We start from the raw sequence: 88,147 nt of genomic DNA, 5'->3' as shown, positions 1-88,147 counted from the left end.
GAGTAAAAATACTCACCCAACAAACAAATGATGAATTTGACACCCTCTCTTAATGTACGAAAATAATCGTACAATGACTATCTTTTAATTTTCGGGAACACCCTCATCAGAACTTCTTTTTCCGTTAAACACAACTGCTTACACCCTCGCCCGAAACCAGCACCCCAACCCATCAATAATGATCGTGATTGCAATCTGTATGGTGCGCATGGTTATGTACCCGGCAGTACCGGTAGTTTAAGATATGTGCCGCAACAATAAACACTACGGCGGGAATCAGTAATAAGGTATGATACTGCAAAAAAATCTGCTTCAGCACCAGAAATGCTATTCCTGTAGTAAAAAGCAACAATGGCTTTTTACTGTGGTGATGCCACCTGTATCCATGCCATAAGGCATAGCACCCTATAATAAAGGCCAGAACAATCATGCCTATTTCAAAGGCCAGATTCTCTATGATATTTACACCGAAAAGAGGGAGCGCTGCTAAAAACAAAGGCAAAATTGCACAATGTACCGCACATAACAGAGACGTAGTGATACCGAGTGCATCCCAATTAATTTTATTCTTCATTTCACTGCAAAAATAAAAAAAAGCAACGATGTTGCGAATTTTCTTTTAAAATAAAAAAGACAGGCAAAGTTACAGATCGCGGAGATGCGCAAGAAGTCCCCTCAGCTCTTCGATCTGTAACGGCTTTTTCAAGAGTTTTACCACATTTTTATCCGACTCTACCCTGGTCATATCGCCCAGGTCATCCGTAGAGGAAAGCATGACTACATTAGTTTTTTCCTTAAAGCTGCGGGGAAACCGCTCATAGCGTTTCATAAATTCAAAGCCGTCCATTTCAGGCATTTGAATATCAAGAAGAATGAGCAGGGGATACACTTCGGGATTCGTAAGATTTTCTATCAGGAAATCAAGAGCCGCTTCGGCTGAAGAAAAGCATAATATTTGCTTAAAAAGTTGGGTATGGCCTGCTATTCCTGAGTTGATCCTCAGATCAAACGGACTATCGTCGACGATAACCAATGAATGTGTTTTATGAGCATTTGCTGGCATTGAAGAATTAGCATTATTGACCGGTATTATACGTCCGGCGCATTGTTAGGAATGCGTATCGTGAATTTGGTACCAGCGTTCAGAACAGATTCTACAGAAATCTTTCCATCTAATTTAGCCAGGGCTTCGCGTACAATAAATAAGCCAAGCCCGGTACCTTTTTGGTTATGCATCCTGAAAAACTGGTTAAATATTTTATTTAAATGATCATTTAAAATGCCCAGCCCATTATCCGTTATGGTAATTATGGCATCCAAAAGATTTACTTTTATATCTATTTTTATTAATTTATCCTTTTCTTCCGGCTTTTGGTATTTAATAGCGTTGGAGATAAGGTTTCCAATAATCACTTCTATCCGGAAAATATCACCAACAAATTTCTCTGGCTGGTCGATACTTACCTCGAACCTGATCTTCTCATCTACATTATTAGCCAGCTTATGCACTGCAATAAGGTCTTCGATAAGTTTTTCAAAGTTCACTTCTTCCTTTACACTGCTGTACCTGTTATTTTTATAATACTGGAGCGTACTGGTTATATTATAGTCGAGCCGTGCGCAGCAATCTTCTATCAGGTTCCAGTATTCGTAACCTTTTTCTGATTCGGTATATACATTGTCAAGCTTTGCTAAATTAATAACCCCTAATGCTGATGCAAGCGGAGCCCGAAGCTCGTGAGAGATACTGTAAATGAACCGGTTAAGCTCGTCGTTGGTTTTTTGCAGCTCTGCCAGTTTTTCTTTTAACTCGCGCCTGGTCCTGAACACATCATAAGCATTCTGTATGCCGTTATTTAGCTCTATTTCGTTCCAGGGCTTGGTAATATACCGGTATATGTCTCCGGTATTGATCGCATCGGCCAAAGCTTCGATATCTGTATATCCTGTCAGCAGTATCCTGATGGGTTCGGGATACAGTTTTTTAATCTTCTTAAAAAGCTCCACCCCGGTCATATTGGGCATTCTTTGGTCAGATATTACAATATGAACCTCTGTTTGAGACAAAATGTCAAGAGCTGCTGCGCCAGAATTTGCCGTATAAATTTCATAAAGCCGCCGGAAGTTCGCCCTGAAGGAACTTAAGTTGTTCTCTTCATCATCTACATATAAGACTTTAATTATGGTCATAACTGGTGCATTAAAGCGATCAGGCCAAATAATTTACGGGTAAAGTTATGACAAATTCAGCACCCTCACCAAAATTTGATATGACTTCTATGGTACCTTTGTGACTGTCTATGATGCCTTTAACAATGGACATGCCCAGGCCGGTACCCTGCCCAACGGGTTTGGTTGTATAAAAAGGCTCAAATATTTTTTCACGTACGCCTTCTTTAATGCCCGTGCCATTATCCTTTATCGATATTTTCACATGCCCGTTCTCTTCTGTGGTTCTAATCGTTAAAATACCTGTACCAGGATTAGCCTCCTGCCTTTCGGCTATGGACTGCAGTCCATTGGTGATGATATTCATAAACACCTGGTTTATTTTGCCCGGAGTACACTCCACATCGGGTATGCTGCCAAATTCTTTTTTAAGAACAAAGTCTTTAGGAAAAGCATTTTTTACCAGCATTAAAGTAGACTGAATACCTTCGTTCAGGTTGGCAAACTTTACATTGGCCTCGTCAATGCGGGCAAAATTTTTCAGGTTGCTTACAATTTCTGCGGTACGGTTTGCACCATCCCTGATGCCGGTTAAGAGGGTTGTTATTTCTTCATTAATGTATTCAAGATCAATCTGTTTTTTGTAAGAATTGATAGCGGATAGCTGTTCCTCTATATTTTTAGAGGGATCTATTTCCTCGTATTTCTGTATGAGGCTTTGTATATCGGAAATATCCAGCTCAAGTGGCTTAACATTGGAAGTTACAAAATTGATAGGGTTATTAATTTCGTGCGCAATGCCGGCTGTGAGCTGGCCCAGGGAAACCATTTTTTCTGACTCCACCAGCTTGCTTTGCGCATCTTTTAACTGAGAAAGTGTCTGGTTAAGGTTCGTGTTTACTGCTTCCAGTTCCAGGGTACGTTCATGCACCTGCTTTTCGAGTATGATGTTCTGATCTTTAATCAGGCGTTCATTTTCTTTAGAAGCTTCAAGCGAATTCTTCCTGTATATATTAATTTTATCAGCAAGAGCTATGGAAAGCAGTATAGCCTCAAGTGAAGAACCGAATTGTAAAGCATAGTAAGTAAAATTATTGTAGGGAAGCACTCCTATATTCCTTAAAACGAACACTACCACGCTGCCCAGGAATAATGACCAGGCTATTATTAAAATCTGCGCGCCCCTGAATTTTCTTAATGATAATAAAGCGGCTAACATGTACGTGGCGCCCAGGGAAGCCACTAACTGTACCGCCAGCTGTGCCTCCTGCCAGAAGCCAAGGATACATAAAATAAAAGATACCAGGTACAACATCTCCACGATGTTCAGCCCGATATATATACGCCTTGACAATTGCCTGAGGTTCAGGAAACTTTTGATGAACTCAGCTGCTGCTATACCATTAAAAAACGGGATAATAACCGCTGCATAATTGTTTAAGGAGGGGTGATTCGGCCACAAAAAACGGAATGTATAGCCTTGCAGCATACATTGTGAAAGGCCTACAAAAATTATATAGGCTACATAATAAAAATAGCTGGCGTCTTTTGTAGAAGCATAAAGAAAAGAATTATAAAGCAGCATGAAGAGGATCAGCCCCACATAAATCCCGAAAATCAGGTCTTTCAGTGCCAGGTCGTCTAAAACTACCTGGCGTGCTCCTACATCAACCGGAAAAAGTATTTGCTCTGAAGCATTAAACTTAAAATAGCAGGTAACCAGGCCGCCTTTTTTAATACTGATCGGGAAAATAAGGTTTTGATTTTTAAACAATCTTTCCCTGAAGGGAGCCTCCTCCGAAATCCTTATAGAGTCGGGCCCACCCGAATCTTTGGTATAGAAAACCACATTATTTAATGTGGGATGACCGACATTTATCAAGAAAGAGGTATCATTCGTGTAGTTGGCTATTTTTATCTTTACCCAGAATACAGAATGTGATATAAAAAAGTTGGGTACTTTACCCGGGTATGGTTTAAAGCCGGTTTTTTCAATATTATCGAGGGTTAGACTGCCATCCTTATCTTCCAGGTATTCGATCTGTCCGATAGCCGGCTTATAAATGCGTGTAGCGTCTTTGATCTCCATGGCACCCTGTGCCAGGATGTTGCCGGCAGCTACAAAACAGCAAAAAAACAATAAGAATATTTTATAAATCCTCATGATTTTCCGAAATCTAACTGATAATCAACCATTAGTTCTCCTTTAGGGCCCTTTTCCAAAGCTTTTTGAACAGGACGATCCCGCAGGCTAAAAATCCGCTCTCTTTCATTAATATCAGCTTTGGAAAGCACAGTACAATCGTTAATAGCCATTGCTGTGGCAACAAAATCATCTTTAGGATAAAAGAAATTACCATTATCGCCAACAGAGGTTTCAACAACCGCTCCCATGCGCCTTCCCATTCTGACAGTGATAGGGGCGGCCAGGAACAAAATTTTAGAAACCTGAAGCAGCAAAGCAACTGCAACACCCACCCTGCTCATAAACACACTTCCAATTCCAAGGCCTGCAACTTCCATCGAGTTCCATAGTCCGCAAATTTCGGAGGTACCCGGCTCACTGGCCAGTGTATGTATATGCGGGTCGTATTTGCTAACAGCAGATTCGATGGGTAACAGCAATTTACCATCAGTAATCTGCACCCTGGCGCCTCCATAAATTTTAGACCGGTCATCATTTTCAGCAACGATCACGTAAGTATTGTCGTGATACATCCAATCCCGGTTAGAGGAAGTTATTTTTGCTATCCCGTAATGGGCTTCCAGCAGCCTTGTGTGCCCTTCGATAAACTTCAGGCAGGCATCGGGATCTTTAGGAGCATTAAAGGCTCTTATTATAACTTCCACAGAACAGTTAATTTTTTATCAAATCATTAAAGTCAATATAAAACCTTCCAGAACATTCTATTTCGGAAAGCAGCATTCTCCGGCAGGTGTCGGTAACCATTGCGCCTCCCAAAACAACAGAAGAAGCTAATTGCGGCCAGGCATTTATTGATTTTCCCAGCTCTGTCAGAGATAGTTTCATCCTGTCTGAAATAAGGGAAAAATTAAATATTTTAGCTAAAACGGCAGTTTTTTCATGTATACTCAGGTTTTTTGTATGCGCTATTTGAATATCATCACCTTCAAAAGCTCCATGAAATATAGGCCGCCCGGGCTCTAAATCATATCTTTCAATATCGAGCATACCCCTGTCATTGGTGTCCATTACTACCGGGATCCCTTTTGCCTTTGCTTTTATCCGGGATAATATTTTTATATCGAGGCCATCGCATTCTTCTACCAGTATGTCAAGTTTACCTGTTCCTTCCCCCAAAAACGCATCAATATTATTTTCAGAAACACCTTCTGTAAAGCAGGTTACTTCAATGTAGGGGTCCAGCTCGGCTATTTTTTGGGCGGTTGTAATCACTTTTGAAGCACCTAAATTATATAAGTTACTGAAATTCAGACGATTCATATTACTTAGCTCTATATTATCAAAATCGGCCAGGTGCAGTGCTCCGCAGATTCTTTCGGTAGCAATTGTCAGCGCAATAGATTGCCCAACGGATAAACCAATGATGCCGATTTTCTTTTTCCTTAAAATGGCCAGTTCTTCATGGGTAATCTTATACAGGTTCCTGCTGGTTCTCACCTTTATAAAATCTTCCTCATCAAGCAGGTGAACCAGTTTCCGGGACCATGGATAGTAAACCCAGGCACCGATATGCTCCAGGCTTCCTTCTTTTTCCCGGGCCGCAATAAGGCTGTTTATTTCATCAGCAGACAGCTGCTTTTGAGGATCATTTATTTTTAACAGTTCAGTAAGTTGGCTTTTAATTGTATCGTATATTTGTATAGAAGGGTCTTGCGATAAAAGCTCTTTGAGCAGATGCTGCTCATTTTCTTTTCTCAATCTGTAAAATACCGGTTTATACCCATTGCAGTATTCGGTAGACCCCTTTAAACCTAAATGCATTGATTATTTTTTGTAATTTGTACAATTTTATTGGGATATAAATATAGACAGAATTTTAACATTATTTAATTATTTGCGTTTTATGACTGAGGAAAATATTTATAAAAATATTTTATACGTCGATGACGAAGTACATAACCTGAACTCGTTCAGGGCAGTTTTCCGCAGATCGTATAATATTTTTACCGCCAACTCGGCTGAAGAAGGCCGCCAAATATTGAAAGAAAACGACATTCATCTTATCATTACAGACCAGCGGATGCCTGAAATGACGGGGATAGAATTTCTTGAATCTATTATTAAAGACCATCCCCAGGTACCCCGGGTTTTATTAACCGGTTACACAGATATTAATGCGGTAATTGACGCTATTAATAAAGGATCGGTATACAAGTATGTTCAAAAGCCCTGGTCCGAAGAAGAGCTTCGGGCAACTATTGAAGATGCTTTAAAGCTGTATGCAAGCAGCAGGAATAAAGAAGAACTAACCGAAAAACTAATGATAACCAATGAGCAAATGGAGTTTTTGTTACGGCAAAACCTGCTTTCATAACATTAAAAAGCCTCCTCTTTACCCAGCGCATCTCAGCCTTTGATGCAGAATTCAGATAGCTTACTCCGATAATTCATAAATAAAAATCCGTTTTGTCGAATGCCGGTGTTAGCAGCATTGTATAAGCGTATCAAGCTTAAAAGACGGACATCTAAACAGCAGCTTTTATCGCAGCCATCTTCTTATAACAGGCATCTGTGCAAACTCTTTCTTTTCAATCCTAAGAATAAACAGAAAATATAGTAAGAATAATACCGTGGCCAGGCCATAATTGACCCAGCTCACAGGGAAGTGTGCTTTGGTATAATAATGTACTGCATAAAAAACTACCGCCATAATAATATAGGCCAGCAGCTTATTTTTAGCATAAGGAATGCGGTAATTTTTCTGCCCCCATATATAAGATACCACCATCATTATACCATAACAGGCAAATGTGGCCCAGGCACAGGCTACATAGCTGTAATGCGGAATAAAGATGTAATTGATCAGTAAGGTAACCGCAGCACCTATTAATGTAATGTAGGCCCCGGCAATGGTTTTATTACCCAGCTTGTACCAGATGCTGAGATTGTAGTAAATGCCCAGAAACATGTTAGCCAGCAAAAGTACCGGTACAATCCTGAGCCCCACCCACATTGTGTGATCGGTTATAAAGTATTTCCACACATCCAGATAGAGCATTACAAACAAAAACATGAGGCATAGGGTAATTACAAAAAACTTCATGACACGGGCATAAGTCCGGGGAGCATTTTCGGTAGTGGATTGCTTAAAGAAAAAAGGCTCCGCGCCCATTCTAAATGCCTGAACAGAGAGGCTTATCAATAATGAAAGCTTATAACAGGCAGAATATATCCCTACTTCTGCCTTTGCTGCATTTTCAGAAGTAACAGGCGCCCACCAGCCCAGCATGATACGATCAAAGGTTTCATTGATCATGCCTGCAAAACCTGCGATCATGATAGGCATACCATAGAGTATCAATTGCCGCCAGAGCGCTTTATCAAACTTAAAACTAAATCCCAGGAACTCTTTTGATAAAAGAAGCAAGGTTACAACGCTTTGAATAAGATTGGCAACAAAAACATATCCTACCAGCCAGTCTTTATTATACAAAAAAGCAATAAGTCCTTTAGGATTACTTTTGGCTATCCCGGGACAAACGCTCAGGAAGAAATACAGGCATCCCATGTTCAGTAAAATGCCAAAAACTTTTATAAAAGCAAATTTGCGGGGCTTCCCGTCAAGACGGAGCTTTGCAAAAGGAATGGTGCTTAATGCATCAAAAAATATGATAGCAGACGCCAGTAAAATATATTCGGGATGGCGCTCTACCATTAAAAGTTTTGATAATGGCACATGAAAACCTACCAGCAATATACTAAGCATGAAAGAAGAAGAAAGTAGCGAGAGACTGGCCGTGTTAAAAACCGCTTTTTTATCCGTTATCTGTGTATACCGGAAAAAGGCGGTCTCCATTCCATAGGTAAATATTACATTCATGAACGGTATGTAAGAATAGATCATCGATTGCTCACCGTACCAAACCTTACCTAACATTAAAATTAAATAAGGCGTAAGCAGATAATTAATAAATCTTGCGGCTATAGAGCTTACGCCATACCACATAGTTTGTCCTGCCAGTTTCTTAATTCCGCTCAATGATAAAAAATTATTCGTGCAAATTTAAAGGACTTAAAATAAAACACTGAGTTAATATAACTTTGTGCCTGATCAATTCATCTAACTTAATACGTTTTTATGTTTAAAAAACTGGCAATTTTTGCAGGACTGGGAATTATTACAATGAATGCCTCGGCACAGGCTTTTGAAGGAAAGGTAAAGAACGGCAAAACCGAAGAGCCTGCATTAGTGATGGTATATGATTATCCGCAGACAATTGTAGAGAATGCTTTTGTTGCAAAATTTACTGATAACCAGCTCACAGGAAGCTTAAATAAAGATTTCCGGCTTTATGCTAACGCTGTGATCCCTGAAATAAGTAAAAGCAAGCTGGATTATTACTTTAAGATAGACCCCACAACAAAGGAGAAAACTACTGTTTATATGGTAATGCACGGAGCAGGAGATATTGAAGGCGCCGAACAGCTGGGCAGCCGGGGCAAATCTTTTTTGGAAAATATGGTTGCTGATGTAAAACGAAGCCACAATATAACACATATCAGAAAGCAGGAAGCGCTGCTGGTAGAAGAAGAAGAGGCCTTGGCCAGCCTTCAGAAAGAGCAAAAAGAGCTGGAAGAAAAGCTGGCTGTCAATAAAGCGAAGCAGGATGTACGGCAAAAAATAATTGATTCCCAGAAAATGATGCTGGATGACCTGAAAGCAAAAATCAATTAGTTCACAGTCTTTAAAGCACCGTTCAGATAGCTGAGGTAATATAATTTTTTATTCTCGTAATGGCTTATGGTACCGTTCTGGTAATCAGGCTTAATATCCAGATCAAAAAAAGTACGGTATTCAGATTCGCCCAGTTTTTTATTGATATCTTTTCCATATTTGTTCAGCAGATTACCAAACCGGTACGTAAGACCGTAGGCCCTGAATACCAAATCGCTGGGACGGGCATACATTTTTTTACTGTAATAACTGGTTAAACTCCGGCCTGCAGCGTCTGATTGAGGATAGTAAAAAGGGGTACTGTAAATAATCTCAACGCCTTTATACTCGGGTTTGGTAAGGTTTATATTTTCCCAGGTAGGCATACCTATTACGGTTAGAGATGCGTAGTTTTTACTGCTTGTTGCAAACTGCTTCAGCACTTTGCTTCCAAATTCCGTGTCAAGGGATCCTACCAGGTATAAACCTGTTTGGGAAGGCTGTGTGGTGGTGCCTAAAGCATTTAATGCTATTTCATCGTTCACTTCCCTGAATACAATTTTTACTGAATCTTTATAATGTTTATTGAGCGTTTCAATTACAGACCGGATGTATTTTTCAGATGTCTGTTTGCGGGTAATAACCGTAACCTCCCGGCCTGTATAATGGGCTTTCATATAGTTATACAGTCCTTCTAACTGGGTTTGAATAGTCGGATTTATAACCACAAAATAAGGATTAGCAGTCGTATTGGCATCATTAGGAACGGTAGCATTGATTACCGTGATCTTTTTATCGGCACCCAGCCTGGCCATTAAGGTCAGTTCAGCCAGAGAACAATTGGCAATAACCAGTGTCACCCCATCGGCCGCGCATTTGCTGAACTGCTGTTCCAGCGTTTCCCTCTCCGATTTCGAATCGTATATATATACATCCAGGAAGAGGCCCAGCTTATTCAGAGAATCAATAGCAAGCGCAGCCCCGTGATAAAATTCCAAACCGCTGATGGATTGCCTGGGAAAGTTTTTCCCAGAATACTGGTACGTACCTGCATTATCAAAAGCCTTATCAATATAGAGCGGGGTAAAAATAGCCATTTTACTCCTGCTCCCTGAAAGGGTGCCCTGGGCATATACAAAATAGGAAAAACCTAAACAAAAAGCAAATAATAAACAAAGCGGTCTCATCATTACAGGCATTTTAAGTCAACGGTGGGGGCTGACAATGGACTACTCTCAGCAAATATTGTTCCTAACTGCTTGATAACTGATAGTTCATAGCTACACGTTATACCATCCTGCACTATTCGCCATTCACTACCCACTATTCCCATTCAATAGTAGCCGGGGGTTTACTGCTGATATCGTACACTACCCGGTTAATACCCCTTACATTATTAATAATTTCATTGCTCACATCAGCCAGGAAGTCGTAAGGAAGATGCGCCCAGTCAGCCGTCATACCATCTACACTGGTTACAGCACGCAGGGCAACGGTAAATTCGTATGTACGTTCATCGCCCATTACTCCCACACTTTTTACCGGTAATAAGATCGTTCCGGCCTGCCAAACCGTTGCATAAAGCCCGGTTTCTTTTAAAGCGTTGGTATAAATATGGTCGGCTTCCTGAAGCAATTTTACTTTTTCTTCTGTCACTTCTCCCAGGATCCTGATGGCCAGGCCCGGACCAGGGAAAGGATGCCTGTCGATCAGGTTAGAGGGAATGCCCAGCTCGCGCCCTACTTTCCGCACTTCATCTTTAAATAAATAGCGAAGCGGCTCCACGAGTTCCATTTTCATAGTAGCCGGCAGCCCTCCCACATTATGGTGCGATTTGATGGTAACCGAAGGACCATGTACCGACACACTCTCAATTACATCGGGATAAATAGTTCCCTGGCCTAACAACTGAATATCTTTTAACAGCCGGGCTTCCTGCTGGAACGTTTCGATAAACAGGCGACCGATTATTTTACGTTTGGCCTCAGGTTCGGGGTTATTTTTCAGCTCTTTATAAAAAACCTGGCTGGCATCAACCCCTTTTACGTTCAGGCCCAGCTGGTTATAAATCTCCAGCACCTCATCAAACTCATTTTTGCGCAATACACCGTTATCTACAAAAATACCATACAGCCTGTCGCCGATCGCTTTATGTATCAATGTGGCGGCAACGGTGCTATCTACCCCACCGCTCAGGGCCATAATTACATGGCGATCGCCGATCTGCTCTTTTAAAGCGCTTACGGTGTCGGTAATAAAGTGTGCCGGTGTCCAGTTCTGGCTGCAGCCACAAATGTTTACCAAAAAATTTTTCAGGATATGTTTTCCTTCTGTACTATGATACACTTCGGGGTGAAACTGTAATCCATATAGGGGGTTTCCATCGTTTTTATTGCTGAAAGCAGCTACGGGGATACTGTCGGTTGTAGCCAGTACTTCAAATCCTTCCGGTAATTCCAGGATGCTGTCGCCATGGCTCATCCATACCTGGCTTTTGGGGCTTACGCCCTGCATTAAGACCTCTGCTTCATCTTTTACCAGCATAGACGCCCGGCCATATTCTCTCTTGCTGCTTTTTTCTACACGGCCGCCATAGGTTTTTGCCGTAAGCTGGGCGCCGTAGCAAATACCCAGCACCGGCAGTTTTTTTACTAAAACTTTTATGTCAATAACAGGAGCATTCGGGTCGTTTACCGAAAATGGTGAGCCGGAAAGAATAATTCCTTTTAAATTGCTATCAATTTCGAAGGATTTTGAATAAGGTATAATTTCGCAGTAAACATTGGCTTCTCTTACCGCACGGGCAATTAGCTGGGTGTATTGTGAGCCAAAATCGAGAATTAGTATTCTTTCCGTCATAATGCGGCGAAGGTAATACAATTGGAGTTAGTCAGGAAGTCAGAAAAACGGGAGTCAGAAAGTTATTTTTTAGTAATTACTTTCAACCTGCTGTTTTCCGGTTTTGCAGGGGTATTCATTTATTCATAAAAGATAAAAAATTAGGATATGAAATATTTAAGTGTTTTTTTGATTGCAGCAGTAGCTTTAAGCTCCTGTAACATTATCGACCAAAAGCGGGTTAAAGGCAATGGAAATGTTATTTCCAGAACATATAATCTGAAAGATTTTGCGCAAATAGATATTGGGGATAATATGGATGTTTACATTCAGCAGGGAGCAGATTACGGTGTAAAAATAGAAACCGATGAAAACCTGTTTAAATACCTGGATGTGAATATACATGATGGCAAAAAACTGGAGGCAGACGTAACCAATAATGTTAACCTGGATGCCACAGGCGAGGTAAAAGTATACATTACGGCTCCCTGGCTCGATAAAGTACATATTTCTGGCGCAGCACAGCTGCAAACCAAGGGTAAATTTGTACAAGACAGGAAACTTACATTTGACCTTTCGGGTGCTTCCAGTGCAAATGTTTCGGTAAAGGCCCCTGTAGTAGAACTGGATGTTAGCGGGGCAAGCACGCTTACTGTTGAGGGAGAAAGCCGTGAGGTAAAGGCAGATGCTTCAGGAGCCTCAACCATTAATGCCTTTAACCTGATGTCGGAAAAGGCAGATGCAGAAGCTTCGGGTGCCAGTACGGTTCGGGTATTCAGCAGCATAACTCTAAAAGCCAAAGCTAATGGTGCCAGCACGGTAAAATATAAAGGCAACCCTCAGGTAACATCTGAAGCCAGTGGAGCAGGCAGCGTGAGCAAGGGGGATTAGGGAGAAGAGGACAGAGGACGGTTGACAGGGTTGAAAAGTTTAAAGGTTTGTTGGATACTGGTTGCTGGATACTGGTTACTGGATACGAGATACTGGTTACTTGTATATCTGTTTCTGGTTTCTGGTAACTGGATACGGGTTTCGGATCAGGACAGATAGTTGCTATGCGTATAGAATTTCTATACTGCGTGTTTGATTAGGTTTTAAATTTTTGTACATCAGTGACCAGTAACCAGTATCTAGTAACCTGTAACCAGCACCTATGAACCATGGACTATCGACCATCGGCTGATCACTCCTTCCTGTCAGCATGGCCGAGGCTCATTCCAGGATCTATTGTATCTCTTATCCTTTGTTTCAGCTCCTTGATTTCTATAAAGCCCCCGTTCTCTTTGCGGTCGAAAATAACGGTATCATTGACCGAGATCCTGTAAACACCACTTACAGCGCCGGGCTTCAGGGAAACAGCTTCCACCTGATCGGAAAAAGTAGATAAGAACTCCTGCGCCATATAAGCGGCGCGCAGCATCCAGTTGCATCTGGGACAGTATTCTATGGTGATCACGGGCTTCATGGTAAGGTTGACAGAGTTGAAAAGTTTAAGGTTTTAAGGTTTAAAGGTTTGTTGGTTGCTGGTTGCTGGTTGCTGGATACGAGATACTGGTTACTTGTATACCGTACATCGGATATCGTACACGGTTCCCAGGTTTCTAGTTTGTTCTATGTATCGATCATCAGGTTCAGGGACATATTATCTATGAGTATATAATTTCTATATCACCTATTTGATTGGATTTAAAATTGAAGACATTAGATATTAGTACCTGGACGTTAGATAGCAACCAGAGACCAGTATCCAGTATCTAGCATAACGTAAAATGTACGAGATAAGGTGTACGATGTACGAGATGAAAGCTAAAGGCTAAAAGCAGAAGGCTGGAAGCAAAAAGATAAAAGTTCTTACGCCTCAAGTCTCAGGCCTTATGCCTTCGGCTTACTTCCTGCTATAATTGGGCGCTTCTCTTGTTACAATTACATCGTGCGGATGGCTTTCGTTCATACCGGCATTGGTAATACGAACGAACTGTGCTTTTTTCAGCGCTGCGATGTTTTTAGCGCCGCAATAGCCCATACCGGCACGTAAGCCCCCAACATATTGGTAAATGACCTCTTTTAAAGAACCTTTGTAGGCTACACGGCCTTCAATTCCTTCGGGCACAAATTTCTTTACATCATCTTCTGGGTCCTGGAAATAACGATCGCTGCTGCCGGTGGCCATAGCGCCCAAGGAGCCCATTCCCCGGTATGCCTTAAATTTACGGCCTTCAAAAATAATGGTCTCTCCGGGACTTTCTTCGGTTCCGGCAAACACACTGCCCATCATTACACAATCGGCGCCGGCAGCCAAAGCTTTTACCATATCACCTGTATAACGGATGCCACCATCTGCGATGAGCGGAATCCCTTTTTTAGAAAGGCTTTTCGAAGCTTCCATAATGGCCGAAAGCTGTGGCATTCCTGCACCGGCAACAATACGGGTAGTACAGATAGAGCCCGGCCCGATACCTACCTTAACCGCATCGGCGCCCGCATCGGCCAAAGCCAGTGCACCGGCTGCCGTACCTACATTACCAGCTATCACGTTCAGTTTTTTAAAATTCTTTTTTACTTTTTTAAGGGCATCTATCACGCCTCTGGTATGGCCGTGCGCGCTGTCTAATACCACCAGGTCAACGCCTACAGCGGTCAGCGCACTGATGCGATCCAGCACATCGGCGGTAATACCGATACCGGCACCCACCAGCAACCGGCCGAATGAATCTTTTATGGCATTGGGGAAACTGGTTACCTGTAAAATGTCGCGGTAGGTAATCAGGCCCACCAGCTTGCCCTGCCTGTCTACAACAGGCAATTTCTCGATTTTATGTCTGCGCAGAATGGTTTCTGCCTTCTTGAGGTCGGTTCCTGCAGGCGCTGTCACCAGGTTTTCGCTGGTCATCACTTCCTTCACTTTTCGGCTAGGGTCGTGTTCAAAACGCAGGTCGCGGTTGGTAAGGATGCCTTTCAGCTTATGGCTGGCATCAATAATAGGAATACCACCGATTTTATTTTCCTTCATCAGTCTCAGCGCATCTCCAATGGTTTCATCTTCTAAAAGCGTAAGAGGATCCAGTATCAGCCCGCTTTCGCTTCTCTTTACCTTACGTACATGGGCCGCCTGTTGCTCAATGCTCATGTTCTTGTGTAAAATACCCAGGCCGCCTTCGCGTGCAATGGCTATAGCCAGCGCTGCCTCGGTTACCGTATCCATTGCTGCGGACAAAATAGGAGTATTTAAGCTGATATCTTTGGTGAGCCTGGTGCGGATATCCACGTCTCTCGGTAGCACCTCACTGTATGCCGGTACTAACAGTACATCATCAAATGTTAAACCTTCTAATGAAATTTTAGGGGGATTTGCAGTTGCTGCAGGAATATTTCTTGTTGCCATGTGCAAAATTAAGGGAATGAGAATAAACAGCGGATGGAAAATGAATAATGATTATCATACCGGCGAACATTTTGTGATTTATGAAAGCAAGATGCAGGAGGCGCCGGACCTCCTTGGTCATTAGCAAATCAGACTCTATGCAGAGAGTATCTACGGTCATTATATATTGAATGTTAAAAAATAACTTCATCATCCAGATCATTCAGGTTAATTTAATAAATAATAGTATTAGGATAAGTAATCTGGTTCCTTTTATCTGTATTTTGTCTATCTTTCATACATACTTTATATTTTAAAACATCTGGCCTACATTTGCCTGGCAAAAAAATCAATAGCTTATCTCCAGAAAAATAAAACATGCAGACAGAATCAGATAACAGAAGACCTAATGAAACCATACTTTTTATATTTGGCGGCAGCGGCGATTTAAACCATCGTAAGCTTACGCCTGCATTATTTAACCTGTCTATAGACGGGCTCATGCCTGATAAATTTGCCATTATCGGTACCGGCCGTACAGATTACAGCAATGAAAAATTCAGGGAGCACCTGCATGAAGGCATTGTAGAATTCTCCCGCAGGAAGGACAATACCAATGGAGTTTGGGACGATTTTTCTGATCATATTTCTTATTTAAGAATGGATGTGGATAAACCCGAATCCTATCAGCCTATAAAAAAGATCATAGAAGAATACGAAGCAGAATGGAATGTAAAAGCCGATGTTATCTTTTACCTGGCAGTGGCTCCACAGCTGGTTCCTGAAATTACTACGAACCTTCATGGGCTTGAACTGAATATAGCGAGGGATAAAATGCGCATCGTGGTAGAAAAGCCTTTTGGCCACGATCTTAAAAGCGCACAGGAGCTGAATAAGCTGCTAACCAACATGTATGATGAATGCCAGATATACCGGATAGACCACTACCTGGGTAAAGATACTGTACAAAATATCCTGGCGCTGCGCTTTGCCAATGCCTTGTTTGAGCCGCTTTGGAACAGCAATTATATTGATCATGTTCAGATCACTGCCTCGGAAACCGTAGGTGTGGAAGGACGCGGCGGCTATTATGAACGTTCCGGCGCTTTACGCGATATGGTGCAGAACCACATTTTGCAATTGCTTTGTATGGTAGCCATGGAAGCACCCGTATCGTTTGATGCAGATGAAATACGCAATAAAAAATCAGATGTACTAAATGCTATCCGCAAAATAAAAAAGGAGGATGTGCAGAAATATGCAGTTCGCGGACAATATTCGCAGGGCTGGATGCAGGGAAAGGAAGAAAAAGCGTACCGCGAAGAAAAAGGGGTTGACCCGAACTCGGGGATAGAGACTTTTGCTGCCGTTAAGTTTTATGTAGATAACTGGCGCTGGCATGGCGTTCCGTTTTATGTACGCACCGGGAAATTTTTAAAGGAAAAGACCACCCTTATCACCATACAGTTTAAAGAGGGGCCTAAATACGCCTTCCCGCCCGAAGCTTCGGAAACATGGCGGTCGAACCGGCTTACTATCAGCATTCAGCCCGAAATGGACATCCGGCTTCGTTTTCAGGCAAAAAGGCCCGGGCAAACCATGTCGCTCAGCCCGGTGAACATGGTGTTCAGCTACCAGGATACCTTTCATGAACCGCAGCCCGATTCTTATGAAACCTTATTGCTGGATGCCATGATGGGCAACCCTACACAATATATGCGTAGCGACCAGGTAGAGATTGCCTGGAAGGTTATAGAGCCTATTCTTGACGCCTGGGAAAAACGTCCGCCAGTTGATTTTCCCAATTATGCGCCGGGTAGCTGGGGACCTGAAGACGCTGAAGCGCTGATTGCCCGGGACGGCAGGAACTGGATCACACTGCCTCCGAACAAAAGGGAATATTGAGGCGGCCAGCGATTGACCATGGATTTTATGGTCTCTTACAGGCATCAGGATCTGCCGGGGGTAACAGCAGCCGGAAGGGATTTTTAACAACTTCCTGCATTTTATACCAATACCTTTTAGGATAGATCAAACGGACGCTAATGAGATACGCTGTTTTTATTTTAAGCCGCTTATTAGCCAGTGCACAATCACGTAAAGAGCTGAATAACGGGGAAGCCTTTGCTAAGTTGTGTGGTTATATAAGATATTTTCATCCTTTTGACGAAGCGGTTTCTTTAGATGTTCCTAAACAGTAAAGATCACAACTCCGGTCCGCTAAACCCCAGCTTCATCAGCCCGTTTTTCACCTCCGGACAGCTCATAAATAAATTCCACAAAAGCCTGGAGCGATGGTTTTCAATCATCACAATTATAGGGCCCTGGTCTATTGCTAAAAACGCATCATCGAACCATGCCCCGTTATTTTTTATTACATCCAGGCTAAATGCATCTACAAAGCCGTACTCTTTAAATAATTTATCGCCCAAAACATAATAATAGAAGTTTAATGCTGCCATAGATTCGCCGGGTGTATAGGGCAGCGAGGATATAGCTGCAGTAGGGGCTATAAAACCCCGGTCGTTAGCGGGTGCACTTGCTGTATAGCCATTCTTTGTATTGCTTGCTGTTAATCCCCAGACCGAATCGCTGTAACCGAAATAATTGTTAGGATTTGCTTTGCAGAAATGATAATTGATGAGTGTATGGTTCCGGGTTTGTGTTTCGTAATTTGCATACGCATCGCTCAATCCTTTCGGATTAAGGCCCAGGAAGGAATAATGCGAGAAAAACAAGGGGCCACCATAATCCTGCCCCAGCGGCAATGTGTAGTTATAAAATGTTTTATCATTTTTCATGGCGCCATTCCGGGCCCAGCCGTTATTATAGACCGATGGAGGAATAGAATTATTTTTTGAGGAAGCAGCTAGCACGTAAGTGATCAGGCATTCATTCCATCCCTGAATTTTTAAATTCGAAGCCCAGGCCTTATCGGGGCTCCAGTGCCAGTATAGTACATCCTGGTTGTTTTGCCGGAACCAGTTCCACTCTACCCGGTCGATTATTGTATTAATATCATCCCGCAGCCTGGCCTCGTCTGCGTCAGTACTGTTAAAGTACTGACGCACACACAGCAGCCCCTGTATTAAAAAAGAAGTTTCTACCAGGTCGGCCCCGTTATCATTGGTACTAAAGGGAATAACAGTTCCTGACCCTCCATCTAACCAATGCGGGTAAGCTCCATGAAAGGTTTGTGCCGTATTCTTTAAAAAAGATACGATGGTTTGTAAACGGTCCAGCACTTCTGCTTTTGTTTTAAAACCACGATATGCTGCTACCAGCAAAGCCATAACTCCAAAGCCACTACCACCACTGGTAACAATTTTCGGATCATGTTTTGAGCCTTCACGCGCGAGGCCGGATACGGGATGCGCAAAATCCCAGAAATACCTGAAGGTTCTTTTTTGAACGGTATCGAGCAATGCTTCATCACTGAGCGCAGGAAATTTCCGGGAAGAGTCGATGGCTGTTGCAAAAACAACCTGGCTGCCTGAGCTTAACCCACCTCCTTGCTTTGATTTTAAAGAGGCCGCAATATGAAGTGTATAGCCTGCCAGGTTTGCCAAAGAGCTAATGGGTTTAACAACAGCAGCACTATCATTGCTTTCATAGGATACTGCCAAAGGAACAGCAGACCCTGCAGTGTTGCTCATGGTTATTGCGCTTCCTACAGTACTTCTATCTAATACTCCGGAAAAATGCAGCGTTATAGCCGGCTGTGCGCCTATATTGTAAACAGGGGCAGTAACCGGCAGCCCGTTGATCGTTGCCAGAGTGAGTGTCAATGGCGCAGGTATAACAGGAGGCTCTTTTCCGCCGTTAGCCGGATCATTTTTTCCACAGGCCAACAGGAAAATAACAAGAAAAGTAAATGGGTAACGGCTCACTTTTAAAATATTTACAAACTTCAGATCACAACTGTCTGAATAGAATGAGGTAAAGCTGTTAATGCGGCCGCTTTACCATCTATCCATAAAAAGTAGGGTGTATGAATGCTACCCTGGTTCATTACTATCACAACAAGCTTGCCATCTTCATTTCTGAATGCAGTTGTTAACAGCTGGCTTCGGGTAGCTGAAGCTATTATTCTCTTTGCACCGGGCTTAATAAATTTTGAAAAATGACCAATGTAATAATAGGCATTGGTGTAAATCAGCTTACCGGTTCTGGTATCGGCATGTACGGGAGCAAAGCAGAAGTTCTGAACATGGTTGGGGCCGCCTGTTTCATCCAGCAAAATATTCCAGTCGGTAAACCCTACCATCCCATTATTGAAATCATTGATCATAGAGCGGCCATATTCTTCACCCAATACCCAGGCATTATACCGCGCCGGGTTAAAGCTCTCCGCACAGCCTTCTGTAAAGAAGATATTCTTATCAGGGAATGCCTCATGCACACGTTTCAGGTTCTCGTACATGGGCGTTCCTCCGCTCCAGTCTTCATACCAGTGAAAACCTATACCCCAAATGTATTTAGCCACATCAGGATCTTTCATATAAGTCTGAGCCCGCTGATAGATCAAATCCCTGTTATGGTCCCACACAATAATTTTTTTATCGCCCAGTCCTTCTTTTTGCATAGCAGGTCCCAAATGGTTCTTTAGAAAGCCGGCCTCTTCTTCTGCAGTATAGATACAGCTCTCCCATTTCTGCGTGGCCATTGGTTCATTCTGAACTGTAATGCCCCATACAGGCACCTGCTCTTTTTCGTACTCTTTAATAAATTTAGTGTAGTATAATGCCCAGCTATCATAAAACTCCGGCTTTAATTTTCCTCCCTGGAGCATGTTATTATTGGTTTTCATCCATGCGGGAGGGCTCCAGGGGCTTGCAAATAAAGTGAGCGTACCGCCTGCGGCTTTAATCGCCTCCTTAATAAAAGGCAGCTTGTACTTCCTGTCATGATCAATAGTAAAAGAAGCAAGCTCTTTATCACCGTCTTTTACATAAGTATATGTATCGCTGCTAAAGTCGCAGCTGTTAATATTGGTTCTTCCAATGGTATATCCTATTCCTTTTTCTCTGTCAAAATGTGCGGTAAGGAACTCCTCCCGCGATTTTTGCGGCAGCTTATAAAATGTTTCAGCAGCCGCATCTGTAAGTGCTGCCCCTATACCCACAAAGGTTTGAAAGGTTTTGGCCGGATCCACAAAAACACAAACCTGGGATTCTAAAGGCTGCCCCATTTCTGTAAACGAAGCGGTATCAGATGTGCTTAAACGAAAGTCCGTGCTGTCGGCTGTTGTATAAACCGTGATCTTTTTATTGCTCAACGATATATTATCGGCTGCTTCGCTTTCTTTACCTCCATTAGTAGCGCCCTGGTTACAGGAAAAAGCTGCTGCTACAAATAATAAAGCCAGGATTTTTTTCATTCGTACCTATTTTATTGTTTATAATTTTTTACCAGATGTAAGTTCCTGCAGTGCCCGCCGCAAGGGTTGCCGTAGCCCATGTGTTTTTAAACCTGATGTTAAAGCTAAAAGAATTATTACCGTCATTTAAAACGATCAGGACCTTTTTACCATCGGGCCTTTTAAAGGCTACATTCGGTACAATGGAGTGCTGGGTGCTGCTGATGCGCTGCGAGCCGGGCGTAACCCATTTTGAGGCATGCGCGATGATATAGTACGCTACATTTTTTGTGTATGCAGAACCATTAATGGTTAAAGCTCCTTTGCACTGTGTGCACCCGCCTTCTGTATGCGGACCAAACGATGGGTCGTTGGCCAGGTTCCATTCCAATGCCACTTTGCTCCAGTTGCGCATGGAGCCGATAATAACGTTCTTCAAATGCCATTTCAGGTCGCCCCCGAAATCGCCGGTAGCAGAAGTCCACTGTTCTGTAAAATACACATTCTTATCGGGATATGCATTATGTACGGTAGATAAAGCGCTGATATCTCCTGCATATAAATGAAAGGCAGACCCGTCAATATATTGCCTGGCATCTGCGTCATTTAAAATAGCGATCGGATAACCGGGTTTATCGCAATTATGATCCCAGGTAATGATTTTGGTTGAAAGACTGGCTGCCTTAAAAGCAGGCCCCAGGCTGGTTTTTATAAAATTAGCCTGCTCTGTTGCTGTCATTAACATGCTGGGATTATTACCCCCATGTTCGGGCTCATTCTGAATGGTAACAGCATCTATGGTAATGCCATTGGCTTTCATGGCTTCGATATACTTTACAAAGTATTTGGCATAAACGCCGTAATACTCCGGTTTCAGGCTGCCCCCAACAGAACTGCCATTGGTCTTCATCCAGGCCGGCGCTGTCCAGGGTGTGGCTAAAATTTTTATAGACGGATTAATGGCCAGCACCTGTTTCAGTAAAGGCACTACATCTTCCAGATCTTTTGAGAGGCTGAACTTTGCAAGCTCTGTATCTGTTTCACCGGCGGGCAGATCATTATAAGTAAATACAGATGGACTCAGATCGGAAGCGCCCACGCTTACCCGCAGGTAGCTGATGCCTATACCGTCGCTGCTAAACAGCTCTTTCAGCAAATCGCTGCGTTCTGCTGCTCCCATTTTTTGTATAAGGTACGCACTGCTTCCTGTAAGCGTATATCCAAATCCATCAATAGTTTGATAAACATCAGCAGAATCTACATCTATCATTGGAAAGTTATTGGATACACTGGAAAAAGCCAGCGCTGATGCCTGTTTTTGAAATAATGCGGTTTGGTTACCATGAGTTATCCAGGCTTCGGCCTGATAATCAGCAGCTACAGGCGGCGGATTGGACGGGGGATTAGGGTTTCCGCCACTGTTTCCTTTATTGCATTGGGCGGAAATAGAAAGAATATATAATAATACAATGGGGTACTGGATAAAATTCTTCATAATGTCTGGTTTTTAATAAATGCAATTACTTCTTTTGCATTATCAGGATATATTTTAATCAAGTGCGTACGCAATTTAGCGGTGATTTTTTTCCCGGTATTTTCTTCAAGAAATACAATTGATTCGGAATGCTTCTCCGGCATGTGGCAATCTATGCAATTATTAATCAATGTTTCCCTGTTCTGCTTCTTAAATTTGCAAAAGCGCTCATTTTCGGAATGGCAGCTCATACATCGTTGGGAAAAGGTTCTTCTTTTCTGTGATTCGTTTTTATGCGGATCATGACAAGACAAACAGGTGAGCTCGCTTTTCTCAAAGCACTTGCTCATGCTTAATAAGCCGTATTGATTTCCATGAACGTCCAGGCTTTCAACACTGGTTGCCACTAAATTGTATGCATAAAACTCAGACAGCTTATCACCGGGTTTAAATGAAAAGGCAGGTTTTAAACTGCTCATAACGCCTGAGTGGCACAGGGCGCACATATCAATACTTTGTTGCCGGGAAAAGCTCCGGAGATTCATGATATGCCGGTCCGACGTCTCTTTATTGTTGCTGTTTGCCCAGGCAATATGATCGGCCCCGGGACCATGACATTTTTCACAGTCAATACCATATACAATTGTATTGGGATTAAATTTTTCAACCATGCCTTCCTGCGCTGTTATTTCAGCATATGAAGTATGGCATTCTAAACACCGCGAGGTAATAACCCTGTTTAAAAAAATCTTGTTTGGATACCCTGGGCTATTATACCATTTATCCCGGCTGTTAAAATAAGTAAGCGGTAGCTGCACTAAAATACTTTCCGACCAGTGCGCAAAAGATTGGGCATGCCTGCCAAAACCAAAATATATATCAGCTTTTTGCTTTATATTGTCCTTCTTTATATGTGCGACCTGATATACGCCATCATTTGAATACCGGCTTTCCACCCAATCCCCATCAGGGAATTTATAAGCACCGTTGTATAACTTCCAGTTATTCTTAATGGAATCAAATTTCATTGCGCCAGATGTATTAAAATGTGCAGAAGCTATATGATCTTTATAAATATTACTATGACATTTTTTGCAGACTTCAGCACCAATGTACCCCGACTTTTTGGCGGATTTTTTACCAGATGATTCCTGCTGGTTACATTGTACTAAAAAACATAATATACTCACAATTGATGCCACAACAACCTTTATTCTTTTTTTTATCACGAACTTGTTTAAACTTTTATTATTTAAGTTGTTTCTAAAAGAAAAATGTCGTCCTGAACCTGATCAGGGTCTTCCTGAAAATTCGAGGGCGTTGAGAATTGCATATTTCAAAACACATCGAACCGATATTGGGAATTTTTAATTCTCCAGCCACTTAAAAAACACTTTTCGTTGTTTTTTAAGGTCTAACCATCAATTAGTTGAAAATCAGTGTTGCCTCAAAATAGCCGTTTTTACGGGAAAAGGCTCATTTTACGACCATCAAAACCTCTTAATGCTGGCGCGCGTTTCCCATTTTCAGGTAAACCCTGATCAAGGATACATTTTTGCAAACCGGCTTTGGCATTCTGAACCTATCGAAACAGCCAGACATTCATTTTACGATCATTTTTGAAAAGTTTAAACAAGCTTAATAAATTGCTATTAAGGTAAAATTGAATTAGGGAAAATAAAACCATTTTGATGCCATCGTTGTAGTTCCACAATCTGTTTGCAGTGTTGCTACAATACTACCTGTAATTGGAGATTTTGTATTTGGAGTTCGCAACACAATATAAGTACCATCTCCTCCTGTGATCTTTGTCCAATTACTTGGGTATGACCAAGTAGCAGGAAACGATTTGATTCCTTTGTATATGCTTGTATTTGCATAGAAAGAATAAACAGTATTTGTTTGTAACGCTGTTTCACCTGTCAGTGGAACATTATAATCTGGGTAATTAGGATTAACTATTTCCTTGTTGAGTGTATCAAAATTTATACCTCCTTTGGACAATATCATACTTAAAGTAGGAGTATACCCCCCTGAGGTTGTCAACGTTGTACTATTGCAGTTTGTACAACTAAGAGTAGAAACAGACGAATTTACAGACCATATAATACTTGAACCATTAGGTATATATGATGCAGTGTAAGAATCTGTTCCGCATGTAATAGCATTTCCTACAATATTTGGTTTATTTATTGGATATAGATATTGTATTGCATATATGTCCCAAGAACTGAACCCAGATGTTGAAGACCAGGACTGGTTGTTATAATATTTATTAAACACAGAATTAGGATCAGGATCGGATCCCGAAGGCGAAGCGCCTATAGTATACGCGCCAACACTTACTCCATCCACTATATCATTCTGTGGTTCTTTCCCGTACCAGTTTGTATGGCGCAATCCGACTAAATGACCAATTTCGTGTGTTAATATATACTCTTTTTGAGAGGTTGAGTAACTGGAATAATTAAAATTAACAATAACTAATCCTCCTACGATTCCACTATGGGGAAATAGAGCCTTTGCAATAGTTCCTGAGCTTGAAAATTCTGTGGACAATCCTTGTCTAAATATAACATCTGCAGGCAAAGTAGATACTAATGCAAATTTTAAATTGCTATTAATATTATTAAAATTCTGTAAAGCATTTGCTATTGCTGGTCTCCAATTATCAGGAGATGAGTTATTGGGAATAGAAGGGTCTATAAATACAGTAATCCCTCGCTGATTTAATAAACTTATGGATGCTGTGTCTCTAATTGACGCTTGGCGTGGAGAAGTGCGCCTCAATAAGTTTTTGTTTATTAAAATATCCCCCTCCACTGTATAAAAACTATCTGTTTCCGATATTTGTGTTGTATCAAAACCCAACTTTAGAAGCCTCTGATAATCATTGGTCTGAAAAAGAATATTATTTGATGAAGTTTCCTCCTTATTACAACTGTAAAAGAAAAGAAAACCAGCAAAAATCAAATAATTTATCAGCCTCTTAAATCGAAAAATTGATTGGTTTTTCATATTGATGAATATTTTATTATATAATAAACCGCCATTTCAAAACAAGTAAGCTTGGAATCACATACTTTGCAAAAGTCTAAAACCTAGCATTTTAGATTATATCATGATTATCTACAGAATCCTTCCAGTTTGAAAAAAGCCTAAAGTCTTGCATCATATAGAGCTTTTACTTCATTTGCGCTCAAAGACTTATTATAAAGTCTGAATTGGTCTATTCCACCAACAAAAGAACTACCCCAGTCAGTAGTTTTTCCCGCTAATTTGAAGCCAGTAATCTTAGTTGCATCTAAAGATAATGCTCCATGCCCACTCCAAACCAAATCAACATGCTTCTGTCCATCCTTATAAAAAGTCATTGTTGAAGTAGTTTCATCATAAGTAAAAGCAAGATGATGCCATTGGTTATCATAAATCTTAGGCATTCTATTAGCCCCAACTAATTCAAACCAGTTTTCTCCTTTTGAATCAACAATAAAGAATTTAATAACTGCAGAATCTGTTGTAGCATTAGCTCCTGTATGATCAAAAATTAAAAACATTGTTGCGTTTGACCAATGACCGTTAGTTGAAGGAATGCTAAATAAAAATTGAGCATCACCAACGGGCACACCATCGTGCTTCTGCCAAAATGCAACAGAGATACTTGTACTTTTGGCAAAATCATTAGAATTTACATAGTTCAGATTTGCACCTTTTACACTATTAATAGCAGTTCCTCTTACTCCAGTTATATAACTAATATCAGAACTCACCGGGAACGAAGGGAACATTGATATACTATCTGCAAACCGGTAGCTTAACTTATTCCCGGCTTCCGTGCTCATAGAATCAAATGGTACATAAAACCGTAAGGCGGTTGTTGGGGTGACCGGGGTGTCGGAAGGATATGCTCCCAATACCGGCCGCTCCATTTTCTGGCAGGCGGAAAAGAGCAGACATGCTATAGCAATTATAGGATATACAATTATACTTTTCATTGTAGTAATTTTAAATTTGTGTTCGTGCCAATAAATAATAATAATAATTACCATTCAGGGTTTTGTTTTAATACACCCCCGGCCAGGTCAATAGCTGCCTGCGGAATAGGATGGTAGCGGCACCTGTTTGAATAGCCAAACGGTCCTAATACAGCAACCGCATCGCCCCACCTTACCAGGTCATAAAACCGGTATCCTTCCATTGCAAATTCCCATCTCCTTTCACTCTTAATGGCGTTGCGCATTTGAAGCTGATTACTAAATGGAATATATGGCACAATCGATCTACTTTGGCCCAGAAAACCACTGGCCCGGCTTCTGATCATTTCCAGCATTGCAGCAGCAGTAGCCCCGTTACCTTTTTCATTTGCAGCTTCAGCCTTCATCAAAATCACGTCTGCATACCTTATGATCCGCCGGTTGATCCACCGACCTACATTTCCTTTTGCCCATCCGGCAAATGTTCGCATCGCCGGATCGCCATACACTTTCTTGTTCCAGTATTTTTGCGCCAAGCCACCAGAACCATTATAGTTGGTAAATGCCGGTAACGTAAGCCCGTATCCGCCATCTGCTTCTCCGCCATCATATTGCCCTGAATATAGAATAGTTGCTCTTTTGCGTGGATCGTCTGCAGGCCAGTCTGCAACCAGCTTATCGGTAGGTGTATTCCAGCCCCAGCCAAAGTCCCAGTAATCCGATGCCCCATTCTGCCTGATATTCTGACAAACACCCCAGTTAGATCCCTGGTCGTTTGCTCCTACGGTTGCTGCATTAGCCCCTACCATAGCCTGCATTTCAAAGATTGATTCAGGCCCGTTTTTCCCTTTGCCATCCAAACCGTCTTTCCATATGTCGGTAAACTTAGGCAGGGAGTATTTGTTTAACGCAATAACCTTATCGCACCTGTCTATAACAGAATCCCACATTTGCCGGAATAAAAAAGTTTGGGCAGCCAAAGCATAAGCCGCACCAACCGTTAATCTTCCGTTAAACCCGTCCCCATACTCTTCTGAATTGCGGGGGAGCAGGCTCTCTGCAGCATGAAGATTTGAGTCTATGAACGCATATACCTGCGCTACGGTTGACTTAGGCCTGATCGCATCGGCAGGTTTCTCCACGCGAAAATTAATAATAGGTACCTCTCCATAAGCCTTTACCAGTTCAAAGTAACTATACGCCATAAAAAAGCAGGCTTCGCCCACATTTCTCAGTGAAGCAGCATCTGTTAAATTATTTTGCCGGGCTATGTATAATGAAGTATTGGCGGCATTAACAAGTGTATAGTGATCGTTCCAGTAAGTATCCGGTGCCCAGCCGCTTTTTGCGTACTGGTACTGGTCGTACATTCCCGTTACTTCGCTGCCATCACCGGCATCACTTCCTTTTTGGGCATCATCGTCCCTGATGCTATGAAAATCCAGCCATACTAATTCCGTAAGCCCGGAATAAGTCCTCATCAGCCGGTACATATTATATGATTGCGATTCCAGCGCACCCTGCTTCAAATCGGGCAATGTGGCGGTAAGCGGTTCTCTGTCCAGAAACTTTTTGCAACCCACTAAGGCAATTGCAAAAGCTAAAAAAGTAAAATATTTTATATACGCTCTCATCGTTTACAGATTTTATAATTTAAAAAGTTACATTTAAACCAAAGGTTGTTATTCTCGGGATTGCATTGCCTCCAAAATCAAAACCAAAAGCCGTAGCATCTCCGCCATATTCTGGCGAATAGCCGCTGTTATGCTTCCATGTTTTCAGGTTTTGTATATTGGCAAATATTCTTGCACTTTTAAATCCGGTTTTAGCAATCAGCGTTTGAGGTAAGGCGTATCCAAGTTGTAAGTTTCTTATACGTATATAACTTCCATCTTCAATATTATAAGTAGAACCATTATAATTAAATCTGTGGGCCTGTCCAAGAATAGGGGTCCAGTTAGAAGTACCTTCTCCATGCCACCGGTTCACCTGCATTTCTGCATAATTAACACGCTGGAAAGGCGACTCAAGCGATGCCCAGGTTCTGAACACCTCATTGCCATAAACCCCGTTAATGTCCACTCCAAGGCTTATGCCCTTATAGTTAAGGGTAACACTGCCTCCATAAGTAAAATCGGGCGTTGGATTCCCTATAATGGTTCTGTCATCAGGATTAACAACACCATCCCCGTTCACATCTTTAAATTTGAAATCGCCCGGGCCATAGGAACCTCCAATACCACTTGCATCAGGCGAGGTAATCACATCGGCCCAGCTTTGGTAAATACCTTCAACAACATACCCGTAAAAATAACCAATAGGGTATCCAACCTGTGTAACAGCCTGTGCCGCATTATTATTGGTAAATCCACGTATTACTTTACCTGCGGGAAGGTCGCTGCTTAAAGACAGTACTTTGTTCTTTAAGAAGGTGATGTTTCCTGTAACCCCCAAGGTTAAATCCCTGGCAATTCTATTATTGTACGCTGCAGAAATTTCAGTACCCCAGTTTTTTAAACTGCCCGCATTTAATAAAGCGCTTTTCAAACCTAATGCACTGTTATCAATAAAAGTCATCAGGTCTTTTGTGGTTTTGCTGAAATAGTTGATTTCAAAGTTCAGGCTATTTCCAAATGCAGCACCTTCCAGGCCGATTTCATGAGAATGCACCTGCTCCCATTTTAAGTTGGGGTTGGGGAAATACAGTTCATCGGCCGCAGTATATACATTTGTTCCAAACACCGCCGTTTGCCCGCTTGAAAGCAAAGGGTATAGCGGGTAATCCAATTGTGTTCCGGTATTTTGGTTATAGGCACTTTGATTGCCTAAAACACCTACAGATCCTTTAAGTTTCAGGAAATTGATCTTATCTTTTATAGCAGCGAAAAAATCCTCTCTTGATATTTCCCAGGCAGCACCTATTGCCCAAAAGCTTTGTGCAGGTACAGACCTGTATAACCTTGAAGAAGCATCGCTGCGGTAAGAGGCATTGAAATAGTATTTATTTCTATAATTATATAAAGCCCGTGCTAAACCAGAAACTGTAGTATATTCATTTTGACCTGACGTAGCCGTTGTTGCCAACGGATCCTGGAACCCGTTATTTATATACCAGAACCGTTCATTATCCGGAATAGGTTTTGCTCCAACTTTAGTGGACTGGCTTGCTGTGCCCTGTCGTCCAAAATAACCAAAATAATAAGTGGTAAATCCGGCTGTAGCTGTAAGATTATGATCTCCAAATTTCTTTTTATAAGTTAATATATGATCTTGCTGAAACTTCCTGTATGTGTCATCGTTCTCCTGAACTTTTGTAAGGGGGCTATATATAACTGCCGAATCAAAAACGGGGCTGTATGCGTAATACGCAGGTGTATACTGACGTTTATTTACGTTACTTATATCTGCATACACAGTTGAACGCCAATTCAGGTCCTTCGTAATATTAAAATCAAAGAAGAAACTGCCCACTGTTCTGTATTCAAAGTTTTTTACTTTATTCCATTCATTTTCCAGTTTGAGTAGAGGGTTCACAACCCCGGCAGTCTGCAGGCTGGGATCCAGCGAATAATACAGGTCCACGTCAACCGAATCGGTAGGATTTCCATAAAGGTCTCTTACGCGCATGCTTTTGATGCCCGAAGGAATTTGAGGAACAACTTTTCTTGCATCATCTAAAATGCTGCCTACATCGTAAGGATTATTCTGCCTGGATGCTATAAGATTTACGCCTATTTTAATATTTTGGGTAACCTTAAACTCATCAGAAAAATTAATATTCAACCTGCTTAGCTGCTGATGCTTAATAATACCTTCATCATAAATATATCCAACGCCCAGGTTCAGTTTATTTCTATCAGTGCTTGCAGAAAGGCTCAAATTGCTTATAGACTGACGCCCAGTACGTGTAACTGCGTCGATCCAGTCTGTATTTGCGCCGCCAATGATATTAGGAATATCTGTGGAGCCAGCATACCGTAGCTCTTCCGCATAAAGTTCTGCAAACTGCTGGGCATTGGCCAGCTTTATTTTATCAACCAATTGTTTAACCCCATAAGAGCTATTGAAGTTAACGGTTACCTGGCCCGATTTAGCACGCCTGGTAGTTATTGCAATAACACCTGTAGCTCCTTTTACACCAAAAATGGCTAAAGAGGACGGATCTTTTAATATTTCTATGGACTCTATGTCATTAGGATTCAGATAATCAATGTTATCCTGAAAAATACCGTCCACAACAAACAAGGGTTTAACCTGACCGATACTACCCGTACCTCTTATTCTTATATCGGGTGCTGAACCCGGGGTTCCGTTATTCACTACACTTAACCCTGCCACTTTTCCCTGTAATGATGCCACGGGATTCGTATTGGGCTTGTCAGCAATTTCTTTACCTTCAACCTTGGTGATCGACCCCGTCAGGTCTCTTTTGGCAGCGGTACCATAACCGATGACCACCACTTCATCCAGATTTGAAACAGCAGCAACAAGTTTAACATCGATCACGGTCCGGTTTCCAACAATTACTTCCTGCTCCTGGTAGCCTACAGCGCTGAATACAAGAACAGCTCCGTCTCCCACTGTGATTTTATATTCACCGGCATCATTGGTGCTCGCCCCGTTTTGAGTGCCTTTTTCTAAAACGGTGGCGCCGGGAACGGGATCGCCGGTAATAGCAGTCACTTTACCCGTGATGGTTATTTGCCTTTTTTCTTCCTCAATTGTAGATACAATGGCAATCAGGTTTTTATTTAGTTTTTTATACGCCAGGTTATTACCTTCCAGTAATTTGTTAAGCACTTCGGTTACGGTGGCCTGTTCTGCATGAAAATCAAGCTTCGATTTTAGCCCGCTTAGCTCATAGTTATACATGAAACGGTAGCGCGTGCTCTTTTCTATTTCTGTAAGCACACTTTTTACATCGGTGTTTTTAAGGTTCAGCGAAATGCCCTGGCCGGAAGCGTTGCCCGCCTGTACCTGAAAAGCAGTAAATAAAATAATAGCGATAACAAGCTTCATAACAAGCAAAGTTTTGAGCAGCACCCTGCAAAGAGGCGCAACCGCCTCCTTAGGTACGTTTTTTTTCATACTTTTGATTTTAGAGTTAAACAATAGGAATTGCTTTTTTACTACGGCATTCCGTTTATCTTACAACCGGTGAATGTTCCCGCATTCCCGGTTTCTTATTTTATAATCGTTATATTTTTATCTTTTATTGAGTAATGAAATGGCGCAATTTGTTGCAACGCTTTTAACGCTTCGTCAATCGTTTCGTCTTCAAACACACCACGCAGGCGGTAAGCCGCTACTTCTTCGCTCCCGAAGTTTATTTTTACATCATACCATCGCTCCATTTTGGCAGCTATTTCGCGGAACGTTTCTCCCTCAAATAATAACCGGTTATGTATCCAAGAAGTTTCTGCAATCAATGAATCGCGGTCTACAGGCATTATTCTGGAAATGAGGAAACCCCGTGGTTTATTTTCCTTTTCATGCAGCGTATGACCCGCCGGATCTTTGCCTCCCGATTTTGTGAAGATTAATTTTTCATGCGGGTGCAAAAGTATTTTAGGAATATCCGGGTTCAGCTTGTTGCTTACCTGTATAGAGCCGTGAATAAGCGTTGCCTCAATGGTGGCTTCTTCTTTATACGATTTTACATTGAAGGCCGTGCCGAGTACTTTGATGTCAATCTCTGATGTGTGCACGATAAACGGGCGTGTTTTATCCTTTCGTACATCAAAATAGGCCTCACCATCGAGATATACTTCGCGCAGCCTGCCATTAAATTTTTTATCGTAATGAAGCTTTGAGGCTGCATTCAACCATACTTTTGACCCGTCGGGCAATAAAACCTCGGATTTGGCACCCAGGGTGGTGGCAATAACATTTGCATTTCCAGGCACAGCTTGAGACGATCGCCTATAGTGATTGATCATCAACGCCAATACAAAAACCACTCCCGTTAAAGCGGCCGCAGCCACCCATTTTTTCCATGGCAGGGCTTTTATAGCAGGCCGGATTTGAACAACAGGCAATGAACCGGTAACAGCCGCTTTGCTCATAATCTCCTGAAAGTGCACATCATCCCTGATATTCAAAAAATCCGATACGGTCTTACTTTTCCAATAAGACTCCAGTAGTTCTATAAAATAATGATCCTGCGGATGTTCTCTAATCCAGGTATGCAATTCATCCAGCTCTTCTGGAGTTGCCGCACCTGATAATTTCCGGGACAATAATATGGCCGCTTTTTCGTGCATAAAAGCATTCGCTATCTATAAGACAGTGCATACAACAGTTCACCCTAAAAAAAATCTTATTATTTTTTTTGAAACCGGGCAGGAAAGTAATCAAAATATCCTTTTACACTCGCTGCTATCCGTTTAACGGCAATAACCATTTGTGCATCAACCGTTTTTTCAGAAATATTGAGCACCTCGGCCACTTCCTTATATCTCAGCCCGTCTTCGCGAACAAGCTTAAAGATTATTTTGCATTTCGGAGGCAGGTCTTCTACCGCTTTTTTTATTTTTCTGAATATTTCAGCAGAGATCATTTGCTGGTCGGGCCGATCATCCTCGCTCAGCGCAATGTTGATGAAATCAAATTCTTTTGAAGAATTTTCCCGGCTCTTACTGGAAATGTAGTTTAAAGAGGTGTTTTTTATGGCGGTGTATAAATAGGTGGTCAGATTATCTATTTCAAGAAGCGTTTCTTTTTTTTTCCAGATTTTTATAAATACTTCATCAAAAATTTCTACAGCGGCATCCTTGTTTCTCGTTATAGAATAAGCAAATACGGTTAAACGCTCTGCAAATAGATTAAAAAGCTCCCGGAAGGCATGTTCATCTCCCGAAGCAACGCGTTGTTTCAGCTTTTCAACCGGGGCTTCATCTGTTTTTAAAAACCGGAACATATTATACAGCAAGCTTTATTATGTAAATATAAGAAAAGAACCAATAACCTAACGTTGCATGGTTCCGATAGCTGTATTATATAAACCTTAAAGCAAAATGCATAAATCTTAAAATAAAATGTTGGGGTACAACCATCTTTAATTCAATGTCAAAATCAATTACAGATTTGCACATAATCTCTGGTGTAATGCAATTTTTTTATCGGCGGGATGCAATAGATTTTTTTGCTGCCACAGGAAAACAGTACAATAAATACTAAAAAATAGTGGCTTATTTATTATTGCAATTGCTTATCATTATTCATTTTATAGATGAATGGCTGCTTAAAAAACTAAGCAGCCATTAAATAAAATGGATTGAAAGTACCTATATAGACTTATTGATAAACGCAGCGCTTGAAGGTGCTGCATCCTGACCAGGGAAAATGGTAATGCAATTGCAAAACCAATTATATCACCTCACCTGCAACGCCGTTGGTACTTCGCCTGCCTGAATGGCTCTGTTCAACACCAACGGCGATAAATCTATCCTGGACAGGAATATTTTAATGATATTTCAATCATTCTAAACTATTTGTTTGCCAGTCCCAATTTATACAAAGCCTTGATATAGTCATCTTTCAATGGCTCATTAAATATTTTCAGCTCATCGATCATACCTGTCATTGGTGCTACTGCGCCATCGCTCCCAGTTTTTCCCGGTATACCATTATAATTTGAGCCGATTATAAACTCGTTCGGTTCAAAGGAGTTAAACAGGTTGGTAGTTCCCCTGTTAGGAAAGTTCCCCACCTTAACACCATTCAACCAGTTATTAAAAACACCTGTAGTAATATCATAAGTCAACACGATATGATTCCAGTTGTTCAAATTAGTTTTGTCCAGTACATTATTCAGGTTATCTTCAACAGAAGCAGCAGCCCCTCCAGTTATTTTCCTGAAAGTTGGGTTTATCCTTAATACAGAATCGTTAGTGGCTGGGTAAGACTGAGTGTTAAGAAGAAAGTTAATATTGCCGTTAATAGCAGAATCCTTTTTCGCCAGCTGCAAAACCATCGTGCGCTTGCTGCCGTTATTTTTCACTTTTACCCACACGCTTATGCTCCATGATTTAAATACATCTGCCTTAAAAGCGTCAAACTGTTTGGCAAAATACAAATAGCCAGCGGTAAGGCTCAGCGCTTTACCTTTCACGCCTCCATCTACCAAAGCGTCATTTGTTGTTTGCGTTGGTGCAGTATTGGTTTTCAGCTCACTTCTTGAATCATCAAAGCTCCAGTAAGCTACCAGCTTTTTGGGGTTGATCTCATCCGAGCTGGAATAGCCATCAATCTTTCCTTCGTAATCAGCCGGAGAAACATCCGGCAGATTATTGGGATTGCCATCCTTTTTACAAGAATCAGATACAATAGCAATAAGCCCTAATAATAAAAATGAGTAAAATCTGTTATACCTCATCTTAATAAAATTTAATTTTCTTAAATAGATTAATTAATAACCGGAATTTTGTTTAAGTACCCCTTTGCTCAAATCAATCTGAGTTCTGGGAATGGGTAATAATACATCCCTGTCATCCCTGAAGTTTGTTTTGCCTACTGCATTTAAAGTTGAAGCGGCAATACCCCAGCGCACCAGGTCAAAAAAGCGATCATGCTCCATAGCCAGCTCAATCCTGCGCTCACGCCTTATTGCTGCTCTTAAAACAGACTGATCTGTAGCAATCACATCAGGAAGAATAGCATTATTTCCGGCCCTTGCCCTTGCTCTAACAGAGTTGAGTGCAGTTCTTGCTGCCGTGATATTCGCTTCTCCACCTACTTCATTTGCCGCTTCGGCAAACATCAGTACTACATCGGCATATCTAAGTATCCGCACATTCATCCACCAACCAAACTGGTGTCCAACAGCGCTCCGCATAGCGGGATTGGTATATACTTTATTGTTGTATGTGGGATTGGGCAACCCCGTTGGCAGGCGCTCTCCATAAATAGTAACAGCGCTATCGCCGGTAGTATATAAAATTGTTCGTTTCCTGCGCGGGTCTCCGGCTTCATAAGAAGTGTCCAGATTCCGGCTGGGTGTATACCAGCCCCAACCCAGGTTCCAGCTACCGCTACCTCTAACACCAATGGTTTGAGCATACTGTACCCCATTGTCCGTTTTTGTAACAAAGCTTGCTGTGGCCTGTACTTCAAATAGTGATTCGGAGCTGTTCTCCCCTACTTCTCTGAAAATATTATCATAAGAAGTGTTTAAATTATACTGGCCGGATTTCATTACTATCTCTGCAGCTGTCATCGCCTGCGCCCACTTTTTTTGTGTCAGATATACTTTTGCCAAAAGGCCGTTTGCCGCGCCGTTTGTTAATCGGCCGGGGAACTTTTGCGGATCCCAGGAAGGCGGAAGGTATTGCGCTGCAAACTGCAGATCGCTCTCTATTAAAGCATACACCTGAGCAGAAGTGCTTTGAGGAACATTACTTTGAGCGGCCGGATTATCAAAGATCCTGTCAATAATAGGAATGTTTCCGAACAGGCGCACCAGCATAAAATATCCATAGGCGCGGATGAACTTCGCTTCCGCTTCAGATTGATTTTTAACGTCACTTGTCGCCTCTATCGCACTATTGTTTTGTACCTGATCAATAGCAATATTAGCCTTATTAATTAAGCCAAAATAGCCTTTCCAGAGCATGTCTGTATAATCATTCGATGAATAGTTTGGCTGTACCGGAAAATTATCCATATCAATAGTTGCGGCGCCGCCATCGGATGGGGTACTACCCTTGTCTCCATCATCACTTCTGATGCCGGTAGCACAAATAAAAGCCTGGCTATGCACATTAAAAGCCCTTAGCTCTGCATAAGCTGCAAATAAATACGTATCATAAGGGCCTGAGCCACTGGGATAAGGATACGTATCTGATGTATACTTACCCTGCGGATCACGATCTAAAAAACCTTTCTTACATCCGCCAAAAATTAATGCCATAACAATAAGCAACAGCATTAGCCTGATTGACTGAATTGGATTTGTATATTTCATAAATACGAGAATTAGTAGTTAAAAAGTTACGTTTAAGCCAAAAGAATATACTGCAGGAGTGGGAAACAATCCGTTATCTGAACCACTGGCAATAGGATCATTAAGCGGAGCCTCCGGTGTGTACCCCGTAGTTTTTGAAAATGTAGCTATATTCTGACCACTTACGTATACTCTTAATTGTTTTATAGACGCTTTCTGAAGCAGCTTTTGCGAGAAAGTATATCCCACCTGGAGCGTTCTTATACGGAAATAATCACCCGGTTCAAGAAAGTAATTGCTAAAGACATAGTTATTGCCTCTTGTATTGTCCAGAATAGGCTCAATATTCGTACTTCCCGGACCGGTCCATGCGCCGAGGCGATTGCTTTCATAATTCAGCGGGGCGAAAATTGCAGTGCGCCGTTGTGTATATACCTTGTTCCCCGCAACTCCCTGGCCATCTATCATAAAGTCAAAACCTTTATAGCCCAGGTTTATTGAGGCTCCAAAATTATGAGGCGGAAAAGGCGTTCCCAGATAAGTCCTGTCTTTGGAATCTAATATTCCGTTATTATCTACATCTTCAAAAGCTATATCCCCCACCCTGGAAGTTGGAAAGCTGGCCATACGGTCAAAGTCGGCAGTAACCTGGTAGATACCTATCTGGCGGTATCCGTAAAAATAGCCGATCGATTCTCCTGTAGTGGTTCTATTAGTGCCACCGTTTCCTATTATTTCAAAATTTATGTTATCCCCTATCGAGGTCACCTTGTTTTTGTTGTAGCTGTAATTTGCAGAAAGCCCGTAGGTAAAATCGCCGATCTTGTCTCTCCAGCTTAAAGCCACCTCAATACCCCTGTTGGAAATAGTTCCCAAATTTGTTTTATAGGTATAATTTCCAGCCGTTCCCGGCAGGGTCAGGTTGGTGATAATATCTTTGGTAGTTCTGTCGTAAAATGTAATTTCAGGAGATAACCTGTTATCCAGCAGCCGGGCATCTATTCCCACATCTATACCACGTACTACTTCCCAATGCAGGTTAGGATCGGGGACATATTCGGGGGTTACACCCGGGTATATCCTGTCTCCAAAAATCCCTGAATTGCGGTTGGTAAGGCCTGGAAGGTATAAATTTGGCGCAAGTCCCATTCCGCTTCCTACGGTTCCCCATGCGCCCCGCAGTTTCAAGAAATTAATACCAGAAATGTTTTTAAAGAAATTTTCTTCACTTATTACCCAACCTAAGCCTATACTACCGAAATCGCCCCAACGGTTTGCTTTGGAAAATTTCGAGCTTCCGTCCCTGCGATAGCTCAGGTTAACGAGATACCTGTTATCAAAAGCATAGTTTACCCTCGCAAATAACGACATAAAAGCCTCCTCTGATCCATTACCTACATTTGACAACGGATTATTGGGGTTTACAATATCAAGATACCAGTAATCTGGATCTCTGGGTATATTTAAAGTGGTATCGGTTCTGCTTCCACCTACTTTTGCATTGCCCTGAAACAGGGTTGTAAAACCGGCTAATGCCGTAATAGTGTGTTTTTCTACAGTTTTAGCAAATGTAAGCGTATGATCCTGCTGGAATTTTCTATACTGTATCTGCTCCTGGTTTACCGAAGTCCTTGCAAGGTCATTAAATGAGGTATCTGTTTTGCTGACCCCTTCTCCCAGGTTGATATACCTGTATGGAAGCGGAGTATAGCCCCTTGTATTATTAAATCCTAAATCTGTATAAAAAGATGAGCGCCAGGTAAAATTTTTAAGGAATTTGATTTCACCAAAAATGTTTCCGACGGCCCTGTACCCGTCTTTAAGAGAATTACCATTGGTTTGATTAATCCTTGCAACCGGGTTTGCAATCTGTGCTCTTTGAAACCCAGGCATACTGTAATAAAGGTCATCACCGGCCTGCACAGGAACAATAGGAGCAGCCCGGAGCGCGTAATTGAATACTTCATCAGAAGGGCTGTTCTGTTTCCAGTAGAAACCTGTTACATCACCTCCTACTTTAATATTATCAGTAATGCGTATTTCCTGGTTTAAACGGGCGATTAACTTCTTATAGTTATCATATTTTAAAACGCCTTCCTGTACGTTATACCCGAGACTGAACAATGTAGTAGTTTTTTCTCCGCTGTTAGCAATACTTAATGTATTATTGTTAATCATTGCATCCTGAAATATCAGGCTCTGCCAATCGGTATTTGCTGTGTAGTTCTTATAATCAAATGCTGCAGCACCCAGGTTCTGGAGTTGCATATTGTAAAGCTTTTTGAATCCTTCTGCGTCTGTCAGATCTATTTTATTGATTACTTTTTGCACCCCGACAGAACTTTGAAAGGAAATTCTTGTTTGTCCCCTGGCTGCTCTTTTTGTAGTAACAATAATCACCCCGTTACCTCCCTGAAGTCCAAAAATAGCAATAGAAGAAGGGTCTCTCAATATTTCCATACTCTCTATATCGCCTGGATTCAGGTAATCTATATTGGTTTGAAAAACACCATCTACCACATATAAAGGATCGGTATTGCTGGTGCTGTTTACTCCTCTGATGCGAACAGTAGGCGAAGAACCGGCACGGCCGCTGTTAACAATCGTTAAACCGGCAACCTTTCCCTGCAATGAGCTCATGGGATTCGTATTGGGCAGTTTTGCTATATCTTCCCCTTTTACAGAAGTAATAGTCCCTGTCAAATCTCTTTTCTTTTGCGTACCATACCCAATCACCACCACCTGCTCCAGGCTCTGGGAAGAGGTAGTAAGCACTACGGCTATTTCAGTTCTGCCGTTCAGCGCTTCTTCCTTTTCATTATATCCTACCGATGAAAAAACCAGGATAGCGTTTGCATCCGGCACTGTAAGGGTAAAGCTTCCCGAGGAATCAGTAACCGTACCGATAGCGCTTCCTTTTACCTGTACAGAAGCATTGGGCACCGGAGAACCTTTGTCATCTATTACCATCCCGGTAACAGTAAGGTCCTTTTTCTTTAACGGGTCGTCTTTTATCACAATCAGCCTGTCGGGCATATGGCTGTAGGTAAGCGAAGTACCCATCAATAACTGATCCAGCACATCCGTTATGCCGGCCTCTTTTGCGTTAATGGTGATCTTATTTTTTAAAGCAGGTAAATCGTTATTATACAAAAAACGATAGCTGGTTTGCTGCTCAATAGAAGCCAGCACCTCTGCTATAGGAACCTTTTTAGCACGCAGGTTTACACGGCCCTGGCCAAAACTGCTGGCAGACAGGTTTAATGTAAACAAAAGCATAAAGGCAAGCATTAGTTTCATAATAAGTAAAAACTTTGATTTTAATGGATGGTTCATCTTTTTTTGTAGGGTTTCCATGTAAAACGGTTGTTTAATTGATGTAATATTTGATCCGGGTCTTTCAAGCCACCTTCCTTTAGCCGGGTAATGTTTTATTTTGCAGCACTGATAATAACTTCATGAGCGTTTATTTTATAATGAAATGGATTTGCGGTTTGCAGGGCTTTTAAGGCAGCTTCTAACGACTCGTTTTCAAAAGAACCTGTAAAGCTTAAATTTTTTATGATCTCATCTTCAAATACAAATTTTACATGATAACGGTAAGCCATTTTATTGGTTACCTGCTCTAAAGTTTCTCCTTTAAAATCGATCCGGCCATATATCCACGATGTTTCAGTCCGAAGCTCTTCTTTAATGGTACTATCAACAGGCAATAGTGCAATAGCGCTGTTATTACCGGCAACGGCTCCTTGCTCTACCTGATTTAAAACCGTTTTAGGAATTACTATTTTCTGGTTGGGATACAGCATAATGGGCTGAAAATGATGGTCATCGTTTTTTGTAACTTTTACCAGGCCCCGGTATAACGTAGTTTGTATTTCCTTATCTTCTTCGTAACCTTTTACATTAAAAGCTGTGCCCAGCACATTAATATTTATTTCATTTACATGTACAATAAATGGCTGCCGCGCATTTTTAATTACATCAAAAAAAGCCTCTCCCACCAGCCTTACTTCGCGTGTCGGGCCCTTAAAATCATTTTCAAAAAACAATTTTGACCCGGCATTCAGCCATACTTTACTGCCATCGGGTAGTATGGTAGCTTCAGGCCTAGCTACCGATGCCGACACTAAAGGTTTTAAAGCTATTGCGGACTTTTCCTGCCTGCCGCTAAAAAATAAAAAATACCCGGCGCATATAAGCAGTATCATGCTGGCAGCAACAGCCCATGCCCTCCCTTTAAATGAACGGATTTTTTTAACCGGATTTTCATTCTCCAGCAATGCCGCTTTAGAGAATATTTTACTGATAGTATCTGCTTCGGGCTCGGGTGTGGCTACATCATTTCCCGTTACAGCTTCCCTGTTGGTTAGCTGCAACAACCAGTCATATTGTTGCTGCAGCTGAGGATTTTGCTGCAGCAATGCCTGAAATGAGCGGTACTCGGCTTCGGTAGCTTCATGAAAAGCACACCTGGCCATAAGCACCCATATATCTGTTTCGTTATCCATGTAGAAACAATCCTTCTACAATAAGGACTGTTAAAAAAAGATAATCTACTAAAAAATAGTGCTGATTTTTTTTATACGGTTGCTTTAGCTGTTTTATGCGTTGGTCTAGCAATGCCCATAGCCTCACAAATACGCTTTACAGCTATTGCCATTTGCGCATCGATGGTGTTTACAGATATGTTTAATATAGCGGCCACTTCCTTATACCGCAGGCCATCTTCCCTTATCAGTTTAAAAATCATCTTACAGCGGGGTGGAAGATCTTCTATGACATCGTTTACCCGATTCAGCATTTCCGAAGTAATAAATATAGAGTGGGGATCCTGGTGTATAGCTTCCACAGTAGGATTTAAATCATCAAACGGCGCTGTTATGAGTTTACTGGCTTTATCTGAAAGCTTGCTTAGCGACTGGTTTTTTGTTGCAATGTACAGGTATACAGATATATTTTCTATGCCTGCCAGTGTGCCTCTTTTGCTCCAGAGCTTCACAAAAACATCCTCAACCGCTTCTTCGGCCATCTCCATGGAGTGGAGTATGGAGTTGGAAAAAGCAATAAGCCGCTTTGCATACATGGCATATAGCCGTGCAAATGCAGTTTGATCGTTATTGTCAATTTGATCGAGGAATTTATTTACTTTATTAGAGTCCTTTTCCGACATGCAAAATCGTTTCCGTTACATTATTTGAAAATACAACATTCTATTAACACAATTGTTTTATTTATAAAAAATTTCTTTACCCTCTGCGCCAGCTTGTTTTTGTATCTATCTTTAATGCCATTTCCTAACAAATTAGTAATCAGGTATGCCTGACAATGACATCAGAGTATGTATATTTGCAGAAATGGCTTGATTTTTGAGTATGCGACCCGTTTCAAATAATTAATACTGTGGCATTAGGACAATCTCTACAACAAAAACTTTTACAAAAGCTTTCACCTCAGCAAATTCAGCTAATGAAACTGCTGCAGGTACCTACTGCAAACCTGGAAGAAAGGATCAAGGAAGAGCTGGAGGCTAATCCGGCACTGGAAGAAGAAGGCCAGCAAAAAGAGGAAGATGAATATGCAGATGAATTTACCGGTAATGAAGAATCAGATCCTTACGAAGAACAGGATGGCAGCGTAGACGATTATGATAACATTGATGTTACCGAATACCTGCACGATGACGACGGCGAGATAGCAGAGTATAAGACCCGCGATGATAATTATACTGACGACGATGAAAGCCGCCAGCTGCCTATAAAAACAGAAGCTACCTTTTACGATATGCTGGTAAGCCAGCTGGGCCTGCTTTCGCTGGACGAGAAACAAAAAAAAATCGCGGAACACATTATTGGCAGCATAGATGAAGACGGATATTTACGCCGAGATACGCCTGCTTTGGTGGACGACCTGGCCTTCAGGCAAAACATAGAAACCTCTGTGAAGGAAGTGAACAGCATCATTTCCCAGATACAGCAGTTCGACCCGCCCGGGGTAGGCGCAAGAGATTTGCCGGAATGCCTTTTATTACAGCTTAAAAGGCAAAAGCAGGAAGGGAAGGAAGTAGATACCGCTATCCTTGCTATTGAAAAGTATTTCGATGAGTTTACCAAAAAGCATTATGAGAAAATCCAGCGGGGGCTCGGTCTTGAAGATGAGGAACTGAAAGAAGTCATGCAACAGATCATCAGGCTTAATCCCAAACCCGGTGGCAATATAGGCGCTGTGAACAAAGCAGAAAGCTATGTAGTGCCCGACTTTTTTATTTTGAACAATAACGGCAAGCTGGAGCTTACATTGAACAGCCGCAACGCACCCGAGCTCCGGATCAGTGAAGGGTATAAAGACATGATGAAGGAATACAGCCGTGGCAATAAAAAAGATAAACAGCAGAAGGAAGCAGTGCTCTTCATCAAACAAAAGATAGATGCGGCCAAATGGTTTATTGATGCTATTAAACAGCGCCAGCACACTTTGCTCGATACCATGAGCGCTATTATGCATCACCAGGAAGAATTTTTCCTTACCGGTGATGAAACTGCCTTAAGACCTATGATTCTTAAAGATATTGCAGAAAAGACCCATCTCGATATCTCTACTGTAAGCCGTGTGGCCAACAGTAAATTCGTACAAACCGAATTTGGCACTTACAGGCTGAAGTTTTTCTTTAGCGAATCGTTGAGCACCGATAGCGGCGAAGAGGTTTCCACCAGGGAAGTGAAGAAAATACTGAGCGATATGATAGAATCAGAAAGCAAAAAGCATCCGCTGAGCGATGAAAAGCTTACAGAATTATTACAGGAAAAAGGGTACAATATCGCACGCCGCACAGTTGCCAAATACCGCGAGCAGCTAAATATACCCGTGGCAAGGTTGAGAAAGGAGCTGGTGTAAGGGACGTTCATAGTTCATGGTTAATAGTTCATAGATACTGGTTGCTGGATACTGGATAGCGGATGCTGGTTGCTATCTAACGTCTAAGTACTAACTATCTAATGTCTTCAACTTTAAATCCAATCAAACACGTAATATAGAAATTCTATACGCATAGCAACTATGTGTCCTGATCTGAAACCAGTATCCAGCAACCAGTATCCAATAACCAAAAACCAGCATCCAGAAACCAGAAACCTGCAACTGACCTCAGTCATTCCGTGCTCATTAAAATCAAGCTGTATTAATCAAATAATACTAAGTTTGCGCACATAATCAGGAATATTAAATTATTAAATCTCAAATAAATTATGTCCGTTATTGTAGTAGGGTCTATGGCCTTTGATGATATTGAAACCCCTTTTGGCAGATCCAACAAAATTATTGGCGGCGCCGGAACCTATATTGCTTATGCTGCATCCAACTTTGTTCAGCCTGTAAAGCAGGTCTCGGTGGTGGGTTACGATTTTCCCGATGAAGAGCTGGAAGAACTGCGTAAACGCGGTGTGCATACAGAAGCCGTTGAGGTTGTTACAGACAGGAAGTCTTTCTTTTGGGCCGGCAAATATCATTTGGATATGAACACCCGGGATACCCTGGTAACAGAGCTGAATGTATTAGGGGATTTTAAGCCGGTTATACCTGAAAGCTACCAGGGCGCAGAATTCTTGATGCTGGGCAACCTGGCACCGGCCGTACAGCTCAGCGTTATCCGCCAGTTAAAAACCCGTCCCAGGCTGATTGTTTTGGATACCATGAACTTCTGGATGGATGTTGCCCTGCCCGAGCTGGAAGAGGCGATCAGCAAGATCGATGTGCTCCTGGTAAATGACAGCGAAGCCCGCCAGCTTACAGCCGAGTATTCATTAGTAAAAGCGGCCAAAAAAATACTTACCATGGGGCCCCAATACCTTATTATTAAAAAAGGGGAGCATGGTGCTTTACTTTTCCATCAAAATAAAGTATTCGTAGCACCTGCGTTGCCGCTGGAAGATGTATTTGATCCCACTGGCGCCGGGGATAGCTTTGCCGGTGGATTTATAGGCTACCTGGCTAAAACAGGCGATATTTCTTTCGAGAATATGAAAACTGCCATCATTGCAGGCAGCGCACTGGCCAGCTTTTGTGTAGAAAAATTTGGCACCACCCGGTTGAAAGAGATCACAAAAGAAGATATTCATGATCGTTTGCAGCAATTTAAAGAGCTAACTCATTACCAGGCAGAATTGTAAGAATTACAGATATTTACCATAAAAGCGCCTCTCACTATGTAATGGGAGCCGCTTTTGTTATCGGTAACCATTGCTTAAACATCGGTGAATAAAGCCTGCTGATACAACGTTTGCATGACTTTTGGTATCATTAATACAAATAAAAAGAAATGAACAATATTCAGAAATCACCGTCATTACTGTTTTGTATTATCATGGATGCCATAGGTATGTTATCCTTCGCTATTCCGGGTATCGGCGAGTTCTCTGATGTGATCTGGGCGCCGCTTTCGGCAATAATATTTGCCAAAACCTTCGGTGGGACCAAAGGGATACTGGGTGGTATTTTCAACTTTATCGAGGAGGCAATGCCGGGTCTCGACATCATTCCGTCGTTTACTATTATGTGGGTCCTCACCAACAAAGCCGGGGCATCCAGGCGTTCAGGTATTATTCCTGTAAAGGCAAAATAGGGATCGTTGATAAGTTCAACACAGCTCCCGGCAGCAGCATGTATGCGGGAGTTGTTGATATTGAGGGCTATAACCTTTACTTTCCAATAAAATAAAGCACTCCCGGTTTTATACCTGTTTCAGGGTTTGAATAACTTAATAAAGTTTTCAGGAGATAGTATGGTAATGGTATCCCATTTTTGTTTTTTGACGACTGCATCATTTGTAATAAAATAATCCAAATGATAATAGGCGGCTGTTGTTAACTGTATATTATCCTCAATATCATCGGGCTTCATTTGCAGGGCTTTTAAAAAAATAGCTTTATTAACTTCAATGACTTCTACTTCTTCCAGTAAAGACAGTAACAGACTTTTAGCTTGCGCCGCACCAAAAGCTTTTGTTAGCCAGTGCGATGTAATCTGCAAAACAGATGGTGTTACAAAGCCTATCAAAAGGCCATTATGAATACATTCAAATATCGCTTCACAGTGATTATAACTATTCCTTTTAAACATTAAATCAAGAACAACATTTGCATCCAGAAATACCCGGCAATCATATACTGTATTTTTCATCATAATATGCTTTTGTCAAATCGACCTCTTTGTTAAATGCCGGTGTAGGTAACTTTCTAATCCTATCCAGGAAACTAGCCTTTTGTGGTTTGCGCATGAGATTCTTAAAATATTCTTCGACAAGACTGGAAATGGAAACATTGTTTTTTTCAGAAAAATACTTCATTCTGTCCAGTATTGCTTTATCAATTGTTATATTCAAACGTGTTTTCATAAGACGAATATACGCATTAAAATGCAAGTATGCGCATTGGGGAGTGTACGATAAATCGCCCTTTTTGATACAAACCTTATTATGTCAGGAATACTGCTCCACTCTCCTTTGGAGAGGGGTCGGGGGTGAGGTCTGACTAAACAGGTTTTAAATAGGTGAATTTGTCATACACCACGCATTTAGTTATAGCCTGGTGTATGACAAATTCCCCATTTCAAATAAACTATATAAGGCTTTATTTTCTGACAATAATCATCCTTATTGCTGACACAAATTAGCCGGCCATCATTAAACCCTGAGTACTTTGCTCATTGTTTTTACAGGCAAATAATATTTTACAGATGAATAAAAAATCTATCTTCTCCGGGGCATGGTGTCCTTCGGTAACACCATTCACTACAAACGGTAAATTAGATTTCAGGGCACTGGAAAAGCATTTATGCAGGATTACAGATGCAGGCACAGATGTAATCCTTATTATGGGAAGCATCGGCGAGTTTACTTCGCTCAACCAGAGTGAAAAGTTACAGCTGATACACGAAGCCAGGAACATGACCGATATACCTCTGGTAGCGAATGTGTCTTCCACATGTATAGACGATCTTAAACAGTTGGCAGATAGTGCCTATACTGTTGGGTATGATGCAGTAATGTTTCTTCCTCACTACTATTTTAGCCAGACTTACAAGCAAATATTCGAATATTACCTGCAAATAGGAAGCGCCATAGAGGGTAAATGGCTGGCCTATAACTTCCCTGCCCGTACGGGATGTAGCTTAGATGCCAAACTGGTTGCGTCCCTGGCTGCAGAAATGCCCAACTTTGTGGGAATAAAAGATACCGTAGATACGTTATCTCACACCCGGGCCATCATCCGGGAAGTGAAAGCAATAAGGCCAGACTTTCAGGTGCTTTCTGGCTTCGATGAATATTTTATACCCAATTTGCTGTCCGGAGGTTCAGGTGTTATCTCGGGGCTTAATAATATTGCTCCTGAACTGTTTGTACAGGCTATAGGTGCCCTAAATGATGGCAAACTGGATCAAGTATTTGAAATACAGCAACTTATCGGAAAATATTCGTCCATCTACACCATCGGGGAAGATTTTGTTACCACTATCAAAACAGCGGTGTCACGCAAATTCGGGTATATGGCCCCGGTTTCAAGGAGTTACGGTGGAGCCTTAAACAGGCAGGCCTGTTTGGAAATTGATACACTGTTCGGTATCCAACAGGAGTTCAACCATACCATTATTCCTACGGTAGTATAATAATAATATAACACCAAAAAAGAAGGAGCAAGCATACAGCATTACTAATGATAAAAAAAATTTTTTGTTGATTTGAATCATCGCTCTATTTTTGCATCCCGATGACAATAAAGGAACATACAAAGATTAAGAAGCATCCGTAGCGGAAGGTTGTGATTTTTGTGTGCAGACATACATTTTTTAAACAAGCCTTCCGTACAAACGGAAGGTTTTTTTTAACCTCGTCCCTCTCTATCTGCCCAGAGCAAAGCGGAGAGAAGGGAAGCAAAAAATAAAAACGATGAAAGTTGCAGTTGTGGGTGCTACCGGCCTTGTAGGCACCAAAATGTTGCAGGTACTGGCCGAAAGAAATTTTCCTGTTACGGAGCTTATTCCCGTAGCATCTGAAAGAAGCGTAGGAAAAGAAGTAACATTTAAAGGTAAAAAATATAAAGTAGTAAGCATGGCAGATGCTATTGCAGCCAAACCTGCAGTAGCCTTATTTTCGGCCGGAGGGGGAACCTCTACAGAATGGGCGCCGCAATTTGCTGCTGCCGGGATTACGGTAGTAGATAACTCTTCTGCCTGGAGGATGGACCCCGCCAAACCTTTGGTGGTGCCGGAAATTAATGCAGACGTTTTAACCACCAATGATAAAATTATAGCCAATCCCAACTGTTCTACTATTCAGATGGTGGTGGCTTTAGCTCCCCTGCATGCCAGGTACCGGATCAAAAGAGTAGTGGTATCTACCTACCAGAGCGTAACAGGTACAGGTGTAAAAGCGGTAGACCAGCTGATGGGTGAAAGGGCCAGGGCCGTAGAAGGTAAAGAGGCGGACCACCCTATGGCTTATAAATACCCGATCGACCTGAATGTGATTCCCCAGATTGATGTATTTACAGACAATGGCTACACCAAAGAAGAAATGAAAATGGTGAATGAAACCAAAAAGATCATGAGGGATGATAATATTAAAGTAACCGCTACTACTGTACGCATACCGGTAATGGGTGGACACAGCGAAAGTGTGAATATTGAGTTTGAGAACGAGTTTGACCTGGCAGAAGTAAGAACGCTGCTGGAAACCTCGCCTGGAGTGATTGTGGTGGATGATCTGGCCAGCCAGCAATACCCCATGCCTATGGATGCCCACGGGAAAGATGAAGTATTTGTGGGCCGTATTCGCAGAGACGAAACACAGCCTAAAACTTTAAATATGTGGATCGTAAGCGATAACCTGCGCAAGGGTGCCGCAACTAATGCAGTGCAGATTGCAGAATACCTCGTAGCTAATAACCTGGTGTAGTGTTAAACGATATAGTATTAAAAGAATATCCGTCTTTTAGGCGGATATTTTTGTTTTATGCTATTGAACACCAGTGAAATTATTATTATTATTATTTCGACTTCTGCCATATATCATCGTATAATAATAAGTAAACCCCACTGCTAATGCGGCCAATTGAAACAAATGAATTAATTGAAAAAGTTAAACAAAGAGACGAGGCTGCATTCAGGCAACTGGTATTATTATACCAAAATAAAATGTATGCTTTTACTTTCAGAATACTGTGCAGCGAAGAAGATGCAAACGACGCCTCACAGGAAATTTTTATTAAAGTGTGGAAAAGCATTCAGAGTTATAAATCGGATTTCAGCTTTAATACATGGCTTTACCGCATTGCCACAAACCACTGCAATGATGTTTTGCGCAAACGAAAAAGAATACCCGAAATAATAACGGACATGGACTGTGCTGAGGCGTTGAAATACATAGCGCAACCAGATATGGAAAGCAATATTTCAAATAAATATGTGGCCGCAATCATACGGGGGTTTACACAAAAGCTCCCTGATAAACAAAAAGTGGTATTTGTTTTAAAAGAACTTGAAGACTTAACGGTTGACGAGATTTCGGCTATCACAAAACTTAGCCCCCAAAAAATAAAAAGCAATTTGTACGTGGCCCGGAGTACAATGCGAAAATTATTAAACGAAACTTTTCAGAATGAGCAAGATTAAAAACATTGACGAGCTACTGATGGTTTTAAAAGAATCAAAACCCGAACAGAAAAACCCACAGGAAGCGATTGATTCAATTATCCGCAGAATTAAAGCAGATAGAAACGACCGACCGGTAAAAATAATAAGGTTATTAAGATATGCATCTGCCGTCGCAGCCTCAGTTATTCTTTTTTTCTTTATTCAGCAAACATGGTATTTTTCATCTGCAAGCATCATCGTCATGCACAATGATATTTACCCGGCCCCGCCTGTATTATTGAAAACAAGCCGGACAAATAGCTTTTTAACTGCCTTTCAGGAATATATAAATGAGCGGGAGAAAGAAACTGAACTTAAAAAAAGTATACTGGCGCAATATGCAGCCGCAAATATTACCGTACCGAAAAATATAAAATAAAAATGAAGAAGATACATTTTTTGATTGTAACAGCTGCTATCATCTTTTCTTCCTGCGAACCTACCGATATGACAACAATTGTACATGAGAACGGAAGCGGTACCAGGATTTTCAGCAGCAAAGCCGATTCGGCATTTATAGCCGGAGATACCAGCCACAATCCTTTCCCGGTAGCGCTTACATCCGGCTGGAAGGTTACCTGGAAGTACGAAAACCGGCAGGGATTGAACGACTGGCCCGGTAAAAATTTCAGGCCACAGAAAAATGATACTGCTGCGATATTTGCATTTGCCACGCATCATTATCATTCTATGCCGGAAATGGGCGATTCTTTCCGTTTTTCCAAAGACCACCCCTGGCATCAATTTAAAATAATTCCCAAACTCGAAAGAAAGTTCAGGTGGTTTTATACTTATTATACCTACACAGAAATATACCCGAAACTACCTTTTAAAATAAAAGTGCCCTTTGATAAATATATGACGGCTGATGAATATTCCTTCTGGCTGACAGGCAGCCCAAATCTTTGCGAAGGAATGAGCGGAAATGAAGCGAATAACTATACCAGCGCCCTGGAGAAAAAATTTAGCCTTTGGATGTTACAGAATGTCTGGGAAGAGCAATATGAAGAACTGCTTCAACATTTGCAGCATTTTCGTAATCCCCCATCTGTCAGCAAAATGCAGGCAGCAAAAGACAGTATATTTCAACTGCTGATTTTGCAGTCTTCTGACAACAGCTTTGAATTAAATACTGCGAGTGTATTCAATACCGGGAGTACATTAAATAAATATTTTCATACCAATACCTTTTCAAAACTTGATCGTTCAGACGATTCGATAATGAGAATAATTAAAAACCCGCCGGCATTAGAGACGTTCAATCATTACAACAGTGTTTCTTTGAATTATAAATTATTAATGCCGGGCAAGCTGTTGAGTACAAATGGCCTAAATAAAAACGATACGCTTGTTTGGAAGATTGATGCATTTCGCATGCTGAAAGAAGATTATATTGTAAAAGCTGAATCCCGTAAGCTGAACGTGCTTATAACTATAATTTCTATGCTTTTTGCTGCTGCCGGTATTGTGTTTTTCGTTGTAAAAAGGAAATAACAGATAATACCGCCCTACAAAAAATCGTAAATGCATATATGGATAACAAAGTGAACAAACCCGAGCCGACTTATTAAAAAGCATTTTATACCATAGCAAAATGTCTTGAGATGGAGAAAGCATCGGTTACAAAGCACGAATTTTTGCGGGGAAAAATTTTTGCTATGTCAGGAGCCGGGAGCAAGTCATAATATTATTTCAAAAAATGTACAGGGAGGCTTTTTATCGCTTTGGATGGTAATCCCTGCCAGCCCTATGCGCATCCATATTCCTGAAAATACATTATTTATTCACCTATCCTGATATTTCGGTTATCTGCGGCGATATACTTTCTTACTGCCTGTTGTGCTCATTGAAATCCTATCTCCATCCACAAAAATTACGACCGCAGCAACTTAAGCTGTACAGGGACATCCCTTCCCTGAAGGAATATCTCCTCCGGATCGGTAAACGTGGAAGTATTCAGGTTAAATGCCCGCGGGCATTGGGAGCTGGAGAAGTACAAAACATTGGAAAGCCCTTTAATCATTAAGAGCATTGATGTATCTGTTTACCTCCGGGATATTTACAATGGTACAGGCTGCCGGTTTAAAAATTAAGTTCCAGGCTCTGACCCCCTCCACGGTTAGGCTTCTTACCCAAATGCTCGTAAGCTTTGTGTGTAACCTCTCTGCCACGCGGGGTACGTTGTAAAAAACCTTCCTGGATTAAAAAAGGTTCATACACTTCCTCCAGCGTACCGGCCTCTTCGCCAACAGCAGTAGCAATAGTAGTAATGCCTACCGGGCCGCCTTTAAATTTTTCAATAATCGTAAGGAGGATGCGATTGTCCATATCATCCAGCCCATATTCATCCACGTTCAAAGCTTTCAGGGCGTGTTGGGTTATGCCCAGGTCAATTTCACCATCGTTTAGTACCTGTGCAAAGTCTCTTACGCGACGCAGGAGGCCATTGGCAATACGCGGTGTAGCACGGCTGCGCTTGGCGATCTCTTTTGCAGCACCGGCAGATATGGAAACCCCCAGAATGCCGGCTGCGCGTAATACAATTTTCTGCAACACTTCTGCGGAATAGTATTCCAGGCGCGATTTAATGGCAAACCTCGAAAGCAAAGGAGCAGTAAGCAACCCGCTTCTTGTAGTGGCGCCAATCAAAGTAAAAGGATTTAAGGATAACTGGATGCTGCGTGCATTGGGACCGCTGTCTATTAAAATATCCAGCCTGTAATCCTCCATTGCGGCATACAGGTACTCTTCTACCACCGTGCTTAGCCGGTGTATCTCGTCAATAAACAATACATCGTTAGGCTCCAGCGATGTAAGCAAACCGGCCAGGTCGCCGGGTTTTTCAATTACAGGACCGCTGGTTTCTTTTATGCTCACGCCCAGTTCATTGGCCACAATGCGCGAAAGCGTGGTTTTCCCCAGGCCGGGAGGGCCATGAAACAGCACATGATCCAGTGCTTCACCACGGATCTTGGCCGCTTTAATAAAAATGGTAAGATTTTCAATAAGCTGTGGCTGCCCCGCAAATTCTTTTATCTGGCCCGGACGGATCGTATTTTCATACTCATGTTCTGCAGCATTTAAGCCCTGCTTTTCCCTGTTCAAATTCGGATTGCTCATTACCATCAAAGATAACCATGAATGCCTGAACCAAAAACGGGCAGCTTAAATGATTTGCAGGGCGCATTGAACCCCGGCCGTTACGCTCCTCCTTCGTAAATCAGCTATCAACAAAAAACCGCCTTTCGAGGCGGTTTTTAAGTAAGCGTTACTATACATTTACTTTACAGCGACCTTTAAGTCTACTCTCCTGTTTTGAGCTTTACATTCCGGTGTATCATTGGCAGGGCAAACGGGGAATTCAGGCCCATAACCTTCGGCTTCCATTACTTGTTTTTCTGCAGCACCGGCCTTTTTTAATTCGGCTGCTACCACTTTAGCCCTTTCAAGCGACACTTTTTTATTAATAGCAGCGTCGCCTGTATTATCGGTATAGCCACCCAGCTTAATTGCAGCATTGGGGAAATTTTTAAGAATAGCTGCAATATTTTTTACCTGCACTGCAGACGGTGCGGTAAGCACAGATTTACCTATTTCAAAATACACGCGATCCAGCACTACCCAGTTTGCAGATTTATTTACCGTATCAACACTAAAAGCAGCATCGCTCAGCATATTAAATAATTTGGCTTCTGTGCTGTTCTCTCCTACAGTTAAAGTAGTACCGTCCGAAAGCTTTATTTCTTTATCAGCACCTACATTGTAAATGTAATTACCGGTAGCTGTATCCAAAGTTCCTGTAACCGTTACAGGTGCCATTGTTGTGTCATCAGCCGGAGCTACAGCTACGGTATCGCTACCGGTTGCAGTTCCTTCTCCTTTATTACAGCCCTTACCCATCAGGTAATACAGTAAAAATGCCAACGCCGCCAATAATAATAAGGGCAATAACCACTTCATACCACCACCTGCTTTTTCTGCCTGTCCTTCAGCATAATTATACGCAGATGCTGCGGTAGTTTTTACGTCTTCCACTGTTTCCCTGGCTGCGCTACCTATTGCACCCAGGCCCAATGCAGACGCAATGGACCCTAATCCTGATGGCAAAGCGCTTAGTACATGGCTCTTTTGAGAAGATAAAAAGCCTGAAAATCCACTCGCTGTTAAATTATCATCCTGGGCCTTTTTACCCAGCAATGCCATAACCAGTGGAGTTATCATACTGATAAGCGAGCTGGAAGAAGACGATTTAATGCCCGCAAAGTTTGAAACAGTATCAATAATAGTGTTGGCCTGTCCGCCGAAAAGACTGTTAAACCAACCTGTACCTTTTGACAGCAGGTCTGCATTGCCAAATAAAGAGCTCAGGTTACCCAACAAGCCCGAGTTATTAGCCTCTTTAGCTGTGTCGAGCAACTGCTGTGCATGGGTTTCTGATTCGGTACCCTTAGCCACAACACCTCCCAGTATGGAAGGAATTAAACCGGAAACTGCTTTAGAAATGCCTCCTTCATTTTCGCCAAGGAAGGCACCGGCTTTGGAGATCAGATCCTGTGAAACATAGTTTTTTACAAGATCCACAATGTTGATTGACATGGTTTGATTTTTTAGTTGTTAAAATTGATTTTGAGCAGTACATTAAAGTTAATCAAAAAATGTACTTTCCAGGCTAAAAAACAAACACCGTTCCATTTGCAGAGAGGGAACGGTGTTTGTTAAAACAGAATTTTTGAAACCGGCTATACAGCGTTTTTTATACCACTATATTCACCATCTTGTTTTTTACGTAAATGATCTTTTTCGGGGTTTTACCTTCTACCCATTTTTGAATGACCTCATTGGCTAAAACCATTTCTTCTACATCTTTTTGTGCCGCGCTAAGCGAAATGATCATGGTGGTGCGCAGCTTACCATTTACCGAGATAGGATATTCTTTACTGGTTTCAACCAGGTATTTTTCCTGCAGCTCAGGATAAGAGGCATTTAGCACCAGGGTAGTGTTTCCCAAAGCGTGCCACAATTCCTCGGCTATATGCGGCGCATAAGGTGCTAACATAACAAGCAGCGGCTGCAACACTTCCTTTTTATGGCATTTCAGATCGGTGAGCTCATTAACCAGAATCATAAACCCGCTCACCCCGGTATTAAAGCTGAAGCGCTCGGTATCATCTTCGATTTTTTTAATCGCCCGGTGTAATACTTTCAGCTCTGCATCGGATGGTGCATCAGACGTCCAGATTGAAGTGGATGTACCATCAGCATTTTCTTTATAAAATAAGCGCCACAATTTTTTAAGAAAACGGTGCACCCCTTCAATACCTTTGGTATCCCAGGGCTTGCTCATCTCTACCGGGCCGAGGAACATTTCGTACATGCGGAAGGTATCGGCGCCATATTTAGCCACCAGGTCGTCGGGGTTTACAGTGTTAAACTTGGATTTAGACATTTTTTCTACCTCCGCACCACAGATGTACCTTCCATCTTCCAGAATAAATTCGGCATTGGCATATTCGCCGTTGCGCCATTGTTGGAAAGCTTCAATATCCAGCGCCATACCATCAACAAAGTTTACATCAACATGAATCTTATCTAAAACATTACCCTGGTAGGTGCCGTCGCTGCCGATTAAACCGTGAGATACGAACTGATTGGTTCCGTTGATACGATATACAAACCGCGAACTTCCCTGAATCATCCCCTGGTTTACCAGGCGTTTGAAAGGTTCATCAAAACCAATATGTCCTAAATCGCACAAAGCTTTGGTCCACATACGGCTGTACAGCAAATGGCCTACTGCATGTTCGGTACCTCCAATGTACAGGTCTACCTGGTTCCAGTAGTCGGTTGCCTTACGTCCGGCCAATTCCTGGTCGTTCTGCGGGTCCATATACCGTAAAAAATACCAGGAAGAGCCGGCGTAACCCGGCATTGTATTGGTTTCCAGGTTTTGAGCCGTCCATTCAGGAATATTAGCCAGCGGGCCTTCGCCCTCAGGGCCGGGGCTGTAGGTGTCTACATCGGGCAGGGTTAAAGGCAGCTCTGATTCGTTCATTGCATAAGCCACCCCATTTATCCATTTTATGGGAAAAGGCTCTCCCCAGTAACGCTGGCGGCTGAACGCAGCATCCCGCATTTTATAATTGGTCTTTCTTTTACCAATGCCCCGCTTTTCTATTTCGTTTATCACAATTTCCATTGCCTCGCGCATGGGCACCCCATCCAAAAAGCCTGAATTGCTCAGCACCGCATCTTTGGTAGGATTAGCATCCAGCCCGTTAAAATGCCCTCCAATGATATTAGTAACAGGAATATGGAACTGCTGTGCAAACCGGTAATCGCGTTCGTCGCCGCAAGGTACCGCCATAATAGCGCCGGTACCATATCCTGCCAAAACGTATTCGCTGATCCAGATAGGGATTTGCCTGCCATCAAAGGGATTAACCGCGTAAGCACCGGTAAAAGCACCGGTAATTCTTTTTTCAGACATGCGCTCCCTTTCACTGCGGCTGTTTACATAGTCTATATAATCGTCTACTTCTTTTTGCTGTGCTTCGGAAGTAATTTCTCTTACCAGCTCATGCTCCGGTGCAATTACCATAAAGTCCACCCCCATAATAGTATCAGGACGGGTAGTGTAAACCCTCAAATTAGGGCTGTGGTTAGCTATCTGGAATTCCATTTCCGCACCGCTCGATTTACCGATCCAGTTGGTTTGCATATCCTTCATCGCTTCGCTGAAATCAACCGTTTGCAGCCCCTGCAACAGGCGATCGGCATATTCAGTAATACGCAGGTACCATTGGCGCAGTTTCTTTTTCACCACGGGGTGACCGCCGCGCTCGCTTACTCCATTTACAACCTCATCATTGGCAAGTACGGTTCCTAATGCTTCGCACCAGTTTACCTCTCCGTAACCACAATAAGCCAGGCGGTATTCCATTAAAATATGCTGTCGCGTTGCCTCATCAAACGATTTCCAGTCAGATGCATTAAAGATCTGAAACTTGAAATTTGAAATCTGGAATTTTTCATTCGGAAACGGATGGTTCCTGTTGCCCTCGGTTTCAAATATTTTTATGAGGCTTTCGAGGGACTCTGCCTTTTGCGTTTTACGGTTGAACCAACTTTTGAATAATTGTAAAAAGATCCATTGTGTCCACTTATAATACTGAGGGTCACTGGTACGCACTTCACGGTTCCAGTCGTAGCAAAACCCAATATTATCTAACTGTTTGCGGAAGGTTTCAATATTTTTGGCGGTAGAAACAGCAGGATGTATGCCATGTTCAATTGCATATTGCTCTGCGGGCAGCCCAAACGCATCGTACCCCATAGGATGCAGCACATTAAACCCTTTCAGCCGTTTATAGCGGGCATAAATATCGCTGGCAATATAGCCTAACGGATGCCCTACATGCAAGCCAGCCCCGCTTGGATAAGGAAACATATCCAGCACATAATACTTGGGACTATCGCTGTTATTATCTACCTGGTAAGCACCGGTTTCTTTCCATTGCTGCTGCCATTTTTTTTCTATCGCATTAAAATTATACTCCATAAAGCCTGTCCAGGCCTTCCTGAGAGGAAAGCGTTTAAAATGCTGACCCTCCTGCGGCGAATTTACAGGCGGATTCCTGCACTGTAGTTAAATCCCGATAGCTATCGGGATGCGAACGCAATACCGGTGCCACGTATTCTTCTGCCAGGTTCAAAAAGATCAGCAATTGTTTTTTAAATGTTAATGATACTTTTTACGTGGCCGCAAATGTAAGCATTGTAGGCGTGAATACCCTAAATTTGCGGAGCTACCAGGCAAGCAAACCTGCCTGCCGGTAGGCAAGTTGTACAATTATGGCGGAAAAAACAAAAGCAGTAAAACGGGGCAAAGCTTCCTACTTTATGTCGATATTAGGCGTAACCCTAGTGCTTTTTTTACTGGGAGTGATCGGATGGCTGGTGATTAATACCCGTACGCTGGGTCAGCATTTTAAAGAAGAAGTGGAAGTAAATGTGTACCTGCGCGATCCCCTTACTGCGGCAGACAGTACTGCCCTGGTTCAATATATTGCAGCCAAGCCCTATATTAAAACGTATGTTTTTACGACCAAAGAGATGGCCAAGGCGAAATACCTGGCAGATGGGAACGAAAGCTGGGATGGTATTTTAACCGAGAACCCCTTACCTCAAAGCATTGATTTTAAGCTAAAATCAGAATATTTAAATATAGATACGCTTCAAAATATTAAAGCAGACCTTGATCAGCAGACCTATGTAACAGAGGTTAAATACCCAGAACTGCTGGTGGGCGGGCTGGACAGTAAAATAAAGATTGTAAACTGGGTATTGCTGGGAATTTCTCTTTTACTGCTATTGGCCGCTATCGGGCTTATTGATAATACTATTCGCCTGGCCATGTTCAGTAACCGGTTTATTATCAAAACCATGCAAATGGTAGGCGCCACCCGGGGATTTATAGCCCGGCCACTGGGAATAAGAGCTATTATAAACGGCGCGATCAGCGGCGCTATTGCCATTATTGGCGTGTTACTTATTATTCGCGCAGCCAGGAAAATGTTACCGGAGCTGGCTGCAATACAGGACAATTCCCAACTGGCGCTACTTTTTGCCGGTATGATGGCGCTGGGCATTTTGATCACCCTGATAAGCACGCATACCAGCGTATTGAAATATCTGAAAAAGAAGCTGGATGATCTATATTAACGTGTGTTTTAAAAAAACAATACTAATATTGCACTTTAAAAAATAGTCAGAAATGTCAAAAAATCCTGTTACGGTATCCGGCAACAACGGTCCGGCCTTATTTAGCAAAAGCAATTATATCTGGATGCTGGCCGGAGTTATTGTAATTGCCCTGGGCATGTTATTAATGGCCGGTGGCAGAAGCGAAGATCCCAACGTGTTTAATGCTGATGAAGTATACAGCACTACCCGTATAACAGTAGCGCCCATATTAATTTTTATAGGCCTGGCTATTGAAGGTTTTGCTATTTTCAAGAAATCGAAATAAGATTTTTTTAAGGATATTTACAGGCGATGCAGCAGTATCGCCTTTTTTTGTAAAATTTGGTGTATGAGTATTATAGAAGCTGTTATTATTGCCATTGTTGAAGGTATAACCGAGTACCTGCCCGTTTCATCTACCGGCCACATGATCATTGCCAGCTCATTTATGGGTATAGAAAAGGAAGAGTTCACCAAGCTTTTCGAGGTAGCCATTCAACTGGGGGCTATAATGGCGGTAGTGGTTTTATACTGGAAAAAGTTTTTTGACTTCAGCCGCTGGCAATTTTATGTAAAGCTTATTATTGGCGTAATTCCGGCCCTTTTACTGGGTTATTTATTTTCTGATAAAATAGACGACCTGCTGGAAAGCCCCACAACAGTAGCGGTATCGCTGCTGGCAGGAGGAGTGGTTTTATTATTTATAGATAAAGCATTTAATAACCCCACGATACATTCGGAGAAAGAAATCACCTACGGTAAATCTTTTTTAACCGGTTTGTGGCAGTGCATCGCCATGATACCAGGGGTTAGCCGCAGCGCTGCTTCGATTATAGGAGGTATGCAGCAGGGATTAACGAGGAGCGCTGCCGCAGAATTTTCCTTTTTCCTGGCTGTGCCCACTATGGCCGCGGCCACACTATACTCGCTTTTCTTAAAAAAATGGGATGTTGGCGGTATCGAACAGAAAGGTTATGAGCTGATTGTACAATCGCATGAAAATACCATCGCATTTATTGTAGGCAACATAGTGGCTTTTGTGGTAGCAGTTATTGCCATTAAATTTTTTATTAATTATTTAAAGAAATACGGGTTTAAGATCTTTGGCTGGTACAGGATCATTGTAGGAATTATATTGCTGGCGCTTATTTATAAAGGAGTAATCGGGTAAGGGATAATCAGTAGTTTTACTTCAAACAGGAAATTGATCTAGTAAGGGGCTTTTAGACGAGCTATCCCCTTTGAAGTTAACGGTAAGTTGTCAGTTATGAAGCTGAGCACTTAAACATAAATAATCAAATTTGAAATGAAGGCACTTATAAATCTCATGAGCCCGGAATGCGATAATTTTCTGTTAACACAATAACACATTGCAGTGTTTCTTATTTTTATTAAATGATAAAAAAAACCACCCCAACTGCTTCAAAAAAAGTTATTAACGGCTGGGCGATGTACGACTGGGCCAACAGCGTTTATAATCTTGTTATTACTACCACCTTTTTCCCTATTTATTTTTTAGCCGTTACCAATAATAACCAAGATCATAAAGTAACTTTCCTGGGCCGAGAATTTATAAACTCTTCTTTGTACGATTATATACTGGCAGCCGCATACCTGATAATCGCTGTTCTTTATCCTATCCTCACTTCCATTGCAGATACCCGCGGCAACAAGAAAAATTTCATGCGCTTTTTCTGTTATATGGGTGCCGCAGGATGCAGTGCTTTATTCTTCTTTAAAGCCGATACATTAGGTTTGGGAGTGTTTGCCTTTATGCTGGCTGCTATGGGATATGTGGGCAGCCTTGTATTTTATAATGCTTACCTGCCTGAAATAGCGGCGCCTGAAGACAGGGACAGGATCAGCGCCCGAGGTTATGCCTTCGGGTATATCGGCAGCGTTTTGATGCAGATCATAGGGTTTATACTGGTAATAACTATGACGAACCAGGGCCTGGCCACCCGTATCACTTTTCTTTTGGTAGGCATATGGTGGTTCTCTTTTGCTCAAATTACTTTTTCGCGCCTGCCGTCCTCTTTTTCAAAGCAGGAAAAAAAGAACCATGTGATCAGGGATAGCTTTAATGAGATGAAGAAAGTATATTACCAGGTAAAAGAAATGCCCGTACTGAAACGCTTTTTACGGGGATTTTTCTTTTACAGCATGGGTGTACAAACCATTATGCTCGCAGCCACCATATTTGGAAGCAAATTATTAAAGCTTCCCGATACGAACCTCATAGTAACAGTTGTCATGATCCAGTTGGTAGCGATACTGGGTGCATGGAGTATGTCGAGGCTTTCGGCGCGTTTTGGTAACCTTAAAGTATTGCTTGGTGTTATCATTTTCTGGATCATCATTTGCCTGCTGGCTTACTATACTGCAGTGGTTGCAGAAGGGGGAGTTAATGCTGAGTTTTTGTTTTATGGATTGGCAGTGCTGGTGGGGCTGGTGATGGGAGGCATCCAATCGCTCAGCCGCTCTACCTATGCCAAGCTAATGCCACCCACAAAAGATACGGCCTCTTTCTTCAGTTATTACGATCTTACGGAAAAATTCGCTATTGTAATTGGCATCTTCACTTTTGGCCGTATTGAGGAAGTAACAGGCACTATGAAGCATTCCGTATTATCCCTGATCGTGTTTTTTACGATTGGTTTTTTCTGGCTGTATGCAGCATTGGTAAAACAGAAGAAGGCGTTATAAATGCTTTTTTAGTAATTTTAACTATGGAAACAATTATTGTAAAACCTAAAAACAGGGAGGAGTTGGAGTTGGTAAGCACTCTTATGAGGCGCATGAAAATTACGGCTTCGGTACAGAAACCAAAAGCAAAAAAGCTTACAAAAGCTGAAAAAGATTTTTTAGACAGCCTGCCCAAAAAGCTACAGGAAGTGCAGGATCATTTGGATGGGAAAATAAAGTTGAAGTCCTGGGACGAAGTTTATAAAGAACTATAACATTTTTAAAATGCCTTTTGAAATAATACCGGCTCCGTCTTTCCTGAAAGAGTTGAAGGCTATCGCGAAAAAATACCCTTCTATAAAAGACGATGTCAATCAGTTATCACAAAAGCTTAAAAAAGACCCGCAAACAGGTACCCCCATCGGTAAAGACTGTTATAAAATAAGGTTAGCCATTACATCAAAAGGTAAAGGCAAAAGCGGCAGCGCACGGGTAATTACCTGCGTAAAAATAATTCGCCGCACGGTGTACCTGTTAGGCATTTACGATAAAGCCGATATTGAAAATATTTCTGATGCGGAACTCCGTAACAGGATCAACGAAATCTCTTAAAACAGAGAAACCCCACCCTTTTAAAACATTGAACTTTAAACTTTGAACTTATATTCTGTTAATCACGGCCATTTTAAGTTAGACGGGGGCGCCATGTTTGGTGTGGTGCCTAAAAGCATCTGGAATGAGCTGAACCCTTCCGATGAAAACAATATGTGCAGCTGGGCGCTTCGTTCCCTGCTGATAGAAGATCAGGGACGGCTGATCCTTGTTGACACCGGTATGGGCAATAAGCAAAGTGAAAAGTTTTTTGGCTATTATTATCTGCATGGCGATGATACATTGGATAAAAGCCTTGCTACGCAAGGCTTTCACCGCGATGATATTACTGATGTGTTCCTTACCCATTTACATTTCGATCATTGCGGCGGCGCCATAAAACGGGAAGGAGAAAAACTAGTTCCGGCCTTTAAAAATGCAATTTACTGGAGCAACGAAGATCACTGGAAATGGGCTACTGAGCCCAACCCGAGGGAAAAAGCCTCTTTTTTAAAAGAAAATATCCTGCCCCTACAGGAAAGCGGGCAGCTGCATTTTATTACGAACAGGAACCTGCAGGAGGGCTATTTAGACATCGCTTCTTTTGCTGCAAATATGCAGATACGTTTTGCAGACGGGCATACAGATGCCATGATGCTGCCCCAGCTTTATTATAAAGGTAAAACCATTGTGTACATGGCCGATCTGCTGCCGTCTGCCGGGCACTTACCACTTCCTTATGTGATGGCCTATGATACACGACCTTTGATTACGATGACGGAAAAAGAAATTTTTTTAAAAGAAGCAGCAGGTAATGAGTATATCCTGTTTTTTGAGCATGACCCGGTAAATGAATGTTGCACCCTTAAGCAAACAGAAAGAGGTATACGGCCTGATAAAATATTGAAGCTGGCAGAAATATAAAAGCCGTTTCGCAGCGAAACGGCTTTTATGCTAATCCTTAAAATAGATTATTTTACAGTAAAACTCACTTTATTATCGCCCCAAAGCAGGGTAACCACGCCATCTTTGCCTGCTGAGATATTCAACATTTCAGAGAAGGCTGGCGCTTTAACTGATTTTACTGTTATACGCAACACATCATCGGCTTCCTTATATTTAAACGCGCCGAACTGGTCCCATGTTTTGTTAAAAATCACTGTCCAGTAATCGCCGTCCACTAAGGTGAACAAAGCATATTTCCCGGCGGGCAACGCTTTACCATCTATGGTCACATCTTTACTCACTTCAAAAACGGTAGCTTTATTAGCCCCGGTACGCCATACCTGTCCCGGTAATGGCTCCAGGTCTTTCCCTATTGTCCTGCCTTTTACTGAAGGCTGGCTGTAATTGATCGTAATAACAGTTCCATTGCTCAATTCTGCCTTCGTGGTTGCAGGCGGGCTTTTAGGAGCTGGCTTGTCCTGCGCATTTACAAGAATAATAGCCATCAAACTTAATGTTAACAGTAAAAATTTCTTCATTACAGATATTTTATTAATAATTTAATTACAGTTTGCAAATAACCTGCCAATAACAAACGGGAAAACACCACTTTTTAGTATATGTTTTCTAAAATTATTTACTTAGTAGCGGTTATGCTAAAGCTGATATTTACTTCGGGCCTGATGAACTTATCGCCTAAAGACTGATCATTGCCATACACAAGTCCCCAGTCTGTACGGTTGATATTGAAATTAGCCCTGGCTGTAACAGTGGAAGGTGTTACACTGATAGCGGCGGGGAAAGAAACGTTTTTGGTTACTCCTTTTAAAGTAAGGTTCCCTTTAACCGTATTGGTAGCCCCGTTTAAAATAATTTTGTTAGTACTGTCTGGCATGTATTCTTCCACCGCTGTAATTTCAAAGGCTGCAGTAGGGTGATTGGCAGCATCCAAAAAATCGGAAGATAACAGATGCCCTCTCAGTTTAGCAGCTCCTGAAGTATCTTTATCTATGATTTTCAGACTATTGATATCAAAAATCAATTTACCGCCGGTAACAATAGCATCATTTTTCACAAAAATTTCTCCTTCTGTTACATTAAAGGTGCCATGATGTTCCCCCACCGGCTTGGTTCCAATAAACTGCGCTACCTGGTTAGTATCTACTTTATAAGAAGCTCCTTCTGCCAGCGCTACCTGTTGCTGCTCTTCGGTAGTAGCTTTATCTGCTTCAGGTGCAGAATTGCATGATACGAAAATCACAGATGCTGTCAATAATAATGATAATATTCTCTTCATAAATTGTTTTTAAGTAGTTTTTAGATGTAGGTTAGAACAACACTTTCAAAAAAAAGTTCAAAAAAATGTTGACAAAATCCAAGCCGGAATAAACGGTATACGGCAACTTGCTACCTTTGCCAGGCTAAAAACTATACCTTATGATGAAAAAAACGATTGCTATACCGGAACTGCTTCTAACAGTCTTTTGTATGCTGGAACTGCTAACCACAGCCAGGGCTCAAAACAAGGTGTACACGTATTATCTCAACGAAAGCATGGACATTGTTCCTAAGAAAGACGCTGCAATTATTGGCCAGGGGACAAAACATGATTCAGTTTTTGTAATGCGGTTTTATATGGCAAAAGAGAACCGGCTGTTTTTAATTGAAACCTTTAAAGACAGTACTGTAAGCGTTTTACACGGCCGCCATATAGCATATCATACCAACAAGAAAAAGGCAGAAAGCTCCATCTATCAAAATAATATGCTGCATGGGGCATCGGTAAAATGGGACAGCCTTGGCCGGCTGACCGATTCGGCCATGTACTACGAGGATATGCCCACCTACCTCGTAAAATATATGTACAACCCCGATGGCAGCAGGCGCACCGTATATGAGTTCGGTAACACGCCGCCCGAAAAACAGCCCGATGAAAAATCTACATTGATCACTACCAATGGTGAGGTGCTCGGCTATGAACTGTGGAAAAATCTTTTATACACCAACAGGTATGCGCTGAGGCAGGAAAAAACCAGCCCTGACAAATATCTTATTTACAGATTTAGCGATGAATACTTTGATAAAATGGTTGCCCAGGCCCCCAAGCCTGGGGAAAGCAAATTCTTCAAAACAGGCCAGGATTTCAACATTAATGAAACAGATATCAATGGCAACAGGTTCAGATCAAAGGATTTGAAAGGAAGCATACTTGTTATCAATTACTGGTTTATCAACTGTCCGCCATGCAGAGCCGAAATGCCGGAGCTAAACGAACTGGTAAAAGACTATAAAGATGCAGCAAATGTAAAGTTTATAGGTATAGCATTGGATGATAAACCTTCATTAAAAGAGTTTTTAAAGAAAAGGCCTTTCGATTACCAGATTGTGGCAGATGGAAGGCCTGCTGCTGAAAAATACGGCATCCATTTATTTCCCACACATGTAATAGTGGGAGGCGATGGAAAAGTATACTTTCACACCGTAAGCTCGCCCAGGCAGCTTTTTTACTGGATGCGAAAAACCATTAACGAATTGCGGGAAAAAGAACGACTGCATCCAGGCTCCTAAACCATTACTTACTGTTCTCTTGGTACAATCATTATTCACTATTTTTAAACCTGATTAAGTGACTTATGTTCTATAAAAAACATATTGCACCGGTTTTGGCGGTATTATTTTTCCTGATATCGAAAGATAATTTTTCTCAGTCAATTCTTGATTATCGTGAACTGGCCAACAGCAACATCCGAACATTCAGAGAAAAGGGAATACAGTCTTTAACGCTCCTGAAAGCCAATTGTCCCATCAAAACCGTCAAATACAACCCGTCAAAGAATGCACTTATAATTTTGAACCGGGAACAGGATACATTATACACTATGTATTACAATTCGTGTGACTCCCTGTACAAAATCAGCGAAGGCAACCGTTTTTTTTATATAAAATATCTATCGCTTACAGATTCTATCCCTTTTAAAGAAATAAAATTTACAGGAGATATAACTGATACATTGAAACGAATCTCTTTCCCTTACCCCGAAAGACCCGGCATCAAACAGAAAGAGTATTACATTTTTTCAAAAACTTCAAAAGATACTTTAGATCAGCTTTTAACCACAACAGTACTGAACAAAAAGGATACCCAATGGAGCTATCAGTTTACCAAAAGGCAGGGGTATACAGATAAAAAATATTTTAACGGTATAACTGTTTCTCAAAGAATGAACAGCAATACCACTTTATACGATTCAATAGTGCCTATATCCCGTACCGGAAGAATCCAATATCAATACCGGTTTGTTTCGGATTCTGTTTTTACAAGCATTATTAAAGATACTACCTATGAGAGCCTGACCGTTTCCGGGAAAAAGATTTATGAAAAAACATTAACAGGTAACCGTATTTTAGACGAAGTGTATTTTTTGAACAACACTGATATCTTAAAAAAGGTATCGAATATCTATTATCCCACATCAGAAGGAAAGCCCGTTTTATGGCAAAAAATTGAAACAGATATTGTTGCAAATCGAACTAAAAAAACATACCCTAATCGAAAAGATTATAAACTGGCAAAGGGAATTCTAAAGAGAAAAAAAAATCGACCTATGAATCTTCTGTATTGCGGTGGGGCTCAAATAATAGCTACTTATACCCACGAAAATTTTTGGCTATCCTCTTCATCAATTTTATTCCCGGACAATACACGCTTTTTTGATGAGGTAAAGATGATAATCCTTTCAGACTACTATAAGCAACTCCCGCAGGATGAAATAGATATCCAAAACTGGAACTTTGTGTATAGCCGCGATAGCACCTCAACATATAATCAGGGAATAGATGTTCCGGGTAAAAGGCTGTCATTTTCCCCGCTTACTTATAGCAAAAGTTTGCGCTCCGGTAATTTATCGGTAGAAATAGAAACAAGCAAAGGGATTTTTTACCAGCCATTAAATTATAGTGATATAGAATACGAGCCTATCCCGTTTTCGCTTATCTATTTTACTATAAATAGCACAAAGAGATAATAAGCTGCAATTAAACCTGTTCCATTTCCTCTTTCACAAACTCCATCAGCCCTTTAATATGTGCCGGGGAAAGATCGAATTTCAGGCCGGCTGCCTCAAACAATTGCGGTAAGCTGCGCGTGCCACCCAGGCTTAATGCGTTTGTATAGTTGGTTAACGCCTGCTCTTTATTTTGCTGGAACTGCTGCCAGAGGCCTATGGCACCCAGCTGGGCAATCCCATATTCAATATAATAAAAAGGTACTTCAAACAAATGCAGCTGCCGTTGCCAGCTATAGTTACGGTATGCTTCAAGCCCGCTTACATCAAGCGTTGGTGGTGTAAACTCGTTCAAGATACGGTTCCAGTTCAGCAACCGCTCCTCATGCGTATGCGCCGGATTTTCATATACCCATTGCTGAAATTGATCAATGGTGGCTATCCACGGGAAAACAGTGATCACACGTTCCAGCTGAAGCGCTTTGGCAAGCTTTAATTCTTCTTCATTCTCAAAAAATACGCTCCATTCATTCATGCTGAAAAGCTCCATGCTCATGCTGGCTACTTCTGCAAATTCTGTGGGGTAATCTTTAAAGCCTGTGAGCTTTAACGGGTGCGACAGGAAAGAATGTATGGCGTGGCCCCCCTCGTGCACCATGGTTATTACATCATTCAGCGTACCGGCTGCGTTCATAAAGATGAAGGGGGCACCGGTTTCTGCCAGCGGACAATTATAGCCACCGGGAGCTTTGCCTTTGCGGCTTTCCAGGTCGAATCTTTTTAGCTCATCCATTTTTTGCAGGCAACTGCCAAAAAAAGGGTTTAACCTGTTAAAGCAATCTGTTGTTTTCTGCAGTAGCTCGATGCCTGTTTTAAATGGCTTCAGCGGCACTGTACCGGCGGGCTCTGCATCTACATCCCAGGGCCTGAAGCGATCCACTCCCAGCCTGGCTTTTTTCTTTTTATAGATGTCATCTACAATAGGCAGTATATATTGCTTCACCGCTTCATGAAACTGCAAGCAGTCTTCTTTGGTATAATCAAACCGGCCCAGCTCTGCAAACCTGTAATCGCGGTAATTATTAAAGCCTGCATTCAAGGCCACCTGGTGCCTTTTTTGCAGCAGGCTATCGAAAAGCGTATTCAGCGCGTCTTTATCCTGTAGCCTCCTGTCCCATATTTTCCTGTAAACCGTTTCCCTCAGATTCCTGTCAGGATCTTCTAAAAACCTGGCGGCCTGCTGCAATGTGTACTCTTTACCTTTTATTTCAACACTCATTTTTCCGTTTATCACACCAAACTGCTGCGCTTCAACAGCCAGCTCAGACTGCAGGGAAATATTTTTTTCCCTGAAAAGGTCAATATTCTTTTTTACATTTCTCAGGTAAATAAAGTAAGCCGGATCTTTCAGCTCTTTCGTAAAAGGGCAATCCACCAGCTTTCGGTTAAGCTGGTCAGCGTGTGCCTGTATATTGGGCTGAATTTCCAGCATGAAATAATTAAAGGATTCGGCCAGCTGCGGATTTTCCGTATCACAGGTCATTTTGATCTGCCGCCAGCAGGCATCTTCGCTGACTACTGCTTCCAGCTCGCTTACATCCTGCAGCCATTGTTCCAGTTGCTGAAGGGAACAGATATCCCTTTTGAGCAGATCCTTAAAAAAAGGTTCAAGTGTCGCCCAATCTGTAATTACAAAATCTGCAGGTAAAAAATGTCTCGGTACCGGTTTTATATCTGCGGTCATAGTTGCTATATTATAGTGCGAAGGTCAGGAAGTCCAAAAGTCCGTAAGTCAGGAGTTTTATGAAATATGGTCTTCCCTGCTTACAGACTTTCCAACTATCCGGCCTGTCATCAAATATTATTCAGCTTTTTTCTTGGCAGCTGCTTTCTTTTTAGCGGCGGCCTTTTTCGGTGTTTCGCCTTCCGTTACTGCTTCTGCAGCCCCGGCTGCCGCACGGGCAGGTTTTTCAGCGGCCTTTTTCTTTTTAGGCTTTTCTTCTGCCGGTACTTCTTCTTTTGACGCTTCGGCAACTTCTGCAGCAGCTTCCGTTGCTTCACCCGCCCCTTCTTCCGGCTGCTCTGCAGCCGGATCAGAAAGCTTCAGCTCTATATTGTTTTTCTTTAAGATATCGAACCATTTTACAATCTTCTTCATGTCGCTGTTGTAAACACGGTCAAAATCCATTTCAGGATAAACTTTTTGAAAATAAGCTTTTACTGCTTTATCATCTTTGGTATCCGGCAATTCAGCGCCGCCCTTATCCATAGCATTAAATATTTCCACCAGGTTCACATTTTCGCCGGTAGTATAAATTTCAATACTTTCCAAATGCGAAAACTGGTGAATACGGGTTGACGCAAATTTTGTCGATTTGTCCTGTAAAGAACGTATGATAGCACCGTCCTTTTTACTGCTTACCAATTCGTACAGGCCCGGTAAACCTGTAACCGCAACTAACTTATAGTATTCCATACAAAATTATTGAGTGGCGCAAGATAAATATTCTAAGCCATTTTATCAGTTAAATTTTGAATGTTTATGAGCAAGCGGTTGGTGCACGGTTGAAGGGTGGCCTGGTGCATAACCTGAACTACCGGCTTGACTTTTATCAATAACGGCCGAAGGATTCCGTTTTTTTGGGCGTCCAACAAAGCGAACAAGACATTTTTTATGAAATTAACCGGGTTATTATCGCTGTTTTTATTTTTTACTGTTGCCGGCCAGGCACAAACCATCAAAGGAACCTTAATGGATCCTGTAGAAGGAGTGGTAGTGAAAGATGCCACTGTGCAACTGTTAAGCCCTACAGACAGCGCTGCTATCCGCTCCACGGTTTCTGATGCATCGGGATCTTTTTTATTTACCAACGTTTCCCGCGGACACTATATACTAAAAGCTACTTCAATCGGTTTTGAAACGCTTCTTAGGTCTGTGGCATTAAATGACTCAACGCCTTCTCTTGATTTAGATGATGTGCATATACCTAAAAAAACCACAACCCTCGAAGGGGTTGTAATTGTGGCATCAGCCCCTGCAGTTTCTCAGAAAGGAGATACCACCCAGTTTGCCGCCAGCCAGTATAAGGTAAATCCCGATGCTACGGTGGAAGACCTGATCAAAAAAATGCCGGGCATCACTGTGGCCAAAGACGGAACAGTAACAGGGCAGGGTGAGCAGATTAAGAAGGTAACCGTTGATGGTAAAGATTTTTTCGGGGATGATGCTACTACCGCATTAAGAAACCTGCCGGCAGAAGTGGTTGATAAGATACAGTTATTTGACAGGCTGAGCGAGCAGGCGCAACTGACAGGATTTGATGACGGGAATGCAGTGAAAGCCATTAATATTGTTACCCGGGGCGGCGGCGGGATGCGCAACAGCCAGTTTGGGCGTATTTACGCAGGTTATGGTACCGATAACCGGTACCAGGCAGGAGGAAATACCAGCTTTTTTAATGGCGACAGGCGTATATCGCTGGTGGGCAATTTTAATAATATTAACCAGCAGAACTTTGGCCAGCAAGACCTCTTAGGCATTATGAGCGGCGGCCGGGGTCGCGGCTACGGCGGTGGCTATGGCGGCGGAAATATGTTCTTTGGCCAGCAGGATGGTATCAGCAGAACGAATGCTTTTGGTATCAATTATTCGGATAAGTGGAGTGAAAAGTTCAATGTTTCCGGAAGCTATTTCTTTAATAACAGCAAGAATGAAAATGAAACGGACCGGTTTTCTCCCACTGTGACAACCGATGACCGCATATTAAACCTGACCAACAATAGCAAATCCGCTTCAGTTAATAATGAGCACAGGTTTAACATGCGGTTTGAGTTTAAGCCCGACTCGAACAACACTATTATGTATATGCCTAACTGGAGCTTTCAGAATTACAACAGCGAGTCAAGCAACTATACATCGTCTGTTTATGCAGATGGCGACAGCTCGTATATAAGCAATGGGAACAGCAGGTCTGAACGAAGTGGCTACAATATAGGCAACAACCTGATGTACCGCCGTTCTTTAGGCAAACAGGGTAGAACTTTTTTTGCATTTTTAAGGGCGGATTTTAGCAAGAATGACGGGGAAAGCTACAATCTGACCAATATTGAAAAGTTTGAAGACATTCAATTGCCCGATGTGCGCAATCAATACAGAACGAACCCAACCCGCAGCTCCAATTTTTCTGCAAGATTAAATTATACAGAGCCGGTGGGCAAAGAGGGAATGATGGAGTTCAGTTATACCCCATCAGTAAGGATCACCAAACGCGACCAGGAAACCTTCGATTATGATGGCGCAGGATATAATTTGCCCAACCAGGCACAATCCAATGTGTTTGAAAATAAAATAACTACTCATAACGGCGGTATCAACTACCGGCTTGGAAGGGGCCGCGATAACCAGTTTTCTGCCGGTTTTGACCTGCAATACTCTAATTTATCCAGTGACAGGGTAAAGCCAATGCCGGCTACCATTGATCAGAATTTCTTTGCATTTTTACCTAACCTGAGATGGTCGAAAAAGCTTGGCCGCTATGGCAATATGCGTATATATTACCGTGCCGGGACAGATTTTCCTTCGATTGACCAATTGCAGGACGTAATAGACAGCTCTAATCAAACAAGCATATGGGTGGGTAATCCTAACCTGAAGCAGGCCTATACACACAGGGGAACGGCCAGGTATATTTACGCTAATACTAAAAACAATACCAGCTTTACGGCCAATGTCTCTTTCAATATAGCAGATAATTATATCACCACCGATGTGGTAAATGAAAAAGGAATTACCAATACCACCTACATCAACCTGAACGGCTACCAGTCATATTCTGGCTTGCTGGTGTATTCTTTCCCCATCAGGCCCATTAAATCTAATTTTAATATTACTACTAACTACAGCTACGGCAATACGCCCAGCAAATACAATGGAAAAATTGGTTTTGTAACACGTAATACGATGGGCGGTGGTGCTGTTTTAAGCAGCAATATCAGCGAATACATTGATTTTACACTTGGATATGATGTCAATTATACCAAAACAAGCAGTACCTTAAGAAATGCCAGCTCTGGCCAGAATTATCTTCAGCAAAGCCCCAGCGCTACCCTTAATCTTTTATCGCAGAGCGGGTGGTTTCTCAATACAAACATAGCTTACCAGAATTATAAGCTGGAAAATGCCGATGGCGTGGAATATACCTTATGGAATGCTGCTATCGGGAAAAAGTTTCTTTCCAAAAAGCAGGCAGAATTAAAGCTTTCGGTTTTTGATATATTGAAACAGAATAATAGTTTTAGCCAGACACTGAATAATTTCAACCTGATCCAGACCACTACCACAAAAGTATTGCAGCAATACTTTATGCTTACTTTCACATATAGCCTCAGAAGTTTTGGAAAGGCAAATCCTTCCCGGGAAAGTGAAGAAAGGCGTGACTGGCAGGGAGGCCCGCACCGGGGAGGCATGACGCCGGGAGGAGCACGACCCGGCGGTGGCCCAATGTTTTAACAGCCTTATGCTAACGGTTTAAAAAAATGTAGTAATATCGCTGCCAGAAATTTCATCAAACTATAGCTTTTGGTCAGCGAGGATATACTGGTAGAGCGTTTGAAGCAGGGAGATCAGGCTGCTTTTAAGCATATTGTAGACACATATCAGAATATGGTTTACAATACCTGCCTGAGTATCGTTAAAAGCGAAGAAGATGCAGAAGATCTGGCACAGGAAGTATTTGTACAGGTGTATCAGTCCATCAACTCCTTTAAGGGGGAATCTAAGTTTTCTACCTGGCTGTACCGTATCGCTACTACGAAATCGCTGGATCATGAACGTAAGAAAAAACGTAAAAAAAGATTTGGATTTGTAAAAAGTATCTTTGGTGAAGATGCGCAGGTTGAGGTTAACCCGCCTGATTTTAACCATCCCGGCGTGGTATTAGATAAGAAAGAGCAGGCGGCCATATTGTTTCAGGCCGTAGACAAACTGCCTGAAAATCAGCGCATAGCATTTCTTTTAAGTAAAGTGGAAGGACTTAGTTATCAGGAGATCAGTGAGATCATGCAAACAACCGTTTCGGCCATCGAATCTTTGTTGCACAGGTCAAAAAATAACTTAAGAAAAATACTGGAAGGGTAAGAAAGGTTATTAACAGGAAAAGTAAAAAAAAAACGTCAAAATAGTAAGATGTGCATAAGAAATCTCTTTATAAAAGGGTAGTGTGCCCAGGTAATCGTAAAATTGTAAAGTTATAACGGATGAAAAGATCCAGCACCGAAATAGAAAGTATTTTAGAGAGCCTTGACGGTATCGACCGTGCCGCCACCCGCCCGTTTATGTATACCCGCGTTATGGCAAGAATCGAAGAAGAAAGCAGTTTTTTCACCCGCGCTGTGGGCTTTTTCGCCCGGCCGGTTATTGCTTTTGGCTGTTTATCGGCTGTTTTAATAGCCAATATATACACGGTATTTAATTCTGATTACGAGCAGCAACAGGAGGTTTCTGCGATTCTGTCGGCAAATAATAGCATTTCTGATGTTTTGCAAAATGAGAATTATATCCTGGCAGCGAACGATGTTAGTCAATATGTTAATCAATAATGCCCATGACCCAAAGCCGCTCCGTTAATAAGGTGCTTGTATTTATCATTATCCTGCTGTTGCTCACCAATATTCTGGTGGTAGGTTATTTTTTATGTTTTACAAAAAAGAAGCCTCAGCAAAAAAGCAAGGAAAAGGATGGATTTGCTGCTGTATTGCGCAATGAAGTGGGATTTAATGATGATCAGGTAGCCCGGTTCACCGAACTTAAAAAAACTTATTGGAATGACGCCAAACGTAAAATGGACGAGATTGTTTCTATTAAAAATGCCCTGTTTGATCTCACCAGGCAGGAGTATACTTCTGACACTGTAGTGGAGAAACTGGCAGACTCCATTGGAAGTTTACAAAAAAAGGTAGAGATCAATGCCTATAAACATGTAAAGGCAACCCGGGCAATATGTACGCCAGCGCAAAGGCCGGTGTATGATTCGCTAATGAAAAGGATCATCAACAAAGGAAGATCCAAAAGACCGGGCAGTGAACCGCCACCCGAGATAAAAGAGAAATAATTACAAATTTGCAACTTTTGCGGGATTTTACCCTCTTAATAGTAAAGTCTTACAAATGAAAAGCATGATACATATCCCTTTACCAGGAAATTTATTAATGCAGGCTTCCGGGTTTTTTGCCTGGCTTGCAGGCTCACGTCAAAAATCAATAATGAAGGTCAGCGTTGTTCTTTTCGCCCTCTGCTTATTTATTATTTCAGGATCAGGGCCGGCCCTGGCCCAGGGCGCAGCTGATAAGGATGAAATTAAAGCCAAAGTTACCCAGGCCGTTGAAAAATTAGATGAAGCATTTAAGCTGGATAAGGAAAAGCGCAACACGGTTGAAGATATTTTCAGCGAGTTTTACCAGGAGCAGCAAAAGATAAAAAACAATATTCAAAGACCTGCATCGGGCCTGGCACAGGGTTTGGCAGGGCAGGATTTTCAGAGCATGAGGAAAAGAAATGAAGCCCTTATAGATGAAAGAGATAAACGCCTTAAAAAAGAGCTTACCGAAGAGCAGTATAAAAAATGGAAAGGCGATATTGAGCCCTCTTTACACAAGCGTAGAAAATAAATGCTACCATACACTAAATATCAATAGCTTATCTGTTCCCGGGTAGTTTTCATGACTTTGTACCACCGCCAGGCTGCTTCCATCGCCGCCCCATGCCACAGTCAGTATTTCTTTTCGTGGTATATTGATCTTTGTGGTGGTAAAATCTTTTATACGTGCTATATAAGCTTCTTTATCCTGGGTAAAATAAAGCAGGTACTTTCCTCCGGGGCTTAGCCAGGCTTTGGTATAATTAAAATTTAGCGGCTTATTTTCTACCAGCCGATCGTTCCTGTAAATTGCTATATAGCTGGTATCTTCTGCCCAAAGGTGCTCATCGTTTAAAAACAGCAGGTTATTATTTTGATCGAAGGTAAATTTGTATTCCAGGTTGGTAAACCTGCGTATCCCAAAATGTTGAATGGTATCTTTCCCGCTCAACAGCAGGTGGTGATATCTATTCGCCATACCGGTTCCTGAATCGGCTGGGCTGTAAACCACATAAGCCAGCTTTTTATTAAACATGCAGGGCTTACCTATGAGTTCGTACATACGGTATTTTATACCCGGTTGATGCACCAGCTTTGTTTTTTTTGTAACAAGATCTACCTCACTGACAGATATGGCGGCCCCGTAAGGGCCGTTTACCTTGTCACCAGCCTTATAAACAACGGTTAATGAATCTGCAAAAAAAGGATCGAGCAGGTAATTGCCCACGGGTTTTGCTACTTCTTCTGTTTTATGAGTGGCGGTATTAAAAACCCTGATGGTATTTCCTTTATAGGCATCGGCATAAAGCCGGTCCTGCGGGTGAAGCGGTTTCAACTGGTAAGCATAAGCCAGCCTGTTATCATTCACTGAAAAAGCTGGGGACCACCCATAATCTATTAAAGACAGCTGTTTTTTAGAAAAATTATATAAGGCAATAACCGGATCGTAACGCCTGGCCTGCATATCGCCCCCTGAAAGATAATTATCTTTTACTCCTTCTCTAAAACTGTTGTTCCCAACAGAACTGTCCTTTCCACTTAATTGCCTTACAAATGCTATTTCCTGGCCATTTTTTGCCAGCGCCGGGTTTAATATATAATATCCCTTTTGAAACCATTCAGCAGCCCTTTCAACACGGGGAGATTGACCCGACAAATGCAAAGAGACAAAAAACAATCCTATAAAAACAGATAAACACTTAACATTCATTACAATACACCTTAACCATTTCTATATAAAACGATTTTTTACGAAAATTATTATACTACCTGTAAGACGCCTGAAAAACGTAAATGGTTTGGGGAGAAAATAACTTTAACAATCTTCTCTATGGAATTACCGATCTCCTTGCTGCAACTGATGATTTTCGTCAGTATTTCAAAACTTAATATTAAATAATTGTTACATTTTGTAACTTAGAGTTGTTGCCCAAAAAATGAAAGGCTGGATCACGATATGGTTATTTTGTATGGTCTTATTCATAGACGCATCGGCTAAAACAGTTTCTTTTAACTTCTATGGAAATACTATTTCTTTTGAATATAATGAGAACCAGCTCGTAAACATAGAAGAAAAAGAGTTTACAGACACTGCTATACAAAATTTTTATACCACCCTGTCCAAAGCGGAGCTTTCCAGTATTCGCAACGCCCTTAACAATTATCGGCAACAATACAATCCCGATGACTGGCTGTACTATCAGCTGGTAAGAAAAACGGTAGAGCAAATAAGCCCTAAAACAGCTAATTATCTACGGTACACCTTATATAAATGGTTCTTTATGATACAGGCCGGGTATGGCACTATGCTAAGTCATAATAACGGCCGCATTCTTTTTTATATCCGGTGTGATGAAAATATTTACAACATACCGTACCGCATGAAGGATGGCCAGCAATATGTATGCCTTAACTATCACGATTATGGAAGCAATATCGATTTTGACAAATCGATTTTTACGGTGGTAAATATCGCCCTGCCACACATGTCGAAAACATTTTCTTATAAAATAAATAAGCTACCCCGGTTTAACGAGAGCGATTACGTGGATAAGCAGCTGCAATTTACCTACAATACCAATGAGTATTATTTTAAAATTAAAATCAATCCTCAGATAAAAAGCCTGTTTAATAATTACCCGGTGGTAGAATACGGGGACTATATCAATATCCCCGTAAGCAGGGAAACTTATCAATCCTTAATTACGATGCTTAAAAAACAGGTAAAAGGGTTAAGCCCCAAAAGCGGGGTAGATTACCTGATGCATTTTACCCGCTATGCCTTTGCATTTGATGAAGATACGCATGTGTTTGGCTCCGAAAAAAGATTATCGCCGGAGCAAACTTTACTTTCCCCATACAGTGACTGTGAAGATCGTGTCGGCCTGTTTTTCTTCCTGGTAAAAGAAATTTACAATCTCCCGATGATTGTATTGGCTTACCCCAAGCATGTTACGATTGCTGTAAAATTTGACAAACCGGTTGGCAATACTATCAAGTATAATGGAGCGGAATATTCTGTTTGCGAGCCTACTCCCCAGCGCACAGAACTACAGGTAGGGGAATTACTGCCGGAGTTGAAACACACCGCCTATGAAGTGGCTTATGCCTACATGCCTTAGCAAAGGCACCCGGCTTTGCCATTTGCTCAAATAACTCCACACCGTTTAATAAGTTTAGAACTATAGACGGGTGTTTACTTATAACCTGACCATGCTGTTCACTTGTTGTAAAACAAGAAAGCGCCTCCGGGGGGAAGCGCTTTGACTTTTGAAAATGTATAGGTTAATAATCTGTATTTTCTGCATCCCAGGTAGCCCAGCCAGAGGTCCAGTCATCAGAGCCGTTAAAAGCCCCCCTGTAAGCTACGGATTGGAAACCGGTGAAGCCGGTAAAGCTTGCTCCTGTTAAAGCGGGTGAACCAGAGCCCAACAGAAAACCAGGTTTGGCATTAAACTTATAGGCATCGGCCACTTTTGCATCTGCAACATTTGTTAATACTGTATTGTCAGTAGTTAGCTGGGCAATAATTGCTGTATTTGTTGCTTTAATAGGTGTTGTAGAACCTGCGATAATGTTGTTTTTAAATACCAATGTGCCGGCAGAAAAATTATTCGAGGTAGCCGTTCCTTTTGTATCATCTATATACACCCCGATTGGATACCCCACAAATAAAGAGTTGATAATAGATTGAGAAGAGTTCCGGCGAATTTGTGCGCCGTTTTTGAAATAGTCATTGATCGTATTTCCTGAACCGTTCATCGGGCCGATGATAGTAACATTTGAAAATACAGATTTTGTTTGCGGGGCATTGGTAGAGCCATTACCATCGTTATCAGACTCAAAACCATTTGAATCTGATTTATCAGCTGTATTAGGCTCCCGCTGTGCAATGCAAAACTGCACTCGACCGGAAAAACCGTTATCTGTATCAAAATCATCATCCCAGGTTCTGGTTGCGATCAGGTGATCTGCATTTACTGTTCCGCCAAACCATTCAAAAGCATCATCACCCGAACGGTATACCTGAACATAACTCACAGTAGTGCCGCTACCAACGCCACCAAATGTGATACCGTTAATTTCATTATCAGTAGAATATTCTACTCCTGCGAACTCCACACGAACATATTTCAGCACACCTGAATTATCGGCAGCGTCGGTACCGCCATACTCGTTATAAGTTGTGCCGGTTGGTACTGTTAGTCCGCCTTCCACTTTAGCAGTTCCTGAAATGTTTACCGGAGCCTTGCCCAAAAGAATAAGACCGCCCCAGTCGCCTTGTTTCCTGTTACCTTTTGCCACCGCCGAAGTGAACACTATCGGTTTATTTACAGTACCATTCGCCATTATTCTAGAACCGCGTGTAATGATTAAGGTTCCTTTAGAAGCTTTGTCTCCTTTAATTACGGTTCCTGGTTCAATTGTAAGCGTTGCGCCATTAGCAACATATATGAACCCTTTCAATATGTACTTGTTGTTAGCAGTCCAGGTAGTGTTTTTATCTATAACAGATGCCAGGGGACCGCCGGACGCATCAGCCTGTCCTACAACAATTTCTTCTCCGGTTGAAGGAACCGGATCAATCCCGTTATCCTTGTCGCCACAAGAAGCCAGGGCCAGAGCGAAAAGGCTAAACAATAAAATAAGCTGTTTTTTCATTTTTTTGAATTTTACGTTTTGTAAGAGTATGTTAACTAATTGAATAAGAGATTTAGAATTTATACGTATAGGAAAGACTCATATTGGTTCCTGGTTTATATTCCTCCAGTATCCAGTCTTTATTCAGCGTGTTTTGCCCATTTTGGAAAGAGGTGCCATCAAATTTTTCGTTGCCGTTCTGGTCAAAATAGAACCTCACAGTTGAATTGAGCATGTCGCGGGCACTTAGCTTCAATGCACTTTTATGAGTCAGCTGGTAGGAGACCTGTGCATCTAACAAATTGCGGGGCATTTCGTATACCATGCCAAACAGGTTACCGCCCACCAAATCAATTCTTTGGCCAATTCTGTTAAACAGAACGCTTGCATTCAATTTGTCATTTTTGGTACGGTAGGTAAAACTTGTATTAATAGCATATGGAGATTGCCCTGTCAATGGGCGCTCAGTAATTGTTGATCCATTGGGTAAAGGCAAAGGAGTTCCTAATTTTACCCTGGACTGAATCAGTGCCACATTCGTATAAAACTCAAGCTGTTTTAATCCTTCGGAAATAAAGCCCAGCTTCTTTCTTATTTCTGCTTCTATACCAATATTGGTTGCGGATGGGAAATTGTTTGTAGTAATTTCCAGGGCACTGTTGGCTTTATATATAGAGGTTTCCAGCGTATTGTCAAAGCTTTTGTAAAATATCGAAGCTGATAGGATTTCACCGGGAGCAAAAAACCATTCGTACTTAATGTCAAAATTATCTATTCTGGACCTGGTAAGATCTGGATTGCCCTGTACGTTTGCCATCCGTTCAAAATCATAATAGTAAAAAGGAGCTATTTCTCTAAATTCAGGACGTCCCAGGCTTCTGAAATAGGACGCCCTTACATTGGTTTTGGGATTAATCGAATAAGTAAGGTTGGCAGACGGTAATATGTCTTTCCATGTTTTACTAAAATTCTGAGCGGTTGAAACATTAATTTTATAATACTCATACCGTGCGCCCCAAACTAATCTTACTTTCTGGGTAAATTTATTATCGACCATGAGATAGCCGGCATAATTGCCCGAATTTGCGGTATAACTGTCCTGTCCCTGTGTAAGATCGTACAAAGAGTACATATTGTTGTTGATAACATCGGCTGCAAAAAGCTGATTTAGCGGTCTTCTCAGTACATCCTGATACCCCGGCATATCTGTATTGATAACCGGGCCAATAAGCCTGTTTTTATCCGTTCTATCCCTGTATGCTGCAAAGACCCCTGCCTTTATCAAGGTTTTTTCAAACAGGTCAACCGGTTTTGTCAGGTTCAATGCACCGTTGTAGAGTTTTTCATTCAGGTCGCCAAAAAGCCTGTTGTTTTCCCTTCCCAGGCTGCTCAGATCAGCAATATAATTATTGCCTGATCCTGCAGATCTTGAATATCCTATTTTACGCTGATCCGGACGATTGTTTGTGATTAAATTAAATGAAGCGAGATAATCCAACACTGTTTCCTTATGCCCCAACTTATTTTCTCCTTTAAATGTGCTCTTCAGTAATGATTTTTGAACCAGATCAAAGGCATAGAAACGGATATTTCTGCTACGATCTATATTTAGACCCTCCCTGGATAAAAAGTTATCATCAAATATCCTGTTATACAGATTTTTAAAAGAGTATTTACCTTTTGAAGTTTGATAGGAAAGGTTTAGCAAAGCGCCAACATTAGAATTGTAGCGGTACGTGTCATCTGAGTAATCATAGTTATCATACTGGCGTAATGCGTTTCTTTTAGCCGATTCGGTATGCGTATAAGTGATCCCTGCAGTATAGCCCAGCTTGTTGCCGTTTTCAAATACCCTGAGGTCTCCCATGTTAGCTTGCAGGCTGACCTGGGGCAACCCTTTTCTTTCCTTGATATTAAAATCATTATTCAGGCCTGATAAAGCGGCATTCACCTGCTGCTGATTTAAATCTCCATTAATAATTTGCCTTGTTCGCGGAAAAGATGATGGCAATTGCCGGATACCGTCATCAAAACCCAAAAAGTCTGTTTTAGATCTGTATCCGGATTTGAAATCTTTAAAAGTAGCAACCGAATTATACCCCAGCCCCAATGAAACATCTACAAATTTGCGGGTAGGAACTTCTTTTGTAATTACATTAATTACACCACCCGCGAAATCAGCAGGCAGATCCGGAGTTCCGGCTTTGGTGATCACCATGTTCTCGATCATTGAAGACGGTATTATATCAAACGAAAAAGCCTTTCTGTTGGGCTCGGTACTGGGCAGGATAGAGCCGTCAGTTAAACCAAGATTGTATCTATCGCTAAGCCCACGAATAATTACGAACTTATTATCCTGAACCGTAGTACCACTGATCCTTTTTAAAACATCGCCGGTTGACCTGTCCGGAGCTTTCCTGATAGCCTCAGCCGAAATTCCATCAGAAATAGATGGGGCAATGCGCTGAGCCTGGTAAAGTGAAGCAACTGTACCTACGGCTTTTGACCTTGCACTTACCACAATTCCCTCTAATTCGGTAGAAGCTGACTCCATAATTATAGTAAAAACTGAGCCTTCGGTATAAGAGCCAGGCAAAAAAGAAACAGATTTTGTTTTATAGCCAATAGCGGTTACTTTAATGTCAAAGCTGCTTCTCATATCCGCACCTATACTAAATCCTCCATCCGATTCAGAAATAGCGCCCTTATTTGTTCCTGCTATTTGTAATGTTGCTCCTGCTACAGGTTCATTTGCATGGTTTAGTATTTTTCCCAAAAGCCTGCTCTGAGCCATTAGAGCATTACTTATACATATTAATAAACCAATAAGCAGGTATTTAAAGCCCATACATTTAATTTCATGCAAAGGTGAGCCCGCTATATTACCGGATTGTTATGGTCATGTTACGAAATCGTAATGCTAAGGTTAGCTTAATGTTAAGAGGCAGTTAGCCTGCTGCTAACAGAAAGGTTAACAGTTATATATCTCCCTGTAATTTATTAAGCTGTTTACTATTTTCAATATTAAGGAATTATTAATTCCTGTAATTTTAGGGAATACAAGCTACTAACAAAATACTTTTGCCATCATTTAAAACAATTTGTTATGGGTCTTAACTCAATACTTAAAATTTTTACGCCTGCCAGCACCACTTTTTATGAATTATTTGAAAAGATAGCTGAGAACGTATCAAAATCCGGCAGCCTTCTGAAACAGGTAATTAATGAACCTGATTATGATAAACGCAGTAAGCTGGTTCAGGATCTTACAGACCTGGAGCACAACAGTGACGATCTGACCCATAATGTTTTTACGGAGCTTAGCAGGAACTTTATCACCCCTTTCGACAGGGAAGATATACACTACCTGGCTGCTTCGCTGGATGATATTGTGGACTATACCTACTCGGCAGCAAAAAAAATCAACTTTTACCGCATTAACCCCAATGATACAGGCTTCCAAAAAATGGCGGAGCTGATAGAGCAGGGAACACAGCACGTAAAATCTGCAGTAGCTGAGCTCAGGAACATGAAAAAAATAAGAAGCATAACAGAAGCGCTGGTGAAAATAAACAGCATTGAGAACCAGGCTGATGATGTGTTTGACATGAGCATAGAAAAGCTGTTTGACAGTGATATTGATGCCAAAGAGCTGATCAAAAAAAGAGATATTTACCAGGTAATGGAAACTGTTACAGATAAATGCGAAGATGCAGGTAATGTGATCGAGTCTATCATTATTAAATACGCTTAGCTGGTTTGTCGTTCATGGTTAATGGCTCATAGCCCAAACAGCTACGATTTTTTTTCTACCATGAACCATGAACTTTTAACCATGAACTAAAAATATGTTTACCTACCTCATTATCATCATAACGCTGGCCCTTATTTTTGATTACATCAATGGGTTTCACGATGCAGCCAATTCTATTGCAACAGTAGTTTCTACCAAGGTGCTTACACCGCTTCAGGCTGTAACCTGGGCGGCCTTTTTCAATTTTCTGGCCTATTTCATTTTTGATCACGGCGTTGCACAAACCGTAAGCCAGATTGTAAATGCTGAGTTTGTAACCCTCAACGTTATTTTTTCCGGGCTCATCGCCGCCATTGCATGGAACCTGCTTACATGGTGGTTTGGCATCCCGTCCAGTTCTTCACACACGCTTATTGGTGGCTTTGCCGGCGCGGGGGTGGCCCATGCTTATTTTTCGCATATGGGAGACGGGCTATCCATTTCTGAAATCGTGAATATGGGTAAAATAATTCCCACTGTAATATTTATTGTGCTGGCACCATTAATTGGTATGATAGTCGCTTTCCTGATTTCCATCTGGTTTTTGCATTCTTTCAGCAAAACCATATGGCCCCGCATTATTTCAGTACTGGTGATTTTATGTAGTTTGCTGCTACTTATATCCGTGGTTCATTTACCCGAAAAAGAAATTGTAACCATTGAAAACCACGTAACACAGGCTAAAAAAGATTACGAAGAAAAGCAGCTGGCCGCTAATGTCAACCCGGGGAATATTCACCTTGCAAAAGCCGCAGAGAAAGCTAAGGCAACGATTATGGTAAAGCAAAAAGATTTTGAAAATGCCAACAGGCTTTACAACAGCGGCAAGCCTTATCCCCTTAAAGTGGTGTTATTTGGCCACAATATGAAATGGTTCTTGCTGGCCTTCATCCTTATTGTTATGTCTGTATTTTCAATGTTCCTGCATACGCTCAATTATGCCAGGGCCGAAATATGGTTTAAACGAATGCAATTGGTATCTTCTGCTGCCTTTAGCTTAGGGCATGGCGGTAACGACAGCCAGAAAGTAATGGGCATTATTATGGCGGCCTTTGTGGCTTTCGATCCTTCCAAATATTCGCTGGATGGTATGGTAAGCTGGGTGCCCCTGGCCTGCTACTCTATGATAGCATTAGGTACGCTTAGCGGCGGTTGGAAAATCATCAAAACAATGGGCACCAAAATCACCAAAGTTACCCCGTTTGAAGGCGTAGCAGCGGAAACTGCAGGCGCCATAACCCTGTTCGCCACTGAGATGCTAAAAATACCCGTAAGCACCACACATACCATTACCGGCTCTATTATAGGGGTGGGCGCCACCAAGCGCCTGAGTGCAGTACGTTGGGGTGTAACCACTAACCTGCTCTGGGCCTGGATTTTAACCATACCCATCAGCGCTGTACTGGCAAGCATTGTGTACTTTATTGTAAGATTGGTGGGCCGCTAAAAATCCTATTGATTTTTAGATAAAAACGCTCACCTTTGCTGCGGTAGTAACGATAACAATACCGGTTATGATGTAACCAGCTTTTGTGCATAAGCCTATCGGTATTGCGTCGCGCACTTCCCCTGCTGAATGTCATTCAGCAGTTTAACGCATTATTAAACTTTTATTCAGATTCATCATTCTTTATGGCAAAAATTTTAGTTACCGGTGGCTGCGGATATATTGGCTCCCACACAGTTGTAGATCTTATTCAAAATGGTTATGATGTAATTTCTATCGATAATAACAGTCGTTCTAACCCTGAGGTATTGCAGGGTGTTGAAAAAATTACCGGCAAAGCTGTAAAAAATTATAGAGTGGATCTTTGCAATTTTGATGATACCCATGCTGTTTTTCAGGAGAATACGGATATTGCAGGAATTATTCACTTTGCTGCCTATAAAGCTGTAGGCGAATCGGTAGAAAGGCCGCTGTTTTATTACGAGAACAACCTTAACTCGCTTATAAATGTATTGAAGTGCGTAAGGGATTTTGAAATTCCGTATTTTGTTTTTTCATCCTCCTGCACGGTCTATGGCAATCCTGATGCGATCCCGGTAACCGAGCAAACGCCTACCAAACCGGCTGAGAGCCCTTATGGTGCTACCAAACAGATGGGGGAGCAAATACTTACAGATTTTGCAAAAGTATTTACCAATACTCATATTATTTCTTTAAGGTATTTCAATCCGGTAGGCGCGCATCCCTCCATTGAAATTGGTGAACTGCCTGTAGGCCGCCCGCAAAATCTTTTTCCTGCCATTACACAAACCGCGATCGGCAAGTTGCCTAAAATGACTGTTTATGGCGCTGATTATGATACGCGTGATGGCAGCTGTCTGCGGGATTTCATTCATGTAAGCGATATTGCCCATGCACACACCCTGGCTATACAGTTTTTAGAAAATAAAAACAATACGGCAAATTACGAGATATTCAATCTTGGTACAGGTAACGGTGTAACCGTACTGGAGGCTATTAACGCTTTTGAAAGAGTAAGCGGACAAAAGCTAAACTATGAAATAGGGCCACGACGTGCAGGCGATGTTATTGCCATATATGCGAATAATGACCATGCAGTAAAAAGCCTGGGCTGGGATATTCAGTTTGGAATTGATGAGATGATGGGTACTGCGTGGAAATGGGAGCAAAAGCTGAAAGCCGAAGCTAATGTAAACGCCTGAAAAACCTCTCAAATAATGACATAGAAGATTTAATGCAGGACGGGCACGCATTTTTCCTGTCAGGCATAAAAAAAGCATCGTGCTTGTTGCTTCCGAACCGGTTACCCGGATCTTCTGCTTAAACCCGATGCTTTTAATAGCTTCAGCATTGTCTTGTAGTGCAGATATCGAGGTTTCAAGTAAGCATATCACTATGCGAAGTTAAAATCCCCATCAACCTACAGAACAACTGGCAAGGCATTCACTAAAATTTTGCTTTAGCCATGCGGGCTTTACCAGTATTTTACAGCCAAAATATTTCTGTATTTTACCACATTGATATTTACGGCCATATAGAACAGATATTTGCCCTTCACTGCTTCAAGCTTTTTACAGCGTTCTGCATTTACTCTTGTATGCGGTTGCTACCAGTTTTCCACGCATTGCTGCCTGTATTCCTGATAATTATGCGATACATTTGTCAAAGAGACTGCTGTAAAATTACCCGTTTCAAAACTCAACTTGAATCCTTTTCAGGATCTTTGTTTTCTGTTTATCAACCGTGCATTATGAAGATACGATGCCAAACAGATCCATTCCAAATTTTTGTCCTGTTTTGTACTCACTTGTTTTAAACAGGATTATGCACATAGATTACGCATATAATGCACATCAATACACATTAAAAGCAGCGCATATTGACATTAACAGATAAAAAGGATACTGCACAACTTGCACGATACCAATAAGCCTTTTGACGTAAGGGCTATGCAGTGGTCGGATTCAACGTAAGCTATTGCTTTGTTTAGATAGCAAAATTTAGGCATCTTTTTTCCGGTTCGTATTGAAATTGTTTCAAAAGCGATGATAACTCAATACGAATAATATTCAATTTTTTATACCTTTAAAGTCATTGGCAACCATGGCTGATGGTGTTTGCACAATAAACGCTCCATAGGTATGTTGAATCAGTTCGTTTGTAATCTTCTACGAATTTTCGGTTATCAAGTCGAATAACTCTTTGCGTTAATTAAACCATTTTTATTATAAGTATAGCTTTTAATGTGAATATTAACTTATATACTGAAGTCCTGTTTTATGCTGAATGAGTTATTGAGCTACCCAAAAGATTGAAAATGCATTACTTGATAGAAGGCTTAGTTGGCGAGAAATGACTGTGAATGATTTTCCATTCATTGTCATCTTCCATCCTATACACTTCTGTACAATTTTCTTTCCAGAGCATTTCACCTGAATACATATGTAGGTTATAAGTCAATACTGCCATTGTATCTGTTGATTGCACAGTAGGATTTATCATTTCGAATGTTTCTATTTTCACCTTCCCTCGCATACCTTCATACAATTCTTTTATTTTATTCCATCCATCAATTCGCCACTCATGGGCCGGGTCGAAATAGGTAAAATCCTTAGAATAAAGGTCAAGATAGGGAGAGGGATTACCATCAAGCCATGCATCCATAGCAACTTTCCCTAAAGCAATAATAGTTTCTGTAATTGTATGTTTATTCACAACATTTTTATTTATTCGTGTATTAGAAAATTTTCAGACTTAAAGTTGCTATAATATCCAATAGAAGTAAATTTAAGACATCTTCTTCCTGCCAGATTCCCTTTTACCTCAATGTCTGTTAATACTTCCATAGTTGCTTCTAATTATTACTAGTTGCTCTAATTATTACGCCGTGAAAATTGAGCAATAGCCCCCATCTATTGATATACGGCACCATTATAATCCATCAAGGTTGGGGTATTTTTCTTCAAATAAAATAGGAATTTAAAAGGACTTCCTATATCTCAAGGTTTTGATGATACAAAATTAATTAATTTGAGTTACAAGAGATTATGAAATATTACGCCAATTGCTGACAATTAATACATTATCCCTAATTACACTATGCAGGCAAATAACAGTTTGGTAACTGAGCTTTTGCAGACCCTTGTTTTAAGAGTAAAAATCGCTCTGTGACACTGAAAGACAGAAGTGGACTTAAATAATTATCAATTTGTAAATTATTTCTATTATCTGTGATCTGCTTTGCTAAACTGCTTTCCAGATAAAAAAAGAGCCAACCTGATCCGGCGGCTCTTTTGAATATATAAAAGTATTGGTATACGAAATATTAATCTGCTCTGTAAGCTGTGATGGCATCTGTTACAGATCTGGTGCCATCTTTATCTACCTGTACAATCCTTACGAACAACTTCCCTTCACCGCTAACATCTACCTGATCGCCGTTTTTACTACAGGAAGCAAAGGTCAACCCTATACCCATCACCATCATAACTGAGAGCAGCAACCTGTTTTTCCTGTTTAAGAACAAAAGAATTACTGCCAAAGAGAGCAAAGAAATACCCATAGCAGCCATAGGCACATCAATGGTTTTAATAAAGCTGTAAGAAATAGTTTTATCTGAATTACCATCCACTGCTTTTGTATCAACGGTTCCTATATTAGTAAAGTGCTGCCCGTCTTTTGAAACTTCGATCTCAAAACGGGTGTTGTTGATCTCAGATAAAGTGCTCCAGTTAAGGACCAGTGACCTGTCCACAATTTTTGCAAATATGGGCCCGTATACCACCGGTAAAATAGTTGTATTAGGGAAATAACTGGCGGCAAGGTCTGCAATATACCTTGGATTATCGTTGCTGATAGGACTATTAGATATTACTAATTGATTGTCGCTGGCATTCCGGGTTAATAAATACACCCCGCCCTGGCTTGGATCATGGTCGTCCTGTACCGCAATATAAAAATTACCCGTTGAGGACACTGCCAGCCCTACCACATACTCCGAGAAATTACCGCCTCCGGATTTTACTACCTGATATTTTGTTACCAGGTTGGTGGTACCGCTGCTTGTTGCAGATATAGCGCTTGCGGGTGCAAAATAAATAACGGCATTGCCGTTTGCCTGGTCTTCATTTATCAAAGCGTAAAGGTTTCCGCTTCCGTCAAAGGCAATATCTCCATTGCGGAGATTGGAGCCGGGAGTATTACCGTTTAAGGTAATAGTTCCAAGCGTTTGCAAACTGGTTACGGTACCCTGCCCTGTTAAAGGGTCTGTACCGGGTTGAAACCTGGCTAAAGATATGGTACCATTTTCGTCCGAAAAAGTCAGATATATCCAGCCGTCAGGAGCCGCCGACATCGTTCTGAATACAGCAGTAGTGGTTGCTGCACCGTTAATATCACCAGAGTACACTTCCTGTGATGAAGGTGGCGTATTTACTGAAATAGTCGGATAAGCGGCTATTGAATATATTTCAAACGCTCCCTGGTTATTTATTTCGTTCGGAACGTAAGGAATATAATATAAATAACCATTACCGGCCAAAGCCATAGCTGCACTTAGCGTTGTATTATCGCCCGTAGCATAAGAAGCATTAACGCTGGCCCCGGCTCCTGTATTAGGATCGATATTTACAATTTGCCTGATACCGGGGGTATTATAATTGCTTATCGTATAGAGCGTATCCTGCGCTTTAACCGCGGAAAATGTGAACAAAAGCGTACTTAAAAAAACTAACCCATTTTTCATAAGATGAAATTTTAATAATTAATAAAAACCCAATCAGAAATTTATGCTTTTATTGAATACCAGCAGGGAGAGACGGCGCCAATAAAATTCTAAAGGACCGTACCGGTTTCCGGAAAGCCAGTATTTTGAGAAAATGATCTGGATAAAAGTTGTTACTGCGAACAGCAAAACAATAGACACGTTCGTCAAATAAGCGGCACCGTTAAGCGCAAACGGAGCGAATAAAATACCACCGATGATCGACTGAAGGATATAGTTTGTAAGGCTCATCCTCCCATAAAAACGTAAGGATGAAAAAGCGTGCGACGGCAATATGTTGTAGATGAAAATAATTAAAATAATATATATAAATGAAAAAGACAGACCGTACCAGTTAGATATAACCAACAGGAGCTCCTTTGATACAGCCGTTTCTACAGCCCATTTTTTGAGTACTATGCATCCGGCAATTACCAAAACCGGGATCCATAAATAATTGAGGCTTTTTTTCCCTTTTTCGATAAACCTTACCAACCGGCCGCCCGCTCCCAAATAATAACCCAATAGCATCAGGCCGATTGTCTGGCTTACCCTTCCTACTTCGAAAGCCCACAAAAAGTTTCCGAGCTGGCCTTTTGTCAGGTTGGTCCACATAATTTCAAGGAAGCTGCCGTTGGCGATGGTATGATTGACATCGTTGATAAGTATGGAAGAATGAAGCGCTGTGAGATTGATGTTCCCGTTAAAGAGATTAATAAGG

The 88,147-nt window shown here is 41.6% G+C and carries 72 protein-coding genes (1 of these 72 running past the window's edge); 31 read left to right on the top strand and 41 right to left on the bottom strand.

Annotated features, from left to right (window positions below; genetic code table 11):
• Nucleotides 1–172: 172 nt before the first annotated feature.
• From ACYVBM_RS12560 to ACYVBM_RS12535, 6 genes are all read right to left on the bottom strand, one after another.
• Entirely contained in the window at nt 173–574 is a 402-nt protein-coding gene (locus ACYVBM_RS12560) for a MerC domain-containing protein (protein WP_460686011.1), read from the bottom strand.
• A gap of 69 nt (nt 575–643) precedes the next feature.
• Nucleotides 644–1,033, bottom strand: coding sequence for a response regulator (locus ACYVBM_RS12555; protein ID WP_460686010.1), 390 nt, complete (start codon nt 1,031–1,033; stop codon nt 644–646).
• Nucleotides 1,034–1,089: 56 nt separating this feature from the next.
• Nucleotides 1,090–2,190, bottom strand: coding sequence for an ATP-binding protein (locus tag ACYVBM_RS12550; RefSeq protein WP_460686009.1), 1,101 nt, complete (start codon nt 2,188–2,190; stop codon nt 1,090–1,092).
• A gap of 19 nt (nt 2,191–2,209) precedes the next feature.
• Nucleotides 2,210–4,333 (bottom strand): sensor histidine kinase, encoded by a 2,124-nt coding sequence (locus tag ACYVBM_RS12545; RefSeq protein ID WP_460686008.1) that lies wholly within the window; start codon nt 4,331–4,333, stop codon nt 2,210–2,212.
• The gene (locus ACYVBM_RS12540) at nt 4,330–5,019 is read right to left on the bottom strand and encodes a hypothetical protein (protein ID WP_460686007.1); all 690 of its coding nucleotides are present in this window, start codon (nt 5,017–5,019) and stop codon (nt 4,330–4,332) included. The genes ACYVBM_RS12545 and ACYVBM_RS12540 overlap by 4 nt, the downstream gene beginning before the upstream one ends.
• Nucleotides 5,020–5,026: 7 nt before the next feature.
• Nucleotides 5,027–6,136, bottom strand: a complete 1,110-nt coding sequence (locus ACYVBM_RS12535; RefSeq protein WP_460686006.1) for a ThiF family adenylyltransferase — start codon at nt 6,134–6,136, stop codon at nt 5,027–5,029.
• Between the two features lie 82 nt (nt 6,137–6,218).
• Here ACYVBM_RS12535 and ACYVBM_RS12530 point away from each other — a divergent pair, with 82 nt between their 5' ends.
• A complete protein-coding gene (locus ACYVBM_RS12530; protein WP_460686005.1) occupies nt 6,219–6,689 on the top strand; it encodes a response regulator in 471 nt (156 codons plus the stop codon).
• A 165-nt stretch (nt 6,690–6,854) separates the two neighbouring features.
• Here ACYVBM_RS12530 and ACYVBM_RS12525 read toward each other — a convergent pair whose 3' ends face one another.
• Nucleotides 6,855–8,354 carry a lipopolysaccharide biosynthesis protein gene (locus ACYVBM_RS12525; RefSeq protein WP_460686004.1) on the bottom strand — a complete coding sequence of 500 codons (1,500 nt, stop codon included), beginning with the start codon at nt 8,352–8,354 and terminating at the stop codon, nt 6,855–6,857.
• 99 nt (nt 8,355–8,453) lie between these two features.
• On the opposite strand from ACYVBM_RS12525, the gene ACYVBM_RS12520 reads away from it, so the two are divergent.
• Nucleotides 8,454–9,050 (top strand): hypothetical protein, encoded by a 597-nt coding sequence (locus ACYVBM_RS12520; protein WP_460686003.1) that lies wholly within the window; start codon nt 8,454–8,456, stop codon nt 9,048–9,050.
• On the opposite strand, the gene ACYVBM_RS12515 is transcribed toward ACYVBM_RS12520, so the two are convergent.
• Together ACYVBM_RS12515 and guaA are read right to left on the bottom strand one after the other, a co-directional pair.
• On the bottom strand, nt 9,047–10,219 hold the full coding sequence (locus ACYVBM_RS12515) for an ABC transporter substrate-binding protein (RefSeq protein ID WP_460686002.1): 1,173 nt from the start codon (nt 10,217–10,219) through the stop codon (nt 9,047–9,049). The two genes, ACYVBM_RS12520 and ACYVBM_RS12515, sit on opposite strands and share 4 nt — an antisense overlap.
• Before the next feature lie 133 nt (nt 10,220–10,352).
• On the bottom strand, nt 10,353–11,888 hold the full coding sequence (guaA, locus tag ACYVBM_RS12510) for a glutamine-hydrolyzing GMP synthase (protein ID WP_460686001.1): 1,536 nt from the start codon (nt 11,886–11,888) through the stop codon (nt 10,353–10,355).
• 147 nt (nt 11,889–12,035) lie between these two features.
• On the opposite strand from guaA, the gene ACYVBM_RS12505 reads away from it, so the two are divergent.
• Nucleotides 12,036–12,758, top strand: a complete 723-nt coding sequence (locus tag ACYVBM_RS12505) for a head GIN domain-containing protein (protein ID WP_460686000.1) — start codon at nt 12,036–12,038, stop codon at nt 12,756–12,758.
• 292 nt (nt 12,759–13,050) lie between these two features.
• Here ACYVBM_RS12505 and ACYVBM_RS12500 read toward each other — a convergent pair whose 3' ends face one another.
• Complete coding sequence (locus ACYVBM_RS12500; RefSeq protein WP_460685999.1) at nt 13,051–13,332, bottom strand: Rdx family protein; 282 nt, start codon at nt 13,330–13,332, stop codon at nt 13,051–13,053.
• Nucleotides 13,333–13,752: 420 nt separating this feature from the next.
• On the bottom strand, nt 13,753–15,249 hold the full coding sequence (guaB, locus tag ACYVBM_RS12495; RefSeq protein WP_460685998.1) for an IMP dehydrogenase: 1,497 nt from the start codon (nt 15,247–15,249) through the stop codon (nt 13,753–13,755).
• Between the two features lie 357 nt (nt 15,250–15,606).
• On the opposite strand from guaB, the gene zwf reads away from it, so the two are divergent.
• Both zwf and ACYVBM_RS12485 read left to right on the top strand, forming a co-directional pair.
• A complete protein-coding gene (gene zwf, locus ACYVBM_RS12490; RefSeq protein ID WP_460685997.1) occupies nt 15,607–17,133 on the top strand; it encodes a glucose-6-phosphate dehydrogenase in 1,527 nt (508 codons plus the stop codon).
• A gap of 140 nt (nt 17,134–17,273) precedes the next feature.
• On the top strand, nt 17,274–17,429 hold the full coding sequence (locus ACYVBM_RS12485; protein WP_460685996.1) for a hypothetical protein: 156 nt from the start codon (nt 17,274–17,276) through the stop codon (nt 17,427–17,429).
• A 3-nt stretch (nt 17,430–17,432) separates the two neighbouring features.
• Here the strand turns inward: ACYVBM_RS12485 and ACYVBM_RS12480 are convergent, their stop codons facing one another.
• The 15 genes from ACYVBM_RS12480 to ACYVBM_RS12410 all read right to left on the bottom strand — a co-directional run bounded on the left by ACYVBM_RS12480 (nt 17,433) and on the right by ACYVBM_RS12410 (nt 41,151).
• Nucleotides 17,433–19,118 (bottom strand): glucoamylase family protein, encoded by a 1,686-nt coding sequence (locus ACYVBM_RS12480; protein WP_460685995.1) that lies wholly within the window; start codon nt 19,116–19,118, stop codon nt 17,433–17,435.
• A gap of 20 nt (nt 19,119–19,138) precedes the next feature.
• Nucleotides 19,139–20,608: a glycoside hydrolase family 30 protein gene (locus ACYVBM_RS12475; protein WP_460685994.1), complete on the bottom strand. Its 1,470-nt coding sequence runs from the start codon at nt 20,606–20,608 to the stop codon at nt 19,139–19,141.
• A 28-nt stretch (nt 20,609–20,636) separates the two neighbouring features.
• Complete coding sequence (locus ACYVBM_RS12470; RefSeq protein ID WP_460685993.1) at nt 20,637–22,082, bottom strand: glycoside hydrolase family 30 protein; 1,446 nt, start codon at nt 22,080–22,082, stop codon at nt 20,637–20,639.
• Entirely contained in the window at nt 22,079–23,089 is a 1,011-nt protein-coding gene (locus ACYVBM_RS12465; RefSeq protein WP_460685992.1) for a multiheme c-type cytochrome, read from the bottom strand. The genes ACYVBM_RS12470 and ACYVBM_RS12465 overlap by 4 nt, the downstream gene beginning before the upstream one ends.
• A 640-nt stretch (nt 23,090–23,729) precedes the next feature.
• The gene (locus tag ACYVBM_RS12460; RefSeq protein WP_460685991.1) at nt 23,730–25,079 is read right to left on the bottom strand and encodes a M57 family metalloprotease; all 1,350 of its coding nucleotides are present in this window, start codon (nt 25,077–25,079) and stop codon (nt 23,730–23,732) included.
• 140 nt (nt 25,080–25,219) lie between these two features.
• Nucleotides 25,220–26,056: a LamG domain-containing protein gene (locus ACYVBM_RS12455; RefSeq protein ID WP_460685990.1), complete on the bottom strand. Its 837-nt coding sequence runs from the start codon at nt 26,054–26,056 to the stop codon at nt 25,220–25,222.
• Between the two features lie 47 nt (nt 26,057–26,103).
• Entirely contained in the window at nt 26,104–27,669 is a 1,566-nt protein-coding gene (locus ACYVBM_RS12450) for a RagB/SusD family nutrient uptake outer membrane protein (RefSeq protein WP_460685989.1), read from the bottom strand.
• A gap of 19 nt (nt 27,670–27,688) precedes the next feature.
• Nucleotides 27,689–31,123, bottom strand: a complete 3,435-nt coding sequence (locus ACYVBM_RS12445) for a SusC/RagA family TonB-linked outer membrane protein (RefSeq protein WP_460685988.1) — start codon at nt 31,121–31,123, stop codon at nt 27,689–27,691.
• Nucleotides 31,124–31,218: 95 nt separating this feature from the next.
• A complete protein-coding gene (locus ACYVBM_RS12440; protein WP_460685987.1) occupies nt 31,219–32,298 on the bottom strand; it encodes a FecR family protein in 1,080 nt (359 codons plus the stop codon).
• 59 nt (nt 32,299–32,357) lie between these two features.
• The gene (locus tag ACYVBM_RS12435; RefSeq protein ID WP_460685986.1) at nt 32,358–32,954 is read right to left on the bottom strand and encodes an RNA polymerase sigma-70 factor; all 597 of its coding nucleotides are present in this window, start codon (nt 32,952–32,954) and stop codon (nt 32,358–32,360) included.
• Between the two features lie 570 nt (nt 32,955–33,524).
• Nucleotides 33,525–34,412, bottom strand: coding sequence for a LamG-like jellyroll fold domain-containing protein (locus ACYVBM_RS12430; RefSeq protein WP_460685985.1), 888 nt, complete (start codon nt 34,410–34,412; stop codon nt 33,525–33,527).
• Between the two features lie 33 nt (nt 34,413–34,445).
• The gene (locus tag ACYVBM_RS12425; protein ID WP_460685984.1) at nt 34,446–35,999 is read right to left on the bottom strand and encodes a RagB/SusD family nutrient uptake outer membrane protein; all 1,554 of its coding nucleotides are present in this window, start codon (nt 35,997–35,999) and stop codon (nt 34,446–34,448) included.
• A gap of 18 nt (nt 36,000–36,017) precedes the next feature.
• The gene (locus ACYVBM_RS12420; RefSeq protein ID WP_460685983.1) at nt 36,018–39,335 is read right to left on the bottom strand and encodes a TonB-dependent receptor; all 3,318 of its coding nucleotides are present in this window, start codon (nt 39,333–39,335) and stop codon (nt 36,018–36,020) included.
• 74 nt (nt 39,336–39,409) lie between these two features.
• Nucleotides 39,410–40,489: a FecR family protein gene (locus ACYVBM_RS12415; RefSeq protein ID WP_460685982.1), complete on the bottom strand. Its 1,080-nt coding sequence runs from the start codon at nt 40,487–40,489 to the stop codon at nt 39,410–39,412.
• Between the two features lie 71 nt (nt 40,490–40,560).
• Entirely contained in the window at nt 40,561–41,151 is a 591-nt protein-coding gene (locus ACYVBM_RS12410; protein ID WP_460685981.1) for an RNA polymerase sigma-70 factor, read from the bottom strand.
• Nucleotides 41,152–41,381: 230 nt separating this feature from the next.
• Here ACYVBM_RS12410 and rpoN point away from each other — a divergent pair, with 230 nt between their 5' ends.
• The 3 genes from rpoN (at nt 41,382) to ACYVBM_RS12395 (ending at nt 44,595) form a co-directional block, all read left to right on the top strand.
• Complete coding sequence (rpoN, locus tag ACYVBM_RS12405; protein WP_460685980.1) at nt 41,382–42,872, top strand: RNA polymerase factor sigma-54; 1,491 nt, start codon at nt 41,382–41,384, stop codon at nt 42,870–42,872.
• A 350-nt stretch (nt 42,873–43,222) separates the two neighbouring features.
• Complete coding sequence (locus ACYVBM_RS12400) at nt 43,223–44,143, top strand: PfkB family carbohydrate kinase (protein WP_460685979.1); 921 nt, start codon at nt 43,223–43,225, stop codon at nt 44,141–44,143.
• A gap of 149 nt (nt 44,144–44,292) precedes the next feature.
• Nucleotides 44,293–44,595: a hypothetical protein gene (locus ACYVBM_RS12395; protein WP_460685978.1), complete on the top strand. Its 303-nt coding sequence runs from the start codon at nt 44,293–44,295 to the stop codon at nt 44,593–44,595.
• Between the two features lie 119 nt (nt 44,596–44,714).
• On the opposite strand, the gene ACYVBM_RS12390 is transcribed toward ACYVBM_RS12395, so the two are convergent.
• Together ACYVBM_RS12390 and ACYVBM_RS12385 are read right to left on the bottom strand one after the other, a co-directional pair.
• On the bottom strand, nt 44,715–45,155 hold the full coding sequence (locus tag ACYVBM_RS12390) for a type II toxin-antitoxin system VapC family toxin (RefSeq protein WP_460685977.1): 441 nt from the start codon (nt 45,153–45,155) through the stop codon (nt 44,715–44,717).
• Nucleotides 45,133–45,318, bottom strand: coding sequence for a DUF6364 family protein (locus tag ACYVBM_RS12385; protein WP_460686013.1), 186 nt, complete (start codon nt 45,316–45,318; stop codon nt 45,133–45,135). The genes ACYVBM_RS12390 and ACYVBM_RS12385 overlap by 23 nt, the downstream gene beginning before the upstream one ends.
• Before the next feature lie 389 nt (nt 45,319–45,707).
• On the opposite strand from ACYVBM_RS12385, the gene ACYVBM_RS12380 reads away from it, so the two are divergent.
• The 5 genes from ACYVBM_RS12380 (at nt 45,708) to ACYVBM_RS12360 (ending at nt 50,156) form a co-directional block, all read left to right on the top strand.
• Nucleotides 45,708–46,637, top strand: coding sequence for a dihydrodipicolinate synthase family protein (locus ACYVBM_RS12380; RefSeq protein WP_460685976.1), 930 nt, complete (start codon nt 45,708–45,710; stop codon nt 46,635–46,637).
• A gap of 280 nt (nt 46,638–46,917) precedes the next feature.
• Complete coding sequence (locus tag ACYVBM_RS12375; protein ID WP_460685975.1) at nt 46,918–47,925, top strand: aspartate-semialdehyde dehydrogenase; 1,008 nt, start codon at nt 46,918–46,920, stop codon at nt 47,923–47,925.
• A 146-nt stretch (nt 47,926–48,071) separates the two neighbouring features.
• Nucleotides 48,072–48,641 (top strand): RNA polymerase sigma factor, encoded by a 570-nt coding sequence (locus ACYVBM_RS12370; RefSeq protein WP_460685974.1) that lies wholly within the window; start codon nt 48,072–48,074, stop codon nt 48,639–48,641.
• Nucleotides 48,628–49,041, top strand: a complete 414-nt coding sequence (locus ACYVBM_RS12365; protein ID WP_460685973.1) for a hypothetical protein — start codon at nt 48,628–48,630, stop codon at nt 49,039–49,041. The genes ACYVBM_RS12370 and ACYVBM_RS12365 overlap by 14 nt, the downstream gene beginning before the upstream one ends.
• A gap of 2 nt (nt 49,042–49,043) precedes the next feature.
• Nucleotides 49,044–50,156: a hypothetical protein gene (locus ACYVBM_RS12360; RefSeq protein WP_460685972.1), complete on the top strand. Its 1,113-nt coding sequence runs from the start codon at nt 49,044–49,046 to the stop codon at nt 50,154–50,156.
• Between the two features lie 588 nt (nt 50,157–50,744).
• Here the strand turns inward: ACYVBM_RS12360 and ruvB are convergent.
• The 3 genes from ruvB to leuS all read right to left on the bottom strand — a co-directional run bounded on the left by ruvB (nt 50,745) and on the right by leuS (nt 56,220).
• On the bottom strand, nt 50,745–51,782 hold the full coding sequence (gene ruvB, locus ACYVBM_RS12355; RefSeq protein WP_460685971.1) for a Holliday junction branch migration DNA helicase RuvB: 1,038 nt from the start codon (nt 51,780–51,782) through the stop codon (nt 50,745–50,747).
• Between the two features lie 159 nt (nt 51,783–51,941).
• Nucleotides 51,942–53,258: an OmpA family protein gene (locus tag ACYVBM_RS12350; protein ID WP_460685970.1), complete on the bottom strand. Its 1,317-nt coding sequence runs from the start codon at nt 53,256–53,258 to the stop codon at nt 51,942–51,944.
• Between the two features lie 157 nt (nt 53,259–53,415).
• Entirely contained in the window at nt 53,416–56,220 is a 2,805-nt protein-coding gene (gene leuS / locus ACYVBM_RS12345) for a leucine--tRNA ligase (RefSeq protein WP_460685969.1), read from the bottom strand.
• 293 nt (nt 56,221–56,513) lie between these two features.
• Here leuS and ACYVBM_RS12340 point away from each other — a divergent pair, with 293 nt between their 5' ends.
• The 7 genes from ACYVBM_RS12340 (at nt 56,514) to ACYVBM_RS12310 (ending at nt 61,604) form a co-directional block, all read left to right on the top strand.
• Nucleotides 56,514–57,383 carry a cell division protein FtsX gene (locus ACYVBM_RS12340; RefSeq protein ID WP_460685968.1) on the top strand — a complete coding sequence of 290 codons (870 nt, stop codon included), beginning with the start codon at nt 56,514–56,516 and terminating at the stop codon, nt 57,381–57,383.
• A 52-nt stretch (nt 57,384–57,435) separates the two neighbouring features.
• Nucleotides 57,436–57,690, top strand: a complete 255-nt coding sequence (locus tag ACYVBM_RS12335; RefSeq protein WP_460685967.1) for a DUF3098 domain-containing protein — start codon at nt 57,436–57,438, stop codon at nt 57,688–57,690.
• A gap of 63 nt (nt 57,691–57,753) precedes the next feature.
• Complete coding sequence (locus ACYVBM_RS12330) at nt 57,754–58,575, top strand: undecaprenyl-diphosphate phosphatase (protein WP_460685966.1); 822 nt, start codon at nt 57,754–57,756, stop codon at nt 58,573–58,575.
• Nucleotides 58,576–58,799: 224 nt separating this feature from the next.
• Nucleotides 58,800–60,110: an MFS transporter gene (locus ACYVBM_RS12325; RefSeq protein ID WP_460685965.1), complete on the top strand. Its 1,311-nt coding sequence runs from the start codon at nt 58,800–58,802 to the stop codon at nt 60,108–60,110.
• 23 nt (nt 60,111–60,133) lie between these two features.
• A complete protein-coding gene (locus ACYVBM_RS12320) occupies nt 60,134–60,364 on the top strand; it encodes a hypothetical protein (RefSeq protein ID WP_460685964.1) in 231 nt (76 codons plus the stop codon).
• Between the two features lie 10 nt (nt 60,365–60,374).
• Nucleotides 60,375–60,701 carry a type II toxin-antitoxin system RelE/ParE family toxin gene (locus tag ACYVBM_RS12315; protein ID WP_460685963.1) on the top strand — a complete coding sequence of 109 codons (327 nt, stop codon included), beginning with the start codon at nt 60,375–60,377 and terminating at the stop codon, nt 60,699–60,701.
• 42 nt (nt 60,702–60,743) lie between these two features.
• Complete coding sequence (locus tag ACYVBM_RS12310) at nt 60,744–61,604, top strand: MBL fold metallo-hydrolase (RefSeq protein ID WP_460685962.1); 861 nt, start codon at nt 60,744–60,746, stop codon at nt 61,602–61,604.
• A 47-nt stretch (nt 61,605–61,651) separates the two neighbouring features.
• Here ACYVBM_RS12310 and ACYVBM_RS12305 read toward each other — a convergent pair whose 3' ends face one another.
• Nucleotides 61,652–62,164: a DUF2911 domain-containing protein gene (locus ACYVBM_RS12305; RefSeq protein WP_460685961.1), complete on the bottom strand. Its 513-nt coding sequence runs from the start codon at nt 62,162–62,164 to the stop codon at nt 61,652–61,654.
• 98 nt (nt 62,165–62,262) lie between these two features.
• The gene (locus tag ACYVBM_RS12300; RefSeq protein WP_460685960.1) at nt 62,263–62,922 is read right to left on the bottom strand and encodes a YceI family protein; all 660 of its coding nucleotides are present in this window, start codon (nt 62,920–62,922) and stop codon (nt 62,263–62,265) included.
• Nucleotides 62,923–63,062: 140 nt separating this feature from the next.
• On the opposite strand from ACYVBM_RS12300, the gene ACYVBM_RS12295 reads away from it, so the two are divergent.
• Together ACYVBM_RS12295 and ACYVBM_RS12290 are read left to right on the top strand one after the other, a co-directional pair.
• Nucleotides 63,063–64,193: a redoxin domain-containing protein gene (locus ACYVBM_RS12295; RefSeq protein ID WP_460685959.1), complete on the top strand. Its 1,131-nt coding sequence runs from the start codon at nt 63,063–63,065 to the stop codon at nt 64,191–64,193.
• A 65-nt stretch (nt 64,194–64,258) separates the two neighbouring features.
• The gene (locus tag ACYVBM_RS12290) at nt 64,259–65,650 is read left to right on the top strand and encodes a hypothetical protein (RefSeq protein ID WP_460685958.1); all 1,392 of its coding nucleotides are present in this window, start codon (nt 64,259–64,261) and stop codon (nt 65,648–65,650) included.
• Nucleotides 65,651–65,660: 10 nt separating this feature from the next.
• Here ACYVBM_RS12290 and ACYVBM_RS12285 read toward each other — a convergent pair whose 3' ends face one another.
• Nucleotides 65,661–67,373 (bottom strand): M3 family oligoendopeptidase, encoded by a 1,713-nt coding sequence (locus ACYVBM_RS12285; protein WP_460685957.1) that lies wholly within the window; start codon nt 67,371–67,373, stop codon nt 65,661–65,663.
• 117 nt (nt 67,374–67,490) lie between these two features.
• Entirely contained in the window at nt 67,491–68,105 is a 615-nt protein-coding gene (locus tag ACYVBM_RS12280; protein ID WP_460685956.1) for a DUF5606 family protein, read from the bottom strand.
• Nucleotides 68,106–68,303: 198 nt separating this feature from the next.
• Here ACYVBM_RS12280 and ACYVBM_RS12275 point away from each other — a divergent pair, with 198 nt between their 5' ends.
• The 5 genes from ACYVBM_RS12275 (at nt 68,304) to ACYVBM_RS12255 (ending at nt 73,294) form a co-directional block, all read left to right on the top strand.
• Nucleotides 68,304–71,138 (top strand): outer membrane beta-barrel protein, encoded by a 2,835-nt coding sequence (locus tag ACYVBM_RS12275; RefSeq protein WP_460685955.1) that lies wholly within the window; start codon nt 68,304–68,306, stop codon nt 71,136–71,138.
• A gap of 69 nt (nt 71,139–71,207) precedes the next feature.
• Complete coding sequence (locus ACYVBM_RS12270) at nt 71,208–71,765, top strand: RNA polymerase sigma factor (RefSeq protein ID WP_460685954.1); 558 nt, start codon at nt 71,208–71,210, stop codon at nt 71,763–71,765.
• 119 nt (nt 71,766–71,884) lie between these two features.
• Complete coding sequence (locus ACYVBM_RS12265) at nt 71,885–72,226, top strand: hypothetical protein (RefSeq protein ID WP_460685953.1); 342 nt, start codon at nt 71,885–71,887, stop codon at nt 72,224–72,226.
• A 5-nt stretch (nt 72,227–72,231) separates the two neighbouring features.
• Nucleotides 72,232–72,738 (top strand): Spy/CpxP family protein refolding chaperone, encoded by a 507-nt coding sequence (locus ACYVBM_RS12260; RefSeq protein WP_460685952.1) that lies wholly within the window; start codon nt 72,232–72,234, stop codon nt 72,736–72,738.
• A 55-nt stretch (nt 72,739–72,793) separates the two neighbouring features.
• On the top strand, nt 72,794–73,294 hold the full coding sequence (locus ACYVBM_RS12255) for a hypothetical protein (protein WP_460685951.1): 501 nt from the start codon (nt 72,794–72,796) through the stop codon (nt 73,292–73,294).
• Between the two features lie 3 nt (nt 73,295–73,297).
• On the opposite strand, the gene ACYVBM_RS12250 is transcribed toward ACYVBM_RS12255, so the two are convergent.
• Nucleotides 73,298–74,473 carry a hypothetical protein gene (locus tag ACYVBM_RS12250; protein ID WP_460685950.1) on the bottom strand — a complete coding sequence of 392 codons (1,176 nt, stop codon included), beginning with the start codon at nt 74,471–74,473 and terminating at the stop codon, nt 73,298–73,300.
• 226 nt (nt 74,474–74,699) lie between these two features.
• Between ACYVBM_RS12250 and ACYVBM_RS12245 the strand changes: the two genes are divergently transcribed.
• On the top strand, nt 74,700–75,884 hold the full coding sequence (locus ACYVBM_RS12245) for a hypothetical protein (protein ID WP_460685949.1): 1,185 nt from the start codon (nt 74,700–74,702) through the stop codon (nt 75,882–75,884).
• A gap of 163 nt (nt 75,885–76,047) precedes the next feature.
• On the opposite strand, the gene ACYVBM_RS12240 is transcribed toward ACYVBM_RS12245, so the two are convergent.
• Together ACYVBM_RS12240 and ACYVBM_RS12235 are read right to left on the bottom strand one after the other, a co-directional pair.
• Complete coding sequence (locus ACYVBM_RS12240) at nt 76,048–77,424, bottom strand: hypothetical protein (protein ID WP_460685948.1); 1,377 nt, start codon at nt 77,422–77,424, stop codon at nt 76,048–76,050.
• 52 nt (nt 77,425–77,476) lie between these two features.
• Complete coding sequence (locus ACYVBM_RS12235; RefSeq protein ID WP_460685947.1) at nt 77,477–80,197, bottom strand: TonB-dependent receptor domain-containing protein; 2,721 nt, start codon at nt 80,195–80,197, stop codon at nt 77,477–77,479.
• Between the two features lie 312 nt (nt 80,198–80,509).
• On the opposite strand from ACYVBM_RS12235, the gene ACYVBM_RS12230 reads away from it, so the two are divergent.
• The 3 genes from ACYVBM_RS12230 to galE all read left to right on the top strand — a co-directional run bounded on the left by ACYVBM_RS12230 (nt 80,510) and on the right by galE (nt 83,866).
• Complete coding sequence (locus ACYVBM_RS12230) at nt 80,510–81,157, top strand: DUF47 domain-containing protein (RefSeq protein ID WP_460685946.1); 648 nt, start codon at nt 80,510–80,512, stop codon at nt 81,155–81,157.
• Between the two features lie 94 nt (nt 81,158–81,251).
• Nucleotides 81,252–82,643, top strand: coding sequence for an inorganic phosphate transporter (locus ACYVBM_RS12225; RefSeq protein WP_460685945.1), 1,392 nt, complete (start codon nt 81,252–81,254; stop codon nt 82,641–82,643).
• Nucleotides 82,644–82,828: 185 nt separating this feature from the next.
• On the top strand, nt 82,829–83,866 hold the full coding sequence (galE, locus tag ACYVBM_RS12220; RefSeq protein ID WP_460685944.1) for a UDP-glucose 4-epimerase GalE: 1,038 nt from the start codon (nt 82,829–82,831) through the stop codon (nt 83,864–83,866).
• 1,120 nt (nt 83,867–84,986) lie between these two features.
• Here galE and ACYVBM_RS12215 read toward each other — a convergent pair.
• From ACYVBM_RS12215 to ACYVBM_RS12205, 3 genes are all read right to left on the bottom strand, one after another.
• Entirely contained in the window at nt 84,987–85,379 is a 393-nt protein-coding gene (locus ACYVBM_RS12215; protein ID WP_460685943.1) for a YybH family protein, read from the bottom strand.
• 610 nt (nt 85,380–85,989) lie between these two features.
• On the bottom strand, nt 85,990–87,408 hold the full coding sequence (locus tag ACYVBM_RS12210) for an NHL repeat-containing protein (RefSeq protein ID WP_460685942.1): 1,419 nt from the start codon (nt 87,406–87,408) through the stop codon (nt 85,990–85,992).
• A gap of 33 nt (nt 87,409–87,441) precedes the next feature.
• Nucleotides 87,442–88,147, bottom strand: partial view of a DUF418 domain-containing protein gene (locus ACYVBM_RS12205; protein WP_460685941.1) — the 3' portion only. The gene runs 467 nt beyond the window's last position; the window shows 706 of its 1,173 coding nt (coding positions 468–1,173); its start codon lies off the right edge, out of view; it ends in the stop codon at nt 87,442–87,444.

Source organism: Niabella aquatica, from assembly GCF_054779315.1.
The sequence above is the reverse complement of the archived record's forward strand: the minus strand, read 5'-3'. Positions and strand labels throughout refer to the sequence as shown.

Excerpts from the sequence above, each read along its gene's own strand:
- ACYVBM_RS12560 (WP_460686011.1), bottom strand. The coding sequence starts at position 574 with ATGAAGAATAAAATTAATTGGGATGCACTCGGTATCACTACGTCTCTG.
- ACYVBM_RS12550 (WP_460686009.1), bottom strand. The coding sequence starts at position 2,190 with ATGACCATAATTAAAGTCTTATATGTAGATGATGAAGAGAACAACTTA.
- ACYVBM_RS12545 (WP_460686008.1), bottom strand. The coding sequence starts at position 4,333 with ATGAGGATTTATAAAATATTCTTATTGTTTTTTTGCTGTTTTGTAGCT.
- ACYVBM_RS12535 (WP_460686006.1), bottom strand. The coding sequence starts at position 6,136 with ATGCATTTAGGTTTAAAGGGGTCTACCGAATACTGCAATGGGTATAAA.
- ACYVBM_RS12530 (WP_460686005.1), top strand. The coding sequence starts at position 6,219 with ATGACTGAGGAAAATATTTATAAAAATATTTTATACGTCGATGACGAA.
- ACYVBM_RS12520 (WP_460686003.1), top strand. The coding sequence starts at position 8,454 with ATGTTTAAAAAACTGGCAATTTTTGCAGGACTGGGAATTATTACAATG.
- ACYVBM_RS12515 (WP_460686002.1), bottom strand. The coding sequence starts at position 10,219 with ATGATGAGACCGCTTTGTTTATTATTTGCTTTTTGTTTAGGTTTTTCC.
- guaA (WP_460686001.1), bottom strand. The coding sequence starts at position 11,888 with ATGACGGAAAGAATACTAATTCTCGATTTTGGCTCACAATACACCCAG.
- ACYVBM_RS12505 (WP_460686000.1), top strand. The coding sequence starts at position 12,036 with ATGAAATATTTAAGTGTTTTTTTGATTGCAGCAGTAGCTTTAAGCTCC.
- ACYVBM_RS12500 (WP_460685999.1), bottom strand. The coding sequence starts at position 13,332 with ATGAAGCCCGTGATCACCATAGAATACTGTCCCAGATGCAACTGGATG.
- guaB (WP_460685998.1), bottom strand. The coding sequence starts at position 15,249 with ATGGCAACAAGAAATATTCCTGCAGCAACTGCAAATCCCCCTAAAATT.
- zwf (WP_460685997.1), top strand. The coding sequence starts at position 15,607 with ATGCAGACAGAATCAGATAACAGAAGACCTAATGAAACCATACTTTTT.
- ACYVBM_RS12485 (WP_460685996.1), top strand. The coding sequence starts at position 17,274 with ATGAGATACGCTGTTTTTATTTTAAGCCGCTTATTAGCCAGTGCACAA.
- ACYVBM_RS12475 (WP_460685994.1), bottom strand. The coding sequence starts at position 20,608 with ATGAAAAAAATCCTGGCTTTATTATTTGTAGCAGCAGCTTTTTCCTGT.
- ACYVBM_RS12470 (WP_460685993.1), bottom strand. The coding sequence starts at position 22,082 with ATGAAGAATTTTATCCAGTACCCCATTGTATTATTATATATTCTTTCT.
- ACYVBM_RS12465 (WP_460685992.1), bottom strand. The coding sequence starts at position 23,089 with ATGAAATTTGATTCCATTAAGAATAACTGGAAGTTATACAACGGTGCT.
- ACYVBM_RS12460 (WP_460685991.1), bottom strand. The coding sequence starts at position 25,079 with ATGAAAAACCAATCAATTTTTCGATTTAAGAGGCTGATAAATTATTTG.
- ACYVBM_RS12455 (WP_460685990.1), bottom strand. The coding sequence starts at position 26,056 with ATGAAAAGTATAATTGTATATCCTATAATTGCTATAGCATGTCTGCTC.
- ACYVBM_RS12450 (WP_460685989.1), bottom strand. The coding sequence starts at position 27,669 with ATGAGAGCGTATATAAAATATTTTACTTTTTTAGCTTTTGCAATTGCC.
- ACYVBM_RS12445 (WP_460685988.1), bottom strand. The coding sequence starts at position 31,123 with ATGAAAAAAAACGTACCTAAGGAGGCGGTTGCGCCTCTTTGCAGGGTG.
- ACYVBM_RS12440 (WP_460685987.1), bottom strand. The coding sequence starts at position 32,298 with ATGCACGAAAAAGCGGCCATATTATTGTCCCGGAAATTATCAGGTGCG.
- ACYVBM_RS12435 (WP_460685986.1), bottom strand. The coding sequence starts at position 32,954 with ATGTTCCGGTTTTTAAAAACAGATGAAGCCCCGGTTGAAAAGCTGAAA.
- ACYVBM_RS12430 (WP_460685985.1), bottom strand. The coding sequence starts at position 34,412 with ATGAGGTATAACAGATTTTACTCATTTTTATTATTAGGGCTTATTGCT.
- ACYVBM_RS12425 (WP_460685984.1), bottom strand. The coding sequence starts at position 35,999 with ATGAAATATACAAATCCAATTCAGTCAATCAGGCTAATGCTGTTGCTT.
- ACYVBM_RS12420 (WP_460685983.1), bottom strand. The coding sequence starts at position 39,335 with ATGGAAACCCTACAAAAAAAGATGAACCATCCATTAAAATCAAAGTTT.
- ACYVBM_RS12415 (WP_460685982.1), bottom strand. The coding sequence starts at position 40,489 with ATGGATAACGAAACAGATATATGGGTGCTTATGGCCAGGTGTGCTTTT.
- ACYVBM_RS12410 (WP_460685981.1), bottom strand. The coding sequence starts at position 41,151 with ATGTCGGAAAAGGACTCTAATAAAGTAAATAAATTCCTCGATCAAATT.
- ACYVBM_RS12400 (WP_460685979.1), top strand. The coding sequence starts at position 43,223 with ATGTCCGTTATTGTAGTAGGGTCTATGGCCTTTGATGATATTGAAACC.
- ACYVBM_RS12395 (WP_460685978.1), top strand. The coding sequence starts at position 44,293 with ATGAACAATATTCAGAAATCACCGTCATTACTGTTTTGTATTATCATG.
- ACYVBM_RS12390 (WP_460685977.1), bottom strand. The coding sequence starts at position 45,155 with ATGATGAAAAATACAGTATATGATTGCCGGGTATTTCTGGATGCAAAT.
- ACYVBM_RS12385 (WP_460686013.1), bottom strand. The coding sequence starts at position 45,318 with ATGAAGTATTTTTCTGAAAAAAACAATGTTTCCATTTCCAGTCTTGTC.
- ACYVBM_RS12380 (WP_460685976.1), top strand. The coding sequence starts at position 45,708 with ATGAATAAAAAATCTATCTTCTCCGGGGCATGGTGTCCTTCGGTAACA.
- ACYVBM_RS12375 (WP_460685975.1), top strand. The coding sequence starts at position 46,918 with ATGAAAGTTGCAGTTGTGGGTGCTACCGGCCTTGTAGGCACCAAAATG.
- ACYVBM_RS12370 (WP_460685974.1), top strand. The coding sequence starts at position 48,072 with ATGCGGCCAATTGAAACAAATGAATTAATTGAAAAAGTTAAACAAAGA.
- ACYVBM_RS12365 (WP_460685973.1), top strand. The coding sequence starts at position 48,628 with ATGAGCAAGATTAAAAACATTGACGAGCTACTGATGGTTTTAAAAGAA.
- ACYVBM_RS12360 (WP_460685972.1), top strand. The coding sequence starts at position 49,044 with ATGAAGAAGATACATTTTTTGATTGTAACAGCTGCTATCATCTTTTCT.
- ruvB (WP_460685971.1), bottom strand. The coding sequence starts at position 51,782 with ATGAGCAATCCGAATTTGAACAGGGAAAAGCAGGGCTTAAATGCTGCA.
- ACYVBM_RS12350 (WP_460685970.1), bottom strand. The coding sequence starts at position 53,258 with ATGTCAATCAACATTGTGGATCTTGTAAAAAACTATGTTTCACAGGAT.
- leuS (WP_460685969.1), bottom strand. The coding sequence starts at position 56,220 with ATGGAGTATAATTTTAATGCGATAGAAAAAAAATGGCAGCAGCAATGG.
- ACYVBM_RS12340 (WP_460685968.1), top strand. The coding sequence starts at position 56,514 with ATGGCGGAAAAAACAAAAGCAGTAAAACGGGGCAAAGCTTCCTACTTT.
- ACYVBM_RS12335 (WP_460685967.1), top strand. The coding sequence starts at position 57,436 with ATGTCAAAAAATCCTGTTACGGTATCCGGCAACAACGGTCCGGCCTTA.
- ACYVBM_RS12330 (WP_460685966.1), top strand. The coding sequence starts at position 57,754 with ATGAGTATTATAGAAGCTGTTATTATTGCCATTGTTGAAGGTATAACC.
- ACYVBM_RS12325 (WP_460685965.1), top strand. The coding sequence starts at position 58,800 with ATGATAAAAAAAACCACCCCAACTGCTTCAAAAAAAGTTATTAACGGC.
- ACYVBM_RS12320 (WP_460685964.1), top strand. The coding sequence starts at position 60,134 with ATGGAAACAATTATTGTAAAACCTAAAAACAGGGAGGAGTTGGAGTTG.
- ACYVBM_RS12315 (WP_460685963.1), top strand. The coding sequence starts at position 60,375 with ATGCCTTTTGAAATAATACCGGCTCCGTCTTTCCTGAAAGAGTTGAAG.
- ACYVBM_RS12305 (WP_460685961.1), bottom strand. The coding sequence starts at position 62,164 with ATGAAGAAATTTTTACTGTTAACATTAAGTTTGATGGCTATTATTCTT.
- ACYVBM_RS12300 (WP_460685960.1), bottom strand. The coding sequence starts at position 62,922 with ATGAAGAGAATATTATCATTATTATTGACAGCATCTGTGATTTTCGTA.
- ACYVBM_RS12295 (WP_460685959.1), top strand. The coding sequence starts at position 63,063 with ATGATGAAAAAAACGATTGCTATACCGGAACTGCTTCTAACAGTCTTT.
- ACYVBM_RS12290 (WP_460685958.1), top strand. The coding sequence starts at position 64,259 with ATGTTCTATAAAAAACATATTGCACCGGTTTTGGCGGTATTATTTTTC.
- ACYVBM_RS12285 (WP_460685957.1), bottom strand. The coding sequence starts at position 67,373 with ATGACCGCAGATATAAAACCGGTACCGAGACATTTTTTACCTGCAGAT.
- ACYVBM_RS12280 (WP_460685956.1), bottom strand. The coding sequence starts at position 68,105 with ATGGAATACTATAAGTTAGTTGCGGTTACAGGTTTACCGGGCCTGTAC.
- ACYVBM_RS12275 (WP_460685955.1), top strand. The coding sequence starts at position 68,304 with ATGAAATTAACCGGGTTATTATCGCTGTTTTTATTTTTTACTGTTGCC.
- ACYVBM_RS12265 (WP_460685953.1), top strand. The coding sequence starts at position 71,885 with ATGAAAAGATCCAGCACCGAAATAGAAAGTATTTTAGAGAGCCTTGAC.
- ACYVBM_RS12260 (WP_460685952.1), top strand. The coding sequence starts at position 72,232 with ATGACCCAAAGCCGCTCCGTTAATAAGGTGCTTGTATTTATCATTATC.
- ACYVBM_RS12255 (WP_460685951.1), top strand. The coding sequence starts at position 72,794 with ATGAAAAGCATGATACATATCCCTTTACCAGGAAATTTATTAATGCAG.
- ACYVBM_RS12250 (WP_460685950.1), bottom strand. The coding sequence starts at position 74,473 with ATGAATGTTAAGTGTTTATCTGTTTTTATAGGATTGTTTTTTGTCTCT.
- ACYVBM_RS12245 (WP_460685949.1), top strand. The coding sequence starts at position 74,700 with ATGAAAGGCTGGATCACGATATGGTTATTTTGTATGGTCTTATTCATA.
- ACYVBM_RS12240 (WP_460685948.1), bottom strand. The coding sequence starts at position 77,424 with ATGAAAAAACAGCTTATTTTATTGTTTAGCCTTTTCGCTCTGGCCCTG.
- ACYVBM_RS12235 (WP_460685947.1), bottom strand. The coding sequence starts at position 80,197 with ATGGCTCAGAGCAGGCTTTTGGGAAAAATACTAAACCATGCAAATGAA.
- ACYVBM_RS12230 (WP_460685946.1), top strand. The coding sequence starts at position 80,510 with ATGGGTCTTAACTCAATACTTAAAATTTTTACGCCTGCCAGCACCACT.
- ACYVBM_RS12225 (WP_460685945.1), top strand. The coding sequence starts at position 81,252 with ATGTTTACCTACCTCATTATCATCATAACGCTGGCCCTTATTTTTGAT.
- galE (WP_460685944.1), top strand. The coding sequence starts at position 82,829 with ATGGCAAAAATTTTAGTTACCGGTGGCTGCGGATATATTGGCTCCCAC.
- ACYVBM_RS12210 (WP_460685942.1), bottom strand. The coding sequence starts at position 87,408 with ATGAAAAATGGGTTAGTTTTTTTAAGTACGCTTTTGTTCACATTTTCC.